The 109,672-nt window shown below is 71.4% G+C and carries 127 protein-coding genes (1 of these 127 cut by a window edge); 31 read left to right on the top strand and 96 right to left on the bottom strand.

Annotated features, from left to right (window positions below; translation table 11 throughout):
* The first annotated feature begins 404 nt into the window (after positions 1-404).
* Together AB0K34_RS04720 and AB0K34_RS04725 are read left to right on the top strand one after the other, a co-directional pair.
* The gene (locus AB0K34_RS04720) at positions 405-1,007 is read left to right on the top strand and encodes a TetR family transcriptional regulator (protein ID WP_364545542.1); all 603 of its coding nucleotides are present in this window, start codon (positions 405-407) and stop codon (positions 1,005-1,007) included.
* 4 nt (positions 1,008-1,011) lie between these two features.
* Positions 1,012-2,037 (top strand): NADP-dependent oxidoreductase, encoded by a 1,026-nt coding sequence (locus AB0K34_RS04725; RefSeq protein WP_364545545.1) that lies wholly within the window; start codon positions 1,012-1,014, stop codon positions 2,035-2,037.
* A gap of 28 nt (positions 2,038-2,065) precedes the next feature.
* Here AB0K34_RS04725 and AB0K34_RS04730 read toward each other — a convergent pair whose 3' ends face one another.
* A complete protein-coding gene (locus tag AB0K34_RS04730) occupies positions 2,066-2,800 on the bottom strand; it encodes a TioE family transcriptional regulator (RefSeq protein ID WP_138640781.1) in 735 nt (244 codons plus the stop codon).
* A 165-nt stretch (positions 2,801-2,965) separates the two neighbouring features.
* Complete coding sequence (locus AB0K34_RS04735) at positions 2,966-4,120, bottom strand: Cmx/CmrA family chloramphenicol efflux MFS transporter (protein ID WP_364545547.1); 1,155 nt, start codon at positions 4,118-4,120, stop codon at positions 2,966-2,968.
* A gap of 299 nt (positions 4,121-4,419) precedes the next feature.
* On the opposite strand from AB0K34_RS04735, the gene AB0K34_RS04740 reads away from it, so the two are divergent.
* From AB0K34_RS04740 to AB0K34_RS04755, 4 genes are all read left to right on the top strand, one after another.
* A complete protein-coding gene (locus tag AB0K34_RS04740; RefSeq protein WP_301177562.1) occupies positions 4,420-5,244 on the top strand; it encodes an aldo/keto reductase in 825 nt (274 codons plus the stop codon).
* Positions 5,245-5,495: 251 nt separating this feature from the next.
* Complete coding sequence (locus AB0K34_RS04745) at positions 5,496-5,735, top strand: hypothetical protein (protein ID WP_089328625.1); 240 nt, start codon at positions 5,496-5,498, stop codon at positions 5,733-5,735.
* Positions 5,732-6,121, top strand: coding sequence for a hypothetical protein (locus AB0K34_RS04750; protein ID WP_301177563.1), 390 nt, complete (start codon positions 5,732-5,734; stop codon positions 6,119-6,121). Before AB0K34_RS04745 ends, AB0K34_RS04750 begins: the two co-directional genes overlap by 4 nt.
* Positions 6,122-6,221: 100 nt before the next feature.
* Complete coding sequence (locus AB0K34_RS04755) at positions 6,222-6,761, top strand: hypothetical protein (RefSeq protein WP_301177564.1); 540 nt, start codon at positions 6,222-6,224, stop codon at positions 6,759-6,761.
* Positions 6,762-7,030: 269 nt separating this feature from the next.
* On the opposite strand, the gene AB0K34_RS04760 is transcribed toward AB0K34_RS04755, so the two are convergent.
* Genes AB0K34_RS04760 through AB0K34_RS04770 form a run of 3 tightly spaced genes read right to left on the bottom strand, consistent with a single transcriptional unit; the run spans position 7,031 to position 11,078 of the window.
* Entirely contained in the window at positions 7,031-7,645 is a 615-nt protein-coding gene (locus tag AB0K34_RS04760) for an isoprenylcysteine carboxylmethyltransferase family protein (protein WP_364545552.1), read from the bottom strand.
* A 5-nt stretch (positions 7,646-7,650) separates the two neighbouring features.
* The gene (locus AB0K34_RS04765; protein WP_138640776.1) at positions 7,651-8,700 is read right to left on the bottom strand and encodes a 3-oxoacyl-[acyl-carrier-protein] synthase III C-terminal domain-containing protein; all 1,050 of its coding nucleotides are present in this window, start codon (positions 8,698-8,700) and stop codon (positions 7,651-7,653) included.
* A gap of 56 nt (positions 8,701-8,756) precedes the next feature.
* Complete coding sequence (locus AB0K34_RS04770) at positions 8,757-11,078, bottom strand: MMPL family transporter (protein WP_301177566.1); 2,322 nt, start codon at positions 11,076-11,078, stop codon at positions 8,757-8,759.
* A gap of 71 nt (positions 11,079-11,149) precedes the next feature.
* Between AB0K34_RS04770 and AB0K34_RS04775 the strand changes: the two genes are divergently transcribed.
* Positions 11,150-11,794, top strand: a complete 645-nt coding sequence (locus AB0K34_RS04775) for a TetR family transcriptional regulator (RefSeq protein ID WP_138640264.1) — start codon at positions 11,150-11,152, stop codon at positions 11,792-11,794.
* A gap of 70 nt (positions 11,795-11,864) precedes the next feature.
* Here the strand turns inward: AB0K34_RS04775 and AB0K34_RS04780 are convergent, their stop codons facing one another.
* Positions 11,865-12,215 (bottom strand): hypothetical protein, encoded by a 351-nt coding sequence (locus tag AB0K34_RS04780; RefSeq protein WP_364545555.1) that lies wholly within the window; start codon positions 12,213-12,215, stop codon positions 11,865-11,867.
* Between the two features lie 125 nt (positions 12,216-12,340).
* On the opposite strand from AB0K34_RS04780, the gene AB0K34_RS04785 reads away from it, so the two are divergent.
* On the top strand, positions 12,341-12,808 hold the full coding sequence (locus AB0K34_RS04785; protein WP_364545558.1) for a DUF4352 domain-containing protein: 468 nt from the start codon (positions 12,341-12,343) through the stop codon (positions 12,806-12,808).
* Positions 12,809-12,953: 145 nt separating this feature from the next.
* Here AB0K34_RS04785 and AB0K34_RS04790 read toward each other — a convergent pair whose 3' ends face one another.
* Positions 12,954-13,763, bottom strand: coding sequence for a helix-turn-helix transcriptional regulator (locus AB0K34_RS04790; protein WP_364545560.1), 810 nt, complete (start codon positions 13,761-13,763; stop codon positions 12,954-12,956).
* 188 nt (positions 13,764-13,951) lie between these two features.
* Between AB0K34_RS04790 and AB0K34_RS04795 the strand changes: the two genes are divergently transcribed.
* The 4 genes from AB0K34_RS04795 (at position 13,952) to AB0K34_RS04810 (ending at position 15,505) form a co-directional block, all read left to right on the top strand.
* Positions 13,952-14,164, top strand: coding sequence for a hypothetical protein (locus AB0K34_RS04795; RefSeq protein ID WP_364545562.1), 213 nt, complete (start codon positions 13,952-13,954; stop codon positions 14,162-14,164).
* Entirely contained in the window at positions 14,161-14,370 is a 210-nt protein-coding gene (locus tag AB0K34_RS04800) for a hypothetical protein (RefSeq protein WP_364545563.1), read from the top strand. Before AB0K34_RS04795 ends, AB0K34_RS04800 begins: the two co-directional genes overlap by 4 nt.
* A gap of 132 nt (positions 14,371-14,502) precedes the next feature.
* Complete coding sequence (locus AB0K34_RS04805; protein ID WP_364545566.1) at positions 14,503-15,000, top strand: hypothetical protein; 498 nt, start codon at positions 14,503-14,505, stop codon at positions 14,998-15,000.
* Between the two features lie 82 nt (positions 15,001-15,082).
* Positions 15,083-15,505 (top strand): hypothetical protein, encoded by a 423-nt coding sequence (locus AB0K34_RS04810; protein ID WP_364545569.1) that lies wholly within the window; start codon positions 15,083-15,085, stop codon positions 15,503-15,505.
* 206 nt (positions 15,506-15,711) lie between these two features.
* On the opposite strand, the gene AB0K34_RS04815 is transcribed toward AB0K34_RS04810, so the two are convergent.
* The 4 genes from AB0K34_RS04815 to AB0K34_RS04830 all read right to left on the bottom strand — a co-directional run bounded on the left by AB0K34_RS04815 (position 15,712) and on the right by AB0K34_RS04830 (position 17,681).
* Positions 15,712-15,903, bottom strand: a complete 192-nt coding sequence (locus tag AB0K34_RS04815) for a hypothetical protein (protein WP_364545572.1) — start codon at positions 15,901-15,903, stop codon at positions 15,712-15,714.
* Between the two features lie 11 nt (positions 15,904-15,914).
* Entirely contained in the window at positions 15,915-16,742 is an 828-nt protein-coding gene (locus AB0K34_RS04820; RefSeq protein ID WP_364545575.1) for a peptidoglycan recognition family protein, read from the bottom strand.
* 106 nt (positions 16,743-16,848) lie between these two features.
* Positions 16,849-17,358 (bottom strand): hypothetical protein, encoded by a 510-nt coding sequence (locus AB0K34_RS04825; RefSeq protein WP_364545578.1) that lies wholly within the window; start codon positions 17,356-17,358, stop codon positions 16,849-16,851.
* Entirely contained in the window at positions 17,355-17,681 is a 327-nt protein-coding gene (locus tag AB0K34_RS04830) for a hypothetical protein (RefSeq protein ID WP_364545581.1), read from the bottom strand. Before AB0K34_RS04830 ends, AB0K34_RS04825 begins: the two co-directional genes overlap by 4 nt.
* Before the next feature lie 95 nt (positions 17,682-17,776).
* Here AB0K34_RS04830 and AB0K34_RS04835 point away from each other — a divergent pair, with 95 nt between their 5' ends.
* Positions 17,777-18,295 carry a hypothetical protein gene (locus AB0K34_RS04835; RefSeq protein ID WP_364545584.1) on the top strand — a complete coding sequence of 173 codons (519 nt, stop codon included), beginning with the start codon at positions 17,777-17,779 and terminating at the stop codon, positions 18,293-18,295.
* A gap of 2 nt (positions 18,296-18,297) precedes the next feature.
* Here AB0K34_RS04835 and AB0K34_RS04840 read toward each other — a convergent pair whose 3' ends face one another.
* The 55 genes from AB0K34_RS04840 to AB0K34_RS05110 all read right to left on the bottom strand — a co-directional run bounded on the left by AB0K34_RS04840 (position 18,298) and on the right by AB0K34_RS05110 (position 50,416).
* Positions 18,298-18,591 (bottom strand): hypothetical protein, encoded by a 294-nt coding sequence (locus AB0K34_RS04840; protein WP_364545587.1) that lies wholly within the window; start codon positions 18,589-18,591, stop codon positions 18,298-18,300.
* Positions 18,592-18,594: 3 nt separating this feature from the next.
* A complete protein-coding gene (locus AB0K34_RS04845) occupies positions 18,595-19,668 on the bottom strand; it encodes a hypothetical protein (protein ID WP_364545589.1) in 1,074 nt (357 codons plus the stop codon).
* A complete protein-coding gene (locus AB0K34_RS04850) occupies positions 19,665-20,606 on the bottom strand; it encodes a hypothetical protein (protein ID WP_364545592.1) in 942 nt (313 codons plus the stop codon). Before AB0K34_RS04850 ends, AB0K34_RS04845 begins: the two co-directional genes overlap by 4 nt.
* On the bottom strand, positions 20,606-21,139 hold the full coding sequence (locus AB0K34_RS04855) for a hypothetical protein (protein WP_364545595.1): 534 nt from the start codon (positions 21,137-21,139) through the stop codon (positions 20,606-20,608). The genes AB0K34_RS04850 and AB0K34_RS04855 overlap by 1 nt, the downstream gene beginning before the upstream one ends.
* 9 nt (positions 21,140-21,148) lie before the next feature.
* Complete coding sequence (locus tag AB0K34_RS04860) at positions 21,149-22,066, bottom strand: hypothetical protein (RefSeq protein ID WP_364545598.1); 918 nt, start codon at positions 22,064-22,066, stop codon at positions 21,149-21,151.
* A 21-nt stretch (positions 22,067-22,087) separates the two neighbouring features.
* Positions 22,088-23,278, bottom strand: a complete 1,191-nt coding sequence (locus AB0K34_RS04865; RefSeq protein ID WP_364545601.1) for a siphovirus ReqiPepy6 Gp37-like family protein — start codon at positions 23,276-23,278, stop codon at positions 22,088-22,090.
* Positions 23,278-24,225, bottom strand: coding sequence for a hypothetical protein (locus AB0K34_RS04870; protein WP_364545604.1), 948 nt, complete (start codon positions 24,223-24,225; stop codon positions 23,278-23,280). Before AB0K34_RS04870 ends, AB0K34_RS04865 begins: the two co-directional genes overlap by 1 nt.
* Entirely contained in the window at positions 24,226-27,846 is a 3,621-nt protein-coding gene (locus AB0K34_RS04875) for a phage tail tape measure protein (protein ID WP_364545607.1), read from the bottom strand.
* Between the two features lies 1 nt (position 27,847).
* The gene (locus AB0K34_RS04880; protein ID WP_364545609.1) at positions 27,848-28,294 is read right to left on the bottom strand and encodes a hypothetical protein; all 447 of its coding nucleotides are present in this window, start codon (positions 28,292-28,294) and stop codon (positions 27,848-27,850) included.
* A gap of 59 nt (positions 28,295-28,353) precedes the next feature.
* Positions 28,354-28,737 (bottom strand): hypothetical protein, encoded by a 384-nt coding sequence (locus AB0K34_RS04885; RefSeq protein WP_364545612.1) that lies wholly within the window; start codon positions 28,735-28,737, stop codon positions 28,354-28,356.
* Positions 28,738-28,758: 21 nt separating this feature from the next.
* A complete protein-coding gene (locus tag AB0K34_RS04890; protein WP_364545615.1) occupies positions 28,759-28,917 on the bottom strand; it encodes a hypothetical protein in 159 nt (52 codons plus the stop codon).
* A 75-nt stretch (positions 28,918-28,992) separates the two neighbouring features.
* Entirely contained in the window at positions 28,993-29,649 is a 657-nt protein-coding gene (locus AB0K34_RS04895) for a hypothetical protein (protein WP_364545617.1), read from the bottom strand.
* Between the two features lie 63 nt (positions 29,650-29,712).
* Positions 29,713-30,096, bottom strand: coding sequence for a hypothetical protein (locus AB0K34_RS04900; RefSeq protein WP_364545620.1), 384 nt, complete (start codon positions 30,094-30,096; stop codon positions 29,713-29,715).
* Positions 30,093-30,380, bottom strand: coding sequence for an HK97 gp10 family phage protein (locus tag AB0K34_RS04905; RefSeq protein WP_364545623.1), 288 nt, complete (start codon positions 30,378-30,380; stop codon positions 30,093-30,095). The genes AB0K34_RS04900 and AB0K34_RS04905 overlap by 4 nt, the downstream gene beginning before the upstream one ends.
* Positions 30,380-30,727, bottom strand: a complete 348-nt coding sequence (locus AB0K34_RS04910) for a hypothetical protein (RefSeq protein ID WP_364545626.1) — start codon at positions 30,725-30,727, stop codon at positions 30,380-30,382. The genes AB0K34_RS04905 and AB0K34_RS04910 overlap by 1 nt, the downstream gene beginning before the upstream one ends.
* A complete protein-coding gene (locus tag AB0K34_RS04915) occupies positions 30,724-31,194 on the bottom strand; it encodes a hypothetical protein (RefSeq protein WP_364545629.1) in 471 nt (156 codons plus the stop codon). The genes AB0K34_RS04910 and AB0K34_RS04915 overlap by 4 nt, the downstream gene beginning before the upstream one ends.
* Before the next feature lie 9 nt (positions 31,195-31,203).
* On the bottom strand, positions 31,204-31,452 hold the full coding sequence (locus AB0K34_RS04920; RefSeq protein WP_364545632.1) for an SAP domain-containing protein: 249 nt from the start codon (positions 31,450-31,452) through the stop codon (positions 31,204-31,206).
* Complete coding sequence (locus AB0K34_RS04925) at positions 31,449-32,372, bottom strand: phage major capsid protein (protein ID WP_364545635.1); 924 nt, start codon at positions 32,370-32,372, stop codon at positions 31,449-31,451. The genes AB0K34_RS04920 and AB0K34_RS04925 overlap by 4 nt, the downstream gene beginning before the upstream one ends.
* 20 nt (positions 32,373-32,392) lie before the next feature.
* Entirely contained in the window at positions 32,393-32,899 is a 507-nt protein-coding gene (locus AB0K34_RS04930) for a hypothetical protein (RefSeq protein ID WP_364545638.1), read from the bottom strand.
* 62 nt (positions 32,900-32,961) lie between these two features.
* Positions 32,962-33,666 carry a hypothetical protein gene (locus AB0K34_RS04935; protein WP_364545641.1) on the bottom strand — a complete coding sequence of 235 codons (705 nt, stop codon included), beginning with the start codon at positions 33,664-33,666 and terminating at the stop codon, positions 32,962-32,964.
* A complete protein-coding gene (locus tag AB0K34_RS04940) occupies positions 33,650-35,092 on the bottom strand; it encodes a phage portal protein (RefSeq protein ID WP_364545644.1) in 1,443 nt (480 codons plus the stop codon). Before AB0K34_RS04940 ends, AB0K34_RS04935 begins: the two co-directional genes overlap by 17 nt.
* A complete protein-coding gene (locus AB0K34_RS04945) occupies positions 35,089-36,516 on the bottom strand; it encodes a hypothetical protein (protein WP_364545647.1) in 1,428 nt (475 codons plus the stop codon). Before AB0K34_RS04945 ends, AB0K34_RS04940 begins: the two co-directional genes overlap by 4 nt.
* Positions 36,479-36,763: a hypothetical protein gene (locus AB0K34_RS04950; RefSeq protein ID WP_364545650.1), complete on the bottom strand. Its 285-nt coding sequence runs from the start codon at positions 36,761-36,763 to the stop codon at positions 36,479-36,481. Before AB0K34_RS04950 ends, AB0K34_RS04945 begins: the two co-directional genes overlap by 38 nt.
* A gap of 95 nt (positions 36,764-36,858) precedes the next feature.
* On the bottom strand, positions 36,859-37,131 hold the full coding sequence (locus tag AB0K34_RS04955) for a hypothetical protein (RefSeq protein ID WP_364545653.1): 273 nt from the start codon (positions 37,129-37,131) through the stop codon (positions 36,859-36,861).
* Between the two features lie 125 nt (positions 37,132-37,256).
* A complete protein-coding gene (locus AB0K34_RS04960) occupies positions 37,257-37,421 on the bottom strand; it encodes a hypothetical protein (protein WP_364545656.1) in 165 nt (54 codons plus the stop codon).
* Positions 37,418-37,786, bottom strand: a complete 369-nt coding sequence (locus tag AB0K34_RS04965; protein WP_364545658.1) for a DUF6221 family protein — start codon at positions 37,784-37,786, stop codon at positions 37,418-37,420. The genes AB0K34_RS04960 and AB0K34_RS04965 overlap by 4 nt, the downstream gene beginning before the upstream one ends.
* A complete protein-coding gene (locus AB0K34_RS04970) occupies positions 37,783-38,595 on the bottom strand; it encodes a hypothetical protein (RefSeq protein WP_364545660.1) in 813 nt (270 codons plus the stop codon). Before AB0K34_RS04970 ends, AB0K34_RS04965 begins: the two co-directional genes overlap by 4 nt.
* Positions 38,592-38,798: a hypothetical protein gene (locus tag AB0K34_RS04975; RefSeq protein WP_364545663.1), complete on the bottom strand. Its 207-nt coding sequence runs from the start codon at positions 38,796-38,798 to the stop codon at positions 38,592-38,594. The genes AB0K34_RS04970 and AB0K34_RS04975 overlap by 4 nt, the downstream gene beginning before the upstream one ends.
* Positions 38,795-39,229, bottom strand: a complete 435-nt coding sequence (locus tag AB0K34_RS04980; RefSeq protein ID WP_364545665.1) for a hypothetical protein — start codon at positions 39,227-39,229, stop codon at positions 38,795-38,797. Before AB0K34_RS04980 ends, AB0K34_RS04975 begins: the two co-directional genes overlap by 4 nt.
* Entirely contained in the window at positions 39,204-39,464 is a 261-nt protein-coding gene (locus AB0K34_RS04985; RefSeq protein ID WP_364545668.1) for a hypothetical protein, read from the bottom strand. Before AB0K34_RS04985 ends, AB0K34_RS04980 begins: the two co-directional genes overlap by 26 nt.
* Positions 39,461-39,688: a hypothetical protein gene (locus AB0K34_RS04990; RefSeq protein ID WP_364545671.1), complete on the bottom strand. Its 228-nt coding sequence runs from the start codon at positions 39,686-39,688 to the stop codon at positions 39,461-39,463. The genes AB0K34_RS04985 and AB0K34_RS04990 overlap by 4 nt, the downstream gene beginning before the upstream one ends.
* Positions 39,685-39,906, bottom strand: coding sequence for a hypothetical protein (locus AB0K34_RS04995; RefSeq protein WP_364545673.1), 222 nt, complete (start codon positions 39,904-39,906; stop codon positions 39,685-39,687). The genes AB0K34_RS04990 and AB0K34_RS04995 overlap by 4 nt, the downstream gene beginning before the upstream one ends.
* Entirely contained in the window at positions 39,903-40,148 is a 246-nt protein-coding gene (locus tag AB0K34_RS05000; RefSeq protein WP_364545676.1) for a hypothetical protein, read from the bottom strand. Before AB0K34_RS05000 ends, AB0K34_RS04995 begins: the two co-directional genes overlap by 4 nt.
* Entirely contained in the window at positions 40,148-40,387 is a 240-nt protein-coding gene (locus tag AB0K34_RS05005) for a hypothetical protein (RefSeq protein ID WP_364545679.1), read from the bottom strand. Before AB0K34_RS05005 ends, AB0K34_RS05000 begins: the two co-directional genes overlap by 1 nt.
* Complete coding sequence (locus tag AB0K34_RS05010) at positions 40,384-41,070, bottom strand: hypothetical protein (RefSeq protein WP_364545682.1); 687 nt, start codon at positions 41,068-41,070, stop codon at positions 40,384-40,386. Before AB0K34_RS05010 ends, AB0K34_RS05005 begins: the two co-directional genes overlap by 4 nt.
* Complete coding sequence (locus tag AB0K34_RS05015; RefSeq protein ID WP_364545684.1) at positions 41,067-41,894, bottom strand: hypothetical protein; 828 nt, start codon at positions 41,892-41,894, stop codon at positions 41,067-41,069. The genes AB0K34_RS05010 and AB0K34_RS05015 overlap by 4 nt, the downstream gene beginning before the upstream one ends.
* The gene (locus tag AB0K34_RS05020) at positions 41,895-42,098 is read right to left on the bottom strand and encodes a hypothetical protein (protein ID WP_364545687.1); all 204 of its coding nucleotides are present in this window, start codon (positions 42,096-42,098) and stop codon (positions 41,895-41,897) included.
* A gap of 184 nt (positions 42,099-42,282) precedes the next feature.
* Positions 42,283-42,618, bottom strand: a complete 336-nt coding sequence (locus AB0K34_RS05025) for a hypothetical protein (protein WP_364545690.1) — start codon at positions 42,616-42,618, stop codon at positions 42,283-42,285.
* Positions 42,605-42,988: a hypothetical protein gene (locus tag AB0K34_RS05030; protein WP_364545693.1), complete on the bottom strand. Its 384-nt coding sequence runs from the start codon at positions 42,986-42,988 to the stop codon at positions 42,605-42,607. The genes AB0K34_RS05025 and AB0K34_RS05030 overlap by 14 nt, the downstream gene beginning before the upstream one ends.
* A complete protein-coding gene (locus AB0K34_RS05035) occupies positions 42,985-43,290 on the bottom strand; it encodes a hypothetical protein (RefSeq protein ID WP_364545696.1) in 306 nt (101 codons plus the stop codon). Before AB0K34_RS05035 ends, AB0K34_RS05030 begins: the two co-directional genes overlap by 4 nt.
* Positions 43,283-43,471: a hypothetical protein gene (locus AB0K34_RS05040; RefSeq protein WP_364545699.1), complete on the bottom strand. Its 189-nt coding sequence runs from the start codon at positions 43,469-43,471 to the stop codon at positions 43,283-43,285. Before AB0K34_RS05040 ends, AB0K34_RS05035 begins: the two co-directional genes overlap by 8 nt.
* Complete coding sequence (locus AB0K34_RS05045; RefSeq protein WP_364545702.1) at positions 43,468-44,214, bottom strand: DNA cytosine methyltransferase; 747 nt, start codon at positions 44,212-44,214, stop codon at positions 43,468-43,470. Before AB0K34_RS05045 ends, AB0K34_RS05040 begins: the two co-directional genes overlap by 4 nt.
* The gene (locus AB0K34_RS05050; protein WP_364545705.1) at positions 44,211-44,612 is read right to left on the bottom strand and encodes a hypothetical protein; all 402 of its coding nucleotides are present in this window, start codon (positions 44,610-44,612) and stop codon (positions 44,211-44,213) included. Before AB0K34_RS05050 ends, AB0K34_RS05045 begins: the two co-directional genes overlap by 4 nt.
* Positions 44,605-45,270, bottom strand: coding sequence for a hypothetical protein (locus AB0K34_RS05055; RefSeq protein WP_364545708.1), 666 nt, complete (start codon positions 45,268-45,270; stop codon positions 44,605-44,607). The genes AB0K34_RS05050 and AB0K34_RS05055 overlap by 8 nt, the downstream gene beginning before the upstream one ends.
* A complete protein-coding gene (locus AB0K34_RS05060; RefSeq protein ID WP_364545711.1) occupies positions 45,267-45,509 on the bottom strand; it encodes a hypothetical protein in 243 nt (80 codons plus the stop codon). Before AB0K34_RS05060 ends, AB0K34_RS05055 begins: the two co-directional genes overlap by 4 nt.
* Positions 45,506-46,102, bottom strand: a complete 597-nt coding sequence (locus AB0K34_RS05065) for a hypothetical protein (protein ID WP_364545713.1) — start codon at positions 46,100-46,102, stop codon at positions 45,506-45,508. The genes AB0K34_RS05060 and AB0K34_RS05065 overlap by 4 nt, the downstream gene beginning before the upstream one ends.
* Positions 46,099-46,338: a hypothetical protein gene (locus AB0K34_RS05070; protein ID WP_364545716.1), complete on the bottom strand. Its 240-nt coding sequence runs from the start codon at positions 46,336-46,338 to the stop codon at positions 46,099-46,101. The genes AB0K34_RS05065 and AB0K34_RS05070 overlap by 4 nt, the downstream gene beginning before the upstream one ends.
* Entirely contained in the window at positions 46,338-47,240 is a 903-nt protein-coding gene (locus tag AB0K34_RS05075; RefSeq protein WP_364545719.1) for a recombinase RecT, read from the bottom strand. The genes AB0K34_RS05070 and AB0K34_RS05075 overlap by 1 nt, the downstream gene beginning before the upstream one ends.
* A complete protein-coding gene (locus tag AB0K34_RS05080) occupies positions 47,237-48,217 on the bottom strand; it encodes a lambda-exonuclease family protein (protein WP_364545722.1) in 981 nt (326 codons plus the stop codon). The genes AB0K34_RS05075 and AB0K34_RS05080 overlap by 4 nt, the downstream gene beginning before the upstream one ends.
* The gene (locus tag AB0K34_RS05085; RefSeq protein ID WP_364545725.1) at positions 48,205-48,393 is read right to left on the bottom strand and encodes a hypothetical protein; all 189 of its coding nucleotides are present in this window, start codon (positions 48,391-48,393) and stop codon (positions 48,205-48,207) included. The genes AB0K34_RS05080 and AB0K34_RS05085 overlap by 13 nt, the downstream gene beginning before the upstream one ends.
* Positions 48,390-48,623, bottom strand: a complete 234-nt coding sequence (locus tag AB0K34_RS05090) for a hypothetical protein (RefSeq protein WP_364545728.1) — start codon at positions 48,621-48,623, stop codon at positions 48,390-48,392. The genes AB0K34_RS05085 and AB0K34_RS05090 overlap by 4 nt, the downstream gene beginning before the upstream one ends.
* Positions 48,620-49,036: a hypothetical protein gene (locus AB0K34_RS05095; protein WP_364545731.1), complete on the bottom strand. Its 417-nt coding sequence runs from the start codon at positions 49,034-49,036 to the stop codon at positions 48,620-48,622. The genes AB0K34_RS05090 and AB0K34_RS05095 overlap by 4 nt, the downstream gene beginning before the upstream one ends.
* Positions 49,033-49,407 (bottom strand): hypothetical protein, encoded by a 375-nt coding sequence (locus tag AB0K34_RS05100; RefSeq protein WP_364545733.1) that lies wholly within the window; start codon positions 49,405-49,407, stop codon positions 49,033-49,035. Before AB0K34_RS05100 ends, AB0K34_RS05095 begins: the two co-directional genes overlap by 4 nt.
* 74 nt (positions 49,408-49,481) lie before the next feature.
* Positions 49,482-49,661: a hypothetical protein gene (locus AB0K34_RS05105; protein WP_364545736.1), complete on the bottom strand. Its 180-nt coding sequence runs from the start codon at positions 49,659-49,661 to the stop codon at positions 49,482-49,484.
* Positions 49,661-50,416 (bottom strand): phage antirepressor N-terminal domain-containing protein, encoded by a 756-nt coding sequence (locus AB0K34_RS05110; protein ID WP_364545739.1) that lies wholly within the window; start codon positions 50,414-50,416, stop codon positions 49,661-49,663. The genes AB0K34_RS05105 and AB0K34_RS05110 overlap by 1 nt, the downstream gene beginning before the upstream one ends.
* A 465-nt stretch (positions 50,417-50,881) precedes the next feature.
* Between AB0K34_RS05110 and AB0K34_RS05115 the strand changes: the two genes are divergently transcribed.
* A complete protein-coding gene (locus AB0K34_RS05115) occupies positions 50,882-51,304 on the top strand; it encodes a helix-turn-helix transcriptional regulator (RefSeq protein ID WP_364545742.1) in 423 nt (140 codons plus the stop codon).
* Positions 51,305-51,476: 172 nt separating this feature from the next.
* The gene (locus AB0K34_RS05120; protein ID WP_364545745.1) at positions 51,477-51,692 is read left to right on the top strand and encodes a hypothetical protein; all 216 of its coding nucleotides are present in this window, start codon (positions 51,477-51,479) and stop codon (positions 51,690-51,692) included.
* 45 nt (positions 51,693-51,737) lie between these two features.
* Here AB0K34_RS05120 and AB0K34_RS05125 read toward each other — a convergent pair whose 3' ends face one another.
* From AB0K34_RS05125 to AB0K34_RS05150, 6 genes are all read right to left on the bottom strand, one after another.
* On the bottom strand, positions 51,738-53,150 hold the full coding sequence (locus tag AB0K34_RS05125) for a recombinase family protein (protein WP_364545748.1): 1,413 nt from the start codon (positions 53,148-53,150) through the stop codon (positions 51,738-51,740).
* Positions 53,151-53,164: 14 nt separating this feature from the next.
* Positions 53,165-53,572, bottom strand: coding sequence for an alanyl-tRNA editing protein (locus tag AB0K34_RS05130; RefSeq protein ID WP_364545751.1), 408 nt, complete (start codon positions 53,570-53,572; stop codon positions 53,165-53,167).
* Between the two features lie 16 nt (positions 53,573-53,588).
* A complete protein-coding gene (locus tag AB0K34_RS05135) occupies positions 53,589-53,954 on the bottom strand; it encodes a DUF2516 family protein (RefSeq protein WP_240808380.1) in 366 nt (121 codons plus the stop codon).
* A 206-nt stretch (positions 53,955-54,160) separates the two neighbouring features.
* Positions 54,161-54,571 (bottom strand): hypothetical protein, encoded by a 411-nt coding sequence (locus AB0K34_RS05140; RefSeq protein WP_138640262.1) that lies wholly within the window; start codon positions 54,569-54,571, stop codon positions 54,161-54,163.
* The gene (locus AB0K34_RS05145) at positions 54,568-55,017 is read right to left on the bottom strand and encodes a helix-turn-helix transcriptional regulator (protein WP_301177567.1); all 450 of its coding nucleotides are present in this window, start codon (positions 55,015-55,017) and stop codon (positions 54,568-54,570) included. The genes AB0K34_RS05140 and AB0K34_RS05145 overlap by 4 nt, the downstream gene beginning before the upstream one ends.
* 97 nt (positions 55,018-55,114) lie before the next feature.
* Positions 55,115-56,098: a neutral zinc metallopeptidase gene (locus AB0K34_RS05150; RefSeq protein WP_301177568.1), complete on the bottom strand. Its 984-nt coding sequence runs from the start codon at positions 56,096-56,098 to the stop codon at positions 55,115-55,117.
* A gap of 132 nt (positions 56,099-56,230) precedes the next feature.
* On the opposite strand from AB0K34_RS05150, the gene AB0K34_RS05155 reads away from it, so the two are divergent.
* The 5 genes from AB0K34_RS05155 (at position 56,231) to AB0K34_RS05175 (ending at position 60,882) form a co-directional block, all read left to right on the top strand.
* Positions 56,231-57,988: a DUF2207 domain-containing protein gene (locus AB0K34_RS05155; RefSeq protein ID WP_301177569.1), complete on the top strand. Its 1,758-nt coding sequence runs from the start codon at positions 56,231-56,233 to the stop codon at positions 57,986-57,988.
* 73 nt (positions 57,989-58,061) lie between these two features.
* Positions 58,062-58,433, top strand: a complete 372-nt coding sequence (locus tag AB0K34_RS05160) for a hypothetical protein (protein ID WP_138640260.1) — start codon at positions 58,062-58,064, stop codon at positions 58,431-58,433.
* Positions 58,434-58,509: 76 nt separating this feature from the next.
* Positions 58,510-59,217: an FCD domain-containing protein gene (locus tag AB0K34_RS05165; RefSeq protein WP_205719549.1), complete on the top strand. Its 708-nt coding sequence runs from the start codon at positions 58,510-58,512 to the stop codon at positions 59,215-59,217.
* Positions 59,214-60,458: an MFS transporter gene (locus AB0K34_RS05170; RefSeq protein WP_138640259.1), complete on the top strand. Its 1,245-nt coding sequence runs from the start codon at positions 59,214-59,216 to the stop codon at positions 60,456-60,458. Before AB0K34_RS05165 ends, AB0K34_RS05170 begins: the two co-directional genes overlap by 4 nt.
* Before the next feature lie 40 nt (positions 60,459-60,498).
* A complete protein-coding gene (locus AB0K34_RS05175; protein WP_171069335.1) occupies positions 60,499-60,882 on the top strand; it encodes a hypothetical protein in 384 nt (127 codons plus the stop codon).
* A gap of 50 nt (positions 60,883-60,932) precedes the next feature.
* Here AB0K34_RS05175 and AB0K34_RS05180 read toward each other — a convergent pair whose 3' ends face one another.
* Positions 60,933-61,886, bottom strand: coding sequence for an asparaginase (locus AB0K34_RS05180; RefSeq protein WP_301177361.1), 954 nt, complete (start codon positions 61,884-61,886; stop codon positions 60,933-60,935).
* Between the two features lie 135 nt (positions 61,887-62,021).
* Positions 62,022-62,849, bottom strand: a complete 828-nt coding sequence (locus tag AB0K34_RS05185; protein ID WP_138640138.1) for a 3-keto-5-aminohexanoate cleavage protein — start codon at positions 62,847-62,849, stop codon at positions 62,022-62,024.
* A gap of 20 nt (positions 62,850-62,869) precedes the next feature.
* On the opposite strand from AB0K34_RS05185, the gene dtd reads away from it, so the two are divergent.
* Positions 62,870-63,295: a D-aminoacyl-tRNA deacylase gene (gene dtd, locus AB0K34_RS05190; protein WP_301177362.1), complete on the top strand. Its 426-nt coding sequence runs from the start codon at positions 62,870-62,872 to the stop codon at positions 63,293-63,295.
* A 15-nt stretch (positions 63,296-63,310) separates the two neighbouring features.
* Here the strand turns inward: dtd and AB0K34_RS05195 are convergent, their stop codons facing one another.
* The 4 genes from AB0K34_RS05195 to AB0K34_RS05210 all read right to left on the bottom strand — a co-directional run bounded on the left by AB0K34_RS05195 (position 63,311) and on the right by AB0K34_RS05210 (position 66,116).
* Positions 63,311-63,799: a hypothetical protein gene (locus AB0K34_RS05195; RefSeq protein ID WP_138640136.1), complete on the bottom strand. Its 489-nt coding sequence runs from the start codon at positions 63,797-63,799 to the stop codon at positions 63,311-63,313.
* A gap of 80 nt (positions 63,800-63,879) precedes the next feature.
* Positions 63,880-64,860 carry a folate-binding protein gene (locus AB0K34_RS05200; RefSeq protein ID WP_364545759.1) on the bottom strand — a complete coding sequence of 327 codons (981 nt, stop codon included), beginning with the start codon at positions 64,858-64,860 and terminating at the stop codon, positions 63,880-63,882.
* A 9-nt stretch (positions 64,861-64,869) separates the two neighbouring features.
* A complete protein-coding gene (locus AB0K34_RS05205; protein WP_138640134.1) occupies positions 64,870-65,286 on the bottom strand; it encodes a transcriptional repressor in 417 nt (138 codons plus the stop codon).
* A 341-nt stretch (positions 65,287-65,627) separates the two neighbouring features.
* Positions 65,628-66,116, bottom strand: a complete 489-nt coding sequence (locus tag AB0K34_RS05210; protein WP_138640133.1) for an FABP family protein — start codon at positions 66,114-66,116, stop codon at positions 65,628-65,630.
* Between the two features lie 243 nt (positions 66,117-66,359).
* Between AB0K34_RS05210 and AB0K34_RS05215 the strand changes: the two genes are divergently transcribed.
* Together AB0K34_RS05215 and AB0K34_RS05220 are read left to right on the top strand one after the other, a co-directional pair.
* Positions 66,360-66,722: a DsrE family protein gene (locus tag AB0K34_RS05215; RefSeq protein WP_138640132.1), complete on the top strand. Its 363-nt coding sequence runs from the start codon at positions 66,360-66,362 to the stop codon at positions 66,720-66,722.
* A 719-nt stretch (positions 66,723-67,441) separates the two neighbouring features.
* A complete protein-coding gene (locus tag AB0K34_RS05220) occupies positions 67,442-68,461 on the top strand; it encodes a TerC family protein (protein WP_364545762.1) in 1,020 nt (339 codons plus the stop codon).
* 21 nt (positions 68,462-68,482) lie between these two features.
* On the opposite strand, the gene AB0K34_RS05225 is transcribed toward AB0K34_RS05220, so the two are convergent.
* On the bottom strand, positions 68,483-69,031 hold the full coding sequence (locus AB0K34_RS05225) for a DinB family protein (RefSeq protein ID WP_364545765.1): 549 nt from the start codon (positions 69,029-69,031) through the stop codon (positions 68,483-68,485).
* Positions 69,032-69,128: 97 nt separating this feature from the next.
* On the opposite strand from AB0K34_RS05225, the gene AB0K34_RS05230 reads away from it, so the two are divergent.
* The 5 genes from AB0K34_RS05230 to AB0K34_RS05250 all read left to right on the top strand — a co-directional run bounded on the left by AB0K34_RS05230 (position 69,129) and on the right by AB0K34_RS05250 (position 74,621).
* The gene (locus AB0K34_RS05230) at positions 69,129-70,076 is read left to right on the top strand and encodes a YafY family protein (RefSeq protein ID WP_138640129.1); all 948 of its coding nucleotides are present in this window, start codon (positions 69,129-69,131) and stop codon (positions 70,074-70,076) included.
* Between the two features lie 156 nt (positions 70,077-70,232).
* On the top strand, positions 70,233-70,523 hold the full coding sequence (locus tag AB0K34_RS05235; protein WP_301177365.1) for a hypothetical protein: 291 nt from the start codon (positions 70,233-70,235) through the stop codon (positions 70,521-70,523).
* Positions 70,524-70,622: 99 nt separating this feature from the next.
* Positions 70,623-71,864 (top strand): flavin-dependent oxidoreductase, encoded by a 1,242-nt coding sequence (locus tag AB0K34_RS05240; protein ID WP_364545768.1) that lies wholly within the window; start codon positions 70,623-70,625, stop codon positions 71,862-71,864.
* A gap of 46 nt (positions 71,865-71,910) precedes the next feature.
* The gene (locus AB0K34_RS05245) at positions 71,911-73,272 is read left to right on the top strand and encodes a hypothetical protein (RefSeq protein WP_364545770.1); all 1,362 of its coding nucleotides are present in this window, start codon (positions 71,911-71,913) and stop codon (positions 73,270-73,272) included.
* 326 nt (positions 73,273-73,598) lie between these two features.
* A complete protein-coding gene (locus tag AB0K34_RS05250) occupies positions 73,599-74,621 on the top strand; it encodes a glycoside hydrolase family 11 protein (protein WP_138640875.1) in 1,023 nt (340 codons plus the stop codon).
* Between the two features lie 60 nt (positions 74,622-74,681).
* Here AB0K34_RS05250 and AB0K34_RS05255 read toward each other — a convergent pair whose 3' ends face one another.
* Entirely contained in the window at positions 74,682-75,524 is an 843-nt protein-coding gene (locus AB0K34_RS05255) for an NAD(P)H-binding protein (RefSeq protein WP_364545773.1), read from the bottom strand.
* Between the two features lie 311 nt (positions 75,525-75,835).
* Entirely contained in the window at positions 75,836-77,164 is a 1,329-nt protein-coding gene (locus AB0K34_RS05260) for a cytochrome P450 (protein ID WP_364545776.1), read from the bottom strand.
* An 84-nt stretch (positions 77,165-77,248) separates the two neighbouring features.
* Here AB0K34_RS05260 and AB0K34_RS05265 point away from each other — a divergent pair, with 84 nt between their 5' ends.
* Entirely contained in the window at positions 77,249-78,088 is an 840-nt protein-coding gene (locus tag AB0K34_RS05265; protein ID WP_138640872.1) for an SAM-dependent methyltransferase, read from the top strand.
* A gap of 16 nt (positions 78,089-78,104) precedes the next feature.
* Here the strand turns inward: AB0K34_RS05265 and AB0K34_RS05270 are convergent, their stop codons facing one another.
* The 3 genes from AB0K34_RS05270 to AB0K34_RS05280 form a co-directional block, all read right to left on the bottom strand.
* Positions 78,105-79,523 carry a metallophosphoesterase family protein gene (locus tag AB0K34_RS05270; protein WP_301177369.1) on the bottom strand — a complete coding sequence of 473 codons (1,419 nt, stop codon included), beginning with the start codon at positions 79,521-79,523 and terminating at the stop codon, positions 78,105-78,107.
* Positions 79,524-79,602: 79 nt separating this feature from the next.
* Complete coding sequence (locus AB0K34_RS05275; RefSeq protein ID WP_138640870.1) at positions 79,603-80,313, bottom strand: glutamine amidotransferase; 711 nt, start codon at positions 80,311-80,313, stop codon at positions 79,603-79,605.
* Positions 80,303-81,553, bottom strand: a complete 1,251-nt coding sequence (locus AB0K34_RS05280) for a MurT ligase domain-containing protein (protein WP_138640869.1) — start codon at positions 81,551-81,553, stop codon at positions 80,303-80,305. Before AB0K34_RS05280 ends, AB0K34_RS05275 begins: the two co-directional genes overlap by 11 nt.
* A gap of 367 nt (positions 81,554-81,920) precedes the next feature.
* Here AB0K34_RS05280 and AB0K34_RS05285 point away from each other — a divergent pair, with 367 nt between their 5' ends.
* Entirely contained in the window at positions 81,921-83,567 is a 1,647-nt protein-coding gene (locus AB0K34_RS05285; protein WP_364545780.1) for a hypothetical protein, read from the top strand.
* Between the two features lie 111 nt (positions 83,568-83,678).
* Positions 83,679-84,653 carry a zinc ribbon domain-containing protein gene (locus tag AB0K34_RS05290; protein ID WP_171069432.1) on the top strand — a complete coding sequence of 325 codons (975 nt, stop codon included), beginning with the start codon at positions 83,679-83,681 and terminating at the stop codon, positions 84,651-84,653.
* 15 nt (positions 84,654-84,668) lie between these two features.
* On the opposite strand, the gene AB0K34_RS05295 is transcribed toward AB0K34_RS05290, so the two are convergent.
* From AB0K34_RS05295 to AB0K34_RS05350, 12 genes are all read right to left on the bottom strand, one after another.
* On the bottom strand, positions 84,669-85,028 hold the full coding sequence (locus AB0K34_RS05295) for a DUF5955 family protein (RefSeq protein ID WP_138641338.1): 360 nt from the start codon (positions 85,026-85,028) through the stop codon (positions 84,669-84,671).
* Positions 85,029-85,046: 18 nt separating this feature from the next.
* On the bottom strand, positions 85,047-86,912 hold the full coding sequence (locus tag AB0K34_RS05300; protein WP_364545784.1) for a hypothetical protein: 1,866 nt from the start codon (positions 86,910-86,912) through the stop codon (positions 85,047-85,049).
* 74 nt (positions 86,913-86,986) lie between these two features.
* The gene (locus tag AB0K34_RS05305) at positions 86,987-89,914 is read right to left on the bottom strand and encodes an ATP-binding protein (RefSeq protein WP_364545787.1); all 2,928 of its coding nucleotides are present in this window, start codon (positions 89,912-89,914) and stop codon (positions 86,987-86,989) included.
* Positions 89,915-90,237: 323 nt separating this feature from the next.
* Positions 90,238-90,561 carry a hypothetical protein gene (locus AB0K34_RS05310; protein WP_364545790.1) on the bottom strand — a complete coding sequence of 108 codons (324 nt, stop codon included), beginning with the start codon at positions 90,559-90,561 and terminating at the stop codon, positions 90,238-90,240.
* Between the two features lie 10 nt (positions 90,562-90,571).
* A complete protein-coding gene (locus tag AB0K34_RS05315) occupies positions 90,572-91,795 on the bottom strand; it encodes a polymorphic toxin-type HINT domain-containing protein (RefSeq protein WP_364545793.1) in 1,224 nt (407 codons plus the stop codon).
* 48 nt (positions 91,796-91,843) lie between these two features.
* Entirely contained in the window at positions 91,844-97,534 is a 5,691-nt protein-coding gene (locus AB0K34_RS05320) for an RHS repeat-associated core domain-containing protein (RefSeq protein ID WP_364545796.1), read from the bottom strand.
* A gap of 122 nt (positions 97,535-97,656) precedes the next feature.
* Positions 97,657-101,805 carry a LamG domain-containing protein gene (locus tag AB0K34_RS05325; RefSeq protein WP_364545798.1) on the bottom strand — a complete coding sequence of 1,383 codons (4,149 nt, stop codon included), beginning with the start codon at positions 101,803-101,805 and terminating at the stop codon, positions 97,657-97,659.
* A 426-nt stretch (positions 101,806-102,231) separates the two neighbouring features.
* Positions 102,232-104,271 carry a hypothetical protein gene (locus AB0K34_RS05330; RefSeq protein ID WP_364545801.1) on the bottom strand — a complete coding sequence of 680 codons (2,040 nt, stop codon included), beginning with the start codon at positions 104,269-104,271 and terminating at the stop codon, positions 102,232-102,234.
* A 267-nt stretch (positions 104,272-104,538) separates the two neighbouring features.
* Positions 104,539-105,429 carry a class I SAM-dependent methyltransferase gene (locus AB0K34_RS05335; protein WP_364545803.1) on the bottom strand — a complete coding sequence of 297 codons (891 nt, stop codon included), beginning with the start codon at positions 105,427-105,429 and terminating at the stop codon, positions 104,539-104,541.
* Positions 105,365-106,969: a DUF2142 domain-containing protein gene (locus AB0K34_RS05340; protein ID WP_364545806.1), complete on the bottom strand. Its 1,605-nt coding sequence runs from the start codon at positions 106,967-106,969 to the stop codon at positions 105,365-105,367. The genes AB0K34_RS05335 and AB0K34_RS05340 overlap by 65 nt, the downstream gene beginning before the upstream one ends.
* Positions 106,966-108,063 carry a class I SAM-dependent methyltransferase gene (locus AB0K34_RS05345; protein WP_364545809.1) on the bottom strand — a complete coding sequence of 366 codons (1,098 nt, stop codon included), beginning with the start codon at positions 108,061-108,063 and terminating at the stop codon, positions 106,966-106,968. Before AB0K34_RS05345 ends, AB0K34_RS05340 begins: the two co-directional genes overlap by 4 nt.
* Positions 108,050-109,672 carry the 3' portion of an HAD family hydrolase gene (locus AB0K34_RS05350; protein WP_301176427.1) on the bottom strand. Its footprint extends 1,041 nt past the window's final position, so only the last 1,623 of its 2,664 coding nucleotides appear in the window; its start codon lies off the right edge, out of view — the gene reads right to left on this strand; its stop codon occupies positions 108,050-108,052. The genes AB0K34_RS05345 and AB0K34_RS05350 overlap by 14 nt, the downstream gene beginning before the upstream one ends.

Below are 109,672 nucleotides of genomic sequence, written 5' to 3' on the forward strand. Positions count from 1 at the left end.
AGGGTGGGACGGAGTCCCATCGCGAAGCGACGCCGAAGGCGCCCTTGACTTTGGAGGGGCGGCCCCGTACGCAGCGCCGCCCCCACCACAATTCCATGAACATGCCTCGCGCGAACATGCCTCGCAGGAACGACCTCCGGCGAACATCCCGCATCTTCTCGACTGTTGGACGATTGTCGAATTCACAGCACCGCGCCAGCCTTCGACTATGACATCTCCGGATTCCGGGCCGCCGGCGATCTCCCTTTCCGTTGGAGGCAAGGCGCACAGCCGTCTAGGCACATGAACCGCCCCGCTGGAGACACCACGCCCCACTGAGGCAAGCAGCTCAACACCAGCAGCACTCCCGTCCCAACCATCCGCATACGACAACGTATCCAGATACGGTGATGTATCCTGCGGGCATGGCGAGACGAGAGACGCGGGTCGAGCGGCAGCGGCGGACGCGTGCTGAGCTTGTGGTGTCGGCGGCGCGGCTGTTCGCGGAGCGTGGGGTCGCCGCCACCTCCGTCGAGGCGATCGCGGAGGAGGCCGGGTACAGCCGTGGCGCCTACCACAGCAATTTCGAGACGAGGGACGAGATCCTCAACGCCGTCGTCGCCCACGTGGTCGGAAGTCTCGGGCCGGAACTCGCCGCCACTCTGCATAGCCGAGGCAGCGTCCTAGACCGGCTCGCCTCCTACATCCGCACTTTTCTTGCGTACTGCGCGCAGCGACCAGTGGAGACGCGTGCCTTGATTGCCGTCGTCGCGCACCGGGCGGCAACGACGGCGGGTTCCTACGACGATCTCGTGGCGGCGTCCCTCTCCGACATCGTGGCGCTGTTCGAGGAGGGCCAGAACAGCGGGGAACTGCGTCGCTTCGACCCCGTGATGATGGCCTCGATGCTTCGCCGCACCCTCGACAGTGAAGGGCTGCGGGTCGCACTCGGCGCTCCAGTGGACGACGTCATCAGCGAACTGACCGCGACGTTCAGCCAAGCGACACGCTCCAACGAGAAAGCCTGATTTCATGCCCGTCCAGACCTCCCGCCAGATGGTGCTTCGTGAACGTCCGAGCGCGGGCATCACAGCCGACACGTTCGCCGAGCGCACCGAGCCAGTGCCTTCCCTCAAAGACGGCGAAGCGTTGGTACAGGTCGTCTGGCTTGGAATCGACGCCACACAACGGACGTGGCTCAATGCCGACGCCACCTACATCGCACCCGTGGGAATCGGCGAGGTGATGCGCGGCAGCGGCGTCGGCCGCGTGGTCGCGTCCCGCAATCCGGTGCTGCCGGAAGGGCAGTGGGTCTATGGCGACCTGGGCTGGCGAGAATATGTCGTGGCCCGCGACGGCGGCCTGTTCGGCGTCAACCCCGCCCCGGACGGGATCGATCCCCGCCACATGCTCACCGTCTTCGGCGTGAGCGGGCTGACGGCATTCATCGGAATGTCATGCGTGCTGAACGTCGCCGACGGGGACACCGTTCTGGTCACCGGCGCGGCCGGGAGCGTGGGCTCGCTCGCGGGGCAGATCGCGCGGCTTCTCGGCGCTCGGGTCATCGGCACCGCCGGCTCGCCCGAAAAGGTCGCCTGGGTGAGGGACGTCGCCGGGTTCGACGCGTGCGTCGATTACCGCGCCGACGATGTCCCGGCCGCTTTGCGCGCCTTCGCGCCTGACGGGTTCACCGCCGTCTTCGACAACGTGGGCGGCGTACTCCTGGAGAACGCGCTCGACCGGCTGGCCCTCCATGCGCGCATCGCACTGTGCGGGTCGATCTCGTCCGGGTACACGGCCACCGGATACGGGGTGGGGCCGTCCAACTACATGCAACTGGCTTTCCGGCGGGCTCGCATGGAGGGCTTCATCTTCTTCGACTACGCGTCCGAGTTCCCCAAAGCGCTGTCCCGTCTCGCCGCCTGGGTGTCCGAGGGGCGACTGCGCTGGGCCGAAGACGTCATCGACGGTCTCGATAACGCCCCTGCCGCTCTGCAACGGCTCTTCGACGGCGCCAACCTCGGAAAGCAGCTCGTCCAGGTGAGCAAGGTGAGGTGAGCCCGGCGACTGATGGCAAGGGCTCCTGTTAGCTGGGCGCGGGGTTCGTCGCGGGCGCGTCGGTGTCGAGCAGGTTCAGGTAGTCGTTGAGCAGGGCGGACGCCTGGAGCATCGCAAGTCCCCGCGCGGTCAGTTTCCGCTGCCAGTCGTCCAGGGAACGGGACAGCGCATCGGTGCCGCCGGCGGTCCGAATCTGGTGGACCACGGCGGCGATGTGCTCCAGCAGATATCCCCCGCGCCGAAGGAGATGGGCCAGTTCGGCATCGCGGACGTCGGTCGCACGGTAGACGCGGTATCCGGTGGCGGGGTCACGTTCGGGGACGACGATTCCGGCGTCCTCCCAGTTGCGCAGGGTGGCCGTGGTGACGCCGAGCCGGTGGGCGAGATCCCCGATGGACTCGATGGCGGCGATTTCCGAGCGGTCTGGAATGGCGACAGCCTCGGCCGTCAGATGGTCCACCGCCTGCCGCACCGAGCTGAGGGTCTCCCGGTCACGAAGGAGTTGGTGATGGGCACGGTCGATGGCGGTCAAGGCGTCGTCCAGCCGGTCGTCGTGGAGCGCGGTCATGATCTGGCCGGCCGCCGCGTATCCGAGGGCCTGCACAAGGGAAAGGTAGGCGCGGAGAGCGGCGGCATGCGCCTCGGTGTAGATGCGGTAACCACTGGCGGAACGCCGCGCGGCCGGGATGAACCCGTCCCGCTCGTAGTTGCGGACGGCCTGCGCCGAGATGCCATGCTCCCGCGCGAGATCGAACGGACGCAATCAGATCACCTGTTTGAGGCTTTGCAGTACGGCTCTCCGTTCATCACCCTGAAAGTATCAACATAACTTCAGGGATGTAATTCAGCGGTCAGCCTGGTGAACCGCTCCCCGTCCCCACCGAGGGACCCCCCATCGGGGAGCGGCTGCAACCAAGTAAGGCCGTATCTACCTCGCCAAGACGCGCCTGAAAGACAGGGCCAGAAGCAGGGCCGCCGCGACGAGGATGCCGCTCGTCCAGACCGGGCCGAGGTCGCCGAGACCGGTGCCGAGCGCTGCGGCGGCGGCGAGCGGTCCCGCGACGGCACCGACGTTGAGCGCCGCCGTCGCATACGAACCGCCCATGCTCGGCGCCCCCGCCGCCTCGTAGAGGACGCGTGCGATCAGCGTGCTCCCGAGAGCGAACGAAAGCGTCCCCTGCACGAACACAAGGCCGAGCAGCGCGACCGGGTTGGCGGCGAAGGTGCCGAGGGCGAGCCATCCCAGCAGCAGAAGCGGCCCGCCGACTGCGATGACGAGACCGGGATGCTCGTCTGACAGGTGTCCGGCGGTGGTGACGCCGACGAAGGAGCCGAGGCCGAACAGCACCAGCACGGCGGACACCCAGATCGGCGCCAGCCCGGCGGTACCAGTGACGATGGGCGCGAGGAAGGTGAAGGTCCCGAAGGTCGCGGCGTTCACCAGCGCGCCGAGCAGCATCACGAGAATCAGCCGCGGCCTCCGCAACTGCGCGAGTTCGACCCGCAGCGCGGGGCCGTCCGCCTCGTCCGGCCGTCCGGTCTGCGGGGGAAGGCCCCGCAGTACGCCGATGGCGGCGGGCAGGCACAGGACGGCGACGGCCCAGAAGGTGGCCCGCCAGCCGAGCAGCGTGCCGAGCACGGCGCCACCCGGGACCCCGGCGATGGTCGCGGCCGTCGTGCCGGACAGCAGGACGGCCAGCGCGCGTCCCTTCCGGTCGCCGGGCACGAGCGCGGCCGCCGTGGCGAGCGCGACCGCGAGGAACCCGGCGTTCGCGAGCGCGGCGACGATACGGGTCACGACCAGCACCGGGAAGCTCCCGGTGACGGCGCCGACAGCGTGCGCGGCGAGGAACAGGCAGATGAAGCCGACGAGGCCGGACCGCCGCGGCCAGGTGCGTGCGACCGCCGCCATCAGCGGCGCGCCCGCGACCATGCCGAGCGCGAACGCGGAGGTCAGCAGCCCGGCGGTCCCGACGGGGACGCCGAGGTCGGCGGCGATGTCCGGCAGCAGGCCGGCGAGCATGAACTCCGAGGTGCCCATGGCGAAGACCGCCACGGCGAGCAGGTAGAGCGGAAGAGGCACCGCATGGCTCCGAGGTGAGGCGGGATAGGACGAGTCGTCTCGTCACCGCGCTCAGCCCGAGAGCGGCCCCGGCCGCTCGCAGCGGCCGTCCGGGCCGGATGGCTTCAGTGGTTCAGGGGGCTGACGGGTGACCGAAAGCCCCCGTCTTGGATGCCTCGGGGCTCACCATGCTCCAGACGATACTCAGCCACGCTCACCCAGCGCACATCAATTACCCCCCGCACTGCCCGTGCGTCGATCGCCTCTACTGGGCAGCGTTGATAAGGCTGTACGTTGATCATGAGGGGGAATGCCGGAACATGTCTGACACCTTCCGCATCGGGGGCTCCATCGAGGTGGGGCGGCTCGGGTTCGGGGCCATGCAGTTGCCGACCGGTCCGGCGGAGGTGCGGGCGAACTCGGTGGCGGTGGCGCGGCGGGCCGTCGAACTCGGCGTCACGCTGATCGACACCGCCTACCTGTACGGCTGGGGCGCCAACGAGGAGTTGCTCGTCGAGGCCCTTCACCCCTTCCCGGACGACGTGCTCGTCACGACGAAGGTGGGCGTCATCCCACCGGAGCCGCCGCGCGAAGCGGCACTGTGCGGGCGGCCGGAGGTGCTCCGGGACCAGGTCGAGCGGGCCCTGCGCCGGCTGCGCACCGAGCGACTAGAACTGCTTCAGCTGCACCGCGTCGACCCGGAGGTACCGCTCGCCGACCAGGTGGGGACGCTCCGCGATCTCCGGGACGAGGGCAAGATCGGCCACATCGGGCTGTCCGAGGTCACGGTCGCCGAGCTCGACGAAGCGCGGCGGATCGTCGACATCGCGAGCGTCCAGAACCGCTACAACCTGCTCGACCGCGAGCACGACCCGGTGCTCGACGCCTGCACGGCGGCGGGGATCGCCTTCCTGCCGTGGCGGCCCGTCCTGCCCGCGACCACGGCCGGCGAGGTCGCCGCCGTGGCCGCCGAACTCGACGCGACCCCGGCCCAGGTGGCCCTCGCGTGGCTGCTCGGCCGGTCGCCGGTCGTCCTGCCCATCCCGGGGACGGCGTCGATCAGGCACCTGGAGGAGAACGTCGCCGCTGCCGACCTGCAACTCACCGACCAGCAGCGGGCCCGGCTCGACTCCGCCAACCAATAGAAACAGTCAGCTGTTGACCAGGAGAGACACCTCCGTGTTGCCGCGCGTGGCGGACGAGTAAGCGGAACCCGGCCCCGGCGCTCCCAGAGCCAGCCCTGCGAGGCTGAGGTGGTGCGGGAAACCGAGCGGCGACGCGGAGGTGCTGCACGGGTTGCGGGGCCCTTTCCCGCTGCCGCCCGCCCACACCAGGCACGCCGGTCTAACCCGACCAGTACACACTGGAAGGCATCAGAGTGTGTATTGTGTGCGCCATGGCGAGACTCAACATCACGCTCCCGGACGAGCTTGCCGCCACGCTCCAGGGCCTCGCCGAGGACAAGAAGATCGCCTCGGTGTCCGGGTTCCTCGCGGACGGCGCGCGCCTCAAGCTGGCCTACCTGCGGGACGCCTCGACCATCGACGACCTGTTCGGACCGCCGAGCCCCGACGAGCAGGCGATGGTCGATCGCCTCGTCGAACGTGGCACGCCGGACCGCAGGGACGTCGCGTGATCACCGGTCACGTCTTCGACGCGACCGCACTCCTGGACCTCGCCACCGGCAAGACGATCTACGTCCGCGCCCGGCTCCGCGCGTCCATCGCCCAGCACGCCACCATCGTGATACCCGCCACGGCTCTCGCCCGCGCCTGGCAGATCGTCCCTGACCACGGCCGCACCGTCCTGGAGCGGCTCCCCGGTATGCAGGTCGTCCACGTGGACGACCTCGACGACGTGATCGCGCAGCAGACCGGCCTGCTCGTCACCACGATCCCCAACCTCGGCATAGACGCCGCCCAGGCCGCCTGGTCGGCGCGCTGGCGCCGGTGGCCGCTGATCACCGCCGACCCCGACGTCTACGAGGCCGTCCCCGGCGTCCGCGTCGAGCAGATCCCCTGACCCCGCTGCCCCCGCCCCGAAGGACCCCGCTGCCCGCATCGACCCCGCCGCCAGCATCGGCCGAGTCGTTTACGCGGCCAGGCCGGGGTACGGGGGCCGCATGGGGACACGTGGCAGCCAGGGATTGCTGCACATCTATCTGACCGACCATCTGGCCGCGGCCGCCGGTGGCGTGGCCTTGGCCCGCCGGGTCGCGCGCTCGCATCGTGACACGGACGACGCCGACCTGCTGCGGCGCCTCGCCGCCGACATCGCCGCCGACCGTGGGGCGCTGCTGTCGATCCTGCGCTCGCTCGGGATGCCGCCCCGTCGGTTCAAGAGCATGGCGGTGTGGGCGGCGGAGAAGGGCGGCCGCCTGAAGCTCAACGGCCGGGTGGCGACCCGCTCGCCGCTCAGCGATCTCGTGGAGATGGAGGCGCTCCGGCTGGCCGTCGAGGGCAAGGCGGCCGGGTGGCGCACCCTGCTCGCCATCGCCGACCGAGAGCCGGCGCTGGACGCCGAGCAGTTGCGCACCCTCCTCGACCGCGCCGCCGCCCAGATCGCACTCCTGGAGGAACTCCACGGGAAGGCCGCCGGCACGGCGTTCCGCGAGAAGGGCACAGAGCGGACGAGCCGGACGCGCACGGCCGTCTCGCCATGACCGAGCGCCCGCCCCTCGTCCGACGCCACCAGCGCACGCAAGCAGGCCGGGAGTGGACGTGCTTGTGCGTTGCCCGCACCACTCGGCGATCAGGCAGGGTGCCAGCTGAGGGACAGGCCCATTTGCACCCGCACGGCCTTGAGATCGGCGGCCCCGGGGGCCACGGCGCCTTCTTCGCGGTGATGGCGAACGCCTGGATGCAGCGGCCGCCCGGGTGACGACACCGAGAACGGGCTCATCTCGCCGCCCACACCCCGGAAGGCCGATGTTCACCCCCGCGCCCCGGCCGCAGACCGTCCAACTGATCCTTGCTGGGGTCGCGTCTCTGCTGTTCCTGTGTGGCCGAGTGCCTCGTTCTCGACTCTGATGCGCAGCCTGAACAGGCACAGGTTCGCCGCTGTGAACAGCAGTGAAGTGCGCCAAGCGGTGTGGACGAGCGGCAAAGCAACCCCCTCTGCGACGACCGCCACGTAGTTGGGGTGTCGTAGGCGGCGGTACGGGCCGCGCTCCACGAGTGGCATGCCGGGCACCACGATTACCCGGGTGTTCCACCGTTTCCCCAGGCTGGCGATGCACCACCAGCGCAGCGCCTGCGCCGACAGCGCCACCGCCAGCATCGGCCAGCCGAGCGGCGGGACGAACCGGCTCCGCCCAAGACGGGCCTCCAGCAGCGCCCCGCCCAGCAGACCGGCATGGGCGGCGGCGATCAGCGGATAGTGCCGCCGGCCGTGCTCGACGCCGCCGTTCCGCCGCGCCCAGGCCCGGTTGCGGCGCGCCACGGCCAGCTCTGCCAGCCGCTCGGCGGCGACGAGCCCGATCAGTACGCCGTACCGGTTCACCGAGCGGTTAGCACGCGACCCGGGCTTCACACGCTTCCCGCGCACACGCCTCACCAGCGCAGCAGGACTAGTTCGGCGGAAAACCCCGGCCCGAGCGCCATCAGCAGGCCGGGGGTGCCGTCGGGCGGACGGCGCCGGGCGATCGTCTCCTCCAGCACGTTCAGGACCGACACCGAGGACAGGTTCCCGTGCGTCCGCAGCGACTCCCAGGTGATGTCGAGCGCGCCCGGCTCCAGCGCGAGTTCCCGCTCGATGGCCTCGATCACCTTCGGGCCGCCGGGGTGGCAGACCCATGACGGGACCCGGTCAGGGGCGAGCCCGTGGTCGTCCAGGAAGGATGTCACGTCGCCCGCCAGTGTGGCCTCGACGTGGGCGACGAGGTCGGCGGCCAGGACGACGCGGAGGCCGTGGTCGCCGACGTCCCAGCCCATGAGGCGCTCGGTGCCGGGGTAGAGCCTGCTGCGGCTCGCGACCACCCGCGGCCCCCGGTGCCCGGCGGTGTCGCGGTGGTCGCCGAGCGCCACGACCGCGGCGGCGCCGTCGCCGAACAGGCCGCTGGCCACGAGGTTCGCCATGGAGCTGTCGTCGCGCTGCACGGTCAGGGAGCACAGCTCGACGCACACCAGCACCGCCACCCGCTCGGGGCGGCCGCGCAGGTAGTCGGCCACGCGGGACAGCCCGGCGGCGCCCGCCGCGCAGCCGAGGCCGAACATCGGCACGCGGGTGATGTCCTCGCGCAGGCCGACGCGTTGCGCGACGCGGGCGTCCAGCGAGGGTGTCGCCACCCCGGTCGAGGAGCAGAAGACGATGTGGTCCACGTCATGCGGGGAGAGCCCGGCGCCGTCGAGCACGTCGCCGACCGCCCGCGCCGCCAGTTCGACCGCCGTCTCGATGTAGACGGAGTTGGCCTCGGTGAAGCCGTCGAGCTTCACGTACTCGTCGATGGGCAGCGCGAGACGGCGCCCGGTGACCTGGGTGGCGGCATGGAGGCGCCGGACGATCTGCTCCTTCGCGGCGGCGCGCTCCACGACGGCACGGGTGATCTGGTCCTGGTCGTAGTGATGCTCCGGCACGACCGTCCGTACTGCAGCGACGCGCATGAGGCCCCCCGACTGTCGCCACAGCACGTACCCGGCGCTTCGGAGAACACTCGCCGTCAGGTCGTCAACTCAAGTTCCAGCTGCTCGGCGACCGGTTCCGGGGGCGGCTGCGGGGCCGGGGGCATGGCCGGGCGGCCGCGTCCCGGCCACCACCAGTTCGCGTGGCCGAGCAGGCTCATCAGCGCCGGGACGAGCACGAGCCGGACGATCGTGGCGTCCATCGCCACGGCGACCGCGAGGCCGACCGCCATCATCTTCACGGTCGGGTCCGGCTGCGCGACGAAGCTCGCGAACACGAAGATCATGATGAGCGCGGCGGAGGTGATGAGCCGGGCGGTCGCCCCGATCCCGACGACCACCGACTCGTGCGGGTCGCCGGTCCGGTCGTACTCCTCCCTGATCCGCGACAGCAGGAAGACCTCGTAGTCCATGGACAGCCCGAAGATCAGCGCGAACATGAACAGCGGGATGAACGACATGATCGGGATGGCCTGGTCGACGCCGAGCAGCTCGACGCCCCAGCCCCACTGGAACACGGCGGTGACGACGCCGAATGACGCCCCGATCGACAGCAGGTTCATCAGCGCCGCCTTCACCGGCACGATGATCGAGCGGAACGCGATGACGAGCAGCAGCAGCGCGACGCCGACGACCGCGACGACGACGGTGAGCATGCGGTCCCCGACCGTGGCGGCCACGTCGATGATCGCCGGGTTCTCGCCGCCCAGGTAGATCTCGGCGCCGGGATGGGCGTCCCGGACGGCGGCGATCTCCACGTCCCGCAGGTGCCGGACGAGCTCGGTGGTCGATTCGGCGTGCGGCGCGTCACGCGGGGTGACCTGCACGATCGCCGTCTTCCCGGTCACGACGGGCGCGGCGGCGAAGACGACGCCGGGCGCCTCCGACAGCCGCCGCTGGAGCTCCTGGCCGATGAGGACGGCGTCCTTGTCGGGCTTCTTCGTCTGGTCCGGCGCGCCCTTCGGGAGGGCGGGCGACGGGGACGGGCTCGGCCTCGCCCCGGACGGCCCCGTCAGGCCGGACAGGCCCTCCCGCCCGTCCACCGTGGGCACGACCCGCTTCGGTTTGGCGCGCTGCTCCTCCCCCGGCACCTTCGCGACGACGACGAACGGGCTGTAATGCCCGGCGCCGAACTCGCGGGCGACGATGTCGTACGCCTGCCGGGCCTCCATCTTCGGCGACGACATGCTGTCCGCCATCACGCCGAACCGCAGGCTGAGCGTCGGGATCGACAGCGCCAGCAGGACGAGCGTCGCGACGATCGCGTACGGCCAGGCGTGCCGGTCGACATGGCGCCCCCAGGCCGTCCAGCGGCGCGAGCTGCGGTCGGGCCGGACGCGCGGCAGCCGGTACCGGTCGATGCGCGTGCCGAGCGCACCGAGCAGGGCGGGCAGCAGCGTCAGCGCGGCGACGACCATGACGGCGACGGCGAGCGCGGTGGCGATCCCGATCCGCCCGATGAACTCGATCCCGGACAGGAACAGCCCGCAGATCGCGAACACGACGGTGCCGCCGGCGAAGACGACGGCGTGCCCGGAGTGCGCCATGGCCCGGCCGACCGCGGTCTCGACGTCGTCGCCCTCGGCGAGCTGCTGCCGGTACCGGGTGACGATGAACAGCGCGTAGTCGATCCCGGCGCCGATGCCGAGCATCGCGGCGACCATCGGCGCGGTCGGCGCGATCTGGAACAGCGACGCGGAGAAGTGGATCAGCGAGTAGGCGACGGCCATCCCGCACAGCGACACCAGGATCGGGATGCCCGCCGCGAGGTAGGACCCGAACGCCAGCAGCAGCACGACCAGCGCGAGGACGATCCCGACACCCTCCTGCGGCCCGCCCTTCGGCTGGTTGAGGATCATCGCGGTAATGCCGCCGAACTTCACCTCCAGGCCCGCCATCCGGGCGGGCTCGACGGCGCGGTTCAGCGCGTCGAGGTCGGCGTGCGAGATGTCGCTCATCGTGCCGGTGAGGTTCAGCCGGACGACGACCGCGTTGTCGTCCTTCAGCCCGCCCATGCCCTGCGCGTAGGGGTTCTCGACGAACGCGACGCGCTTCAGCGCGCCGATGTTCTCGATCGACCGGCCGATGGTGAGCGCGACCCGCCAGTCCGCCGGGCTCGCGGCGCGGGTCTCGTGGAACACGACGGTCGCGGTCGGCCCGGTCATCGCCGGGAAGTCCTGGTGGAGGGCGTCGATGGCGCGCTGCGTCTCGGTGCCGGGCAGCGTGCTCTGCTGGACGAACATGCCGCCGTGCGTCAGGCCGAGGACGCCGGCGCCGAGGATGACGGCGACCCACAGCTCGAACACGGTGCGCCGCCGCCGCACGCAGAGACGCCCCAGTGCGTCCAGGAATCGCGCCATGTCCGCAGAGAACACCCATCGGTGCAGATTTGCAATACGTGCAACTTTGCAATGGTGGTAACGTGCGTCACATGGACGAGGCGAACGGCGGCGAGGGGACGGAGCGGCCGAGCCTGCGCGAGCGCAAGAAGCTGCGCACCCGGCAGGCCATCGCGACCGCCGCGCTGCGCCTGTTCGCCGAGCGCGGCTACGAGGAGACGACGATCGCCGACATCGCCGCCGCCGCCGACGTCGCCCCGCGCACGTTCTTCAGCTACTTCCCGTCCAAGGAGGACGTGGTCTTCGCCGAGATCGACGACCGGCTCGCCGAGGTCTCCGAACGGCTGCGCCGCACCCCGGGCGAGACCCCGATGGAGACGATCCGGCGCAGCATCGTGGACGTCCTCAACGCGCTCGTGGCGGAGCACCGCGACTACGGGCCGGTGCAGATCGCCCTCGTCCTGGAGCGCCCCGCGCTGCGGGCCCGCGCGCTGCAGCGGATGACCGACGCCCAGGAGGTGATCGAGGCGCTGCTGCGCGAGTTGTGCCCCGGCATCTCCGAGATCGACGCCGTCGCCGCGTCCGGCATCGCGATCGGCGGCATGCAGGCGGTCGTCGCGCACTGCCGCCGCGAGGGCTACGACCCCCTGTCGATGCGGACGGCCCTCGACCGCGCGGTCGACATCGTGGAGCACGGCCTGATCTCGGTCGACGCGCTGTCGCGGCCGTCACCCTAGAGCGCCGTCCCCCGAACCCCGGGTGCCGGCGGCGGAGGCGCCCGCCGCCGGTACCCGGCCCACGGCCCGGCTAGTCGGTGATCTTGATGCGGAGGCGGCGGAAGCCGCGGCCCTTGTTCTCGACCTTGGCGACCGTGATCCGGCCGATCTGCTTGGTGGAGCCGACATGGGTGCCGCCGTCGGCCTGCGTGTCGAGCCCGACGATGTCGACGATCCGGACGTCCGCCACCTCCGGCGGCACCAGGTTCGTCGCGGTGCGGATGATGTCGGGGATCTCGAACGCCTCGGCGCGCGGCAGCGTCCTGACGTCGATGCGCCGGTCGGCCTCGACCTCGGCGTTGCAGGCGTCCTCGACGGCCTGCTTGAAACCGGGCGGGACCTCGCGGAGGTCGAAGTCCATGCGAGCCGTCAGCGGCTTCAAATCCACAGTATGACGGTCACTCTTTGCGTGGCCGGATCGTGACAGTGGATCACCGTGTGTGAACCCGCGGTGTGGGGCGGCGCGTCCAACGCTCGCCCGCGCCGACCACCTGCGAGAGGAACCCCATGAAGAAGCTCATCGCCCTGGCGGCCGTGCTCGGCCTCGCCCTCACCGGCTGCGCGGTCCCCACTGAGCCCGAGCCAGTACAGCCCGCGGAGAAGGGCGCCGCCGGCGGCGAGACCACCAAGGCCACACCGAAGACGGTCCCGGTGAACCTCAAGGCCAAGCGCACCGCCTACGAGCCCGGCCCCATCTCCAGCGGCGGCAAGTACACCTGCGTCAAGGTGACCGTCACCAACCAGACGACCAAGAACCTCGACATCAACCCGTTCTACTTCGAGGTCACCGACACCGGCGGCACCAAGCGCAAGGCCGCGGTCGGTGAGGCCGAGGGCGAGTTCGACACGATGGCGCTCGCACCGAAGGAGAAGGCGACCGGTGTCGTGTGCGCCGAGGGCAAGTTCACCCCGGAGACGGTCACGTTCACCAAGGACGGGTTCGGCACCAACTACCGCGCGCAGGTGGCGCCGTGAGCCGCCGCGTGAAGCTCGCGCTCGCGGTCGCCCCGCTCGGCCTCGCGCTGTGCGGCCTGGCCTACTGGGGGATCTTCCAGTTCGCCATCCGCTAGCCCCCGCGCGCGCCCGCCCGTCGGCCTACCGGTCGGCGGGCGGTGTGCTGTCACCGGACCGCAGCGTGGATCAGGTCCCGCGCCTCATCCCCGTACACCGCCATGCCCGACAGCATCTCGAACGCGGCGTGGTACTCCGCCACGTCGCTCGGGGCCGTCGCGGTAAACCGGCCCGGCAAGAGCTGGACGCGCACCATCGTCTCGTCGAAGATCGTGAAGTTCTCTGTCGCGTGCCTGGTGCGGAGCTGCCCGAGGGGGATAATCCCGATCGACACGTTCGCACGGTGCGAGTCGGCGATGAGCTGCTCGGCCTGCTCGCGCATCACCTCCGGGCCCGCGATCGGCTCCCGCAGGACATGCTCCTCGATCAGGTACGCGAACGTCGCCGGGCCGTCCAGCACGCGCCGCAGAGCGAACCGGGCCCGCGCCGCCGGCTCGACGTCGTCCGGGCGGTCGAGCCGCTGCCGTGTCACCTCCAGGATCGCCGAGGCGTACGCGACCGTCTGCAGGATCCCCGGCAGGACGCGCGGCTCGTACGCCTGCCATCGGCGGGTGCGCTCGGTCAGCTCGGTCACACCGTCCTGCTGGAGGCGCAGCAGCCCGCCGGCGCGCTGGGTGCTGCGCCACGCGGAGTAGGCCACCTCGACGCTGGTGGCCTGCGCGGCGAGGTCTTCGGCCTCACCCTCGGCGCCGGTGTGCATGCACCAGGCGCGCACATCGGCGGGCGAGGGGATCGCGGTGCCGAGTTCGATGCGGGAGATCTTGGACGGGTGGCAGCCGAGCAGTTCGGCGAGCTGGACGCCGGTGAGCCCGGCGCGCTTGCGCAGCCCGCGCAGGTGCTTGCCGAGGTCTTGTCGCATGTCGAGCGGCGATCGCGCCGTGGATGTCTGAAGAGTCATGCCTTCAGTACCGCACGTGACGCAAAATTGCGCAATAGTCTTGCGCCTCCTCGCACGGCGGGGCGTGAATGTGTCTCAAGACACAGAGCGGCCCCGGCCGGCGCGCGAACGCCGGTTATCCGGGGCCTGACCGGATCGGAGTCCGGCTGGTGAGAACGCTACAAGACACGGTCGTGGACATGCCCCCTATCGCCGATCCCCCGCCGCCCATTCCGAAGGGCATCGTGCACTGGCACGGCGACGCGACCGGCTCGTGGTGGGCGATGGTGCCGGGCCGGCACGGGCTGCGCCTGGTGGAGGCGCCGAGCGAGGAGCACCTCGCGGTGACGGTCGACTGGCACCTTCGGCAGGTGGCCCGGTGACCGCGCCGGTGAAGGTCGGCGAGTACGACCTCATCGACTACGGCGGCCTGTGGTTCCTCACCAAGGGCGGGCGCCCCGTCTCAACGATCATCGACATGGGCGGCGGTACGTGGCGGGCCCGGACACCCGAGGGGAACGCCCGGACGATCGAGGTCCCCGACGGCACTGCCGAGCCCGCCCGCTACGTGGCCGAGCAGATCGCCTAGGCCGGGGGTGGCGCTGCCGGTCGAGGACCGCCCCTGACTCCCAGTCGCGCCGCCCCCAACCAGCCCACGGCCAGAGGAGAAGGCGCGCGCCCTGGCCGCGGCCCATCATGAGGCGCGCCGATGGAGGTCAGCATGACCGCAACCATCGAACGGGCGGCCCCGGCCGCCGCCGATCCCCGCGAGCTCGTCTCGCCGGAGCTGTTCAGAACGCTGGCGGCCTACGTCGCCAAGCACCAGGAGGTCACTCTCGCCTACGCCGAGCGGATGGTCTCCCAGATGCTCGTCTGGATGCGGGCCGTCGCCGACAACCCGCACGTGCGCCTGGCGATGGACGAGACGGTCGACCCCGCGTGGCACGCGTTCATCCTGCACAGCGAGGACTACGCGGCCTTCTGCGACCGGATGTTCGGCCGGTACCTGCACCACGTCCCGCCAGGGCCCGGCACGTCGCACACCGCTGCGGAGGTCCACCGGACGATGCCCGCGCTGGAGGCGACCGGGTACCCGGTGGACACCGAGTTCTGGGTCGGCGCGAAGCCGTGCTGCCCGCCGAACCCGTGCGTCGTCGCGGTCGAGCCGTGCCACACCGGCACCGGGGCGCCGCCGCCCGCCGTGTCCACCCGCCCGTAACCATGATCCCCTGGCAGGCTCTCTCCGCAAGGGGCTCCCCTGCGGGGAGGGCCTGCCGGGCCGAACGCCGAGAGGCCACGCGATGACGCACCTGATCGCCCCGGACACCACCAAGCGGGCCGATGTGCGGGTCACGCACTACCACTGCTATCGCTGGTCGGGACACGGGAACGAGTGGGCGCGGCTCGGCCGTACCGACACGCTCGACCTGAACTCGCCCGACCGGCCGCCCGTCCGCACCGCCGACTGGTTGCGCAAGTCGCCGCGGTTCATCGCGGCCGTGCACACCGACCCGGCCGGGGCGCGGGACTGGATGATCGCCCAGTGGGGCGAGATGGAGGCCAGCGCACTGAACCCGGTGCCGGAGTGGGTGGACGGCAAGGCGCGAGCGGTCCGCGCGCTGAAGGCGATCGAGACGGCATGCTGGCCCACCTACAGCCAGTGGATCACCGGCGGCACACTCGTGATCGTTTCCGTGGTCGGGACGGCCGACCGCTGCCACTGACCCCGGACACAACGAAGCGGCCCGCCCTCCCGAAGGAGGACGGGCCGTTCGTGCCAGGTCCCATGTGGACGGTACGTCGGGTAGCGGCGGAATGTCTAGGGCGCAGCGAAACGCCCCGCCTCCCTCGGCCCTGGGGCCGCTCATCGGGAGACGGGGCGCGTGCCGGTCGGGCTTCCCCACCCGCCGACGCCGGTCAGGCTACCTGCTCACCTGCGCAGGTCGTCCGAGACCCGCGCGTTCGGGACGGCGTAGGTGATGCCGAGCGCGCCCAGCACCGCCAGCGCCACACCGACCCACTCGCCGGACGTCACCTTGTCGTCGGCGAGGGCCGTGCCGAGGGCCGTGCCCCCGGCGACCACGGCGGCGACGACGGCCTTCGCGTAGGAACCGATCTTCATGGCGTTCTCCTTCAGCTCTGCTCGGTGTCCGGCTGGACGTCGAGCCGGACCGTGACCCGCTCGATCGCGGCCTCGATCCGCGCGAGCAGCGCGTCCGCGTCCACGGCCTCACCCCGGTCGGCGGCCAGCGACGCGACCGCCTTCGACAGCTCACCGATCGCGGCGCCCTGCGCGTTGACCTTCGCGAGGATCTCCCGCAGCCGCCGCCCGTGGTCCACCAGATGCGAGGACGCCCACCAGGTGGGGTTCTTCGGGTTGTCGTCGGGGGCCGCGATCTCGTCACGACGCCACACGGCGTCCGCGATGAACTTCGCGTCGTTGCCGCTGAGAGGCATGTCGTCGTCCTTTCCGGCCGCGCCCGCGAGCGCGCCGCTCTTGACCATCGAGTAGAGAGTCGAGCCGGGACAGCTGGTGGAGATGAAGTCCCGGTGCCCCCGGATCGCGGAGCCGAGGCCCTTCCCGCGCAGCCACGCCCGCAGCTCCTTGAACGCGGCGACCTGCGCGGCGGTGGGGCGCTCGTCGTCGCCCGACATGAACGTTACGGAGGTCCAGGTCGAGTTCCCGCCGGGCTGCGCGGCCTGCTGCCGCTGCCAGCCCCGGCCCTCCATCACGATCCCGTGCGGGCACACCCCGAACGAGTAGCCGATGTCCAGCCACCCGCGCGCCGGACCCATGTGGAACTTCCGGGTCGCCTTCCAGTACGCCCTGCAGGACGCGTGGCTCTTGCCCGCGAGGCCCTGGTTGCTGCCGTCGTAGTGGACGACGAGGCCGTTCTTGCACGGCGCCGACGAGGCCGCCGTCGCAGGCCAGCCGAACGCGCTGCGCTTCTCCAGCTTCATCCGCGCCCCTCCGTGTAGGTGTCGTCCGGGTCCAGGTAGCCGTCATCCGGCACGTCCGGCTCCGGCACGGGCGGCACGTTCACCTCGTCCACATCGATCTCCGTCATCACTCCTCATCCCTCACGCATGTCGCGGCATCGGTCGGGCCGCCCGCCGTCACGACCTTCACGGTCTCCACGTGATAGCCGGACGGGCACGCGGGCCCCGGCGGACCGGACGGCCCCCGCTCGCCCGGATCGCCCTTCGGCCCGGCCGGACCCGGAGGACCCTGCGGACCCTCCGCGCCTTCCGCGCCATCCTTGCCGGGCGCACCCGACGCGCCCACGGCACCGGACGGGCCGGCCTTCCCCGGCGCGCCCCGCCGTCCCGGAGCACCTCCCTCACCCGGGACGCCCTGCCTGCCGGTCTCACCCGGCGGACCCTGCTCGCCCGGCGGCCCCGGCCGCGGCGACTTCAGCGGCACCCCGCCAAGCCGCTCCACCTGCTGCGCCAGGACCGCGTTGTCGTGACGCAGGTCCACGATCGCCAGCGCACCCCACAGCGCACCCAGCACCAGCGCGACCACGCCCAGCAGGATCATCACGTCGAGGCCGCGAGCCCGCGCCCGCCCCGTCACGGCTTCCCGCCCCCGCCGAGCACCACCGACAGGATGATCGCGATGAGGATCCCGGCGATGACCGACCCCGCCGACGCCATCAGCGCGCCCCTGATCTGCGTCTTGGCGGTCTTCGCCGCCTCCTCCAGGTTGCCGATCCGCAGCAGCATCGACTTCTCCCGGGCGTCGAACACCTCGCGGAGCACGTACTCCTTGAACCGTGCGTCGGTCTGCTCGTGGCCCCGCGCCATCTGCGCCTTGAGGTCGAGGATGTCTTCACGGGAGTCGGCGTGGTTGCGTTCGATGAGGCGCTGCAGATCCCAGAGCGACGGGTCATCGGCCATCGTCACCGCCTTCCGTTTCGTTGGCCGGATGGTGACAGCGGCACCTTCGGCGTAAACCGTGCGGCGTCCGAGTGCGTCGCATCGGCATGGGCTTGGTGAACAATCGGGCGTTCTGCCCGGCATGCGGCGGCAAGATCCACACGCGGGCACGGGGCGCCGCCGGCGTGCTGCCGTTCCGCAGCGGCATGCTCGTGCAGACCGGCACCCGCTGCCAGCACTGCGGTGAGGCGCTCACCGGCAAGGTCGGCATGGACAACGTCGCGATCTCCGTTGCCGCCGCCGAGGCGAAGCAGCAGGCCCGGCAGCAGCGCGCCGAGGAGCGGCGCCGGCCGCCCGCCCCGCTGCCGGAGCCGACCGCCGAGGACATCGCCCGCCAGCGGGACCTTCACCAGCGGGCGCACGAGCGCTACCAGGAGAAGGCCGCCAAGCGGAACGCGAAAGCCGACCTGGACCGGCGGCTCCTCGCCCTGCTCGCCGCCGGTCCCATCACGGTCCATGACGCCGCCGCCGACCTGGGCGTGACCACCATGGAGATCGTCGGCGCGCAGACCCGCCTCGGCAGCAAGGTCAAGGCGAAGGGGATCGGCAAGGGCCGTACCCTCCGCCTGCGCTGAGGTCAGACCAGCCGTCCGTCCCGCAGCGCGTACAGCTGGACCGGCATCAACTGGCCGTCATGGGCGAGCCACCACGGAGAGGCGGGCGAGTCCGCCGGCCGGGCACCAGTCAGGTAGATCTCGCTGATCCGCGTCCGAGCCTGCGTCGTCAGCGGCCCGGTGAGCGACACTGCGGCGACCCGGGTCTGAGCCTGGCTTGGCGCCGGCCCGGACAGGGTCACGGCAGCGATCTGCGTGGTGGCCTGTGACGGCGCCGCGCCGGTCAGGGAGACGGCCGCGATCTGCGTGGTCGCCATCGGCTACGCCGTGGTCTGGGTGACGCGGACGCGGAGGTCCGACCAGTCCGTGACCGCCGCCAGATCCGCCGCGGGAACCGTCACGGGCACGCTCGTCAGTGATGACCGGACGGTCGTGTCGGTCGAGGTGGAGATGACCGTGGAGCCCTGCATCAGCTCGATCACGCGCGTCACGGACGTGGCGGAGGTGTCCCGGCACCGGACGGTGAGGGTCATGTCCTGCCCCGCGCCTGGCGGGACGACGCGGCCGAGCTTCCACTCGCCGACCAGCGCGGTCGGTCCGGTGGACGTCTCCAGGTAGGAGGAGTCGCGGCCGTCGGACAGGTGCGACGCCTGCGGCTGCCCGGACGCGAGCGCCGGGGTCGGCGTCCATCCGGTCGTGGTGACATCCGAGATCGGGTGCACGGTCTGGGTGCCGGTCGCCGGTGCGAGGGCGATCGTGTACAGCGCGGTGTTGCTGGATGCCACGTCGGCCGTCCAGACGTGCCCGCCGAGCGTGGCACCGGACGCCTTGTCCGTGCCGGAGTCACCGATGGCGACCTCGCGCTGCGACTCGCCGGACGCGGCGCCCGACATGGCGGTCTTGCGGGCGGTGAACCCCGACGGCGGCGTCCACGTCGTGATCGGATTCCCGTTCGGGCTCTTGCTGCAGACGATCTCCACTTCCCAGCACCCGGCGATTTCCGTGGTGATCGTGCCGGGGGTGGTGTGGGTCGTGGAGCTTGCGGTGTCCGAGGTGGAGGCGATCTGGTGGATCGGGTCGCCAGGGTCGGTCCCGGACCACACTGCGAGCGCCGCGGAGCCGCGGGACTTCGTCGCGTTCGCCAGCACCGTGACGACCGTCCCGGCGTCGTCAGGCCCCGCGACCCGGCTGAACACGAAGGTGTTGTTGGTGCCGTCCGACGTGGTGATCTTCTTGCGGAGGGCCCAGCCGCTGCCGGGGTTCACCTCCTCGGCCATGTCGACGGCCAGGATCATCCCGTCCCCGGCTACCACGGGCGCCGGGATGGTCACCGCCAGCGTCTGCCCGGCGGCGGTCACGAGCCCTACAGCGCCGTCCCTGTACGCGATGCTCACGCCAATGCCCTCCCGGATTCCGCAGCCGCACGCCACGCGTCGCGGCCGAGCTCGTCAAGGGACCACGCGCCCGTGTTCGGGTCATCGGCGTCCCAGTACATGATCAGGTCGAACTTCCCGGTGCCCTGCGCCCACGCGACCGACGCGGCGATCTCACGCGGCCGCGCCGTCGGGTCATCGGGGTTCACCACGCGCCCGAACTCCGGGATCGTCAACGGCCGGCCGAGGCCCTGGAAATAGGCGAACCAGCGCTGGAAGTTCTCCGCCGTCGCGAGGGTGTTCCGGCCGGTCGTGGTCTTGGAGTTGTAGGTGTCGACCCCGTAGAAGTCGGCGTGGTCGGGCGGGACGATCCAGTCCGTCGCCTCGTACCGGACGCTGCCCGCCCCTCCGGTGACCGGCGCACCCGACTTCCACGCCGAGCCCAGATGCACGGGGCCGCAGCGCACCACCGGATTCGCGGCCTTCACCAGCTCGTAGAAGTGCTTGAACATGGTCACGAACTGCTGCGCGCCGCCGGGGAACGCGGGGTTCTTCGGTGCGGGCTGGAACGCGGGCACGTCGTTCTCCGGCTCGTGCCAGCAGGTCAACCACCACGGCCTGTCGGTCGGACCGGTCGCGGCCAAGTTGGTGATCTCGTCGTCCCACGTCCCGGCGATGATCTCGGCGGGGTCGGCCTTCACCGACAGGAACGAGGTCCATGCCTTGCCGACGTCCGGCCCTGACGACGACGCCGAGAAGCTCGCGGGGATGTTGGCGTTGAACTGCCGCCGGATGACCAGCGGCCCGTAGGCGTCGTTCGCCGCGGCGAACGACGCGGTAGAGGAGTCCGGGTGCCCGACGTACGCGCCCACCAGCAGGCGGCTCGGCGGGGGGCTCGACCCGCGCGAGGTGTAGGAGACGAGCTGCCCGTCCTGCGCGGCGTACAGCAGGAGCGGCATCAAGCGCCTCCCCAGTACATGTCCAGCCCGTCGACCATCCCGGTCCCGCCGATCGCCGGAGGCGACGGGGTGAGCGGCAGCGTGTCCACCCAGATCACCCACCGGCCCGTCTCGGGGCGGGCGGGCCAGGCGCCGGTAGCCGGGTCCCGCCGCACCCACGCCGGCGCGGATGACAACTCGGCGAGCGTGGCCTCAAGCGTCGCGACCTGGGCGACCAGCTCGGCGACTTCATCGCTCAGGTCCACGGCGACCATCAGCCGCCTCGGCCCGGCACCGGCGGAGGCGTCCGCCCACATGGTCCGGATCCCGGTCGGGCCGCGGAACTGCGGAATCGCACCGGCGGAATCCGACATGACCTCCGTGATCGTCCCGCCGTTGATGTCGGTCAAGCCCGTCTCGTAGCGGGTGCCGCCGATCCGGGCGTTGTAGAACCAGACGGGGGCGTTCGCGGCGAGCAGCAGCGCGTCGCCGGAGCCGACCGCGATGACGTAGTCCGAGATGGCGCCCCCGAAAAGGTGGCCGTCAGCAGCCATGCATATCTCCTAGATCGGGAACGTGACGCCGCAGCGGAGGGTGGCGCCGGCCGGGATGTCCCGCGAGGGGAAGATCGCGACCACGCGGCCGTCGGTGAGGCAGTCGATCCGGATGCTGTCGCCCGAGCTGAACTGCCCGACCCCGTACGCCGGGTGCCCGACTGGCCGCATCCCGATCGGGAGGGTGACCAGCTGTGACCCGTCAGGGTCGGTGCGCCCGAAGAACGTCTTGCGTGTGGCGGAGACCTTGAGGCCGACGATGCCGTTCTTCAGCTTGACGGCGCACGTGTCGGCGCTGGTCTTCGACCACACGGTGGTCCAGTCCAGGTTCAGGTTGATCCACCCGGTGTCGCCGATGACGCGCGTCCAGGCGCTCCCGTCGTAGCTGTCGTAGCCGCCGATGCTCCAGCGCAGCGCCCCCGGCGCGGCGTCCGGCTCGTCGAAGCCGGTCGCGAAACGGATCCGCGAACCGACGTACAGCGGGTACGGGGTGACGTCCACGCTCGACGCGCCGACCGGCACCGACACGAGCGCGAGCGGGATCTCGTACACGCCCGTGCCCCACAGGTTTCGCACCAGCGCGGGCCGCCCGGCGCCGGGCGTGCCCTTCCGGACGGCGGCCCGGACCTGCCACGTGGACCGGTCGAGCCGCAGGACGACCCAGTCCAGGCGCGTCCCGGCCGTGAGGTTGTTGGAGTCGATCGTCAGCGGGAACTCGGTCGAGCCCGACTCCCACGCGAACCCGCGCACGTTCGCGACGAATCCCGGCTGGATCAGCACCTGCAGACCGGCGCCCGCCACGACGGGCGTCGAGTCGAACGGGCCGTTCAGGATCCCGTCGTCGGAGAAGCGCGCGGCGAGCTTCTCGTACTCGCTCTCAGAGACCACCCGGCCGTTCGCCGGGTCCGGCCAGGACGCCTCGGCCATCAACCCCTCCTCATGTCCATGTCAGCGGGCCGTGATCCGGCCGATGCGGCGCGACAAGTCCCGCACCAGCCGCACCATCTGCGGGTCGCTCGTGGCCTCCGGCGAGCCCACCAGAGTCGTCACCTGCTCGCCGCCCGTCGGTGTCGCCTGCAGGTGCATCGAGCGGACAAGGTCGGTGACCTGCTCGCCGTTCGGCAGCTGCACCGACACGCGGTCGCCGAGATCGAAGTCCCGGCCCGCGATCTGGCCCGGCCCCTCGTCGCTGTCCGGGATGTCCACCGTCACCGTGGCCAGCTCCACCGGGGCCGCGCCGCCAGCGAGCTCATCGCGGCCGGCCTGCGTCAGCTCGCCCGCCGTGTCGTCGGTGGCCGAGCCGTCCACGAACTTCTCCACGCGGTACCAGGTGGACGCCGCTGCCGTGTCGGCGACCTCGACGAACGCCCTCGTGGTCGCGCCCTCGTCCTCCGTCCCGGCCACCAGCGCGTGCGTGACGGTCGGGGCGCTGAGCTTCGCCCGCAGGTAGCGGAGGTTGCCGAGGCCGAAGCTGAACCGCGCCGTCCGGGACAGATCCCGCGGCTGGTACACCTCGAACACGATGTCTCTGCCGTCCTGCCGGGTCCGGAAGCCGATCCCGCCGCCGTCGATGGCGACGCGGCGGCACGCCTCCAGCACGCCCTCGAAGCGCGTGTTGACGAGCGTCGTCGTGCCGGCCCCGGAGAGCGGGCCGAGGATCAGCCGCGGGATGCGCCGGGCCGTGAGCGCTCCGGGCCCGCAGTTCTCGTTGACCAGCGTGCGGATGATGGTCTCGCCGCCGGTCGCGTTGATGGTCCGCCACGTGTTCGCGGGCTGGCTCGCCCACGCCACGGCAGGGTTCGGCCAGGTGAAGTGCCCGGCGATGCGGCCGAGGTCGTCGGTGAAGTTGATCGAGATGTCGCCGGGCGGGGCCTGCCCGCCGCTGGAGTCGCCGCCGCCGTAGCCGACCTCGATCTCCTGCGGGATCTCCATCGGCCCTGCCGTCCACACCGCGCCGTCCCGCATCACGACGAGGCGGTTGCCCGGCTGGAGGATCGACATGACCTCCAGCGAGGCGGGCAGGTCGACCGTCCCGGACGCGGGCTCATTGAAGCGGCGCGTCACGTCGAGGTTCGTCCACCCGTCGAGCGGGTCACCGATGACGTTCAAGTTCTGGTCGGTGACCAGCAGCGTGATCATCAGGCCATCTCGTAGCGGGCGTTGAAAGACACGTCCACGGCGCTGCCCTCAGCGGCGCCGTCGAGCTGGAAGTTCACCCGGTTCACGCCGCGCCGCAGCGACCACAGCACGGCACCCGGCCAGTTGAGGGCGCCCGTCCACGTCTCGCCCAGCGGGCCGCGTACGCGCGGCGGGTCGGTCGTGACGACCACCTGCTCACCGGCAAGCAGCGGCCCGTGGCCGATGCCGTCGGCGTCCGGGTCCAGGACGAACGCCTCGCCCGTGTCCTGATTGGTGATCGTGACGAGGGTCGCTGGACCGGTGATCGTCCACGTCGGCCACGCCTCCACGCTCCCGGTGTTCAGCAAGGTCGTCTCGCCGAGCACCCTGCCCGACGACACCGACGGGAACGGGTTCAGGAAGTCGACACCGAGCCCGTATGAGCGGTGCTCGGTCACCGGCACCGGGTCCAGCCAGTACGGGTCCTGGCAGTACAGCGCGAGGATCGCCGTGTCGGAGATGATGCCCGTGCCCTGCTGCGCCCGCCCCTCGAACCCGTCCTGATAGATCACCTGGATGCGGCGGCGGGTGCCGTCCGGGCGGGCGATCTCCAGCCAGCCCGGCCCGTCGTGCAGCGTCGCCGCGAATGCCGTGCCGAGGTCACGCCACCGGCCGAGGAACTGCAGGTGCGTGTCGCCGTAGACGTGCAGCGGCCAGATGATCGTGCGTTCGGCCGGCTGCCGGTGCCGCAGCCTCGACCCGCCGCGCGGGTAGGAGTCCTTGGTCAGCTCGTACGGGGTGACGTCCAGGCCGGACACGCCGTCGGAGAGCGTGAACCATCCGGACGCCTCGTCGGTCAGCGGCCACACCGTGCCCGACGGGTCGGTGAAGGACGCGGTCGCGAACCCGACGCCGGGCAGCGGGATGCCCGTGCCGGGGCCGGTCCGGGTGCCAGTGAGAAGCGGCATCTAGCGTGGCCTCCCCAGTCGAGCGTTGGCGGCCTGCCTGCGCTCCAGCACTTCCAGGTCCCGGACCGTGAAGTCGGCGGTGCGGGCGTAGATGTTGTTCACCGTGGACGGGCCGTCGCTGCCGCGGGCCGCACCGTAGATCGCGCTCCACTGCGCATCCGTCAGCACCCGGTCCGGGCGGCGGGCGTTGTGCAGCGCCAGCGTCGCGCCCTGCGGCAGTTGCCCGCCGTCGTCGAACTTCAGGCCGTACCGCCACGGGAACATCGCGTTGTTGAACCCGCGGGCGCCGTGGTCGACACGGACGCCGCCGCTCCCGGAGGACTCGACGTTGTGGCCGAGCAGCGTGCCCGCCGTGTGGCTCGCGTGCGCGTTGCCGTTGTCCAGCACGCCGATCATGAAGCCGGACTTCTGGTTGCGGTGCCAGCCCGGCGGGGTCCCCCCGTTGAACGAGGACGTAGCCCAGCGGCGGTGCGGCTTCTGCCCGCGGATCACCGACTCGATCGCCGACATGAAGCCCGAGCAGTCCCACGAGGGGTTGCCGTTGCCGCCCCACTGGTACGGCTTGCCGTCCTGCGTCTTCGCCCAGTTCAGCGCCCGCTCCATGGAGGGGCCGCCGCCGAAGGTCGCGACCTTCTTCTTCACCCAGTCCAGCACGGAGCGCTTGATCCATCCGGGGACCGCAGCGACGACGTCACGGAACTTGCCGGTGCCGGGGACCGTCCCGCCGAGCACCTTCCCGAGAAGGGTCTCCGCGCCCTTGGTGACGTTGCCGACGGTGAAGTTGCGAACGCCGTCCACGAACTTCCCGATGATCCCGCCGAACGCCAGCGCCTGAAGCGACCCGCCTCGGGCGAAGCCGATGCCCTCACCGTTCAGGGCGTTCGGGCCGCGCAGCCATTTGTTCGCGGGCTTGGAGCCCATGACCTTCTGGCCGGCCATCGCCCACAGCGCCTGCGCCCGGCGCCGGTACCTGGGGTCGGTGGGGATCACGAACTCGGGGTACTGCCGCCGCCCCTCGCCGACGATCGCGAGCGCCCCGTTCGTCACCATCGGCTGCGCGGGCATCGGGTTGTCGAGCGTGCCGCCACGTGCTAGCAGGGGGATCGGAGACAGGCGCGTCTTCACCCCGGCGAAGTCGGCCAGCTTGTTGACCAGCCCGACGATTCCGCGATTGTAAATTCCAATCACGAAATTCACGGGCGTCTTGGCAATGCCCTTCAATTTGTCCCAGTGGGACTTAATGGCGCTGACGGCCGTCTGGAAAGCGCTCTTCACTGTGCCGAGCGCCGACTTGAGCGCGTTGAACGCGGGCTTGATGCCACCGTTCCAGATGGTGCTGATGACCGTCTTCAGGCCCGTCCAGGCGTTCCCGGCGACGGACTTGAAGACCCGGAACTGCGGGGCGAGCGTCGCCGACAGGAAGTTCTTGATCGCGTTGAACACGACCTTCATCCCGGCCCACGCCCACTTGATGACCGTGACGATGCCGTTGAAGACCGGCTTGACGACGTTGTTGTACAGGAACTTGAAGATCGGGATCAGGACGGCCGTGATGTACAGCTTGATCGCGTTGAAGTACGTCTTGATGATCGCCCACGCGATCTTGATGTAGATCTGGATCGCGATCCACACGATTTTGATCGTGTTCTGCAGGACGATCCATGCGATCTTCAGCGGCCCCTGAAGGAACCCGGCGATCGCCGTGAAGATGATCCGGATCCCGGCCCACGCGTAGGAGATGATCGTCCACACGGTGGTGAACACGAACTTCACGTACGCCCAATACCAGCGAAGCGCCGTGCCGACGACGTTGATGAGGACGTGCGCGATCTGCATGAAGATCGGCTTGATGAACGTCCACGCCTGCATAATGGCGTTCTTGATCGCCGTCCATGCCGCGTTAACGAAATTGCGGAACGTCTCATTTTTCTTGTAGAGAATGACGATCGCGCCGATCAGCAGTCCGATCGCGATCACGATCAGCCCGATCGGGGACGTCACCACCGCGAGCGCCGCGTTCAGCGCCCATTGCGCCGCCGTCCACAGCCACGTCGCCGCCGCCACCACGCGCTGCGCGGCCGCGTGCGCGATGACCCGCGCGGTGGACACGCCCTGCGCGGCGGCCTGCTGGCGCCACAGCAGGATCTGCGACTTCAGCGCCGCGCCGAGCCGGGTCATCAGCGTGGCGTTCGCGGCCATCGCCGCGTTGATGTTGGTGAAGCCCCGCATGAAGTTCGTGGCCATCCACGCGCGCACCGCCGCCGTGTAGGTGCGGGTCGCCGCAGCGGCCGTGAGGCTCGCCGCCGAATGCCCCGCCACCTGGAACGTCAGCGCGGACACAGCGGCAGCGGTCAGCTTCGCGGCGACCGCGACACCCGTCACCGCCAGAGCGAACTGCGTCACGCCCGCCGGGGTGATGCCGAGGTTCTTGGCCGTGCCGCCGAGGCGCTCCAGCCAGGGGATCGCACCGATCGCGGCGTTCGTGACGCCCTGCTCGACGCTGCGCTTGAAACGCTCGATCTTCGCGGCATCGGTGTTGGCCATCGAGTCGGCCATGCGCTGCGCCGCCCCGGCCGTGTTGCCGAGGCTGTTCCGCGTCGTGTCCAGGCTCTGCAGGAACTTCGGAATGTCCTTGGTGCCGAGATCCTCCAGCGGCGTACCGAACAGGGCCAGCGCCGCCTGCGACTGCTCGGCCGGGTCCTTGATGCCGCGAAGCTTGGTGATGATGAGCTCGAAGGCGTTCGCGCCGCGCTGCCCGCCGGCGAGCAGGTCGTTCGTAACCTTCTGCGTGTCGAGGCCGAGGGTCTTGTAGGCGGCCTGCGTGGACGCGGACAAGTCCGTCGCCCTGATGGTGAATTCCTTCAGGGCGTCGCCGGTCTTGTCGATCCCGTACATGCCCTTCGCGGCGCCGGCCGCGAGCAGCTCGAAAGCCGCCTGACCCTTGATGCCGATCTGCTGCATGAACGGGCCGTACTCGTCGAGGGCGTCGATGACGTCCTCACGCACGGCCGCGGGCACCTTCTGCAGGGTCGCGGTGAGCAGGTCCATGCCCTGCGCCGCGTCCTTCACCAGGCCCGACTTGACGAGCTGCCCGACGACCTGGACGGCGCGGGCCACATCAATGTCGAACGCCTTCGCCAGCGACAGGGCCTTCGCGGTCATGTCCCGGACGGCGGAGTCGCTCGCACCGCGCATCCCGTCGATCGACGAGACCACTGCGGCGATCGCGGTGTTGACGTCGTCGATGGACTCGCCGTACGCATCGGCGTACAGCTGCCCGGCGAGCCGGCCGAACCGGGCCGACTCCTTCGACGACAGGCCGAGCTGCGCCTGCAGCTTCCCCTGCGACGTGGACGCCTCGACGGCCTTGAGCAGGCCCGCGCCGAGCGCCGCCCCGCCCGCGAGGCCGATCTTCCCCATGGCCTCGTCGAGACGGGACAGCGACCCCCGCAGCCGCTCGCCCAGGCCGCGCGCTCCCCGCTCCGCAGCGGGCGCGAACGACCTGCCGAACTCCTCGCCGCCGCGCCGCCCGCCCGCACCGGACTCCCGCGCGATACGCGCCTGGAAGCCCCGAAAGCTCGGGACGATCGGGACGAAGGCGGTACCTGACTGGAAGGGCATGTCACCTCCCGTCTCGGCGCCTCGGCGCAGTGAGTGCGTGCATGGGGTCGGCAGCGAGGTCGGACATGGTCGGCCGTCCGGCGGCCTTCGCCTTCGCGAGCCGGTCGCGGATCAGCTCCCGCTTGTACTCGCGGCGCCGCTTCACCTTCCGCTTCAGCGCCGTCTCAGGGCGCGGCAGCGGGCGCGGCGACGGCACCTTCTTGCCGCTGTTGGCCTGCGCGGTCGCGGCCAGCAGATCGCCCAGCCGCTCCGCGATGATCGTCAGAAGCCCGTGATCGGCCGACCATTCCGTCAGCGGCGGCGGCGGGGCGGGCGCGTCCTCGTCGATCAGGTCGGCGAGATCGTCGTCATCGGCCATCGCCGCCGCGAGGTGGCTGTGCCGGGGCAGCCGGTCGATCAGGTTGAGCGCCTCGCGGATACCGAGCTCGCCGGTCCACAGCTGCCGCATGCGGACGCCGGGGTAGTGGTGCGGGAGGTCGGCCTCGATCGCGTCGCCATACCTGGCGATCAGCGAAGCGAGGCGAGTGCTTCCCCCAGGCCGAAGTGCTCCGACAGGTCCTCAAGGAAGCGGACCATCACATGGAAGTCCTCGGCGCCGATGACCGGCATGACCGTGTCGTAGTGCTCGCCGAGCAGGTCGCCGAGCAGCTCCTTGATGGGGAGGTTGCCCTCCTCTGCACCGGCGTACTTCTCGCCGAGCGTCATCATCACGTCGCCGGTCGGGCGGGGGATCTCGATGACCTCGCCGTCGTCGAGCTCCAGCGGGAACGGCTCGCCGCCCGCCTCCTCCCTGTACTTCGCGAGGGAGTAGGTCTTCTTCGCGGGCGGCTTGCGCGTCTTGGACGCGGCGGCGCGGACGGCGGGGTTGCCGGAACGGCTACGCGGAGGCATGGGCGGGCTCCATTCTTCAGGTCAGGACTGCTCGGACTTGGACTTCGGGGCGGCGGGCTTCGGGGCGGCCGCCTTCTCGGACTCGGGGCGCCAGCCGCGGGCGCGCATCCGGATCGCCGTCTCCGGCGACGCCACACGCATCCGGGACTGGCCGTCGGGCGACACGTACACCTCGGACATGGGGACCTCCTCGCGGGCGGGAGACGTGGAACCGCGGCGCCGGCGCCCGCCCGGCAGACCGGCGCCGCGGAGTCGTCACGGGGTCGTGGTGAAGCCCATGTCGGCGAGTAGCGCCTTCCAGCCGGGGCCGCCGAAGAAGTAGCTCTCCGAGGTGCCGAGCGCGGAGTCCTTGTAGGCGGTCATGGTGACCGGCCAGCCGAGCGGGTCGTCGCCGGACTGGAACGCCTGGTCGTCCTTGTCGGTCACGGACGCGCGCGGCAGGAACCGCGCGACGTAGATCTCGCCCGCGTCGGCGAGGTCCACGCCCAGCGTCAGGATGCGGTAGTGCCGGGACGCGGGCCGGTCCGGCTTGTCGACCTTCAGCTCACCGCTCGTCGCGTCCGGGACCAGCGACGCCGCGTCCACGTTGGTGTACAACGCGACGGTCATCTTGTTGGTCTCCTGGAAGAAGCCCTGCAGCGTCGTGACGTCCTGCGTGATGTCGCGGCGCGTCGGCTCCACCGACCCCCAGGAGGTGACGTCGGAGGAGTCGATCTCGGAGCTGAACTGGGCGCCGTCGTCGGACATGAAGCCGAGGTCGACGTAGCCGGTCGGCAGGTCGAGCAGTTCGGAGGTGGCGTCGGTCAGCGCCGTCACCGCCGGCGCGGTGATCGGGGCGGCGAACACGCTGCCTTCGAGCGCCTTGCGGATCAGGTGGTTCTGGTGCTTCTTCAGCTCGTCCCAGGCGGGCATGGCCCGTCTCCTCTCATAAGCGGGTGCCCCCTTGGGGCGATGGAGCCGGGCGGGCTCGTACGGTCAGCGGGGGCGGCGCGACGACACGTCGTAGATCGCGGTCACCAGCCGCACCCGCGAATCCTCGTAGGGCGCGTCCTGCGGACCGACATTCGTGACCGCCCGGTCAATGACCCCGGCGTCGGGGATCCGGCGGGGCCCGGAGATCATGCGCTGCTGGACGCGACGTGCGACATCCCACGCCGTCGCACGCGACACCGCGAACACGTCGACCACGACACGGGCGACATCGGTCACGCCGTTGTCGCTTCCGCCGATGCGACGCGGACGGACGAACGGCAGACTGCCCGGCAGGTCAGCGGGCAGAACCGTGCCCGTCGCCCCGAAGTCGCCCAGGTCGGCGACGAGCATCCGCTCGACGTCGCTATAGGGGGCGAGGTCGGTCATGGCTTGGCGTGGTCGGCGGCCCGGCCCAGGATCCGGAGGCGCACCTCCAGAGCCGCCGCGTACGGGGCGGTGTTGTACAGCACGGCCGTCTGCCGGTCCCCGACGATGCGGGTCTCCACTTCGAACGACCGGGCGTACTCGCCAGAGTCGCGGGGTGCGATGCCCTCGGCCGCCTTCTGCGCGTTCTCGGCCGCGCGCCGCATCGCCCGGGCCATGTCCGGGGACTGCATCAGCCGCCGCATCTGCTGCCGGTTCGGCACGTACCGGGTCCGCTCGACGGCCATCACGCTGCCCCTTCCTCGACGCGGGTCAACTGCACTTCGCGGCCGGGCTCCCACCCGGTGAACGGCGACCGCCACACGGCCGGCTCCCCGTCGACCTCCCACACCGCGCCGCGCACCTCGAACCGGTCACTGGGCAGCACGTCCGTGTCCGGCGGGACGTAGATCGTGACGCCCGAGGTGGCGGCGATGCGGCCTTGCCCGATCTGTTCGCCGGCCTGCCGCGGCGCGACCGCGCAGCCGGTGACGTCGGTGCGGGTCTCGACGTCCCCGATGGGGTCGCCGTACGGGTCCCGGCCGCCGGGCGTGACCCGGATCCGCACGACCGTTTCCCCGTGCGGGAAGTTCACGGGACGTCCTCGTACAGCGGACCGGCCCCCGTGAGGTCCGCGCCGCACGAGCAGTAGGCCGCACCGAACACCAGCGCGCAGATCGGCGAATGGTCGACCGCGCAGCCCGGCGCCGTGTCGACGCTGAACGCGCCCGCCGTCCCGGTGCGGCACAGCGCCTGCAGCGCCTCGATCTCCGACGGCCACAGGTTGTACCCGGACCGCTGCCGGGTGTCGGTGGTGACCGCGAACGGCCCCGCCGTCTGCTGCTGGAACGAGCCCGCGCCCGCCTCGCACCACCGCTTCACCGCGCCGAGCAGGACCAGCTTCGCCTCGGCGAGCATCCCCGCCGACGGCGGCGGATCGACCGAGTCCAGGCACGGGGCGACCCGTGACGCCTTGGCGTTCGCGCCCGCGACCATGTCCGCGATCAGGTCCGCGTCCCGCAGGTCCGCGGGCAGATCCTCGACCTTGATGATCTCGGCCACGGGCGCGCCCTACTCGTCGTCGGCTTCGAGGACGGCGACCAGGTCGGCCTTGCGCCCGTCGTCGGGCAGCCGGTCCGCCTCGTCGCGGCCCTCGTTGCGCCGCTCGATCTCCGCGCGCAGGTCGGCGACCTTCATCGCCTCGTACCCGCGGGCCTGCCCGTCGTACTTCTGGTACTCGGTGCCCAGCGTCGCCGCGGTCGCGTCGTCCACGCGGACGATGCTGCCGGTGGTCTTGTTGCGGTGCCGGGTCATGTTCACGGCGTCACCGCGTCCTCGACCACGGCGAACCGCTCCTCGAAGACGTACCAGCCGTAGACGATCTCCATGCGGAGCGCGATCTGGTTGTTGCGCTTGAGGTCGCCCTGGCCGTCCGGGTCGCCGTAGCGGATGATCTCGACGGGGAGGTTGCGCTGGATGCCCCAGCGGACACCACCCTGCCAGTCGCCGACGATCGCGCGGACCTTGGTGTCGGCCGCCTCCGGGGTGCCGGACACGGTGTCGCCCTGGGCGACGGGGATGCCCATGAAGTTGGTGACGTTCGTGCCGAAGCCGAGCTGCGGGTACCGCTGCCGGGACGTCTCGCCGGAGCCGTCGCGCTCCATCAGGTTCGCCAGCGCCCACGAGAACTTCGAGTCGAACGCCGCGCCGTTGACCGGCCACGACGGCGACGCGGTGAGCAGCAGCCCGACCGCCGCCTTGAAGTCGGCGTCGGCGTCCGCCGTAGCCTGCTCGACCCGCTTGGTCGTGGCCGTGATGTAGTTGTCCCAGCCGGTGATGACCGTCCCGGACAGCGGGTTGATCCGGTGGATCAGGCCCAGGTCGAGCGCGCGGGACAGGGCGACGCCGCCCGCCTCGCTGAGCTGGCTCAGCACGCCGAGCTGGTAGTCCTCGTCCAGCCACTGGACTTCCTGGTTGAACCGCATCGTGACCTGCGCCTTGTGCGGCTTGGCCTTGACCGAGTCGAACCCGCCCGTGGTGGACGCCTTCTGCGCGCCCTCCTCCACGAACTCGGCCTTGGGGAAGTCGTTGAAGGTGATGTAGTCCACCTCGCCGAACCGCTGCGGCTCGCGGCCGGACAGCCGTGCGACGACGGAGGTGGAGCGGGACGCCGTGATCATGCCGTCGGCGATGTTCCGCGGCATGAGGACCTGAGCGTCAGCGGTGCCGAAAACGGCCATGACCAGGTTCCCTTCGGGGGTTATCCGCCCGACCCGAACAGGCTGCGCGCGAACTCGCGTTCGTCGCTCGCACCGTTCTTGCCGGCGGAGGGGTTGCTGCCCTCACGGGGCACGTAGTTGCTCTTCTTGCCGGCGGCCGCTCCGAGCCGTGCGGCCAGGGCGCGCATGGCGTCCTCGTCGGTGAGGCTGTCCAGCAGCGCCGCATCGTCCTTGCCGAGCTTGTGCTCCAGGGCGACCTCGCGGCGCAGCACCTTGGCCTCTGCCTCGGCGGCCCGCTGCTCGGCCTTCGTGAGCCGCTCGGCGGCCTTCTGCGCCTCGGACTTGCTTGCGTCCTCGATCTCGGCGAGCCGCTTGGCCGCCGACGCGTTCGCCTTCGCCTCCGTGCGGTACTTGGCGTTCTCCTTGCGGAGCTTGGCCACGTATTCGGCGTCGAAGGTCGTCGGCTCGCCCTCCTGGCCCTCCTGGGGCTCGGTGGACTGCGCGGGTTCGGCGGGCGCCGTCCCGGCCTCGGTGGTGCTCTCGGACATGGTCAGGCCCTCCTGGGGCTTCGATCGGGTACTGCCGCCCCGCCGCCTGGGCGGGGAAGTCTTCAGCGGACGCCGAGGTCTTCGCGCATCTGCGCCAGCACGGCCTTCGGGCTGCCGCCGCCGGCGTTCTCGCGCGCCCGCAGGTACTCGCGCTCCAGCGCGTCCGCGTCGTAAGGGAGGCCTTGCCCCCGCCACACCGGGACCGCCGAGCATTTGCAGTGGTCGTGGAAGGCGCGCATGTCGCCCGCCGCCCGCGCCGAGGAGTACACGGCGCCGCGCCCGGCGAGCATCCGGCAGAACGCGCAGCCCTTGCCGCGCGGCACCCGCGCCCACCCGGGGCGGGCAGGATCGCGGCGCGTGTTCAGCTCGATCGTTTCCCGGCCCGGCTGCTGAACGAGCCGCTGCACCGCACCGGCCGCATGTTCCAGCGCCGCGTTCGGGCCGTCACCGCCGAACATCGGGCCGGCCGCCCACCGTGCCGCAGCCCCGACCTGCTCGGCCGGGACAGGGTCCGCCACGTGGGCGCGGAACCGCCTCGGCGCGTCGGCCTGCTCGCGCAGGTCGTCGTAGAAGTCGGCGGCCAGACTCGCGGCCACGCTCCCGTACGCGGCCACCAGGTCCGCCATGAACGCCTCCAGTGCGGCGGCTGCGGTGCGGCCGTCGGAGGTGTCCAGCTCCGCCCACCAGCGGACAAGGTCCGCATGCGCGAGCGCGACCACGTCGTCCTGCTGCGCCGCGTAGGCGGCGACCTCAGCCGCCGTCGGCACGCCGCTCGCCCAGCTGGGTCACGGCCGGGTTCTGCCGGGCCGCCTGCGCCGCCGCAGCCAGCGCGGTCAGACGCTCCTGCGCCCCAGAGCGCCGCTTGTCCGCGAGCGCCCGCGCGATCTGCTGCTCGTCCAAGCCGAGGAGCTCCAGCCCGACCTCGGTGTCGGCCAGCCACGGGATCGCGCTGAGTTGCTTCATCCCGGCGTCGGCCTGCGCCGCCCGCGACAGGTAACGCGGGTCGCGCCAACGCGGCGCGATCGTCGCCCACTCCGGCGGGATGTCGGCGGCCTTGACCCCGTTGGCCATGGCCAGCGCCCGCACCACCGCCCGCCGCAGGTACGGCGACCAGTCGTCCGTGGCGCCCTCCGCCTCCGCGATCAGCTCATGCTGGGACGCGTCGTAGGCTTCCGCGCTCGTCGGGTTCGACAGGTCGGTGATCGCGACCGCCGTGTCCGGCAGGCTCGTCGCCCTCGCGAACATCTTCGCGTACGCGTTCAGGCTCGCGAGGTGCGGCTCGGGCGACGCGGCGGGGAACTGCTTGACGTCGGCGCGCGGATGCTCCGCGTCCTCGTCGTCAGGGATCCCCTTGATGCGGCCCATCACGACCTGCCATGAAGCCTTCAGCGACCCGTCGGCGTTCTTGAAAATGCTCTGGTCGGCGCCGAGCATCCACAGGTCCGGGATCGCGTAGATGTCGGAGTGCGCCTCAAGGCGGATCAGCGCCCGCGTCCCCTGATCCTGCAAGCCCATGACCTCGCGGCTGATGCGCGACGATCCGAACGGGCGGTCGAGGCGCGGCCGGTACGGCAGCGGTTCGGCGGGGACGTGCCAGTCGTGCTTCTGCTCGTCGACCGTCCAGCCGGAGGAGTCCTTCTCGGCGGTGATCGTGCGGCCGTCCAGGTACAGCGTCAGCGCCGACGGCCGGCCGTCGTCGTCTCGGGCCGTCACCGACAGGAAGTTGTCGAGGCGGCGCGTGCGGGCGTTCCATTCGCCGGTCGCGTTCCGCGCGTCCCGGAAGTGGATAAGCCCGTCAGGCTCGCCGTCCCCGCCCTGGGTGTTGACGATGAACGCCGTCGAGTGGATCAGCGACGAGACGGTCCCCTGCGACACCTCGGACCGCAGGTTGTTGCCCTCCCACACCTCGCGCCAGCCCAGCGAGTCCAGGTCGCCGTCGGGCCAGACGAACCCGTCGAGGTTGCAGCGGCGGTTCAGGATGTCGACGGCCTTGCCCGACCAGCCGAGCACGATCCCGAGCCGGTAGTACTGCGGCGGGATCACCGATTCGGTGCGCCCCACCAGGCGCCTCATGTCGTAGTAGGCGGCGCGCAGCCGGTTGCGGTCCGCCTTCGCCTCCATCTGCGTCAGCAGCCGGTGCAGGACGGCGTTGTCCTCGTCGTCCACGTCCGGCAGGGTGATCTGCTCGATCACAGCATCACCCCCCTCCGGTCACCGGTGCCACGGCCCGACCTGCGCTTGGGTCGCTTGACCTTGCTCTTGTCCGCACCGACGCCCCACAGCGCCAGCGTCGCCGACACCAGCGGCGTGATGTCGTCCTCCACGTCCCGGCGGTGCCACGCCCACCCGCCGCCGTCCCCGACCGCCCGCTTCCGCGCCACGCTCAGCGACGCGTTCAGCAGCGGCTGATCGATGTGCCGGATCCGTTCGGACATCACGCCGGAGTACATCTGCCCGCACGCCGCGACCATGTCCCGCGTCCTGGTGACGGTGACCACGATCTTCGCCTTCTTCAGGTCGTCGGCCAGCACCATCGCGGGCGAGTACTCGTCGATCACCAGCGCCCGCGGCCGGTGACGCGCCACAAGCTCGACCAGTCGAGGCACGACCCAGTCCAGCGGGCCGCGTCGGTTCTCGATCACCTCTACGTGCGGGAGCCCGTCCACACGGTGGCCCGCGATGGCGATGCTCGTCACCGACTGATCGGGGGTCGTGTCCACCGCGAGCGCGATCTCAGAGACGACCTGCGACACGGAGTCGGCACACCGGCCCCACGTCTGCGCGTCGATCACCCGGAAGGTGCTGGCCTCGTCCCACATGCCGAGCCGCTCGCGTCCGAACCCCTCGTCGGAGAACCGGGACCGCTCGCCCTCCAGGACGTCCCACTGCAGGCGGATGCCCAGGCTCGGATTCGTCGCCGCCCAGACGCGCCGATCGTCGAGATCGGTCTCGCCCTCGGCGGACCATTCGTGCCAGCACAGCCGGCCGCCCTTGCGTTCCAGCGCCTCCGCGCGCGTGCGAGTGAACACCTCGCCGTTGGCCGTCGGCCCCGGCGGCGTCCCCGTGAAGATCCACTGCGGGTTGCCCAGAGGTGACGCCGAAGTCGTCGGCATGAGCGCTTCGAGCGCGTCGTCGCCGAGCTCCTGCGCCTCGTCCATCACCAGCGTGTCCACGGTGAACCCGCGGCCGCTGCCCTTGCTCCGGGCGACGAACTCCACGCTGCCGCCGTTCTGCAGGACCACGGCTTCCTGACCGTTGGTGCGGCGGATCTCCTTCACCAGCTCCGCCAGCTCCGGCCAGCGCCGCGGATTGTCGAAGAACCCGGCGATGCGCAGGAACGCCTTCCGGGCCGTCTTCACCTCGTGCGCCGTGTGCAGGAACCGCTCGCCGAGCACGACCATCCCGTACAGCTCGCGGATCTCCAGCAGGGCGTTCTTGCCGTTCTGCCGCGGCACCGCCAGCCCGCACGTCAGCGACGCCCACCGGCCATCCGGGCGCACCGCCAGCCAGTCCTCCAGCACCAGCCGCTGCCACTCGTCCGGCACCAGGCCGTAGGACGCGGCGAGGAACTCGGCGTCGTCAGCGTCGCTGCGCTTGACCCGCGGCGCGACCCGCACGCGGGGCTGTTGCACCCCGGCCGGCGCGGCGGTTGGCGAGCTCATCGAGCGGCGTCCCCTTCTGCTCCGGCGGCGCTAGCGCCTCGATCTGCGCGAGGACGTCGGTCAGCTGACGGGACAGCGCGGCGAGGTCGCGCGGCATTGGGCCGGCGTCGATCTCGGCCGCGAGGCGGTCCCTGAGCGCCCGAAGCGCGGTCAGCCGGGACCCGGTAGCAGCGGCCTCGGACAGCCCGCCAAGCTCGCTCACAGGCCCTCCCAGGGTGCGGATGGCAAGGTCGGGGGGATATCGGCCGCTATGCCGAGTGGACTGACCAGGCCGGGGGTGGGGGGCACCCCCCTGGGTCACCAGTCCCGGGAGGTGGGGAGCCGGGGCGGTTCGGCGGTGCGGTTGCCGCGCTTGGCGTTGCAGGACCGGTGTGCGGCTTTGCCGGGGCCGAGGAGCTTGCCGCCTTTACTGAGGGGCTGCTCGTGGTCGTAGGTCCAGCTCATGGGGTGCCTGTAGTCGAGGTCCCGGTCGATCCATTCGCCGCAGATCCAGCAGGTGTCTGCCTTCTTGCGGAGCTTGGCGGTCTTGGCGCGGTAGGCGCGGTGGTCTCTGCCTCGCTTCTCGGGCATGGCCACCTCCGACATGCGAAAGGGCCCGGCATGCTATCCGGGCCCTCCGACAGAACGTCTCAGTGGATCACATGGTGACGCGATGCCCCCGTGTTTGGCAAGTCGCCTTGCCGAACCGGCGAACCCTATGCCTCGGGTCGGACGGTCTCCTCGTCCTCCCAGCCATCGAACGGCGTGCGCTCGATCCATGCCCGGTAGACCTCGATGCCCGCAGCCTTGAGCGCCTCGCACGCGCGCCGCCGGGTCTCCTCGTCGGCGCTCTCGGTGATGGCGATGTGCAGGATGCTCATGGTCTCCAGCTCTCGTCGTAGTCGGGGTGGTCGGCGTACGGCAGGGCGAGCAGACGGAGCGTGGGGCATGGCGCCCGCCGTGCATCGTCGTTCAGGACGCACACGTCACATAGCCCGTACTCGTTCGGCCCGTGCTCGTCCACGATCCGCCGCTTGGCCTCGACCTCGGCCAGCACCCGCTCAGGCTGCCAGTGGACGGCGTGCCGCGCGTCCGACCGTGTCGGCCAGGTCATGAACCCGTCGTGCTCGTTCTCGGGCCACAGGCTGATCGTGTTGTCCTCGATCAGCCACCGCCGGTTCCCCGCCTCACGCGCCGTCTGCTCGTCCTCGTCGAGCCGGGCATTGAGGAACTCCACCAGCGTCATGCGCTCATCCTCTCGCGTTCCTTGGTCTCCCGCTTGGCCTTGGCCTGCGCTTCCCGCGCGAGCTTCTCCACGAGCAGGTCCCGCACGTCGCTGACCCGGTACAGCGGGTGCCCGGCGGCGTCCTTCCCGTGCTCGATGAGCCGCCCCTTGCGCGCCCAGTGCCGGACGGTGTCGGCGGGGAGCGGCGCGGCGAGCCGGGTGAGGACGTCGGCGGCCTGGACGGCGGGCAGGAGCTGGTCGGCGATGGCGCCGAGCATGGTGTCCCGCTGGGTCTGCACGTCCACCGCGTCCCCGTCGCAGTCGCGGCACTGCACGCGGGACGCGCCGGGCTTGGCGTAGAGGGCGGCCCCGCACGCGCACCGGCCGGCGAACTGCCTCTCAGCGGGCCGGTCGGTGACGCGCTGTGCGGCCCTCACGGCCGTCACGATCTCCCCGTGCGCCTCTCCGGCCGCCGGGTGCCTCACGAGCCGCTCAAGGCGCGCTGAGAGCCACCGGGCCATGGCCTGCGCCGTGTCGTCCGGCCACTCCTCCGGCTGTGCCTCCTGCAGCACGCGGACCCAGCCGACGAGGGTGGAGCGCAGGACGTACCCGGCCTCGGACGCGCGCCTGTCGTACGGCAGCGGGGTGGAGTTGCCGCCTCCGCCGCGCCCCATGCGGGACACCTGCCGGGACAGGGTGACGTCGAGGTCGCCGAGAACCTCCGGCACGCCGTCGAGGGCGCGGCTCAGCTCGGCCTGGCACGCCCCGCACATGAGACCGGAGCGGGCGGGCAGGTCGCAACCGTCGATGGGGCAGGGCACGCGGCTCAACGGGTCTCCTCGCGGTCGATGCGGTAGGTGGCACCTCCGCCGGTGAAGGTCGGCGTGAGGTTGCGCAGCAGCGCGTCGGTGCAGGGGTCGCAGTAGGGGCCGCACCGCTTGCGGTCGGTGCCGTCGGGTCCGATGAGCACGATGCGGCGGACGCTGACGGGCTGACCGTCGCCGCGCTTGCAGAGTTGAGGCTCGTCGATCACGGGGTCTCCTTGGGCTGCTCGATGGTGAGGGCGTCGAGGAGGACGTCGGCGGGGACGGCGATGCGGTTGCGGGCGACCTCCCGTCCACGGCGGACGGCGGCTTCGGCGGCGAGCCTGCGCCGGCGTTCGGCGGCGATGGCGTCGCGGGCCTGGTCGCGCTGGTCGCGGAGTGACGCGATGACGATCGCGGCGGCGTTGAGGGCTTCGCGGGCGGTGTCGCGCTCCCGCTTGGCCTGCTCGGCGCGCTCGCCTGCCGCACGGTTCTCAGCGTCGGCCTTGGCCAGTTCGGACCGCGCCCATTTCAGATCGTCGCGGAATCCCTTCGAGCGCCCGCACGCCGACCCGCCCGACGTGTCGGCGGCGGGCTCTGTGCGGCCCGTGGGGGTGCTGGGGCCCGTGGGGCCGTCACCGTGTGCGGGTGCGGGGCTCACGGGCGCTCTCCTTTCGACTGTTGAACGCTGCCGGGGGCTTGGCGGCGGCGTGCGCCCACCGCCCGAACCGGTTGACCTTGAAGCGGGGCTCGCCGTCGCGGTCGCGGAGGGCGGCGGGGTCATAGCAGGAGACCTGCCGTCCGGGCGGCTGGGTGTAGTCCCATCGCTGGTGGGCGTCGAACGCGGACAGGGAGGAGAACTCCCTGCCGCAGGGCACGCAGATGGATGCGCTCATCGGGTTCCTCCGTGGACGGCTTGGTGTGCGGTGAGGTCCCCGCCCGCCGTGGCGAGGGAGGCGAGGACGGCGGACTCGGCGATCAGCCACAGCGGGGCGGGGTGGCCGGTGCCGGGCCGGTCGGGGTCGAGGTAGCGGGTGCCGGACCGGTCGTGCGGCTCCCCGGTCGGCGGCCCCAGCGGCGGCGGCGGCTGCACGGTGGCGGCGGGCCCAGGGCGGCTCATGCCGGTGCCTCTACGCGGCCGAGCAGCATGCAGACGTGGTCATGCTCGGTGACGCAGGCGTGGCAGCAGTACATGCGGTCGTTCAGGCGTCCTAGGCACTCGTCGCAGAGCGCCACGTCGACGACGTGCTCGTGCTCGCAGCCCGCCTTCGCCTGATGGGCGGCTTCGTTGCGGCATGGGGTCCTGGCCCATCCGCCTTGGCAGATCTGAGCGGTCATCTGGGCTCCCCGTGGTTCACGCGGCCCAGCACCTGGGCGCACTGGCACCCGTCGTCGGGGCCCCAGGACGGGCATGCGCTCGTCGTGCCCGCGTGCTCGCAGCCGCACGGGTCGTTCCATGAGGCGGCGGTGCATCCGCACTGGTCGTTGCTGTGCCAGCGCTTCACCCACGCGCCGCACTGTTCGCAGGTGAGGTACGGGTTCGCGAACGTGATGAAGGTGTGGGTTCGGGTGTAGGTCATCAGGGCTCCTTGTGGTCGAGGGCTTGCCGGGCGGCGAGGAACTCGGTGTTGGGCGGGTCGCCGCGCGCGTCCCCGGTGATCTGCGGGGGCCGGGGGATGGGCCGCCACCCGTGCTGGCGCAGCAGGGCGACGAGCGCGGCTCCCACGTGGTCGGGGTCGATCCCTGCGGCGAGGCGGCCGGTGAGGTGCCGGGCGAGCACGCCGGCCGCGTGCACGTCCTCCGGGGCCGGGGCGGTCATGCCACGGCTCCGTCGGCGATGAGCCAGGCGGCGCGGATGGTGACCTTGTGCTCGTCCATGACCCCGGCGGTCGCGGCGAGCAGCGGGTAGCCCTGGGCGGCCTGCTCGTCGGAGTACAGCTCGTGCCGGGCGGCCTCCAGGGCCTTCTTGCCGCGGTCGGGCTGGGCGAGGAGCTGCTCGACGGCGCCGATGTAGGCGCGGACCTGCTGCCGCTCCCAGTCGGCCTCCTGGGCCTTGCGGCGGGCGGCGGCGTCCTGGGCCTTGCGGTAGTCGGCGAGGATCTTCTGGACGTGCTGGTTGGACTCGTAGCCGCCGATGTCGTCTCCGGCCTCGATGGCGGGCACCTGCTCGGCGCCGGAGGCGATGCGGGCCTGCTGCGCGCGCAGGGCGGCCATGTACGCCTGCGGGTCGTCGGGGTCGGCGGGCGGCGGGATCGGTGACAGGCCGGGGCCGGCGGGGCCGATGCGGGCCTCGCGGATGGCCTTGACGCGCTTGCGGACGTGCCCGGCCATCAGCCACGTGTCGGGGTCCTCGCGGAAGTGGTCGGCGACGGCCTGACAGGCGTCGTCGTAGTCGAGGTCGCCGATGTCGAACGCCCAGACGGTGACGTCGGCCTTGCCGAGGGTGCGGCGGTCGCGGGCGGCGATGAGGGTCAGGAGGTCGACGACCTGCTCGGGGGTCATGCCAGTTCTCCTCGGATCAGGTTGAGCTGGGGTTCGTTGGTGAGGCCGAGTTCGGCTTTGAGGGCCTGGGCCTGGGCGACGCGTTCGTCGGTGGTGGAGCGGCGGGGCGAAACGGCGCCGTTTCGGCCGGGCGCCGCGCGGCGTTCCTGTTCTTTCCGCATCCAATTCCGCCAGGTCTTTTCCCAGTCGAGTTTTCGGCCTCTCGCGCCGGGGACGGCCCGCCAGTAGTCGCAGAACGCTTCGTGGTCGTCGATTCCGCAGAGCGGTGCCTTTTCGCGCGCCCATGCGGCCATGGCCTCGGTGACGGTGAAGTCGTCGGGGAGGGGGTGGCCCCGGTCGGTCTTGGACCCCTTGGGGGGTCCCGGCGAAGCCGGGGGGGCGTCTTGTAGTTCTTCGTAAGAAGAACTACGGGTCGGGTCGGGACGGGTCGGGGTTACGAACTTCGCCCGAACGTTCGGGGGTTGTTCGCCCGAACGTTTCGGGGGCTGACCTGTGCCCTTGCGTTTTGCCCGCAGGATTCTCATGCGTTCTCGGGCTGCATCGCGCTCGCGTTTCACGTCGCTGCTGTGCGGGTTGTAGTCGCCCCAGTCGTGGAACCGGTAGCCGCCCTTCGCTCGCCTCCACAACCCGCACGTGACCAGCGACTCGGCCAGCTCGCCCGAGTCCGGCAGCAGTCGCGGGAGCACATGTTCGGGCACGAACCCATCCGTGAGGTTCGCGGCCGACCACGTGCCGGCGACCACCCACAGACCCAGTGCCGCGGGCTCGGCGGCCAGCACCTTGGGGTGGGAGTGGAACGAGTCGTCCACCTTGAACCACGTCATTCAGGTGACTCCATTCTCGTTCTTCCGGCGGGCCTCGTAACGGTCCGCGTGCCTGCGTGTGATTTTCAGTTCCCAGGCAGCTTCCTGGATGGTGTAGCCGCCCCCGCGGAGTTGCTTGTAACGCTCGTATCGCTCGTTGGCGATCTCGGTTCGGGCCGCTCTCGCAAGGGCGAAGTTCGCCCGCGAGATATCGGCCCGGTTCACCTTTCCTCCAGCCTGCTCGCCGCCATTCCTCTTGCACAACTCGGCCTGTGGACAGACCTGTGGATGACGTGTGGATGGAGAGTCCACAGATCGTGGATCGAGGGTGTGTACGCCTGTGGACAACGAAGATTTTTTAGCCGTCCCCGCTGGTCACAGCCATGCACGCCTGTGGACAACAGAAAGTTCACCGGTCCCTCCTGCGGTGGGCGAGCGCGGCCCGGACGGCGGACAGGCCGGCGGCGTCCCGCTCCCCGATCCACGCCCGCGCCCCGGTGAGGTCGCCGCGTGCGATCAGGCCGATGAGGGGCGAGGCGGCGTCCTGGGTGACGGTGGGCAGCAGCAGGCGTGCCGCGAGGTCGGGGGCCTCACGGGCGAGGAGGCGGGCGGCGCTGCGCTCCTCGCTCGGGGAGGGGTGATAGGCGCCGCCGAGGATGTGCCTCGCCTTGCGGTCCACGAACCCGTCGCCCGTGGTGGGCTTCACCGTGTGGGCGGCGGCGGCGATCTGCTCAGTTGTCGCCAAGGGGGGTCTCCAGTTCGGTGATGTGCAGGACGAGCCGGCCCGCGGGCTCGACGTCGCCGCACCGCATGTCGGGGCCGATCAGGTACCGGTCGGAGTCGTCGGGGAGGATGCGGGCGTCCACGAGCCCGTCCACGGCCGCCTTCGCGGACGGGTAGAGGTTGTGGACGTCGCGGCGGCGCCGGTCCGGCGGCCGGTACTCGACGGTGATCTGCGCGCGTTGCAGTCGCGGCACGGACCCGCAGGCGAGCAGATAGGCGGCCTCCCGGATCGCCTTGGTGATCTCGGCGCGGCGGCGCCAGTGGATGCGCCGGTTGGCGTTCAGCAGTTCCATCCCGGCGGGGAGTTGGACGGTGAAGGTCCGGACGGTCAACGGTCCTCCTGGGGGTCGCGTTCGGCGGTGCGGCGCGCGAGTTGCTCGCCGAGCCACCACAGGGCATCGAGGCGCTCGGCGAGGCGGCCGAGGCAGTGCGGGCACCACGCCAGCCCGTCCGGCGGCTGGAGCGGCATCGGGTCCAGGACGACGGGCGTGGCGTTGGTGACGGGGTACGCGGCCTGGCCGCACATGGCGGTCTTGCCGGGGCGGGGCCCGTCCTCGCGGATGACGTGGAGGCGGCGGACCTGCCCGGCGCGGGAACGGCCGTCGACGTAGCCGGAGTGGACTGCTCTAGCCACGGCGGTCCTCCTTGAGTGCCGCGTCGCGGCGGTGGTTGTCGGCGCGGCCCGCGATGATCCGCACCGCCAGCTCCGGCGGGGTGGACGGCGCGTAGGTCAGCACCCCGGCCGCGCCGCACGAGCAGCACCAGGACACGGCGCCGATGGGCGGGAGGTGGCCGAGGGTGGTGGTGTGCCTCACGCGGCGGCTCCCCGCCTCAGGTGGTCCATGAGGGCCTCGCCGATGTGCCGGGTGTACGCCGGCGGGATCGCCTCGTTCAGCTCGCCCTTGGTCAGGTAGCGGTGCGCAAGGCCCATGGCGTCGGCCGCCGCGGCGCGCGAGCAGTTCCCGCCGCCGTTCACCGACACGAACGCCGTCCATTCGTCCAGCCGGCCGTAGTGGGCCTTGCGCTTGTCGAGCGTGTAGTGCAGCGGGTGACGGCCGGGGCAGGGCCGCGGCGCGGTGAGCGGGAACGAGGTCTCGAAGTAGCGGTGCCTGCTGACGCGCAGGCCGTCGAACATGGTTCCGCAGAGCATCACCGGGTCGTGGAGCCTCCCGCGGGCGTCCTCGACGTTCTCGATGACGTACGGCAGGCGGCTGGCGATGAGTCCCGGTCGGATGACGTCGATCAGGTCCGGGTGCCGGTTCTCGGTGTAGCGGTGCCGCAGGCGCGTGTACCGCTGACAGGGCGGGCTGGCGTGGATCGCGTCGAACGTCGCCAGGAAGTCGCGGGCGGCGAGAGTGCCGATCGCGTTCTCCTGGATGAACCGGTACGGGTAGTTGGGCTGCGGGTTCTTGTCGACGCCGACGACCTCGAAGCCCGCCGCGGCGTATCCGTCCGCGGCGCCGCCGGCGCAGCAGAACAGGTCGAGGAGTCGCGGCCGCGGGGTGGGCCCGGTGCCGGGGGCCGCGCCGCCGTCCGGCGCCGGGGGCAGTGCGGTCACCGGCCGGCCCCCTTGCGGATCGCAGCCATGACGGCGTCGCACAGCTCGGTCACGGTCATGCCGTCGAGGTGGACGCCGCGCTGGTCGGCGTCGGCGAAGAAGCCGTGCACGGCCTGCTCGGTGCGCTGCACCTGCTCGGCGAGGCGGTCCCGCTCGGCCTCGGCCTTCTTCCAGCCGTTCATGGCGTCGTCGCGCTCGTCCGTCCGTGCGTCCAGCTCGGCGCGGAGCCGCTCGGATTCGGTGCGGGGGCCCCGCACGAGGTGGTCGAGCGCCTCGCGGGCGTCGTCCCACTCGGTGGTCTGGTTCTGCAGCTCGTCGAGGATCGCGCCCGCGTCGCCGAGGTCGAGCAGCCGCTTGGTCTCGCGGCGGGCCGGGTGGTCCCAGTAGGTGTCAGCCATCGGCCTGGTCTCCGTCCTGCTCGTCGGTCTTCCTGCGGCGGCCGACGACGGGCCAGCCGCCGGTGACGCGGGCCATCAGGCCGTCGTTCGGCCTGGCGTGGGTGCGGGTGCCTTCGCCGGGCGGCGGGTCGAGCGGCTCCCGGCGCGGTCCGAGGTCGGGCATGGTGGTGAGCGGCCCGGAGGTGGCGACGGGCGCGCCGGCGCGCCCGTGCGGGACGGGCGGTGCGACGGGGAGGTGGGGTGCGACCTCGGCGCGGGAGTCCGTCACCGGCGCGCCGGGCGGCACGAGGTCGTCCATGTCGGTGGCGCCGCCCCGGAAGTCGGCCTCCTCCCACATGCCGGGCAGCTCGGCGGCGGGGACCGGGGGCTCGTGCAGGAGGCCGGTGGCGGCGAGCGCGGCGTCCGGGTCGTAGGCGGGCGGCGTCCGCTCGGCCTGCTCCTCGAAGAACGCGATCTCTTCAGCGAGGCGGTCCGCCGCGTCCTTCGCGCGCTGGTGCTGCGCCTCCGCCTCGGCGAGCAGTTGGCGCGCGGCGGCGACGTCCTGCTCGGCTTGGGCGAGGTTGAGGCGGACGGTCTCGGCGTCCTTGCGGAGTCCGGCGACGAGGCGGCGGAGGCCGTTCCGCAGGTACGGGGTCGGGGTGGCGAGCAGCGCAGTCACGACGCGCCCCCGTCCCGCTCGTCCTCGGCGGGCTCGCTGGTCGGCGGAGGCGTCATGATGCGCACCCGCTTGCCCGCAACGAGCTCGACGGTCTCGACGGTCCAGCCCTGCGCGACCATCTCGGCGACCTGGTCGTCCAGCGATCCCGACTGCGCGGCGATCAGCCCCGTCACCTCGGGGTGGCACTGCGCGATGTGGTCCAGCAGCTCATCGGCGCCGGTCCTCTTCTCGTCCGTCACCGCGCACCCCCGAACGAGCTGTACGGGCTGGCGATGGCGCGGATGCCGACGTGCGTCCACACGTTCACCAGCACGCCCCGGTACGTCCCGCTGGCGGACAGGTGGACCCACTCGGCGTGGTTGTTGCGGCCCTGCGAGGGGGTGACGCCGCCGCCGAGGAACTCCCCGAACGCGTCCAGCGCCGTCCGCGCCTGCTCGTCGGAGTGCGCCCGGCGGACGTGCCCGTGCAGCCGCCCCAGGTCGTCGATCCGCCACTCGGCCACCTCGGCCGGGCCGGACTCCAGCAGCTTGCCGAGGGCGAGCGCGGCGGCGATCTGCCGCCCGCGCGGGGTGCCCTCCTCGATAAGGTCGTGACTCATGGCCGTGTCCTTCCTGTAGATGACGGCCGTTCGGTCCGCCGTCCCGGATGCACCCGGGGCGGCGGTCTTGCTTGCGGTCAGGTGGGCGAGGGCGCGCCGCCACCACGGCCGCCGTGCGATGCGGGCGCGGATCTCGAGCAGGCCGCCGCCCGGCACCACCCGGTCGGCGTGCTCGTGCAGCAGGGCGCGGATGTGCGCCTCACGAGCGCGGGCGTGCGCACCCTCGGCGGTCATCGGTAGTCCTCTTCCTTCGCCAGCTCCTCCTCCATCAGGGAGCGGTACGCGGTCTCGTAGAGCTGGGACAGCCGGGCGAGCGCCCGGACGCGGGCCCGCTGGTACGCCTTCAAGCGGGGGTTTCTCTTCTGGGCGTCGTTCTGTGCGTCCTTGCAGGCGCGGCACGGCTCCTCGCCGTGGCGCAGGTGCCGCATGTAGGCGGCGCGGGTGCCGCACGGCTTCGGTTCGCGGGCCATCACTCGCCGCCCGTCTCCGCGTCGGCGGCGGCCTGCTCGGCAGCGGCGGCGTCCGCGTCCACGATCTCCGCGTCCACCGGCGCCTCGATCGCGGCGTGCGCCGGCGCGGCGCCGACCTGTCCCCGGCTGGTCGGAGCGTTCGCGGCGACGGAGGCGCGGAGCTGCTCACGCCGGTACTCCGCCGACGTGGGCACCCACGGCTCCAGTCGCCGGGCGGCGGTCTTCCACCACATGGACCGGCCCTGGAACTCCGGGTGGTTCGGGCCGCCGTCCATCCGGTTCCACGGCGAGTACGGGGAGTCCTTGCCGTCGGATGCCTCGCGGGCGGCCATGACGTCGTCGCGGGACAGGATCACCACGCGGGACACCGCGCCCGTCATCAGCTCGGCGTAGGCGTACACGCCGACCATCTCGCCGCGCTGGCGGCTGCCGTTGGAGCCGAAGAAGTCCGCGCCCGTGACGCCGTCGCCGCCGAACTTGTGGACGGGCTTGGTGTCCTCGCCCTCGACGTAGCGGAACTGGTCGGCCGCGCACACCTCCCGGACGACGACCTTGGCGACCGCGCCGGAGCGGTACATCCGCTCGATGATCCCCCGGTAGCCCTCGATGCCCTGAACCTGCGGACGGCCCTTCTTCTTGCGGGGCGTCAGATAGAACTCGTCGGTGCCGGGCTGGTGGCCGAGCGCCGCGCACCGCATCAGCGCGGTGATGAGCGAGTCCGGCGTCGCCTGCGCGGCCTCCATCAGCTTGGCGTCGGCGTACAGCGCTCCGGCGGCGGTGCCGAGGAACGACTCGACATCGACGTGCTGGGGGAGGACGGCGTCGAAGTGGTTGCGCTTGGCCCACATGATCGCGACGGGGCCGGTGTTCTTCTGCTCGACGGCCTGGGTGACGGTGGTCACGGCTTCTCCTTCTTCGCCCGTGCGGGCGTGAGCTTGTCGACGGTGGAGGTGGTGCGGCATGCCTCGTAGGCGTCGGGGAACTCGGTGCGCAGGCGCTTGGCGTCCACGCGGGTCTGCTCGTAGACGGAGCGAGTGGCGACCTTCCGGCCGCCGCAGACGGCGCGCTTGGCCTGGCCCATGCGGGCGCGGACCTGGTTGACCATCAGGTCGTAGTTCTCCTGCGCGTCCTTCAGGTCGAGCGCGGCCTGCGAGTAGGCGTAGGCCAAGTCCTCATCGACCTCGGCGTCGTCGGCGTCCGCGTCGAGCGGGTACAACTGTTTGAGTGCCTGGGCGGTGGCCGGCGTGTGGTCGATCGCGGGCACCTGGCCCTGCTCGACCATGTCCAGGAAGTCCTGCGCGGCGTCGCGCATCAGCTTCACGTCCGCCTCGTCGTAGGCCACGACGTAGTTCCGGATGGAGCGGGACGACAGGAACAGGCACGTCACGTGCGCCGTCTCCAGGCCGAGCGTGTCGAGCTGCCACAGCACCTGCGCCCGGTAGTAGGGCGGGATCTCGTCGGTGCCGTCCTCGCCCCACCCGTCGTAGGTGCCGGACGACTTGATCTCCAGGACGGAGTGCGGCACGCCGATGGTCGTCTCTTCGAGGCGGTACAGGTCGCGGTCGGTCGTCGCTAGTTGCCACAGCCGGTCGGTGTTCTGCCACAGGCGGCCAGGGGCGACCAGCCATCCGGACTGGCTCTCGGCCCAGCGGTCGGCGATCCACGGCTCCAGGTGGCGGCCCAGCGACATCTCGATGTTGTCGAAGTCCTCGGAGATCTCGCCGCGCTTCTTGTAGTAGAGGTTGAAAGCGCTGTCGAACGGGCTGATGCCGAGGATCACGGCGATCTCCGACGCGGTGATCCCCAGGCGGCGGGCGGCGAGCCACTCCTCGCGGGGCGCGTCCGGCGGCAGAACCAGGCGGGCGCTCACGGCGTCCACGTCCCATCGTCGTCGCGGTCGGCCTCGGTTCCGGGGTCGGCGGTGACGAGCATCGTCAGCGCACGCTCGCGGGTGACGTGGCCGTGCTCGGTCAGCAGTTCCAGCGCGCTGGACGTGTCGATCCACTCCTCGTCGAACGCACCGCCGACCATGTCCAGGACCTCGTGGAGCTTCACCGGAGCCTCCCGGTCAGCAGGTCGAGGGCGGTCTCGGCGGCGGTCATGTCCCGCGTGCGGAGCGCGTCGCACAGGGCGGTGAACGCCCGGTCCCGCGCCTCGGCGTCTGCGATGACGGACGCGAGGGCCAGTTCGTCCTCGACGGTCATCCACGGCATGGACAGGACCCGGTGGGCGAGGGTCATCAGGTGGCGGCGCGGCGTGTCCGGCGCCTCCGTCACGGCGCTCACTTCGCACCGTCCCGGGTCTTGTAGGTGACCGGCTGCAGCTCGGCGTAGGTGCGGATCGTCCGCGCCGTCACCGCCGGGTCCGGGCCCCCCGGGTACACCGGGTTGAGGAACCCGGTCAGCACGCCGACCAGGTGCGCGGCGCGCTGCCCGATCAGCCGGTCGTAGGGCTCCCAGTCACCGGCCGGGCTCGGCAGGTCGAGCGCGTCGCGGACCGCGGCGACCATGTCCCGCACCTTGTCGGCGGGTACCGTGTCGAGCGGCGTGAGGGGCGCGTACACCCGCTCCGCCTCGTCCAGTCCCACGCGGGTGCCCCGGCTGGTGACGAACTCGGTCCCGTTCTCGCCGTGGATCGCGAACAGGATGTCGCCGTCGCGTCCGGCGTACCGGTGGCCGGGCCTGTAGACGGCGCTCACCGGGCACCGCCCAGGATGTTGTCGGCCGCGATGTCGTGGCGGTGCTGCGCGGACGTCACCGGGTCGGTGCCGTACTGGCCGCACTCCTCCCACCACTCGTGCAGCGGGCCGACCGTGCGCCGGGCGCTGCGCCGCGACCGGAGCGCGCCCCGGACGTTCGCGGCCAGCAGCACCGCGCCGCACAGCGCCGGCACGGCGACGACCGCGCCGAGCAGCGGCACCGTGTACACCCACGTCGCCACCGCCGCCACCGCGGACCCCAGCGTCAGCGCCGCCGCGCACGGGATCCCGACACGCGGGCGCCGCGACGACGCCGGACCGCACAGCGCGGCCAGCACGGCGGCGACCGCGACGATCGATGTGATCAACACGTTCTTCCTCCTAGAATCGGTTCGCGGACTTCCTCCGCGGCGGCCTCCGGTAGCAGCGGGGGCCGTCTTCTTGTTCAGGCAGAGCGCTTGGCCGCGGCGTCCAGGTGCGGGCGCACCAGGGCGGCGAGGCGGACGATCTGGGTCGGGGTGAGCCGGTCACCGCGGGCGCGGGCGTGCGCTCGGCCGGCGGCGAATGCCTCTTCGGGGGTGCGGACTCGTGGGTGCGGGTTGCCGCACTGGCAGGTCTTCGTCATCACGCGCCGCCGATCTCGGACCACACCGCGTCGAACAGGTCGCGGTCGGCCTCGGTGTAGACGGCGACGTCGCGCTGCGCACCGTCGATGAAGCGGGGCGCGGTGCGGGGGATCTCGCCGTGCCGGCGGACATAGGCGGCCTTGAGGCGCTTGCCGAACGTGGGGGCGAGCTTGCGGGCGGCGGTCGCGGCCATGCCCTGGTCGCCGAGGTAGTCGCCGACGGTCAGCAGCCGCGTCGCCGGGTCCTGCTCGGGCTCCTCGCCCAGGGCGCGGGCGGCGACCTCGCGGGCCTTGGCCTCCAGCCACCGGGCGTCGACAAGGCCGGGCATGAGGCGCAGGACGTCCATCTGCCGGCGGGCGGTCTCGGCGATCTCGTTGAGCTGGTCGCGGGTGGCGCGCGGGTTGATCGCGCCGCCGTTGGTCCAGTACGCCTCGATCGCGTCGGCGACCTCGGCCTGGTAGGCGATCAGCTTCGGTGCGACGTCCTTCCCGACCCGCCGCTCGTCGATCGTGGCGAGCAGCATGAGGAACGTGCGGACGTCGCAAATGACCATGTCCCTGGTCTTGCCGTCCTCGGCAACCACCGGGCTCTGGCTGGTGGTTGCCCATGACCTGCTGCGGAGCTTCTCGACCTGCGTCCAGTAGTCAACGCCGATCGATTCGAGCGCGGGCTTCAGGACGACGCGGGGCTGGCCCTTCACATCGACGAGGGGCACGTCGTCGCCGTGGAAGGGGACGTGGACGATCTCACTCATCGCCGCGGCTCCCCTCGGGGGCCGACGCTGCCGGTCCCTCCGCAGATGGGGCAGTTGATCGGGGGGCCGCCGTTGTCGCCGGGGTTGGGGATGCTCCCCCGGCCGTTGCACTGGCCGCATTGAGGCATGCGGTCTCTCCGGATTCGGGGTAGGGGAAGAGGTCCTCGACGCGCTTGCCGAGGGCGGCCGCGAGGCGGATGCGGGAGTCGTCGCCGAATCCGGCCAAACCGCGTTCGCCCCGGCTCAGGTGCGCCAGGTCGATGCCTGATCTGGCGGCGAGGGCCTCAAGAGAAAGCCCCAGGTCATGCCGGGCTTTCCTGACCCTTGCGCCCCACATCTCGGGAAGCGATCTCTTGTGTTGCATGCAAGGAGCTTTGCATTTGGTACAAGGCATGTCAAGCCAGAACCGGAAACTTCCCCCCGTGCCTGATGAGCGGCCTTGCATGGCATGCAAAACTTGTGCGCATGGACGACAAGAGGCGCCAGCGCGAGCGCCAAGCGGAGGCGGGCCGATGGCTGCGCACCGAGCGCGAGCGGGCAGGGTTCGCCACCCTGAACCAGTTCGCGCGCGCGCTGGGTATAGACCAATCGCAGGTGTCCCGCTACGAGCTGGGCACCAGTGCAGTAAGCGACGACCGCGCCGAGAAGATCGCTGAGGTGTTGCGCCTAGACATCATCACCGTGCGGCGCAACCTCGGCCTGTGGGTGCCCGAGACCCCGATGGGCCGGGCCGAGATGGTGATGGACCAGAACGAGCGGATGGTCGCCGATCTGATCGAGCGGGTGCGCCGGCTCAACGAGCGCAAGCGCCGGGCCGTCGAGGAAGTGGTCCGCGCTTTCGAGGATGAACAGGCGCCCGCGCGTGAACCTGACGGCGGCAAACACTGAACAGCCAGCGAGTTGTGACCGTATGCGGCCAGTTAGTGACTGGTGATGCCCGGACCGTTATCGCATTATGTGACGACTAGGAAACGGTCCGAAGTGGCGGATTGACGGCGAAACTCTCCCCCGCGCAAGAGATTCACCGGCCGCCACCCCGACTCGACGGAGAGATGCAACCGTGCCCCAGCCCGACACCCCGACCATCCTGGCGATCGCCGCAGCAACACTCATCGGCTACAAGCTCATCGCGCGGCACCTGCGCGCCGTCCGCCAGGACGTGCGCCGCGTCGAAGACCTCGGCGAACGCGTCGTCGCGACCGACCAGGCCATCCTGGCCGCCCTGCGCGGGGGCGGCGCCGACGCCGAAGACGCCGCCGCCCGAATGCTCGGCTAGAGCCAGGCCGCCCGGTCCCTCGCTCCCGGGCGGCCCCACCCGCTTCTACTCCTCCACCTTCGTCAGCTCGATCGTCTCCGCCTCGAACCCGGGGCCCTTCTTGCTCACCGGCCACACCGTCACCCGGTACGTCGCCTGCACCAGCGCACGCCGCGTCCCCAGCGGCAGCGCCTCGAACGCCTCCTCGTCGATCCCCGCGTGCTCCAGCAGCAGCCGCGACCGCGCCGACATCGCGATCGCCGCGCGCTTCTCCGCGATCCGCCGCGCGAACCCCGCGATCGACTCCGCCAGCAGCTCCGGCCGGATGTGCGGATTGTCGACCAGCGTCGCCAAGGTCTGCTCCGCCGCCGCCTTCCGCGCCTCCAGTTCCGTGATCTCCGCCGCCGCGCCCTCGTCGGCCGGCGTCGCCAGCTCCGCGATGTACGCCTCATCCGCCAGCAGCTCGATGACATGCCCGACCACGTACCGGTCCAGGTACTCCTGCGCGCGGTGCGTCTTGCGGCACCCCGGCGTCACGCACCCGTACCCGATGAGCTGCCTCCCGCGCGCGTTGTGCCGGATCGTGACCGGGTTCCCGCACGGCCCGCACACGGCCAGATTGGACAGCAGGTGCGTGCGCGCGTTGGTGGCGTAGGAGAACGCCGCCGCCCGGCCCTCCAGCACCGCACGTACCGCCTCCCACCGCTCCCGCGCCTTCGCCAGGTCGTCGGCCAGGACCGGCTCCCACCCGGCCCGCGACTCCCCGTCCGGCATCAGCCCCGCCACCCTGGGCCGCAGCATCATCTTCTTGATCGTCCCGTGGGTCCACTGCGCGCCCGTCACCGTGCGCAGGCCCCGTGCGTCCCAGTCGCGGCCGATCTGCCCCGCGCCCTCACCGGCCAGCAGGCGCTCCGCGCACTCGCGCATCAGCGCCACCTCATCCGGGCGGTGCGTCACCCCGTCCGGCTCGAACCCGAACGGCCGGCCGCCGCGGCCGCCCTTGCGGACAATGCCCTGCTTGCGCCGGCGGGCGTGCCCGTCCTTCATCCGGCGGGACATGTGGTCGATCTCGTTCTTGGCGCGCGCGACCATCCACCGGAGCATCATCTGGTGGTCGGGGTCGGCGAGGTTGTAGGTGCCCGTCGGGGACACCAGGACGATGCCGCGTTCGGCGCCGGCGTCGAGGAGATCCTCCAAATCGCGGGGCTGCCGGACGAGACGGTCGCCGTGGTAGATCGCGACCATGTCCAGTTCGCCGGAACGGATCGCGGTCACCAGCGCGTCCCATCCTGGGCGCCTGCGGTCTCTCCGCCACGCCGACTTGGAGTTGTCCTTGTAGACGTGCTGGTAGGCGACGGTCGCGGCGGCGGGGAGGATCCGGCGGCAGACGCGTTCCTGCTCGTCAACGTGGGTGGTGTCGCCCATGACGGCCAGGGACAGGCGGCAGTAGATACCGGCCCGGGGGGTTGCGTGCTCCATGCCGCGAGTGTACGTTACGCGGAGAACTTGGCAGGCTCCATGTTGCCGCCGGTGACGAGGCAGCCGTAGTCGCGGAACACCACGCCGCACAGCAGGTGCAGGCCGGAGTGGGTGCGCATCAGGGCGGTGCGGCGGTCGTCCTCGACGGCGGCCTGGACGACGGTCCCGGCGGGCGGGACCGGGTCGTCCTCCACCGGGATGAGGACCAGGTCGTCGCCCTTGCGGACGCCCGCGATCCGGGTCTGGACGCCCTGCCACAGCAGGACGCCGTGGTCCGGCGGCTGCCCGCCGCCGCCGGGGTAGAAGGCGGAGCGGTCGAGGACGATGCCGTCCGGGCCCGCGTCGAGGACGACGGCCTCCCAGTCCCGCAGCGCCTGATCGTCCAGTTCCAGCCGGGTGGTGCGTCCGAGGGTCTCGCTCATGGCCTCACGGTAGAGGTCACCAGGGTCCGTAGGGGCCGGATCGGGAACCGCCGCGGCCGCCGTTCTTCTTCTTGTACGGGGCGACGGCGGGCCGGACGTCCGCCAGGTAGACGGCGGCGGCGATGAACGCGGCGACCGGCAGGATGCCGATCAGCAGCGCGATGGGGCTGGCGCCGAGCGCCGCCGGCGCGACCGCGTACGCGGCGCCGACGACCGTCGCGACGATCAGCACGATCATCCAGAGCCGCTTGCGCCACTTGCCCGCCGCGGCGTAGGCGCCCTCGGGCACGGTCAGCGAGTCGATCAGCGCCCACGCCTCCATCACGAAGGCGATGATCAGCAGCAGCCAGAAGAAGTAGTCCAGCACATTGAAGCCCTCCACGGCTATCAGCGCTCCTGCTCGTCTCGGACGGCGACTCTCGTCGCTCACACGGCTCGTCGCTCACATGGCTCGCCGGCTCGCACGGCGTCTTCCACCCCAACCCTATGCGCACTGTCCAGAGGGGCGGACGGCCGCGCGCCGACCTGCTGGAACAGACGAAGGAGCCCGGCCGGATGTTCCCGGCCGGGCCCCTCACGGCGGCGCCGTTACTTCTTCGCGGTGGTGCGGCTCTGCCGGGCGGTCCCGTTGGCGCGGCGCTGCGGCGCGGTGCGGGTCCGGGCGGCGGGCTTCGGCTCGGGCTCGGTGATCTCGGCGACCTGGACGGCCTCGCGGTTCACGACCTTGCGGCCCCGCTCGGTGAGCTCGTCGATGAACTCGACGGCGCGGGTGCCGAAGTGCGTGGCGTACGCGACCGCGGCGCCCGGCAGGTCCTTGGCCTCGACGCGCTGCTGGTAGCGGGAGACCTCGCCGCGGTAGCGGTCCACGGTCTCGCGGACCTGCTCGCGGTAGCGGTCCACCTGCCCGGGGACCTCACGGAGCTTCTCGACCGCGAAGTCGCCGGCGCCGGCCACGGTGTAGACGGCCTTGTTCTCTCGGAGGTTGCTGGCCAGCGTCATCCGACCTCTTCCTTTCCATGGGAATCATGCGGCTCTGATGGTTCCGGCGCGTCCCGGTCGTCCGGGGCCGCCGTGTCGGCGAACCCGGTGCCGGTCGCTCCGGTGGCCTCGTTCTCCTTGAGGAACGACGCGTAGATGTCGAGCAGGACCTGCTTCTGCCGCTCGGTGAGCAGGAGGTCGGCCCGGACGGCCGCCATCACGTCGGTGTCGGCCTCGCGGTCCTCAAGGATGCCGGCCTGCACGTACAGCGCCTCGGCGGAGATCCGCAGCCCCTTGGCGATCTGCTGCAGGATCTCGGCGCTCGGCTTGCGCAGGCCGCGCTCGATCTGGCTCAGGTACGGGTTGGAGATGCCCGAGACGTCCGCGAGCTGGCGCAGCGAGATCTTCGCGCGCGTGCGCTGTTCCCGGATGTACTCCCCGATGGAGCCGACCTTCGAACTTGCCATGTCTCCACCCTGCGTCATGGTGCTTGCAATTGCAAGCGCCCTTGCTAGCACTTCGTGGTGAATCGCCTCACATGCCGGAAAGGTCGGAAAGGCGAGGTCAGCTGACCTTGGAGGACGGCGCGATCCAGGTGTTGCAGACGGTCAGGTCGCGGCCGTTGAAGCCGGTCACCACCCAGCCCGCGTAGTGGCGCCCGGAGCCGTGGTCGCGCTCCTCCACCGGCTTGCGGTCCTCGCCGCGGCCCCGCACGTCCATGATCATCGCGACGTACTGCTCCCGGGTCATCGGCAGCGTGGACCGCTCCGAGCCGAGGAACGCGCCCGCGAAGCACTGCGCCTGCAGCTCGATGCGGCGGCTCGCCTCGTTGCCGGTCGCGGTGTCGCCCGTCTCGATCTGCCGGTCGCCGTAGAGCAGGATGCCCGCGCGGTCCTGGACGTGGTGCCCGTACTCGTGCGCGATCACCCGCGCGTACACGGCGTAGTGGGACAGGGGCTCGCCGCCCGACGTCTCCACCACGTGCTCCAGGCCGACGTACATCGTGTTGTTCGCCGGGCAGTAGAACGCGGACGCGCCAGGCGCCGGGTAGGTGCCGCAGGGGCTGCGCCCCGGGTTCACCCAGAACACGCGGTTGGGCTTGTTGAACGAGATCCCGGCCTTCTGGAACTGCTTGGTCCACGCGGTGTCCAGGCAGTCGCTGAGGGTGTCCATGAACTGGCGCATCGAGTCGGCGGACGGCAGGATGCGCGGCAGCCGGCAGCTCACCGACGTCAGCGGCCCGCTCTTGTACAGCTTGCTGTCGGTGGCCTTCTCCTTGGGCGACATCGACTCGGCGCCGCGGCCGGACGAGGTGCTCGTCCCCGTTCCGCCCGCGCCCTGCGTCCCGCCGAGCACGGAGAGCACCACGATCGCCAGCACGACCAGGGCCGTCAGCCCGCCGAAGATGCCCGCGATCGTCCCGCCCGCGCTGCGGCGCGGCGGCGGGCGCATCGGGACGTACCGGTACTGCGGCTGCCCGTAGGCAGGCTGCCCGTACCCCGGCCCGTACCCCGGGCCGCCCGGCGGCTGCGCACCGTAGGGCGGCACGCCGTGCGGGGGCCCGCCATAAGGGGGACGGCCGTACGGCGGGGCCGGTGGCCGCGACGATGGTGGCGGCGGGGGGTATTGACCTGCCATAGCGCAGAATCATCGCACGCGTTCCCGATACTATTTGCGGCCATGTCTGCTCTTGCGGCGTTGTTCCGGTTCCGGCCAGTCGTCCTGACGATGTCGGCCGCGGTGTCGGCCGTGGCGCTGAGCCCCGTCATGACCACCCCCGCCGTAGCGGCGGGGCCGGGCGCCGGGACGGCCGCCCCGGCGGAGCGGGTGCTCAAGGACGAGGTCGTCCTCACCGCCGGCAAGGGCGGGACCGTCAAGGTGAAGGAGACGGTCGTCTACCGGTTCGCCGGGCAGAAGGGCTTCCAGCGGGCGTTCCAGACCCGCGTCCACGAGAGCCTCAGCGAGGACCGCGTCTACAAGCTGGACAACCTGCGGGCGAGCAGCCCCGACGGCGGGCCGACGCGGGTCAGTACGTCCGAGGGCGAGACGCGCACGACCGTCAAGGTCAGCGGCACCGGCGCACTGAACGGCAACCGCACCGTGGTGCTGGAGTACGACCTGCGCGGCGCGATCACCCCGATGGGCGGCGCGGAGGAGTTGCGCTGGCCGGTGATCGGCGGCTGGAAGGTCCCGGTGGACGAGGCCAAGGCCGTCGTGGACGGCGGCGCGATGATCCGCAGCGTCAACTGCTTCACCGGGCCGATCGGCAGCACGATCGGCTGCACGCAGTACTACACGAACCACACGCACACGCAGGGCGTCTACGCCCAGCAGGGCATGCTGCCCGGCGAGTACCTGACGGTCGTCGCGGGCCTGCCCGCGGGCACGACCGGCGGCAAGGCGCTCTACGAGCGGCGGCACACGCTCGCGACCGCGTTCTCCGTCAACGCCGTGACCGGCTCCGTGCTCGCCGGCCTGCTGGTGCTGCTGGTCGGCGGCGTCGCCGCCCTCTACCTGCTGCGCGGCCGGGACGCCCGGGTCGTGGGCAAGAAGGCCGCCGAGGGCGACCAGGCGCCGGTCGCCGGGGCCGAGTTCGAGCCGCCGGACGGGGTGCGGCCCGGCCAGATCGGCACGCTGATCGACGAGCAGGCCGACGTGATCGACGTGACCGCGACGATCGTCGACCTCGCCGTGCGCGGCTACCTGCTGATCGAGGAGGAGGACCGGGCCCGCACCGGCCGCCTCGACTGGACGCTGCGCCGCCTCGACCGCCCGCAGGTCGACCTCCTCCCCTACGAGCGGATCCTGCTGGACGCGCTGCTCACCGCCCCCGACGGGACGGGCCGCGACGCGGTGAAGCTGTCGGAGCTCGGCGGGACGTTCGCGACGAAGCTGGCGCAGGTCAGGTCCGCGATGTACGACGACGTGGTGAAGCAGGGCTGGTTCGCGCGCCGCCCGGACACCGTCCGGTCCCGCTGGACGGTCGCCGGCATCCTCGTGACGCTGCTCGGCATCGGCGCGACGGTCGCGCTGGCGCTCACCACCGAGTGGGCCCTCGCCGGCCTCGCGCTGATCATCGCGGGCGCGGCGCTGGCCTATGGCGGCCAGTTCATGCCGGCGAAGACGGCGCGCGGCGCGACGGTGCTCGCGCACACGATCGGGTTCCGGGCGTTCCTGGAGCGCGGCGCCGTCCCGGACGGGGACGCCGTCGCGTCCCGGCAGCGGATCGCGCTGTTCTCCCGCTTCCTTCCGTACGCGGTCGTGTTCGGCACCGTCCCCAAATGGGCGGAGACGGTCAAGGACGCGGGCGAGCAGGGCGCCGACAACCTCTACTGGTACGAGGGCCCGGCCGAGTGGGACCTGTCGAAGTTCGCCGAGTCGATGCGCACGTTCACGCTGGCCACCTCCGGGTCCATCTCGCAGTCGCGCGGGTTGTGACCGGGCGCCGGGCGGGCACGGGCGGTTAACCGCCTGACGCGGGGTAGGTGCCGGGGCGAGGAGGTGTCGCCTCATGTTCCTGGCAGACCAGCTCCCCCCGCCCGGCGGCAGCGACCTCGGGACCTCCTGGTTCTTCTACGTGGGGCCGGCCGTCATCTTCCTCGCGGTCGTCTTCTGGGTGGTCGTCACCCTCACCGCGTCCCGCAAGCCGCCGCGCAGCCGGAGGACGATGGGCGGCCTGCCCAACCGCGGGCCCGTCCAGGGCGGGGTCATCCAGGGCAGCCCGTCCCAGCGGACGCGCCGCGACCCCGCGCCGTCGGTGACGCATCGCGAGGTCATGGAGCACATCGAGCAGGCCCGCGCCGAGGAGGAGGCCGTCCAGCGGCCCGAACCGCCGCGGAAGGGACGCAGGCGGAAGCGGCGGCGCCTGTTCGGCGGACGCTGACCCCGCCGACCCGGCCGGCCTCGACCGCCCCTGATCACCCCACGTAAGATGTCTGACGTCTTACTTGGGAGGGTTCGTGGGATTGAGTCCCGTTTCCAGCGGCTCGACGGTGGACGCCGTGCTGGAGCAGCTCCAAGCGCAGGTCAGCGCCGGCTCCTGGCCGGTCGGCGAGCGGATCCCGGCGGAGACCGACCTCGCCGCCCAGCTCGGCGTGAGCCGTCCGGCCGTCCGCGAGGCGATCCGGGCGCTGTCGCACGTCGGGGTGCTGGAGGTGCGGCGCGGCGACGGGACGTACGTGCGCAGCAGCGCCGACCCGCGCCCGCTGCTGCGCCGGGTCGCGCGGGCGTCGGCGCGGGACGTGTTCGAGGTGCAGCTCGCCTACGACGTCCAGGCGGCCCGGCTCGCGGCCCGCAGGCGCACCGCCGCCGACCTGGAGCGGCTGGAACTGCTGCTGCGCGCCCGCGACGAGGCGACCGAGCCGGACGCGTTCGGCGCCGCCGACGCGCGGTTCCACCTGGGGGTCGCGGAGGCGTCCCGGAACCCGGTCCTCATCGAGGCGATGCGGTACTTCATCGACCGGCTGCACGAGTCGATGCGCGCGATCCGGCTCGACCACGACGTCCCCGAGGCGGGCCCGGCCCGGCACCGCGCCGTGCTGGACGCGATCGCGGCGGGCGACCCGGAGGCGGCGGCGTCGGCCGCGGCGGCCGTCGCCGAGCCGACCCTCACCGTCCTGGAGTCCCTGCTCGGCGAGGGGACCGCGCGCGGCGAGGCGGCCCCGTGACGGCGCGGCGCGCCGGGCTGGCCGGCTCCCTGCTCATGATCGTCCTGGTGGCGGTCAACCTGCGGCCGGCGATCGCGGCGGTCGGCCCGGTGCTGACCGAGATCAGCGACGAGTTCGGGCTGTCCGGGACGGCGGCGGGCGCGCTGACCACCCTCCCGCTGGTCTTCTTCGGCTCCTACGGGCTGGTCGCGGCGTTCCTGCCGCGGGCGCCGCGCGGCGAGACGCTGCTGGTCAGCGCGATGGCGCTGCTGGTCGGCGGGCTGCTGCTGCGGCTGCTGGACGGCTCCGCGGCGCTGTTCGCCGGGTCGCTGGTCGCCGGGATCGCGATCAGCATCGGCAACATCGCGATGCCGGGCATCATCAAGCGCGACCATCCCGCCCGGATCACCACGGTGACGGCGGTCTACACGGTCGCGGTGACGGCCGGGGCGTCGCTGTCGTCGGGGTTCGCGGTGCCCGTCGAGCACGCCTTCGACTCCGGCTGGCGGCTGCCGCTCGGCCTGCTCGCGGTCCCCGCCGCGCTGGCCGGGCTGCTGTGGGTGCCGCGGGCGCGCCGCGCGGCGCACGCGGCCCGGTCGGCGCCGCCCGCGGCGCACCGGCGCGGCGTCACGGCGCTGGTGTGGCGGTCGGGCCTCGCCTGGCACGTCACGGTGTTCATGGGCCTGCAGTCGCTGCTCGCCTACGTGGTACTCGGCTGGCTGCCGACGATCTGCCAGGACCGCGGGATGGACGAGGCCGCCGCCGGCTACGTGCTCGCCCTGACGTCGGGGGTCCAGGCGATCGGGTCGCTGGCCGTCCCGGTGCTGGCGCGCCGGACGCGCGACCAGCGCCCGCTGGTGGTCGCCACGGCGGTGCTGGCCCTGGTCGGCTTCGCCGGGACGACGTGGGCGCCGATCGGGTCGGTGTGGGGCTGGGCGGTGGTCCTCGGCTTCGGCCAGGGCCTCGGGTTCGCCACCGCGCTGTCGTTCATCGGGCTCCGCGCCCACGACGCGCAGGTCGCGGCGCAGCTGTCCGGGATGGCGCAGGGCGTCGGCTACGTCATCGCGGCGCTCGGCCCGCTCGCGCTCGGCGCGCTGCACGACGCCACCGGCGGCTGGAGCGTTCCGATGGCGGGCGTGCTCGCGGTGTGCGCCGCCATGGCGGTGCCCGGGGTGGCGGCGGGCCGCCTCCGCACGGTCGGTGCCCCTTCCGCGCCTTCCGAGGGGGTTAACTCGCATATCAGCGGACACATCCCTAATTGACCCCGTGTTGGGGCCGATACGCCATCGGGAGGTGACCACGATGCTCGCCGCGACTCTTGCCGAGACGGCCACGCCCAGCGTCGCGCTCAGGTGGGTGTGGATCATCATTGTGGTGGGCACTGTGCTGACGGTCGCCCGTCTCTACATGACCCGGACGGCGTCGTCCCGGAAGATCCATCCCGACCGCCGGAACGACCAGGAGAACCACCGCGGCATGGAGCAGGGCGGAATGTACACCTACCGGCCGGGGATGTTCTCCCACAGCTACCCGCCGGCGCGGGACGGCCAGTGGGAGGAGTTCCGCAAGGACAACCCGCAGCCCGGCCGCGAACCGAAGAAGGTGTGGCCGGACGGCATCCTCTACGAGCAGACGGTCTTCAAGGAGGAGATCGAGCAGCTCAAGCGCACGCCCGAGACCCGCTAGGACGCGCCTAGGACGCGCCGCCCGGCACGCTGCCGCGCGGCGCGTTCCGGCTAGAACACGTCGGGCGCGGGACGGACTGCGCCCACGACGCCGTCCCCGCCCCGAACCTCGACCACGGCCAGCTCCTCCAGGCCCGGCTCGTCGAGGCCGAGGGCCCGCAGCAGCGCCACGGTGACGGGGGTCCGCGCGCGCATCGCCCCGTCGTCGATCTTCACGGCGCCCGCCCGGCCGTCGGTGTACGCGAACGCGTCCACGCCTTCGGCGCCGCACTTGACGAGCAGGCCGGGAACGGCGTCCATGAGCTGCCGCTCCTCGCGCCGGGTGCCGGACGTCCACTGCGGGTGGGTGCGCATCGCGTCCGCCACGCGCCGCTCGGGGCTGCCCGGCGCGGCGAGCACCAGCGCCCGGAACGCCCGCGCGACCCCGACCGTGGACACCGCGAACAGCGGCGCCCCGCACCCGTCCACGCCGACGGCGGCGACCGGCTCCCCGGCCAGTTCCTCGACGACCTCCCGCACCGCCTCCTGCAGCGGGTGCGCGGGGTCGAGGTAGGTCTCCTTCGGCCAGCCCGCCGCGACGCACGTCGCCAGCATCGCGGCGTGCTTGCCGGAGCAGTTCATCCGCATCCGGGACGGGCCGCCGCCCTGCCGCGCGACCGCCTGCTGCGCCTCGGGGTCGATCGGCCAGCTCTGCGGGCACCGCAGGTCGTCGGCGACCAGCCCGGCGCCGGCGAGGATCTTCTCGGCGCCCTCGACGTGGAAGTCCTCCCCGGAGTGGCTGCCGGCCGCCAGCGCGAGCAGCTCGTCGTCCAGGCCGAGCCCGCTCCGCAGCATCGCGACGGCCTGCATCGGCTTGTTGGCCGACCGCGGGAAGATCGCCGCCTCGGGCTCCCCCGCCCGCACCGCGACCGCGCCGTCCGCCGCGATCCCGACCGCCGCCCCCCGGTGCCGCGACTCCACGAACCCGGAGCGCTCCACTTCCACCAGCACAGGATTCACGTTCACCGCACCCTCCACTCCAGCCCGCGGGTCCCCGCCCGGTCACGCAGGGTCAACTACCCCGCCCACCGCACCGAACCGGCCCTGACCCGCCCATGATCGCGATTATGCACCCGCATGACCCGGCCGAACGTCCGCGCGTCAGCGGGGCCTGGTCTTCAGGAGGGCGCGGGCGTCCGCGGCGGACATGGGCGGACGCTGGGCCAGGCGGGCGGCCTGGGCGGCGCGTTCCACCAGCTGGACGTTCGCCGTCACCGGCTGCCCCTTCGCCAGGGTGACGGTGTCCTCCATGCCGACGCGCAGGTGGCCGCCGGCCGAAAGGGCGGCGAAGAGGACGGGCAGCGACGTCCTGCCGATGCCGGTGGCCGACCAGGTCGCGCCGGGCGGGAGGGCCTCCACGGCGGCGACCAGGGTGCGGGCGTCGCCGGGCATGCCGCCGGGCACGCCCATCACCAGGTCGCAGTGGACGTGGCCGCCGTAGGGGAGGCCGTGCTTGTCCAGGAGCCTGTGCAGCGCCGCGATGTGGCCGAGGTCGAACAGCTCGAACTCCGGGACGACCTCGCGTTCCTGGGTGCGCTGGTACAGCTCCACCATGAACGGCCAGGGGTTCATGAAGACGTCGTCGCCGAAGTTGACCGTCCCGCAGGTGAGCGAGCACATGTCGGGCTCGGCGTCCAGGACGCGGATGCGGTCCTCGTAGGGGTCGGTGACCGCACCCCCCGTGGACAGTTGCACGATCAGTCCCGTGCTCTCCCGCAGCGCCGCCACCGTGTCCCGCAACCGGGACGGGTCGAGCGTGGGCCGCGCGTCGTCGTCGCGGATGTGCACGTGGATCACGGCCGCGCCGGCCGCCTCGCACTCCTTGGCCGTCTGGACCAGTTCATCCAGGGTGACGGGCAGGGCCGGAACGTCCGCCTTGGCGGACTCCGCGCCCGTGGGCGCCACCGTGATGAGCGTCGTTGCTCCCATAGGCGGCAGAATGCATGGTCATGCGTGCTGTAGTCCAGAGGGTGAGCCAGGCCAGCGTGTCCGTGGACGGGCGCGTCGTCGGCGCGATCGAGGGGCCGGGGCTGCTCGTGCTCGTCGGCGTGACGCACGACGACGGCCCGGAACAGGCCCGCAAGCTGGCCGCGAAGCTGTGGGGGCTGCGGATCCTGGAGGACGAGAAGTCGTGCTCGGACGTCAACACGCCGCTGCTGGTGGTGAGCCAATTCACCCTGTACGGGGACGCGCGGAAGGGCCGCCGCCCGTCGTGGACGGCCGCCGCGCCCGGGAACGTCGCCGAGCCTCTCGTGGACGCCGTCGTCCACGAGCTGCGGGGGCTGGGCGCCAAGGTCGAGACGGGCGAGTTCGGCGCCGACATGAAGGTCGCGCTGGTCAACGACGGCCCGATCACGCTGATCCTGGACGTCTAGCGGGCCCGTGCGCGTCTAGCGGAACCCGTACACCATGCCGACCAGGACGACGACCGTGCCGGCGGCCGCGAGGAGGATCAGCAGGCGGTCGGGCGGGGTGAGCCGTCCGCGGACGTCGGAGGACACGACGACCACGCCCGTCTCGGCCTCGTCCCGGTGCGGCTCCTTCTGGAACGGGTTGCGCAGGCCCGCGAGCCGCCACAGCGCGTCGTTGCGGAGCCGCTGGTGGTCGGGGCCGCAGGCGAACAGCCGCCCCCGGGTGCGCTCGGTGCAGGCCGCGCCCTGCTGGCTCAGGACCCGGCACATGGTGGGCACGAGCATGAACTGGTACAGGCACCAGCCCAGGAGCGCGAGCAGCGCGACGCGCCACGAGTGCAGCCACCACGCGGCCCCGGCGAACAGCGCGAACAGGGCCCACCACAGCAGCGCGGACTCCCGGCGGGGCCGGCGCCGGGTCCCCCGCCTGGCCGCCTGAGGCTCCCGCTTCCCAGGGTTCGCGACCATCGGTAGGAATCCACCTTCCCCGGACGGCGGCCGGTGAGAAATCGTCTATGTCCGACGATATTCGCCCGGGGGGCGCGCTGCTACCCGTGTTTCGCGGGGCGGCGGCGCAGCGCGATCTGCGCGTTCGCGCCGGTGTCCGGTGACACGATGACCTCCTGCGCGGCCGCGACTCCGCCGGCCAGCAGTTCCGCGTCCACCGGGACGTTGCGCTTCACCGTCGCCAGCGCGACCGGCCCCAGCTCGTGGTGCCGGGCCGCCGACCCGACGAACCCGATCGTGCGCCCGCCCGGGATCTCGACCGGGTCGCCGTGCGCGGGCAGCCGGTCGACGCTGCCGTCCAGGTGCAGGAACACCAGGCGGCGCGGCGGCCGCCCGAGGTTGTGGACGCGTGCCACCGTCTCCTGCCCCCGGTAGCAGCCCTTGGTCAGGTGGACGGCCGTCTCGACGTAGCCGGCCTCGTGCGGGATCGTCCGCTCGTCGGTGTCGAGCCCGAACCGGGGCCGGTGCTCGGCGATGCGCAGCGCCTCGTACGCCCAGAGGCCCGCCGGTTCGAGCCCCTCCGGGAACTCGCCGCGCGGGACGATCCGCGTCGCCGTCCCCGCGACGTCCGGCCAGGACAGGCCGCCGTCCTGCGGCGGGCCGGTGACGACCATGTACTCGGCGGTCACGTCCGCGACCTCGACGCGCAGCATGAACCGCATCCGGTCGAGGAACTCCGCGAGGGGCGCGGCGGCGCCGGGCTCGACGTGCGCCCAGGTCGTCTCGCCGTCGTCGATGACGAACAGGTGCTGTTCGATGTGGCCCTTGGGGTCGAGCAGCAGCGCCTCGGTCGGCTCGTACGGCTTCAGCCCGTCGAGGTGCTGGCTGAGGAGGCTGTGCAGCCAGCTCAGCCGGTCCGGGCCGGTGACCTTCAGGACGCCCCGGTTGCTCCGGTCGACGAACGCGGCCCCGCGTTCCAGCGCGCGCTGCTCCTTCGACGGGTCGCCGTAGTGCGCGGCGATCTCCTGGTCGGGCGCGTCGGCGGCGACGGCTCCGGGCGTCTTCAGCAGCGGGCTCTCCATGCGTCCAGCCTATGTGGCGCGGCACTCCTTGCACCGCCCGTAGACGGTGAGGTGGTGCACGTCGGTCTCGAACCCGAAGTCGCGCCGCAGGACGTCCGCCAGCCCGGCGGCGGCGCGCGGGTCGACGTCCTCCACCGTGTGGCAGCCCCGGCAGACGAGGTGGATGTGCTCGGCCTCGGCGGCGAGGTGGTAGTTCGGCGGCCCGTGCCCGAGATGGGCGTGCTTGACGAGCCCGAGCTCCTCCAGGAGTTCGAGCGTCCGGTACACGGTGGAGATGTTCACGCCGCGGGCGGTGCGCTGCACCTCGGTGCAGATCTCCTCGGGGGTCCCGTGCTCCAGGTTGGTGACCGCCTCAAGGACCAGCTGGCGCTGAGGGGTGACCCGGTACCCCTTGGCCCGCAGCTCCTCTTGCCACGACTCGACCATGCACCGAGTCTAGAACCCGCCCGGCGGGCGCGGTCCCGGGCCGGATTCAGCCCTCGGAAAATATGTTTGCCTCACCGTGCGCCCTCACATAACGTGCGGGGTACGCGCGAAAGGAGGTGGTCCAAGCAATGGTTGATTGTAGGACTCGCGAGGTGGCTGTCCGCTAGTCGCCGTTCCGCCTCGGACCGCCGCCCCCTGGGCGGTGGAGCCGGTCGCGACGGTGACCGGCGAATACCAGGCAGTTACCCGGTCCCCGGACCGATGGACCCGTCCTGTCCATCACCCCGCCACCCGGCGGGAAGGTCCGGGGATCGTTCATTTCCCGGGGGTCTCGCCCGGCCTCAGGACACCTTCTTCAGCTGCGCCGACAGGTGCGACTGGAGCTGCTGGCCCACGGCCGCCATGTCGTACGCCCAGCCGAGGTCCTCCCCGATCAGCCCGTACAGGCGGTGCCCGGCGGTGACCTCCTTGGCCGACTCCGTGCGCGCCACCACGTCGGTGTGCAGCTCCACGCGGTTGAACGCCACATCGCCGACGTAGATCTCGACGATCCCGGTCGGGTGGGCCAGCGTGACCTCCACCTGGTGGTTCGGACGCGGCCGCCAGTACCCCGTCTCCACCGCCAGCGGACGCCCGAGCGTGCCGTCCGGCTCGATCATCCAGGTGCGGCTCGCGTAGATCAGAAAAGGCTTCCCGATGTGGGTGAAGGACAGCTCCTGGCCGAAGTTGAACGACTCGATCGTGGGATAGCCGCCCACACCGGCGCCCTCCCAGGTGCCGAGCAGGAACTTCAGGGGCTCAAGGTCCGGGTGCAGCTCAGGAACGTCCATGGAAACCGAGCGTAGCGGCGCCCGCCGCCCTCCGCGTCCCGCTCCCGGCGTCGACCGGGCCGTCCACGTCATGGGCCGACCGGGCGGTGCGCCGCGTCCGCGCTACTTCAGCCGGCCGAGCCGGATCACGAGGAGGACGGCGGCGACCGCCATGAGCCCGAGGGCGAGGACGAGGATCCCCGCGTTCACCATGCCACCCACACCGCCGATGCTACGGGCACCGTCCGGAACTAGAGTGCCGATATGGCGAGACCACTCGTGATCAAGGTGACGGCGGGCGCGGACGCCCCCGAGCGCTGCAACCAGGCGTTCACGGTGGCGGCGGCCGCCGCGGCCAGCGGGGTCCCGGTCTCGCTGTGGCTCACCGGGGAGTCGGCGTGGTTCGCGCTGCCGGGGCGGGCCGCCGAGTTCTCACTGCCGCACGCCACCCGCCTGGACGACCTGCTCACCGTCGTCCTCACCAGCGGGCGCGTCACCCTGTGCACCCAGTGCGCGGCCCGCCGCGACATCGGCCCGGACGACGTCCTGCCCGGCATCCGCATCGCGGGCGCCCCCACGTTCGTCGAGGAGATCACCCTCGACGGCGTCCAGGCCCTCGTCTACTGAGCCGCGGGCCCGTACCGCGAGGGCGAGGCCGGCGAGGGTGGCGCCGGTGAGGCCGAGCATGAGGTCGCCGATCGTGTCGCGGTAGATCGTGACGGTCTCCGGGGTGTCGAGGATGAAGACGCCGTACTCGAAGAACTCCCAGAGGATCGCGGCGATGGCGCCGGCCCCCGAGCAGGTCAGCGCCATCGCCCACGGCTTGAGGCCGCCCCAGCGGCGCAGCGCCACGCCCGCCGCGGCGCTCAGCAGCGCCCAGTTCCCGAAGTGGCAGGCGTCGTCGAACCAGCCGACGGTGTCGTAGAGGTCGGCGGCGTTCCCGGCGACGTCCACCAGGAACGGGAGCGTCACGAGCAGGTCCACGTCCCACGGGAAGCGCCCGCCCCGGCCGCGCAGCGCCCAGACGAGGGTGACGAGCATGACGGCGGCGGGGTAGGCGGCCACGCGGACGCCCATCGCCTTGTCCGCGAACCGGTCCCATTCGGGGAAGGCGACGGCGAGCGCGAGCAGGGCGGCCAGGGCCGCCTTCGCGGCGAGGGCGGGCGGGCGCCAGCGGGAGGTGTCCATGTCCGGAAGCTTCGCCTTCCAGCGCGTTCGACCGCATCGGCGCAGCTACTCAGATGCGCCTGAGTGGTTCGTCCGCCTGGGGCGCCGCTTGGGGCGCGGTAGAAGCGACGCAGAACGGATATAGGTCACCGGACACCCGTTCAGGAGGGGCCGGCCGGATGCTCGACGTACCGCTATGGGCCTGGGGCGCGACGATCGGACTGATCGTCGGGTTGTTCGTCCTCGACTTCTTCGTCGCCGTCCGGCGGCCGCACGCGGTGCACATCAAGGAGGCGACCTTCTGGTCGGTGTTCTACATCGGCGTCGCGATCCTGTTCGGCCTCGCCGTGTGGGCGCTCGGCGGGCCGACCGGCGGCACCGAGTACTTCTCCGGCTGGCTCGTCGAGAAGAGCCTGTCGGTCGACAACCTCTTCGTCTTCGTGATCATCATGGGCCGGTTCGCGGTGCCGCCCGAGTACCAGCAGAAGACGCTGCTGTTCGGGATCGCCGCCGCGCTGCTGCTGCGGGCCGTCCTGATCGCGATCGGCGCCGCCGCGATCAGCCTGTTCTCCTTCACCTTCCTGATCTTCGGGCTGATCCTGATCTGGACGGCGGTGCAGCTCGTCCGGCACCGCAACGAGGAGCCGGACGTGGAGGACACGTTCCTCGTCCGCCGCGCCCGCAAGATCCTGCCGGTGAGCGAGAGCTTCCACGGCGGGCGGATGCTCGCCCGCGAGAACGGCCAGCGCGTGATGACGCCGCTGCTGATCGTCTTCGTCGCGATCGGCAGCACCGACGTCCTGTTCGCGCTGGACTCCATCCCCGCCGTGTTCGGCGTCACCAAGGACCCGTTCCTCGTCTTCTCCGCCAACGCGTTCGCGCTGCTCGGCCTGCGCGCCCTCTACTTCCTCATCGAGGGCCTGCTGGAACGGCTGGTGTACCTGTCGATCGGCCTGTCGGTGATCCTGGCGTTCATCGGCGCGAAGCTGATCCTGCAGTTCCTGCACGAGGACGTCAACGCGTCCATCCCCAAGGTGCCGACCACGCTGTCGCTGGGCGTGATCCTCGCGATCCTGCTCTTCACGACGGCCGCCAGCCTCGTGCGCGTCCACGCCCACCCGGAGGAGAAGGCCAAGGCGGGCTCCCTGCGCAAGCGGCGCGAGAAAAAGCCCCGCGACGAGGAGCCCGCCCACCGCTGACCCCCTGCCGGGCGGGCGGGCTCAGCCCATGCTCTTCGCGCCGTCGAGGGACTCGCGGATGATGTCGGCGTGCCCGGCGTGCTGGGCCGTCTCGACGGCGATGTGGGTGAGGACGCGGCGGGCCGACCAGTGCGTCTCGGTGTTCCACGGGGCCTTCGGGAGCGGCTGGACGGCGTCCAGGTCGGGCAGGCTCACCACGAGCTCGTCGGTGCGGCGGGCCGCCTCCTCGTAGGCGTCGAGGACGCCCTGCAGCGTGTCGCCGGGCAGCATCTTGAACTCGTCCGCGCGCCGCTGCCAGTCCTCCTCGGTCATGTCGGTGAAGTCGCCCATGGCGGACGGGCCCTCCACGATGAAGGACGCCCAGTTCCGCTCGACCGAGGTGACGTGCTTGATGAGGCCGCCGAGGCACAGCTCGCTCGCGGTCGTCCGCAGGCCCGCCTGCTCGTCGGTGAGGTCGCGGACGGTGAAGCGCAGGAAGTGGCGGGCGCCGGCCAGCGTCGCCAGCAGGTCGGCGCGCTCGCCGGTGGCCGGGGTCGTGGTCGGGGTCGGGGTCGGGGTCTGCTCGGTCATGGTCATGCCTCCGCCTTCCGTTGGTTCGTTCCGGTGAGTACCACGCTAGGGAGAATTGCGGCCACTTTCTGACCGCAATTGCGGGAGACTGGGAAACATGGCGAACACGAGCTCCCGGACCCTGCGGCTGCTGTCCCTCCTGCAGACCCACCGGTACTGGCCGGGCGCGGAACTCGCCGAGCGGCTCGGCGTCTCCGTCCGGACCCTGCGCCGGGACGTCGACCGGCTGCGCGAGCTGGGCTACCCCGTCGAGGCGTCCCGCGGCGTCGACGGCGGCTACCAGCTCGCCGCCGGGGCCGCCCTGCCCCCGCTGGTGATCGACGACGAGGAGGCCGTCGCGCTGGCCGTGGGGCTGCAGGCGGCGACGCGGGTGGAGGGCATCGCCGAGGCGTCGGTGCGGGTGCTGGCGAAGGTGGCGCAGGTGATGCCGGCGCGGCTGCGCCGCCAGGTGGACGCGCTGCGCCAGGTGACCGTCCCCGCCACCTGGGACGGCTCCGCCGAGGAGGGCATCGACCCGGCCGTCCTCACTGTGATCGCGCTCGCCTGCCGGGACTGCGAGCGCCTCCGCTTCTCCTACACCGCCGCCGACGGGACCGGGACCGACCGGGAGGCCGAGCCGCACCGACTCGTCCGGCTGGGCCGCCGCTGGTACCTGGTCGCCTACGACCTGGGCCGGCACGACTGGCGCAACTTCCGGCTGGACCGCCTGAGCGCCCCCGAGCCGGCCGGCGCCCGGTTCCGGCCCCGCGAGCTGCCCGCCGCGGACGCCGCCGAGTTCGTCCGCAGCGGCCTGAAGGAGATGCCGCGCCCCTACAAGATCGAGGTCCTGGTGGACGCCCCCGCCGCGGCCGTCCGGGAGCTGATCGGCCAGTGGTGCACGGTCGACGAGGTGGACGCGGAGCGGTGCCGCGTCCGCATGACGGGCGACTCCCTGGAGTGGCCCATCCTCGCGCTGGGCAGGGTCGAGGCCGAGATCCACGTCGTGGAGCCGCCCGAGCTGCGCACCCGGCTGCACGCCTGGGGCGCCCGCTTCTCCCGCGCCTGACGGGCCCCACAGGAATCTCCCTCAAATGTGCCCGGACGAGACGCCCAAACGGTTGTCCGCGCAGGTCGAGCGCAGGAGATTGGGAGGGACGCACCGGGCTCCAGCGAGCGCGGACCAGGGACCGGGCCGGCCCGGGCGCGAGGAGGGAGCGGGGCGATGCGCGTCATGCTGCGAGCGGTGATGGACACCGAGCGCTCGAACGAGGCGATCAAGAACGGCAGGCTGCCGGAGGTCGTCCAGTCGCTGTACGACCGGCTCGATCCGGAGGCCGTCTACTTCTGCGCCAGCGAGGGCTCGCGCTCCTGCACCATGGTCTTCGACATGCAGGACAGCTCGACGCTGCCGACGATCGCCGAGCCGCTGTTCCAGGAACTCGGCGCCAAGATCGAGGTCCAGCCGGCGATGAACAGGGAGGAACTGCAGAAGGGCCTGGCCTCCCTCCAGTGATTTCCCGCCCGCATAAGTCGTCCGGACGCCTTTCGGTGACGCCTCCGGGATGGCAGGCTCACAAGGGGAAACTCACCGAGAATCCCCGGGGGAGCTGGGATGCGCGTCGTCATCGTTGGTGCCGGAATCGGCGGGCTTGTCACGGCTTTAAGGCTCCACCATAAAGGGATCGACTGCGTCGTCCACGAGCAGAGCGAGCAGATCCGCGAGCTGGGCGTCGGCGTCAACATGCTGCCGAACGCGGTGAAGCAGCTCGCCGAACTGGGGCTTCTGGAACGGCTGGAAGCCGTGGGGAACCCGCCCGACGAGCTGGTCTACACCCACCGGCTGGGCCAGGAGATCATGCGCCGGAGCTGCGGACGGAGGGCCGGATTCGACTACCCGCAGATCAGCCTGCATCGAGGGCACCTCCAAGGCGAGCTTTACCGGGCCGTCTGCGAGCGGCTCGGCGGCGACGCGGTCCGGACGGGGCATCGGCTGGTCGATTTCGAGCAGGACGAGAACGGCGTCACCGCCCATTTCACGACCCGCGACGGTGAAACGACGGCGCACGGCGATGTGCTGGTGGCCGCGGACGGAATCCACTCGACCGTCCGGGCGATCCTCTTCCCCGACGAGGGCTCGCCGCTCTGGAATGGCGTGATGATGTGGCGCGGGGCCGCCGAATGGCCGGAATTCGGCTCCGGACGCACCATGGTCATCGCGGGCGGCACCGAGGCCAAACTCGTCCTCTATCCCATCGGGCCGGGCCGGCGTCCGGGGACGAAACTCACCAACTGGGCGATCTGCGAGCGCACCGGCCGGCCCGGCGACCCGGCGCCGCAGCGCCAGGACTGGTCCCGCCGCGCCGCCACCTCGGCCCTCGGCGCGCTCGCCGCCCGCTTCCGCGCCCCGCTCCTCGACCACGCCGCCCTCATCGGGTCGGCCCCGGAGTGCTTTGAGTTCCCCATGTGCGACCGCGACCCGCTCCCCCACTGGACGCGCGGGCGCGTGACGCTGCTCGGCGACGCGGCCCACCCGATGTACCCGATGGGCTCCAACGGCGCCGGCCAGGCGATCATGGACGCCACCAGCCTCGCCGGCCACCTGGCCGGCCGCCCCGGCGACCCCGCCGCGGCCCTGCGCGCCTACCAGGACGAACGCCTGCCCGTCACCCGCGAGGTCGTCCTCCGCAACCGCGAGGGCGGCCCGGAGAACGTGATCGACGAGGTCGAGCGCCGCGCCCCCGACGGCTTCGCCCGCCTCGCGGACGTCATCGACCCGGCGGAGCTGGAGGCGATCGTCACCGGCTACGCCCGGCTCTCCGGCGCCACCCGGGACCAGGTGAACCGGACGGGGTGACACCGCGTCCTAACGGCGACGATGCGGTGATCGTGGAGGGGGCGCCGTGCGGGTCCTGGTCGATCGGTTGGCCGGCAGGGCGGAGGCGATCATCGCCGTCTCGCTGCTGCTCGGCGCGGTGTGCGGGATCGCCGGTCACGTCGGGGCCCTCCCCGGCACGGCCGTCGCCGTCCTGGTGGCGGTCCTCCTGCTGGCCGGGGTCGGCCCGGCGTCGGCGGCGATCGCCCTGGAGGGCAGGCGCACCAGGAAGGGCATCGAGGAGATCGTGTCCGCCGAGGTCGTGCGGCTGGGCGCGGCGCTCGACCGCCTCGCCTTCGACCCCGGCGCGGACGGCGTGACCCCGGAGATGGCGCGGCTCCACGAGGAGGCCCTGGACGCCCACCGCGCCGCCGCCGAGGTGCCGGTCGAAGGCCGCGCGGAACGCGTCCAGCATGATCTCGAACGCGGCTACCAGGCGCTCCGCGAGCTTGAGCTCCAGTGGCTGGGCGAACCCGTGACCGACGCCGACGAGCTCGCGGCTCCGTCGTCCGAGGAGGCGTCCATCGCCGACATCGCGGCGAGAGGCGGACCTCGCCCGCCGCTCCACGTGTTCCGCGGCAGGGGCGGCAAGCTCCTCCGCATCCCCGCCGACCTGCCCGCCCAGACGGTCTTCGAGCTGAAGGGCCACGGGCAGGGCACGACCAGATTCGGCATGCGCCGCTGGAAGATCTCGCCGGACCGGCCCCAGAGCACGGTCACCGGCGACGGAGTCGTCCGGGGCTTGTTCCACCACAGGTGGCTGCACGAGTACCGGTACATCCGGATCGCGTCCGACGCGGAATGGACCCTCTCCTTCCTGGACCGCGCGGGAGTGCCCCGGTTCGAGTCACGGGCGCAGGGATCGGGGGACGACGTCGTCCTCTACACCGGCGGTCCGGGCGTGGCCGAGCTGTCCCATTCGGACGAGGACGGCGGCCTGGTGAGCGAACTGGGGAGCGGCTTCAGGCACCTGCGAACCGCCGCCATCGGCCACCGGCCCACGTTCACGCTGGCAGGCCCGACCCTCCTGCGTTTTCAGACCTCCTCCCCTTGGACTCTCGACGTCCGGCCCGCGACCGGCGAAGAGCTGCGAAGCTTCGCCACCGAGATCGAAGGCTCAGGCTGCGAACCGATCCGCTTCACCGGCGGGACGTCGCGGGTCACGGTGCGGCACTCCGGCGACGGCGACTTCGACGTGGTCCTCCTCGGGCCCGACTTCACGCACCGGACGACGCTGATCAGCAAAGACGAGTTCGGAGACCCCACGTCCACGACCTTCGAAACGACCCTCCTCCTGAAGGAGGGAAGCATCCTTCAGGTCATGGCGGAGGAAGGCGACTGGACCATCCAGACCACCCCGGACCAGCCGACCGCCCCCTCGAAGGAATGACTCTGAGCGGGCGTTAGCTTCCAGGTCGTCCCAGGGTGAGTTCAAGGCCGCGAGACCGTCTCCGCGAGGGGCTCGAAATCTGGAGCTGTCGAGCAGAAAGTTTCGGGAACGGATGACTCGACGATGATCGCAATTCTGTTTGCCCTGTCCAGGAATTTGGACTTTCGTCGGGACGGCATCCGCTGACCAGGCGAAAGGCGGGCTGAACGGAACCGGCTTCTTCGAAAGGTTTCCGAAACTGTTGACATGCCGCAGGGGGCGAACGAACACTGGCGCCATCGACGGAGGCCGCCCCCGCCCGCGTCCACGAGTAAGGACCCACCCCCATGAAGAGCGCGCCCATCAGCGACACCACCCGGCTCCCCCGCAGACGCCGCCCCGCGTCCCTCATCCGCACCAGGCCCCTCATCGGCGCCTGCGCCGTGGCGCTGGCGGCGGCCACGGCGCTCCTGCCCGGCACCGCCAGCGCCGACACGACCATCACCACGAACCAGACCGGCACGAACAACGGCTACTACTACTCCTTCTGGACGGACGGCGGCGGGTCCACGTCCATGACCCTCGGCTCCGGCGGCAACTACCGCATGAACTGGAGCAACGTCGGCAACTTCGTCGCCGGCAAGGGATGGAGCAACGGCGGCCGCAGGAGCGTGAGCTACTCGGGCAGCTTCAACCCGTCCGGCAACGCCTACCTGGCCCTCTACGGCTGGACGTCCAACCCGCTCGTCGAGTACTACATCGTCGACAACTGGGGCACCTACCGGCCCACCGGGACGTACAAGGGCACCGTCACCAGCGACGGCGGCACCTACGACATCTACCAGACGACGCGGTACAACGCGCCGTCGGTCGAGGGCACGAAGACCTTCCAGCAGTACTGGAGCGTCCGGCAGTCGAAGCGGACCGGCGGGACCATCACGACCGGCAACCACTTCGACGCCTGGGCGAGCAAGGGCATGTCCCTGGGCAGCTTCAACTACTACATGATCCTCGCGACCGAGGGTTACCAGAGCAGCGGCAGCTCCAACATCACGGTCGGCGGCACCGGCGGCGGAGACGGCGGGGGCGGCGGGGGCGGCACCGGCGGCTGCACCGCGACCCTGTCGGCCGGGCAGCAGTGGAGCGACCGGTACAACCTCAACGTCTCGGTGTCCGGGTCCAGCAACTGGACCGTGACGATGAACGTCCCGTCCCCCGAGAAGATCATCGCGACCTGGAACACCGCCGCGAGCTGGGACTCCAGCGGCCAGGTCATGACGGCGCGGCCGAACGGCAACGGCAACAACTTCGGCGTGACCATCCAGTCCAACGGCACGTGGACGTGGCCGACGGTCTCCTGCAGCGCCTGAACAGAACACCGCTCTTGTGGCGCGGCGACCCGGCCTCCGGTCGCCGCGCCACACCGTCCCCTACCTGAAGGCGGCGACGTTGGCGCGGGCCCACTCGGCGAAGGTGCGGGGCGCCCGGCCGAGGACGCGCTCGACGTCGGGGCTCAGCCGCAGTTCGGCGGGCCTCGGGTCGCCGAGGACCCGCAGCGTCGTCTCGACGACCGGCTCCGGCATGAACGCCGACATCCGCTCGTGCGCCTGCGCCCGGGTCAGCTCCACGAACCGGACCGGCTCGCCGAGGGCCGCGCCGATCGCCGCGGCCTGCTGCCGGGGCGTGACGGCGGCCGGCCCGTTCAGCTCGTAGACCCGGCCCGCGTGCTCGTCCTTGCGCAGGGCGGCGGCCGCGACCGCCGCGATGTCCGCCGGGTCGATCACCGGGATGCCGACGTCGCCGAACGGCGCGGCGACGGTCCGCTCGGCGCGCACCGACTCCGCCCAGCCGCAGGCGTTGGACGCGAAGGCGCCGGGCCGCAGGATCGTCCAGGCGAGGCCCGACCCGCGCACCGCCTCCTCGCGCGCCGCCATGACGCCTCCGTGCGAGGGCGACTCCGGCCGGGTCGCCACGCCCTGCGACGAGAGCAGGACGACGCGCCGCACGCCGGCGTCCCGGGCCGCGTCCAGGACGGCCCCCGAGCCGAGGCCCTGGCCGCCGGCGCCGCCGTCGTGCAGGAACAGGGTCTCGGCACCGTCGAACGCGGGCCGCAGCGTCTCCGGCCGGGACAGGTCGGCGCGCACGTGCGCGGCCCCGTCCGGCAGATCCGCCGGCGTGCCGCGCGACACCGCCGTCACCCGCTCCCCCGCCTCCGCGAGGGCCCGCACCAGCGGCCGTCCGACGTTCCCGGTCGCACCCGTCACCACGATCATGTTCGACTCCCCGTCTCCTCGATGCCGCGTCTCTTGCGCGACGACGGGGACGCTAACAGCCCCTGGATAGTAGGTACCTAGGAGAAAGCGACTACCCCGGAGGAGACGATCGGCGGCGGGCGGCGCGGGTGCGGCGGCGGCCTTCCCGGCATTCGGCCGTCCGGAAGAGGGCCGAATGCCGGGCTGTGACCGGTCACTCGGGTCCACCGTTTACGGGGGGCCGGAAAGTCGCCGGTTGAACCGGTTCGAATGGCCGACCACGTCAATTACCGACCCGAGCGGAATTGGTTGATCATTCAATATGGCGCCGGTCACATCGCCGTTTCGCGCGGGGTCAGGTTCATCTTGATGTCGTCGGCCGCCCACAGCACGAAGCGCTCGATGGGCGTGACCGTCTGACCTGGGGCGAGCTCGAACTGGAACCGCTTCAGCAGGACGGCCAGGACGAGTTCGGCCTCCACCATCGCCAGCGTCGAGCCCTCGCAGCTGCGCGGGCCGAGCCCGAACGGGATGTAGGCGAGCCGCGGACGCCCTGCGGACGCCTCCGGGGTGAACCGCTCCGGGTCGTAGACCTGCGGGTCCGGCCAGTACTCGGGGTTCATGTGGACGGCCCAGAACGGATAGAAGATCGTCGTCCCGGCGGGCACCGTGTACTCGCCGAGGACGACGTCCTCGGTGGCCTCCCGCGCGCCGTAGGGCCCCGGCGGGTAGAGGCGCATCGCCTCCTTGAGGGCCATGTCCAGCTGGGTGAGCGCCTTCAGGTCGGCGTAGTCGGGCGCGGCCCGGTCGCCGAGGACGCCGTCCACCTCGTCGGCGACGCGCTTGGCCACATCGGGGTGCTGCGCCAGCAGGTACAGCGTCCAGGAGATCGCGACGCCGGTGGTGTGGTGGGCGGCGAGCATCGTCATCAGCACCGTGTCGCGGATCCGCGCGGGCGACTCGCCGGACGCCGCCAGCGCCGCGATCAGGTCGCTGCGCTCGGCCTCGCCGGTGCCGCGCTCGCGGTGGGCGGCGAGGACCTCGTCGACGGTCCCGCGCAGGAAGGCCAGCGCCTCCTCGGCCTGCGCGCTCGCCGGGCCCGGCGACCCCATGTACTCGGTGAGGACGGTCTCGAACGCCTCCACCACGCGGCCCGCGGACGCCTCGTCGTCCAGGCCGCTGCCGAGGGCGTAGCGGCAGATCATGCGCAGCGACAGCGCGCTCAGGTCCCGCTGCAGGACGACCGGCCCCGCCGCGGCCGCCCAGCGGTCGGCGAGCTCGGTCGCCAGCGCGGTGAACTGCGCGAAGTGCGCCTCGTGAGACGGCCGCCCGGCCAGCACCGACAGCATCGTCCGCCGCCACGGGCCGTGCTCCTCGGCGGGGATCGTCTGCAGGTTGCCCGCCTCCTGCAGCGGCGCGAGGAACTCGAACAGCTTCTCCGGCCGCTTGTCGATCTTCGCGGTGGCCTCCAGCAGGACGGGGTCGGCGACCGACACCGCCACGTCCGCGCCGGGCAGCGGGAACCGCACCACCGGCCCGTACTCGGCGTGCAGTTCCAACTGGTAGTTGTGCAGCCCGCCGGCCGCCGCGATGGCTGCGGCGCCGTCATTTTCCGCGGCCGGTCCGGGGATCTGCGAGGGGATGCCTCCGTCGCGTCGCATTTGCGCTCTCCCGCCGTCAGGATGGTCGATTCGGTTGTTACGGAGTTGATCACAATGCTTACATGTTCGTGCATAGTTCGCGATATGCCGGGCAGAAAATCGTCCGGCTCCGGCAGAACGGGGGAGAAGACACTGGACACCGTCGATCCGACGACGCCGAACGTCCCGCGGATGTACGACTACCTGCTCGGCGGCAAGGACAACTACGCCGCCGACCGGGAGGCCGTGGAGGAGGTCGTCCGGCACGCGCCGGACACCCCGTTCCTCGCACGGGAGAACCGCGCCTTCCTGCGCCGCGCGGTGCGCTTCCTGGCCGAGTCCGGGATCCGGCAGTTCATCGACATCGGCTCCGGGCTGCCGACGCAGGGCAACGTCCACGAGATCGCGCACCAGGTCGCCCCGGACGCGCGTGTCGTGTACGTCGACATCGAGCCGGTCGTCCTCGCGCACGGGCGGGCGCTGCTGGCCGGCACGCCGGAGGTGACCGTCATCCAGGGCGACGCCCGGCGCCCCGGCGACATCCTGGCCGACCGCGAGCTGAACGACCTCATCGACTTCGACCGGCCGGTCGCGGTGCTGATGCTGGCGGTGCTGCACTTCATCGGCGACGAGGCCGACCCGCCCGGCATCGTGGCGCGGCTCCGCTCCGCCATGGCCCCCGGCAGCTACCTCGCGGTGTCGCACGTGACCGCCGACTTCGACGCCGACAGCCGCGTCCGGGAGGCGGGCGCGGTGTACGAGAAGGCCACCTACCAGATCACCCTGCGCAGCCGCGACCACGTGATGCGGCTGTTCGAGGGGTTCGACCTGGTGGAACCGGGCCTCACCACGCTGTCGCTGTGGCGCCCCGACCCGCGCGCGACCGTCCCGCCCGGCGCCGAGCGCCAGTGGTGCTACGCGGGCGTCGCCCGCAAGGTCGACTAGCCGCGGCCAGGGCCCGCTAGCCGAGGCCGGAGAAGTCCCGCGTGACGACGGTGTTGCGGTCGGCCGGACGGTTCCCCAGGGAGAGCTGTGGCCACTGGCCGGACAGTTCCTGGCGGCTGCGTTCGCTCCAGGCCCGCGCCTCGTCGCCGCGCGTCTTGTAGAAGTTGAGCGCATAACCGCCGGTGTGGACGCGGAGGAGCGTGAAACCGCCCGGGTACTCCTTCACGGCCCCCACCTCCTGCTGGACGACCCGTGGGGCGAGAGGGAACGTCGAGCGCTGGTTGCGGTGCGTGTGCCCGGCATGGTGCAGGAAGACGCCGGGAGTGCGGTTGTAGGCCGTCAGGATGCGCAGGGACTGGCCCGCGTCCAGCGAATGGGCGCCGGTGATGGCGAGCGGGTCGTTCTCGGTGAAGAGCGGGTGGTGTCCGAAGACGAGGGTCGGCCGGTCCGGCTCCTTCGCGAGCTCCGCCTCGAGCCAGGCCCGCTGGTCGGTGGAGAGCCCGCCGGAGTCGCCGCCGTCGCCCGGCTTGTCGTAGGTGTCGAGGCCGATGACGCGCAGGCCGCGCAGGTCGTGCGAGAAGTACGTCCGGCCGGACGGGAAGAAGGCGTCCTTGAAGCAGTCGTTCCCCTGCCACGAACCGGGCGTGCAGGGGCCGTAGGGCTCCCCCGCGTGCGCGCGGTCGTGGTTTCCGCGCGCCACCAGGTAGTCGCCGCCGAGGGTGCCGAACGTGTCGAGGATGCTCTTGGCACTCTGCAGGTCGGCGGGGGCCGCTTCGCTGGAGACGTCCCCGGCGGCCAGGAGGTAGGACGCGCCCCGGCTGCGGGCGTCCTCGATCAGGGCCTTCGCCATGACCTCTGGGTAGGGCGGATGGCCCGGCACCTGCTCGATGCCCTTGATCCACGGGAGCTGTCCGACGAGACCCGCGACCGTCTCGCCCAGGTGCAGGTCGTTGCAGAGGGCGATGGAGAAGAGGTGGCGGCCGGGCGGCGGCTGCGGCGTCGTGAACGCGAACACGTCGCCCTGCGGGCTGCCCGCCGCCGTACCGAAGGCCAGCCAGGTCGGCGCCGCGTCCTGCCCGGCCGAGCGCGCCTTGTAGTAGTACGTGCGTCCCGGTTCGAGACCGGTCAGTTCCACATAGTGGTAGGGCGTGCCTGAAGGGCCGTGGGCGACGGACGTCAGGCGGGACGGGTCCGTCCCGTAGAGCACCTCCGCGTCGGACGGCGCGGGCCGCATGCGCCCCAGGCCGTCGTCCGTTCCGGGGACGCCGGTGTACCAGGTGAGGACGGCCGTCGTCTCGGTGACGGTGACCAGTTCGAGGTTCACCGGCCGGACGGCGCCGCCGTCCGCCCGCGCGGTGCCGGGCAGCAGCGACGCGCCCGCGGCGATGGCGCTCCAGCGGAGCAGGGCCCGGCGGCTCGGGCGGCAGCAGATCATGATCGCTACGGTGGCACCGGTGCCGCCGTCCAACCAGACCCAAAACCGCCCGGAACCGGCCGATCTGCTCTCGGCAGGGTCAGCCGACGACGGCGCGCAGGCGCTCCTCGCGGAGGCGGCCCGCCCAGGAGTCGTCCAGCGGCTGCAGCTCGCGGCCGACCGCCCAGCGCAGCAGCAGGTCGGCGAGGCCCGGGTTGCGGACGAGCGCCGGCCCGTGCATGTAGGTGCCGAGGACGCGCCCGCTGTAGGCGCCCTCGAAGCCGTCGCCGTTGCCGATGCCGTGCACGACCTTCGCGAACGGCTGCGCGTTCGGGCCGAGGTGCGTGACGCCCTGGTGGTTCTCGAAGCCGGTGATGCGCGGGACGTTCAGCTCGGCCGCCACGTCTCCGACGATCTCGCCGACGGCGCGCTGCTCGCCGCGCCCGGAGCGGATGTCGAGCAGGCCGAGGCCGGGCACGGGCTGCCCCTCCTCGCCGCCGAACTCGTGGCCGAGCAGCTGGTAGCCGGCGCAGACGGCGAAGACCACCGCGCCGGACTGGACGGCGCGCGCGAGGCCGCCGTCGCCGCGCAGCCGGTGCGCCGCGAGGATCTGCGGGCGGTCCTCGCCGCCGCCGAGCAGGTAGATGTCGCCGTCGGCGGGGACCGGCTCGTCCGAGCGCAGGCTCACGGTCTCGGTCGGGATGCCGCGCAGCGCCGCGCGCCGCTCCAGGACGATCGTGTTGCCCTGGTCGCCGTAGGTGCTGAGCAGGTCCGGGTAGATCCAGACGATCTTTATGCGGTCAGACGACACGGCCGTACCTCGTTCGGATGCTCTGGAAGGCGGTGTAGTTGGCGATCACGTCGAGGTGCCCGGGCGGGACCGCCATGACCGCCTGGTCGATGTCGTCCACCACGGTGAACGTCACGTCGGCCGCCTCCAGCCGGGCGGCGAGGTCGATGCGGCGCTCGCCGGTGACCCACACGGGGCGGCCGCGCAGGATGCGGTAGTCGACGTCCCACAGCCAGGACGTGTCGCGGCCGTCCGGCCCCTGCGCGTTGATCGACAGGGCGACCGGGCCGGGCGCGGGCTGCAGCACGTCGAACGCCTCCAGCCAGCCCGCCGGGTTCTTCGACAGCAGCAGCCGGATCGACCGGCCCTCGTGCTCGACCGTCGTGTACCGGCCGGCGACGGAGGTGACCTGCGACAGCAGCGGGAGGGCCTGCTCGGGCGGGACGCCGAACTGGGCGACGACCGCGAGCGCGATCAGCGCGTTCGAGCGGTTCGCGCGGCCCGGCAGCGACAGCCCGGCGAGCGAGAACGCCCGGCCGTCGGGCCCGGTGACGGTGTCGCCGCGCAGCGCCCAGTCGGGGCGGGGGCGGCGGAAGTGGCACTGGCGGCAGGCCCAGTCGCTGTCCTCGTCGGTGTCCTGCCGGTCGAGGGGGCCGCCGCACTCGGGGCAGCACCAGGAGTCCTCGCGCCAGTGCTGGCCGGCGGCGACCCACGTCACGCTCTTGGCGGTGGCCGCGCCCCAGGTGACGAGCGGGTCGTCGCAGTTGGCGATGACATGGCTGGTCGGGGACGCCTCCAGCGCGCGGCGCCACTTGCCCGCCAGCAGCCAGATCTCGGCGGCCCGGTCCATCTGGTCGCGGCTCAGGTTCATCAGCGCGACGAGGTTCGCCCCGGTCTCCTTCAGGACCATCGGGACGTACTTCTCGTCGCACTCCAGCACGCCGTAGCGGGCGGACGGCGCGGACGCGAGCGCGGACACGTGGCCCGTCGGCATGTTCGCGCCGAACGCGTTCGTGGCGACCTCCCCGAGCGGCGTCATCGCCGAGGTGATCAGCCGGGTCGTCGTCGTCTTGCCGTTGGTGGCGCTGACGAGGACGAGCTTGCGGTCCTTCGCGAGCCTGGTCAGCAGCTCGGGGTCGAGGCGGAGGCCGACCCGTCCGCCGATCACCGAGCCGTCCCCGCGGCCCGCCATTCGGGACATCTTGGCGGCCGTACGACCGAGCGCGACGGCCAGCTGCGAACGCAGCGGAAGATCGCTCATGGACTCCGTCTTCTCTGGATGCGCCGGAAAACCGTTCCGAGCCTAGCCGCTGGACGCACCGGTCCGGGCGCGTTGGGGGCGTACCGGCGGGTTCGCGGGCGTCCCCCGGCGAGAGCGTGCACAATGTGAGCATCATCACACGCGATGGTGTAAACCAACCGGGGCATTGTTGACCAGACCTGACATGTCGTGATTCGGTGCGACCTCCGACTGCGGTGTGCCAGATTTCCGTCCACGCATCCGAGAACGGCGGCACCCACTACTTTTGTCGGGAGCCCTGCTGGTTTCGCGGGGAGGCGGTGCCCGTCCCGGCCGGCGGGCCAGGACCGCTAGCGTGGCAAAGCGGCGATAATGCGAGGTCTGAGCGATGCAGTGTCCGACGTGCGGCAATGACACGCCCGGGACGCTCGGCAAGTGTTCGCACTGCGCGGCGCCGATCGACGTGTACTCGGTCGGGCCCGCGGTCCCGCTCGCGGCGCCCGTCGCGGACCAGGCCCCCGGGGCCGGCGCCGCCGACGGGCTCGGCGACCGGACGATGATGGTGCCGCCGCCCACGCCGTCCTGGGCCCCGGAGCCGCAACCGCCCGCACTGCCGGACTTCTCCGCCCCGCCGGGCGCGATGCCGCCGTCCCCGACGCCGCAGGCCGGTTCGCCGTACGCCGCGACGCCTCCGGCGGGCTCCCCGCACGCCGGTCTGCACGCCGGGTCGCCGCAGGCCACGGCCCCCGAGCCGCCGCGGGCCGCGGCCCCGCCCGCCGCCGACCCCGCCGACCCCGAGGACACCGCGGCCTGGACGTTCAACCCGGACGAGGACGACTCGGGCTCCTACGGCACCGTCCCGCCGCCGCCCGCCTGGGGCACCGGGGCGCAGTCCGCACAGCCCGCGCTGCCCGCGAACGAGAGGCCGGCGCTGCCCGCCGCCGGGGGCTCCAACCCGTTCGGCCTCGCCGACGCGCCCGAGCCGACCGAGTCGATCGTCCCGGACTCGTGGTTCGCGCAGCCGCGCAAGCCCCAGGAGCCGGACGCGGACGCCACCCAGGTATGGGGCGGGCAGGCCGGCGCCGCGCAGCCGCCCGCCCTCCCGGACCCGGATGCCACGCAACTCGCCCCCGGTCCGATGCAGCCCGCGCCCATGAACCCCGGCTTCCAGGGCGGGTTCGGAGGCGGGGACTTCGACCAGACCCGGATGGACCCCGGCGCTCCCATGGGCGCCCCCATGGGAGCCCCGCCGATGGGCCAGATGGGCGCCATGGGCCAGATGGGCGCGATGGGCCAGCCCGGCATGGGCCAGCCCGGAATGGCGCCCATGGGCGGGATGGCCCCCATGGGCGGGATGGGGCCCGGCGGTCCCGAGTACGGCGGCTACCCGCCCCAGCACCCGGGCGGCTCGAAGGCCGGCGGGACGAGCAAGCCGCTCATCGCCGCCGTCGCCGCGCTCGTCACGGTCGCGGCCGGGGCCGTGGTGTTCGTCGTATGGCCGTCCGGTGACGACTCGTCCGCCAGCACGTCGCCGACCGCGACGCCGTCCAGCCAGCAGGTCGCGCAGAAGAACACGATCCCGCCCGAGACGAAGCAGCAGGCCGCGGTACTGAACGGGATCCTGGACGACAGCGTCGCCACCCGGCGGGTCCTCGCCGGGGCGCTCGGCCGGGCCGGCAAGTGCAAGACGCTGCCGCAGGCGATCCAGGGGTTCCAGCAGGTCGCGCAGCGCCGCCAGGACCAGCTCGGCCGCACCAAGGCCCTCAAGGTCGACAAGCTGGCGAACGGGGAGCGGCTGCGCGGCTCGCTGTCGGAGGCGCTGGACGCCTCCCTCCAGGTCGACCTGGTCCTGCTGAGGTGGGCGCAGGCGAACCAGAGCAAGTGCCGCGGCAAGCCGAAGCCGAGCGCGGCGCAGGTGCCCGGCCGGGCGGCGCAGGAGCGGCGCGCGACCTCGGCGAAGAAGAAGTTCGTCGTCCTGTGGAACCCGGTGGCGAAGAAGACGGGCCAGCCGCAGCGCAGCTGGAGGCGCGTGTAACGATCGGTGACGGCCGGTTACGGCCGGGTCTCGAACGGGGACGAACCGCCCCGGCCCGGTGGTCCCGCGTTATCTTGTGACCGATCGTTTTCACGGGGGCAGGGAGCCGTCATGCGGTGTCCGAACTGCGGGACCGACACCACGTCGTCGTCCCCGACGTGCATGCGCTGCAACGCGCCCCTGCCGCCGGACGACGACGCGACGGTCGGCGACGCCACGGCCCGCGACCCCTTCGGTCAGCCGCCCGGCGGGTTCGGCCAGCCCCCCGGCGGGTTCGGGCAGCCGTCCGGCGGGTTCGGGCAGCCGTCCGGCGGCGACCCGTTCGGCGAGGTGCCCGTCCCCCGCGACCCGGTGCCGCCGCCGTGGGCCGGGCAGAGCCCCACCCCGTGGGAGCCCGCGGGCGACTTCACGACCCCGATGCCGCCGTCGGACGAGCACTCGACCCAGCTGTCCCCCGAGCCGTGGGCGGAGCCGCCGATCTGGCAGCCGCCTCCGCCGCCGGGCCGGAGCAGGCTCCCGTACCTCCTGGGCGCGGCCGGAGCCGTCGTCCTCCTCGGCGTGGCGCTCGCCATCGTGTTCTGGCCGAGCGGGTCGAGCGGCCCGGAGCGTCCGCCGGCCGCGGTGCAGGAGTCCGCACCGCAGGAGTCGTCGCCGCCGACGCAGGGCGTCGTGTCCGAGACGGGCGACACCGGCGACCTCGACGCGCAGGCCGGCGCCGTGAACGAGTTGCTCGAGGCGATGGGCGCGACCCGCTCCTCGCTCGGCACGGTCGTCGAGGAGGGCTGCACGACGAGCGGCCTGCAGCGCATCCTCGAAGAGCGGCGCGGCCAGCTGGAGAAGGCCCGCGAGCTGGAGGTCGGCGCGATGCAGAACGGCACCCAGATGAAGGACGCGCTGATCCGCGCGCTGGAGGCGTCGACCGAGTCGAACCAGCGCTACCTCGACGTCGCGCCCGGCTGCCCGTCCGACGGCGAGGTCGCGGACGTCAACCAGCGGGCGAGCAGCGCCAAGAGCGAGTTCATCGGCTACTGGACGCCGATCGCCGAGCAGGCCGGGCTGCCCGCCCGCACCGAGAGCGACATCTAGCCCAGCTCAGGGGCGTCAGCCACCCACGCCCAAGGCCGCGCCGAGCGCGCCGACGGCCTCCGCGAGCACCGCCACCCCGGCGACGCGGCGGCCGAGGCGGGCGAGAGCGCCCTCCATGCGCTCGGGGTCGGGGTCGCCGGAGCCGGCCTCCTCGCGGACGTCGGCGAGGTCGCGGCGGGCCCGTCCCGGCTCGGCGAGTTCGGCCTCGTGCGCCGCCAGCAGCCGTTCGAGCCGGTCGAGCGCGGCCGCGACGTCCGCCGCCCGCCCGGCCGGTGCGGCCTGCTGGTACTGCGCGACGTTGTCGCCCGACGCGACCTGCCCGGACACGTTGGCGTTGCCGCCGATCCTGATGCCCCGGTCGCCGTGCTCGCTCATGCCGCCTCCACTGGAAGGTCAGGGGTTGCCGCGGCGGGCGCCGCCGCCCTGCCGCTGGTCGACGCGGCCGCCCGCGGCGACCTGCCCGTTGACGGTGCCGCCGGTCATGATGACGCCCTCGTTCATGATGACGCCGGCCTGCGCCCGGTAGGCCGACACGTCGAGGCCGCACTCGTCGCCCAGGTAGTCGAGCAGCGCCTCGTTGACGCGCCACTCGATCAGCCGGGTGTACTTGTCGGCGTCCATCTCCTGGACGTAGGTGTCGAACGCGTCGGCTGCGCACAGCTCCCGGACGCTGACCCGCGCGCCGTAGTCGTGCACCAGCCGCTGCGCCGACGTCTGCGCGAGCGTCGCCACGACCAGGCTGCGCGCCATCGCCCAGCAGGCCGCGACCGTCCGGACGCCGGGCAGCACCATCGCGCGCAGCATGCCGCGCCGCGCGCGGGCGAAGGCGCGCAGCACCTGGCCCCCGGTGCCCCAGGCGGGCAGCAGGTCGACGACGCGGAACTCGCGCCGGACGGGCGGCAGCACGGTCGCCGCGAAGTGCCCGTACAGCATCCGGCCCTCGACGGCCAGGTACACGAAGGCCGTGAGGGAGATGTCCTGCTCCTCGGCGGGGGCGACGATCCGCCCGTCCCGGCCGAGCACCGCCTGCCCGTGGGCGCCGACGGTGACGCGCTGGAAGCAGCGGATGTGCGACTGCGGATGCCGGATGAGCGCCTCGGCGGCCTCCGGCGTCGCCATCGAGAACGGGCAGCCGTTCGCCGGGTCGATCAGCGGATGCGGCGGCAGCGTGATCGCGTTCGTCGGGTCGGCGGGACGGGTGCGCCGCACGCTCTCCCCGCGTCCGGCGATGTGCATGCCGGTGAGCAGCGCGGTGATCCGCTCGTTCGGCGGCAGCGGCTCGGCGTCTCCCGCGCGGCCGGGCGGCCGCTCGTCCCGCATGGCGTGCAGCCGCTCCCGGACCCGCAGGTGCATGGTCATCGGATCGACGCGCGGCGGAGCGCCGTCCTCGCCCTTGGCGCCCTTCGTGAGGTCGACGGGGCCGGTCGCGGGCCGGTCCAGTTCGAGGACGATCGACCAGGCCCGCGCCCACGGCGAGGTGAGGTCGCCCGCGCCGATGAACGGGTTCGTCCCCGAGTGCAGCGTCACGTTGCCGCGCTGCGCGGACCGGACGCGGGCGAGCACCCGGGTCGCGCGCTCGCTGAACGTGCGCGGCGGCGCGGCGGTGGAGCCGGGCGCGAGGTCGCGCGCCAGCACCCCGTAGACGGCCGCGAGATGCCCGATGATCGTCAGAGCCAGCACGAGGGTGAGGATGATCAGGCTCGGCACGAGCAGGTCCGTCTGGAGGAGCTCAAGCGGCCCCTTGGTCTGCTCCCGTTCGTAGGAGCTGAACCCGGAGTCCTCGGCCCACCGCTCGCCCGCGAGGACGAACAGGACGCCGAACACCGCCCACATGACGACCCCGGAACCGAGCCACGCCCCGGCCAGCCGCCACCCCCAGGGGAGCCGCCGCCACGGGACCGCCGCCAGGCCGGCCAGCACCAGCAGGACGAAGAAGTACCCGACCGCGACTAGTTGCAGGAAGACGAGCGCGGCCAGCCAGATCCCGCAGAGGACCAGGTCGCGGACGAGCCGGTAGCGGCGCGCCCGGAGCGCGTGCAGCACCACCGGCTCCACGTCGAACCCGTAGGACGGGACGACGGCGCGGTTCTCGTCGTCCAGGAACTCGGCGATGACGCGGTCCCCGATCCGCCGGTCCAGGTAGACGGCGGCGCACAGGTACCGGGTGGTGTTCTGCATCGGCTGCCGGGACGTCTCCGCGCCGGGCTGCGCGTGGTAGAACGGCGGCGCGGCGCCGGGGGTCGCCTGCTCCACGGTCATGCGGACGAAATTATCCGGATCATGCCGTTGACACGTGAGAAAGCGCCCAGTTGTGGCCGGGTGGCCACACTTGGTCACGACTCGGGCGCCTCCTCCGCGTCCCGGGCCGGGGCGAGGAACGAGAGCCCGGCGGAGGGGTCCTCGAAGGGGTGCACGAAACGCTCGAACCAGCTCAGCACGGGTTCGAGCCACTCGGTGACGCCCATCGTCCGGGCGACGTGGTCGATCTGCTCGTCCTCGTCGAAGCCGATCGCGACGACGGAGAGGTCCTGGTAGAAGCCCGCCTGGTCGTCGTCGCCGTACAGGGCCGTGAGCGCGATCGGCCGGTTGCGGGCCAGCTCCATCGACAGCGGGTGGCGGCGCAGGGCGCGCAGCCGGTGGCCGAGCCTGGCGTCCGGCGGCTGCTTGAGCCCGGCGAGCGGGTAGTCCAGCGGCGGCGCGAGGGCGTGCTTGTCGGGGGCGCCGCCGCCGTAGGGGAACAGGCGGTCCAGCTCGTGCAGCCACTTGACCTGCGGGATCATCCACTGCGGGCCGGGCGCCCCACCGGGCGCGGCACCGCCGAGGAGCCGCCCGGCGACGTCCGCGGCGGCGGCGGTGAGGTCCGCCGGCGGGTAGCCGGCCCGCAGCGACCGCGACCGCCGCGTCACGGCCCGTTCGAGGACGGTCGCCAGCGCGCACTCCCGGAGCCGGGGCGCCAGCCGCGACCACGACCGCCCGAGCTCCGCCGGGACGGCGGGCAGCGGCCGGTTCACCACATGCGCCAGCACGAGCGTGTCGGCCCACAGCCGCAGCCACGCCCAGTCGGCCCCGCCGGCGAGGAGGTCGGCCTCGCGCAACTCGAACAGCGTGCACGCACGCCCCGACCGGCATTCGCAGCCGCAGGCCGCGGAGCGCCGTCCGTCCACGGGCGGCGGCGGACCGGGCAGCTCCGCCTCGCGCCCCTCGCCCAGCGGCACCCGGACCCGCAGCGGACGGTCCATGCCGTCCGCGAACACCGCCGCGACCCCGGGACGCAGCGACACCACCTCACGCGACTGGTCGCCGTCCAGGTTCATCGCCGCGCCGACCTGATGCCGGTCGTCGAACGCCGGCAGCCGGTGGACGACCTTCAACGCCGTGTTCTTGATGACGTCCGGAACCAGCTTCGTCGGAATCTGCTCGGCGACGATGATGCCCTCGCCATAGGCCCGGATCTCGGCGAGCATCCCGGCGAACAACTCCACCGCGTGCGAACTGCCGCGCTCGGGCCCCCGATTGCGAAGCAGCCGATGCGCCTCCTCGATGACGATGACGTGCCGCAGCACCGACCCCGTCGCCCTGTCGCGCTTCCGCTCCCGCATCCGCAGATGCTCGACGATGCGGATGATGAGCGTCCCCATGAGGAACGCCTTGTCCTCGTCGTTCGCGACGTCCTCGATCGCGAGGACGATGTTGTCGCGCAGCATCCCGCCGATATCGGCCGGGTGCCCGCCCTCGAAGAACCGCCCAGCGGACCCGATGCGCAGCGACCGCAGCCGCACATCGACGAACCCCTGCACATCGGCCATCAACTCGCGCCCGTACCCGACATCCTGGATGACCTGGAGCGCCGCGTTCTGCAACTGCTCCAACGTCGGAACCGCGGGCTCGATCAGCGACCCGGGCACACCCGCGCCCGTCACCACGTCCCACCCGTTGTTCTCGTACACCCGCTGAAGCGCCTGCGCCATGATCTGCGGGAACGGCTCCTCCGCGTCGAACGCGGCCTGGAACAGCGCCCGCACCATGTCGATATGCGCCTGCACCGGATACCCCGGCTCCGGCGCGAGTGGATTCACCGACAACGGCACTGAATCAGGGTCGGACGGATTCACCACCGTCACCGGCCCGCCCAGATCCTGAATGCGCCCCGCCATCGCCGCGTACTCCGACTTCGCCGGCTCGATCGCCAGCCAGGGAATGCCCGCCCGCGTCAACTGCTCCAGCAGATGCCGCACGGTCTGCGACTTCCCGGCTCCCGTGGCGCCCGTCACGAAAACATGCCGGTTGATGGTCGAGCGGGGCACGGCGAACCGTCCGACCTCTCGATCCTGCCCGTCCAGGATGGCGCCCAGCTCGATCTGCGGCTCCCCGCCCTGCGGCTCGGTCTCCGACGTGACGTCGAAGTACCCGGCCTCCAGCACCCGCAGCCCGGGGACCTCCCGCCGCGGCAGCCCGGCCAAGGCCGCCAGCGCGCCCGCCGTGGCGACGAACGGGAACCGCTGCTCCGCCTCCGCCATCGGCCGCACCGGCACGGGCGGCATCCCGGGGCTGAGCATCTCGGCGAACGACCCGCTCCCCTGCCCCGACCTCAGCCGGTACGGATGGTGCCCGAGCTCCATCGACCCGACCAGCACGGGCGCGATCTGCCCGAGCTCGTCCTGCGACGCCGCCCCCGCCACCACCCTGACCTGCCACAACCCGGCCTCGCGGAACGCGTCCAGCTCGGCGAGCCGCTGGTCGGCCCGCGCCACCGCCAGCCGCGCGTGCTCGTCCTCACCCCTCCGGAGCATGCGCAGCTCGTGGTGCAGCTCCCGCATCTCCTCATCGATCATCCGCTCGTCGCACGGATCGGCGACGACGAACCACCCGAACGGACGCTCCATCAACGTCACGAGCGTCGCCTCGAACAACCCGGGCCCACCCGCGGCCCCTTGCGGCGCGAGCCGTCCCGGACACCGCGTCCACGTCATCCGCTCCGCCTGCCGCAGCCACCCGTCCCCGACGGGCACCCCCCGCGCCCCGCTGGGGAACAGCAGCCCGTGCGTCTCGACACCCGGTACCGGCGTCCCGATCGGCCCCGCATTGGTGATCAGCTCCAGGGGCGCGCCCGCCCCCGCCGACAACCACCCCACCACGAACGGCCTGCCCCGCCGCGCCGCCGACAGCGCCGCGGGCAGCACGCTCACGAAGTCCCACTCCGCCGACCCGTCCCGCTGCGGCGCCGGAATCGCCTGGATCCGGTACCAGGGCCCCGGCAGCACGAACGGCTGATGCTCCGGCGGCCCGCCCCGCATCCCCGCCGGCGGCCCACCCGGCGGAACCCCGCTCCCCCCTCGATAGGGCGGCAGCGGCGGCATCCCAGGCGGCAAAGTCACCCCAGCATCCTGACGCCCCACCCCGCCCCACGCCAACGCCCCGCGAAAACCTTCACACCCCGATCAGTGACCGGGCCGGCCGATTCCTCCGAGGAACAGGGCCAAGAGCCGGCTGAGCGCGCGGGCCGCGCGCGGAGGCCATGAATCCGGCACCGATCTGGTGGAGTTCCCGGCCGCCCGCCGACCGCCTTGCCGAAGCAGCCGTCCGATCAGACCTCCGGCGGGCCCAGATAGGTGAGGAGATCGGAACGCCCGTCTTGACTGACCGCCGACTCCAGTACCGCGGTGATCGCACGAACGCCACCGTCACGCACTATCACTAGGTCAGGGCAGCGAAAAACGGTGCCGTTCTGCCCCTCCCCGCTCATGCGCCAGCGATCCATGATCCGCTCTATCTCACGAACCGTGAGGAAGGTCGCCCCCCACCGCGTTCCATCCGAGAACGTGACCTCCACATCAACATTCTCCACCGAGTCGGGTTCATCATCCCTTCCCAGCATGAACGTAGCTTCGAAGTCGTCCGTGGCAACCACATGGAATGGACTACTCGCCATACATCTCCAACAGCCTGTTTATTACCCTTTGCTCGTTCTTCTTATCCGCCTTGCCGACGACCTGAACGCCTCCCTCCACGTTCCTGAAGAACAGACGCGCCCCATTCGCGCCGCGCGCATAGTAGACATCGGTGCCTTCAAGCGCGCTGGTTCCGATCCCCGGGTTCATGTTCCCATTCGCGAGCTGCCTGAACAGGTTGTCCATCTCGCGCTGCACCGTCTGATCCCTGCCCGCCCTCTGCGCGGCCCTGACCAGGAGGGGATCCTCGCTGACGATCGAGGACATCACCAGGCACGACTGATCGGCGTTGTGCACGAGGACCGGCGCACCGTCCGCTGCCACATAGTACGTGTGGGTGTTGGCGACGGTGAGGTTATGGACGCGCTGGTGTTCGACGGCCCGCCTTCCAGTGGCGGCGACCTGCACGTAGGTTCCGGCACCGGTACGAAGCCACATACCGGGTTCGAGATCGCCCGCCTCGACCCAGGCGTTGACGTCGCCGGCGACCCAGACGGGGTGGTTGTCGGTGGCGATGAGCACGCCGCTCTTCGACTTCTGAAGGACGAGGGGTGCCGCAGTCGCAGGTCCGAATGCTTCACCGGTCATCCAGCCGAGGGCGGGAGCCTCCGCGTCGACAGCGATCTGAATGAGATTCTTTTCGCCCGCACTGACGATTGTTCCGAGTACGGGCTGCGCTTCGGTCCTACCGGTTTCCGGATCGGTGGCGAGAACCTTGTCACCGACCTTGACATCCTCGATCCGCTTCTTTGCACCGTCCGCCATGAGCACTTGCGTTCCGGGCACGAAGCTGCTGCACATTCCGAGCGACCGCGCCGCCTTGAGTGCCTTCGATCCCTTGACTCCAACTTTTCCCGCTCCGGCGATATCTCCGAGAATCGGTATCACGGACAGCAAGGAGAAGGACGCTTCGCCCGGCTTGCCCTCCAGCCCGTAGTAGATGGCATTCGCGCCGTCTGCGGCGGGTCCGACGTAAGGCATTATTCCGAAAATGTCCAGCAGTGTATGCCAGCTGGGAGCTCCCATCTCGCCACAGATGCTGTCGGTTACGAATTCGGCGCAGAAGGCGTTCCTAGCCTGGTTGTAACGCTGGAGCTCTGGAGCGGTTTTCGCTATTCCCATCATCCGCGTGACGATGGAGCGCAGGGCGATCTGCCGCTCGTCTCGCGGCATCGTTGCGGGTGGGAGCTTCATGCCCCGTGGATAGCTCGGGGCGCTCGTCCCATGGCGGGTCAGCACTCCTCAGGGACTGGTCGAGCTGACCCATCTGCCCTTGCGGTCATAGACGGAGTAGCCGTGTTTGGTGGGCCGTCGGTCGACTCCGTCCCCGTTGAAGCATTCGGTGCCGTCGGGTGTGCGGTAGCACATGTTGCCGTCGGCGTCGGCGTTGGTGACGGGGCTGTTGTTGGCGTAGGTGTAGCCGTTCATCTGCTGCGGGTCGGCCTGGTCCATGAGCGGGTCGACGGAGATGAAGCGGCCGGTGTCGGGGTCGTATTCGCGGGCGCCGAGGTGGGTGAGGCCGGTGGGGTCCTGGGTGCCGCCGACGAAGCCCTTGTCGTTGGGCCAGGTCGCGTCTTCGTCGAAGCCGCGGATGGAGCCGAAGGGGGTGAAGCGGCGGACAGTGGCGGCCTGGGTGGTGGCGTTGACGGCCACCTGACCGCTGCCCTGGTGGTCGGCGGACAGATAGGTGACGGCGCCGTTGGAAGTGCGCATGGCGACGGTCTGTCCGGCAAAGCTGTAGTAGCGGGTGCCGGTCGCGGTGGTGGCGCCGCTCAGAGCGCGTAGCTCGGTGCCGCCGGGCAGGTAGAGGGTGGTGCCGGCGGGGTCTCTGCGGACGAGGCGGTTGCCGTCGGCATCGTATATGTAGGTTTCGTCGTTGCCGTTCTCGGTGACCTTGGCCAGTTGCCCCTCGGTGCCCCAATCGAAGGTTTGGGTTGCGGTGGAGGGACTGCCATCGGCGGTCTGGACGGTCGTGGTGTTGCCGGTGGCGTCGTAGCCGTAGGTGTCGGTGCGGTTGCCTGCCGGGCCGGTCTGGGTGACCTGGGTGAGGCGGTTGCCCTGTCCGGCGGGTGCGTAGGTGTAGGTGCGGGTGGTGTCGGCGGTGCCGGCGATGCCGTGGCGGGTTTCGCCGGTGCGGTTGCCGGCCTTGTCATAGGTGAAGGACTGCCAGTACGGGGCGGGGCCGCCGATCAGTGAGGCGGTGGGTTGGGTGGCGCACAGGTCGGTGGTGCCCTGCGTCCAGGCGTGGGTGAGGCGCTGGAGGTGGTCGTAGGTGAAGCACTGGTTGTCGACGCCGTCGCGGGAGTCGTCGGTGACGGAGGTGATGGCGCCGGAGTCGGTGTAGTGGTAGGTGGCGTACCGGTCGTTGCCGTCGATGCCCTCACGGAAGGTCTTGGCGGTGTCCAGCCGCTGGGTGCCGTACTGGTAGCCGAAGGTCTGCCAGGCCCGTTTCGGTGCGGTGCCCATCTCGATGATCGAGGGCTTGCCGGTGGGGGTGTAGACCGTGTCGTTGACGTAGGTGCCCTTGGCGCTGGCCATGCGGGTGGGCCGCTGCCAGGCGTCGTAGGTGTTGACGACGGTCTCGATGGGCAGTCCACCGGCGCCGGGCAGGCCGCTGCTCTGCACGGTGCCGTCGAGGTTGTAGGCGGTGGAGAACAGGTACGTCCCTGCCAGCGGCCCCTGCTGGGAGGGGGCGGTGACGGTGGCGGCTTCGATGCGTCCGAGTTCGTCGTAGCCACGGATCTCGTTGACGTATTGGGCGCCGTCGTGGTGCCGGACCGACTTGGTGAGTTTGCCCTTGCCGTCAGTGACCGTGTCGTAGGTGTAGGAGGTGAGCAGTGGTCCGTCTGCGGCGCCTTCGTGGGTCGCGGTTTTGCGGCCCAGACCGTCGTAGGTGGTGAAGACCTTCTTGTCGCGTGCGTCGGTGGTGGAGGTGACGCGGTCGAGGTCGTCGTAGGTGAAGGTGGTGGTGCCCTTGTCGGGGTCGGTGGTCTTGGTCTTGCGGCCGCGCAGGTCGTAGGTGGTGGTGAAGGTGTTTCCGGACGGGTCGGTGACCGAGGCGATCTCCCCGGCCGGTGTGTAGGTGTAGGTGGTGGCGTCGAACTCCCCGGTCGGGGTGGCCGCCTTGTACTGGCGCCGCTCGACCACCTGACCGCGGGCATTGGTGATCTGCGCGGTGGGAGTGCCGCCGCCGGGCGGGGTGACCGAGGTGCGGTTGCCGCCCCCGTAGGAGTAGGTGGTGCGCCACAGCTCCTGCTCGGGCTGCGACCCGTTCCCCTTCATCGCCTTCTCGATGGTCTTGCGGCCCAGGCCGTCGTACTCGGTGCGGGTCTGCGTCTCGACGTTGCCGGGAGTGCCGACCCCGAACAGTGCGGTCTCGGGAGCGCCTGCGGCCGGGTACGCCGCGTAGGACTTGGCCACCTGCCCGCGAGTGTCGTAGAAGGTGTCGCTGATGAGGCGTCCGGCCGGGGCGGGCACTTGGGTCTGCCGAGGACGAAGCCACCCGTCCATCAACTCGACCCTGGCGATGCGCTGCCCACCGCCGGCGGTGAGGGCCTTGGTGGTGACCGCGACAATCTGTCCCTCGGCCACCTGGTACTCGAACTCGTGGTTGGGTTTATGGCCGTTGGCCTTGGAGCGGTTGGGCAGCCACACCTTTCGCAACCGGCCCAATCCGTCGTACACCAGGTCGGTGCTCAGTCCGTTGGCATCGGTGGTGCGAGTCGGCTGCCCCCAGGCAGGATCCAGTTGCTGGCTTGTTGTGAGGGCCGTCGATGCGTTTCCAGGCGTGGCCGGCGGAGTGGTGACCCGCGTCTGGGTGGTCAGGCCCTGGGTTTCGGTGTACGCGGTGGTGGTGGCCTGCCCCAGCGCGTCCTTGACTTCGGTTGCGCGACCGAGGTCGTCGTAGACGGTGGTGGCCTGCGTGATGTACTGCGGGGTGCCTCCGTTATAGCCGGAGAGCTTCTCGACCTTGGTCGCCTGGCCCTCGGACGGGGCCTCAGCGTAAGCGCCGTTGTCGTAGTAGGTCCGTGAGTCGGAGACGACCTGGGCGGGACGGTTCGGGGTGGCGGTGCAGGCGACCGACACGGTTTCGACCCGGGACGGGTAGGAGACCATCCAGGCGCCGGTGTTGTCGGCGTAGGTGGTGCGGGTGCACTTGTCGTCGCTACTGGTACTGGTATCTCCGAGATCGTTGACAGACGTCGTTCGGCCAACGCCCGGACCGGAACTCACGAAGCTGTTGTCGGTTTTGGTCTCGGTCCAGCCGCCGCCGTCCTTGGCCGTCCACGTGCGGGTCGTGTCGACCGCGACGACATTCGCCGTGACTGTGCCCCAGGAGCGGGTGCGGGAGGCGGTTTGCGTGCGCCACGGGGTGTTGACCGTCTTGCTATGGACGCTGCCGCCGGGGGCGGTGTACTGGACGGTCTTGAGGGTGAACCCGGCGAGGGCGTCGTGGTCGGTGTAGGTGCCGCCTTCTCCGTCGGAGACGGTGACGCTCTTCTGACCGCCGTCTTTGTTCTTGCGGTCGCCGTCCATGCCGCGCAGGTAGTAGGTGTCGGTCTGGGCGGCGGGGTTGTCGAAGTCGCCGGTGAGGGTGCGGACCTGGCCGTAGCCGCGCCATTGCGACCAGGTCTTGTTCTTCTCCTTGGTCAGCCCGTCATCGTCGTCGAAGTGCCAGGCCGCGCCGCCGAGGTATTGGTATTTGGTGGCCATGTCGGGGGCCAGGCCGGTGCGGTCGGTCTGGATGACGGAGGTGACCACGTATTTGTGGAACCAGTCGGTGATGGGGTCTTCGTGGCCCGGTGGTGTCCAGATGACCGGCATGCAGCGGGTGGTATTGGTCTCGGGTGTCGGCAGGTTGGCCAGGGTGCAGTCGGGGTCGGAGTAGGCGATGTCGATCTGCCCGCCGGACTCGTCGTAGATCGCGCCGAGCCGGTAGCGGGTGTAGGCCAGGATGTCGTCGCCGGTCTTGTCCAGCCGGTTGTCCATCTGGACGTGGTTGAACGTCACCTTCGGCAACGTCACCGGAGCACTGCCGTCGGTCGAGGCGTTCCCGGTGTGCTCGATCTCCTTCAGCACCAGGTCGCGCTCGATGTCGGCCATCTTCCACTGGTGGTCCAGAGCCCAGGAGTCCACCGGCCGGTACCCGGACGCGTCCGGCTTGAGGATCTGTGTGGTGACCTTGGTCAGCCGCTTACGGGACCAGAAGGTGGGTGTGCTGGTGCCGTGGGTGTCCTTGCACTCCTGGCCGGAGTTGCAGTTGAGGTCCCATGGGACGTCCCACCACTTGTCGGGGTTGCTGCCGATCTTGGAGGGGTCGCAGTCGAAGTTGTCGTCGGGGATGCAGCGCTCGGAGGTGGTGAAGGCGACCTGTGCCGGCGCCTTGGCGAACAGCGCGTCTTTGCGCAGCCCGTAGGAGATCGTCTTCAGGTAGCCGCCGCGGATGTAGGGCGTCTCGTCCTCGGGCTTGAGGTTGCGGCCGTAGTGGTTGGTCTCGGTGCCGTAGGTGTAGTTGATGGCGTTGCCGGACGGGTCGACGACATAGTCCAGGTTCCACCGGTACGCCTGCTGGCACCACGACCCCGCAAACGACGAATCGTGGCACGGCTCGTCGGCGTCGTCGCCGAACACCGGAGTCGTCCACGTCGAGTTGGTCTCGGGTTTCCCGCTCTCCCAGCCGGGGAGCCGGTTCAGCCCGAAGAAGTACTGGGTGCCGTCGGTAGTCGTGACCTTCCAGTACTCGCCATTGTCGTCACCGTTGCCATTGGTCGAGCTGGTGAGCTTCTCGTACTTGGTTCCGTCGTCGCCCTCGGTTCGCCACGTGCCGTCGGAAGCCTTGATCAGCTCTCCGCCCTTGCCGTTCCAGGTGACGGTCGCGTTGTCGTAACCCCAGCATCGGTCCCCAGGCGAGTTGCCGTACTCGTCCTTCGGTGCATCGTCATCTTCACACGACTTGTAGCGCCGCTCGATGAAGCCGGGCCACAGCGAGAACCCCTCACCCGCCCAGGACGGCTGCCCATTGGTGTTGGCGGTCTTGCCGTCCACACTGCCGGAGGAATAGGAGAGCTCGACGTTCGGCGCCAGGCCACTGGGGACGGGCGGCACCCGCATCGGGTACGACCACGTGAAGTCACCGCTGCTGCTGCCAGCGCTCCAAGTCGCTGACGCCTCCAGTGACGTAGCGCCGTAGTCGCCCTGAGAACTGTCGGAGGAAGCCGCAGCCACCAGCAGTGTCGCGTTCGCGGAAGTGGTACTGGCCGGGGCGGCCTCCACTTCGGCGGTCAGGGTTTTGGAGGCACCGTCGTTGTCCGTCGTCACCGGTTCACCGGTGCGGCACTCGGGCTTGTCGGGGGTGGTCAGGGCACATTGCGGGAGCTGCGTGAGGCGCAACCGAGCGCCGTAGGCACCGCCGAATGCTTGCGCGAATGTGGAGTAGTCGAGCTGAACCTTCGCCCGGCCCGGGACGTCGGCATCGGTGCGCGCCACTGTGAAGGCCAGACCGTCCACCCCGAGTCGCTGGGTGGTCTGGCGGTCGAGGACTTGCACCCGCACTCGGTCCGCCGCCGGCACGGCCCGCGCTGCGCGGGCCTGCTTACCCGGCGCCAACACCCGCACGGGGAGCGTGCCCGCACGTGCACCAGAGCCCTTGGTGTCGGAGGGGACGGCGACCTCGGCGGCTCCCGGCTTCGGCCACGCTGCTTTGGCGGCGGGCCCGGGCTGGGAGGGGGCGGTCTTGCGGGGCCGGACCTTCAGGTCGTGACCCGGCACCGGCTTCTCATGAGTGGCCGCCTTGGGGCGATGGGAGTGGGGCGGGTCGGCCAGCACCGGCGGCACCGACAGCAGCCCGGCCGGCATCGCCATCGCCACCACGGCCGCGACCACGGTCACGGCCCGGCGCGATCCCAGTACCAGCCTCTTGCGGCCTGCGTTCACGACGTCCTCCATCGCCACCGCCCCATGGCTCGGGGGGCATCATGCGATCAGCAGAAGAGAAATCGGTCGGGGGTCAGGGGCGGTCCGCCGCTGCGCACAGGGCGCAGCGGCGGACGCCGCGGCTAGGGGCCGTCGTCGGTGGGGAGTTCGGCTCCACCGGCCAGCATCTGGATCTGTTCGGTGGTCAGTGCGCCCTGGTAGGCCCAGATGTCGTCGAGGGCGTCGGTCCAGTACTCGGTGCCGTCGGCGGCGCCGAACTTGGTCCGGCCGACCTGCAGCCCGCCGTTGCCCGCCGCCTCGAACCCGATCACCTGGTCCTGCTGGGACACGCTGTCGGCGGTCTGCTCCAACTGCCCGTCCACATACAGGCTGACCCGGTCGCGCAACGCGTCGTACACCACCGCCACATGCGACCAGTCCTGCACCACGAACCCCGAATGCGACGCCGTCAACCCGGTCGCCGACCCCTCATCGGAGTTGTGCATCACGACCTGCCAGACGCCCTGCTCCTCGGGGTCGTCGCCGGGGACGTAGCGCAGCGCGAACGCATTGGTCGCCGCGCCCGGCTGGGAGAACACCGTCGCCGGCGCCAGCGGCCGCCCGTCGTTGCGCACCCACCCGGCGACCGTGAAGCTCTCGTTGGTCGCCACCACCGGACCGGTCGTCTCGGCGAACGCCTTCACCGCCGGATCCAGCTTCAGCCCCGCCGCCGACGCCCAGCCCTTGAACCCGGCCGCCGGATCGATGAACGCACCGTTGTGCAGCACCAGACCCGGCCCCGCACCGTCCTTGGTCTCACCCGAACCGTCAGAGTTGAGCAGCCACCGGGCCTTGAGGACCGGGTGCTGGGTGACCATCTCCTCGGCTTCGCGGTCGCCGACGATCCGGTCGTAGACCTGCACGTCGTCGATCTGGCCGGCCCAGTGGTCGACCGGGGCGCCGCCCCACTGGGAGCGTCCGATCTCCAGGCCGCCGGTGGCCTGCCAGCGGGATGTGACTTCGGCGCTGTCGGTGCCGCGTACACCGTTGACGTAGATCCGCAGGCGTTTGGAGATGTCGTCGTACACCCCGACGACGTGCGTCCACTCATCGGTCTGCGCTAGATCCTTCGATGTGGCCTGATACCAGCCCGGATCATCACTGTCCTGCGCGGTTCGAGCGAACACCCACCGGCCTGTTGCCTCCACATACTTCAGGTAGAACGCACTCTTGGATTCCCCGCGCGCCGAGACGGCGGTGAAGTTGCGGCTAGGCGAGGAAGCGCTGCCGTCGGCCTTCAACCAGGCCGATACCGCGAAACTGCGCATGGTGTTCACGACGGGTCCCTCGGTCGCCGCGTACTGCTGTGCGGTGTTGTCCGTTTGCAGCGCGGTGTTCACCTGTCCGGGAGCGCCGAGGGTGGCGCCGTTGTGGAGCGTGGCCTTCCACGGCGCGGCCGAGCTGTAGACCAAGGGGTTGCCCGCCGGTTCGTCCATGTTCCAGTCCGCCACCAGACCCGTACCCGCGGGGACGGTGCCGTCGGCGAGCTGCTGGGCCTGGGTGCCGGACAAGGCCTGGTCGAACACCCGGACGTCGTCAATCGCTCCCGGCCAATTGTTGACGAAGAAGCCGTTATAGAGGCTTCGGCCAATCTGCAGTGGGCCATGCGTTGCTAGCGGTGTGACGCCGTTCCCGGTCGCCTGGAGCTCACCGTTGACATAGAGCCGCATCTGAGCCGCAGTCTTGTCGTACACACCGACCAGGTGACTCCACTCCCCCAGCGGAAGCGGGGTGTCGTCTACCGCCCACTGCCATGGCGTGCCGTCGGTGTTGTTGTCGACGGTTGGCCACTCGAAGATGGCCTCGCCACCGGCGTGCATCCCCAGGACGAAGCCGCTTTGATAGGTCCCTGCTTGGGCGACGAGTTCCCCCTGCCGGTGCTCAGTCGGCTTGGCCCATGCCGAGACCGTGAAGCTTTGGGTGGTGTCGATGGCGGGCAGGCTGCTTTCGGCGTACCCGGTCGTCCCGTCCAGTGTCAGCGCGGTGCCGTTCTTGCCCGCCCCGCCCAACGTGGCCCCACCGTGCAGCCACGCCGGCCGCCCCGGACCGGTCGAGGTCACCTCGGTCGACCCGGCTCCCTCGTCCATCGTGAAGGTAGCCACTGGCTCGGTGCCGGTGTTGGCGCGGAACTCGTACGAGACCGTGGACCCGTTCTGGTTGGACGGAGCGAAGGCCTGAACGGTCAGCACGTTGGGGCCCGAGCGGGTCGGTGCGATCTGCACCTGCTGAGGCGCGCCGGCCGTGGTGGTCACCGTGCGGGCCGGTTCGTCGTTGAGGGTGATGACGTACCGGTCGGCGACACCTTCGGAGTCGGAGATGGTGAACGTGCCCGCCTGGCCGACCCCGCCATGCCAGCTGTCATCGGCCGGATAGTCGGTGGACGTGATGGTGGGTTTGGCCGGGACGGCGGGGTCGTAGACGAAGTAGCAGCCGGTCTGGGCGCCGTCGTAGGACCAGGGTCCCCATTGCTCGCCGTCCCAGGCGCGCACACCCCAGCCGATCTTGGTGCGCTGCGGGATGGTGGACGGCAGGGTGACCGAGAAGCGGCTCCCCGACGTCTTGGCCGGGGTGAGGGAGGAGGTCCACTTGGGGCCCCAGTCCGACCCGTCGGCCTTGTTGGCCCAGTGCAGCGTGAACTGCCCCTGCACCTTGTTCTTGTCCTCGGTGTCGGGATCCTTGAGGTAGGCGTACACCGTGGACAGGTCGTTGACGGTCTGCTGCTGCCCGCTGGGGAGGCACTTGGTGCCGGGGTTGGCGAACATGGTGTCGGTGTCGGGCTGCAGCGGCGGGTTGTTGTACTGCACCTTCAGGTAGGCGTCATCGGCGAACCGCTTCCACCAGTCCATCGTCGACTCGCTGTAGGCCCGCAACCCGAACGTGATCGTCGAGTTGCCGGCGTTCACCGCGCTCTGCACGTGCGAGCGCAGCTTGGCCCCGCCGAACTCCACCGGCGCCCTGGAGCAGTACGCCACATCCCGCGAGGTCAGATGCTCCAGCCACACCGACGAGGTGTTGGTGTTGCTCCACGTCGCATACGACTTCAGCGCCGTCGTCCGCCACAACTGCACCGACGTCGGATTGCTGCAGTTGTAGGCACTGGTCTCGAACGCCGTGAACTCCACGTTCTGGATGTAGCGGCCCTTGATCGACGGCAGCGGCATCCGGAAGAACAGCCGCTTGGTCTGGTTCTTCACACAGTTGGGATCCTTGGCCACCTCGCAGCGGCCCACACCCTCGGTCGACTTCCCGTCGAACTTGTAGTACGACTCATCCGGCCAGCCCGAGGACACCATGCCCCAGCTGGTGGCCTTGCTGGTCGTCCACACCGGGTCGATGAACACCGGGAACCGGGTATCGGCAGCGGTGAGCAGTTCACGGTCGGGGGTGAGGGTGAGCTTGCCCTTGCCGACCGCCACCCCCAGCCGGGCGGTCTTGGCGCCGTCGGCCGGGCCCTCGGACGGGTCGGCAGCCGGGTCCGCGGCACGCGCCCGCGAAGCCTTCGGATCAGCCTGGGAGGAGTCCCACATGCGCGCGGCCGGTGCTTCGAACACCCCCGCACCCGACCCGCTGTCGGCCGCGGTCAGCACCCCGTTTTGCGCCTGCCGGACGGTGAGGCGGTCGGCTGAGACCTTCAACGCCAACTCCGCCACGTGGGGGTCCTTGGCCGCCTCCGGCGTCTTGACCACCAGGACGTGGGAGAAGCCGTCCGCGCGGGCCTGGAGCCGCAGGTCCACATCCGGGCCCGCCACACCCGCGTACACCGCGGTGTCGCCCTCCAGCACCGGCTCGGGCAACCGTCCCGGCCACGACAACGCCAGCCGGTGCCCGGCCCGGGTCATCTGGACCATCGGGCCGTCCCCACCGGCCGAGAACACCAGCCCGACCGTGGACGCCGCCGGCACCACCCCACCGCCCGAGCGGCGCAGCGTGGTATCGATGTCCACCCACTTGCCGCCCCGGCGGGTCCGCACGGGCTGCAGCCGCTGCTCGACCTCGATCCGCCCGTTCGGCAGCGCCCGCACCGTCCGCGACTCACCCCGCTGCGACAAGATCTCCACCGGCCTGCCCGACCGCGCCGCCGCCGCGACCGCCTCCCGCTCAGTCGCCGCCGCCGTCGGTGCCGGTTTCGGCGCGTCCGCACGCGCCACCGCACCCGGTGCCCCCGCCACGGCCCCGGGCGCCTGCACCACACCGGCCACCAGCACCAAAGCCGCCAACCGCGCCGACCACACCGGGCGCCGCCACAACGACAACCGCGCACCACGCGCACCATCAACCGCCCGACGACGACCCATAAAGAACCCCCACACATAAAGGGTTGTTAAAGCCGCCTTAAGGTAACCCGCTGATCAACTTCCAGGAAGACCCTCCACAACAACCAACCGACCGTGACTCAGATCACATGACGAGTGGGTAAACCAGACAGAGCGCGCAGCGCGTCTTGTCCTAATCGCCACCGCCTGAAAGATGACGCTGCGCTACTCGACGACCGCGCAACGATGATCTTCACCACGTCGAACAGATCCGGTTAGATGAGCCGACCCGGAGAATCAAGGGATTTGGGTGTCCAGAAGTGCCCATGTCCACCCGGGCAGATAATTGCACCTTGACACAACCCATCAACCCGCTATATCGGCGCGCGATGTGGTTGACGGAGATCAGGTGGACGACGGTGGGTCGGCCTTGTGTTTGCCGTTGGGTCTCAGTGGGGGGACGATCCGAGCCGGGCGCGACGCGCCTCGGGGCAGTGCGTGACGGGCCGTGCGGCGGGGTGCAGGGACCTCCGGTGGGTCTGCGGCGACGCGCGGCTCCTCTAGGGCGTCGTCCTCGGCCTCGGGGAGCGGTTCTCGCTGCTGCTCCCGGAGATACTCCTCGAACTCCATGGAGTGCGCGGTCGGCAGCGTGATGATGCCGGGGTTGGCGTCCACGAGCAGTGTGCGGCGGCCGCTGGCGCCGGAGTGCGTGAACACCATCGCGGTCGGCGGAAGCTCCTGCAGTTGCGGTGGCTCGACGAGCAGTTCACGGAAGCGCTGCCTGTCGGAGCGGCGGTCGGCGACCGTCCGGCCCCAGGCCGTCGCGGAGCTGATGCCCTCCACCAGGACGGAGTCGTCGGCGGCCGGGGCCGGCAGCGGCGACCAGACGGGGTCGGTGAGGCCGTCGCCGCGCGGGCGCGCGAACGCGACCGTGCTGGCGTAGGTCTCCCCCGCGACGTCGAACAGCGTCTCCCCGGCCGCGTCGGTGATCTCCGCGACGAGGAGCGGCTGCCCGGCGCCGATGTGCTCGGCGGCGACCCGCGCGTCCTCGGGGTTGCCGAGCCGCATGAAGCCGACGGCGGCGTGGCCCCGCCGTCCGAGGCGCTCCCGCACGTGCCCGGGGATCGACCGGTACATCAGCACGAGGCCGGTTCCGGTCGCCTCGCACGCGTCGATGAGGCGATCGAGGACGTCTCCTCGCAGCTTCTCCGCTCCGCAGAGGAAGAGGGTGTGGTCCCACCGTCCGCCCGGCGGGGACTCCCGGATCCGGTGGGTGAGGGCGGTCGTCACGTACGTCCCGAGGATGCGGTTGGTGAGGACGCCCGCGCGCCGGTCCATCGACACCACATGCAGCCTGGACGGCGGCAGCCGCACGGGCTCGGTCGCGAGCTTCTCCAGCTTCCGGAGCTGCGCCTCCAGCGCCCACGCCCGCCGGACGACGATCCGGTCCGTCGCGTCGCGCCCGAAGAGGGTGGCGATGCGCTCCAGTTGCTCGTCGCTCAGCAGCCCCTTCCGGAGGTCTTCGCGCGGGTCGCCGACCTGGGCGAGGACGCGCAGCGCAGCCGTGATCCGCGGGATCGTCGCATCGGGACCGAGGACCTCGATGAGCCGCTCCAGGATGGAGTTGTCGAACGACAGGTCCCGGGTGCCGCCTTCCTCCTCGCCCGCGCTGACGACCAGGGATAGGACGTCCGCCAGCGCCTCGCGGTTCAGGCCGCGGGTCACGTCGAGGCGGGGCAGGTCGGCGGGCAGCACCCACACCAGCGGGTCGTCGCCGCGGTCGGCCGCGAGGCGCAGCAGGTCGTGCGCGACCGCGCCCTCCGACAGGTCGATGACGGTGAGCCGCGCGCCCACCGCGAGCCGGGCCGCGCCCATGGTGGTGACGGCCGCCGACCATCCGGCGAGCGTGCCGCCGACCACGTCCAGCCGGTCGACCCCGGGCGGGACGGCGACCGGGTACCACTCGCGCTGCCCTTCGTACGCGGCCTGCCTGCGCTCCCATTCGGCCCGGGCCTTCGCGTACGCCTTCTCGGCGGCCTCGCGCTCCCTCGCCTGCGCGGCGCGCTGCCGCTCGTCCTCGGACCGCTCCTGCGCGAGCCGTTCGCGGACGCCCCGCTCGTCCCGCCACAGCCCGCCGCCCGTGATGCCGAGGACGACCAGGCACGCGAGCAGCGCCACCCCGGCGAACGCCCACGGGATCACGCCGAGCAGCCCGCACACCAGGAACAGGACGATGAACACGACGGTGCCGCCGACGGCGATCCGCAGCGGGCGGCCGGCCATGTGCTCGCCGGGGCGCCGCGCCGGCGGCGGCAGCGGTGCCCCGCCGGGCCGCTCGGGCGCCTCCGGAGGCGGCCCCGGATCGGGGTGAACCTGCGCATAGCGCCAGCCCACGTGGACGCGGTCGGCCTGTGTGAGCCGCGCCATCGCGGACCCGCTCGCCATGTCCGTCACGTCGAGAGACCCCTGGGAGTCGCGGGAGTGGAGGGAACGCCTCGGGGTTGCCGGGTTCGGTTTTCCTGCGGTCGGTTACCTGCATGTCCCAGGGTAAAGACCTTCCCGCCTCACTGCCTCTCGTTCAAGGGAACAGCTCCCTAGATGCACCCCTATCCCCGACATTCCGGTCACAACGCCCACCTGCGCCGAAGATCAGACAACCCACACGCAGGCCCCTGGCCACACCCGGCCAATGCGGGGGGGCGCGCACGGGGATCAGCCGACGGGGTCCGCCTTCACCGGGAGGAACGTCTCCAGCTCCATCGACGGATGCGGGTACTTCCACTCCACACTGTCGAACCGGACGTACATGCCCTCGGGAGTGTCGGCCAGGAAGTAGTTGCCGTCCCACTGGTTCGGGTGCGTCACCGGCGCGTCATGCGGGAACCGGGCGCCCATGGCCTCGTACTTCACCCCGATCCCGAACATGGCGTGAACGGCGGCGTCCACGAAGTTCAGGTAGGCGATGTCGCCGCGGAGATGGGTGGCCTGGATCGCCAGGCTGTGGACACGGTCTCGGACGTAGAAGAGCGAACTGAGGTCTTTAACGACCTGGTCGAAGTTGTGGGCACCGTCATGGTGCACCATCGCGCGCGTCTGCGGCTCGCCGGTGAGGACGCAAGCCACATAGGTCGCCAGGTCACCGTGGAACATGCGGACCCTTGTCATGGCCCGGGGAAAAGCACGCCTCAGCCGCTCATGGGTGAACCTCAGATAGACGTCGTTGACGTCGACCAGGTCGAGTTCGAGTCCCATCGGCTCGACACACCCGGCGAGGACGGCGGCGGATCCGCCCATGAAGACGCCGACGTCGACGAGCCTGGAAAGCTCCCCGTGGCAGCGCTCGACGCGGGTGAAGAGGTCGAAGTAGTGGTAGGCGCTGCACTGGTCCTCGTACACCAGGTCGACACTCTCGATCCTGGCGATCGTCCGATCGAAGACCGCGTTCTTGCCCGCGAAGAGGCCGAACTCCGCGTGATGCCCGCCCTGGATCGGGATGTGCAGGGCCTCGTGGAGGTCATCGGCCTCTGCGAGCGCCGGGTCAGGTTCCAGGAACGTCCCCCACGTGCTCTGGTGCATCGCTGTGGTCGCGACGTAGTCCGTCATTTGCAGACCCCTCTCTGAGAGACGGCATGCCCCCGGTCCGTGAGGAGGTGGCCAGCCAGATCATCGCGCCGAGCGCGAGGAGGCCGGCAGCCGCCGTCCCGAGCGCCGTGGCCGGGCCGAGGGACGGCTGCCAGACGCCGTTCAGCGGGTTCACCGCCGGGACGGGCGCATAGAGCCCGTGCTGGTACCGGACCATCGCGTACGCCAGCCCGACCAACTGCGCGGGAAGGAGGAACACGGCCAGCCAGCCGGTGGCCGAACGCGCGAAACTCGACGCGAACGGGCTGCGCTCATCGATGATGTGCGCGGCGAGGACCGCGGCGCCGACCGCGCTCGGCAGGATGTACCGGCCCTGCGCCATCATCCCGTTCTCTTCGGCGCCCATGACGTCCATCCACAGCGGAAGCGCGAACGCGGCCGCGACCACCGCGGCGAGCCGCAGCCGGTCGGCGCGGCCCCCGGCCGCCAGCGCGGCGAGGACGAGGAAGCCGGTCGCGGCGAACCAGATCGCGTAGTACGCATCGGGCATCTCCACGTCCACCCAGCCGAACTGCCCGATCATCGACTTCAGGTAGAAGGACGTCCGCTCGACGATCACCAGCCGCAGGGCATCGGTGACGCCGAGCCCCGCGCCGCCCGGAACGGGGACGAGTTCCGTGGCCTTCATGGCGAGTGTCCAGACCGCCGACAGGCCGCATGCGACGGTCGCGGTGAGCCCGAAGATCCACGCTCCGCGGTCGCGGATCAACGTACCGAGCCGGGGCCGGCCTGCGGTGCCCGCCAGGATCACGAGGGCGAGCGCGACGGTCATGGGCCCGTCCGGCCGCGTCCACGCGACCGTCACCGCCGAGACGCCGGCCAGGACCAGCAGCCTCCGGTCGGGCGGTCCCTCCCCGCGGACCAGGGGGATCAGCGCCGTCCACATCGCGATCGCCGCCGTGATCTCCAGGCCGTTCGCGTTGATCACACCGCCAAGGTGCATCGCCATGGGCGTGGTGGCGATCAGTAGCCCGGCCAGCAGGAACGGGCGCCGGGACCAGGCCAGCACGCTGTACACCGCGGCCGCCAGGAAGGCGGCCGACAGCGCTGCGCTGACCAGGCGGGCCAGCAGCAACCCGCCCTCGCCCGGCCACCACTTGAGCGGCCAGCCGACCACCGCGTAGTACGTGGGCTGGTAGCGGCCGGCACCGGCGGTGAACTTCTCCACCGGCTTGTGCGGCGTCTCCGACTTCACCTGTGCGCAGTCCGCCGGCTGCTGAGGCTTGAACGCGAAACACGGCGGCGACGGATGGGCGACACCGTCCGGGATGGTCTGGTGGGTTCCGGCCAGCGGTCGCGAGATCTCCGGAACGGTGACGTAGTCGGGCGGCGCGGCGAAGTCCCCGCCGACCACACCCGCCGCGCGGGTGATGTGCGACTGCTCGTCCGGCCCGCCGTCCCACGGCATGGCGATCGCCCAGCCGGCGCCGACCGCGAAGAAGCCGAAGAAGGCCAGGATCGTGATCGCCCGGAGCCGCGTGGCGGAGAGCCGCCCGGTCATCGGGAGGCTCCCGGGTTCTTGCGGATGCGCGCCGAGAGCGCGCGCCCGAGTTGCGACACGGCCGCACCCAACTCCTGGTCCTGGCTCTGCGGGGCCGGCGGCTTGTCCAGTTCCGCACGCAGCGCCTGCAGATCGTGGCGATGGGCCGCGGTTTCGGCGCGGGATCGGTCGAGTTCTGCGCGGAGCCGGGCGATCTCGCGCTGCTGGGCGGTGACGGTCTCCGCCAGGCGGTTCGCGTCCTCGGTGCGGGCCTCGGCCTCGTACTGGAGTTGCAGGACGCGGGTGTAGAGCGCGATCCGGTTGTTCTCCATCGCGGCGAGCAGTTCCGCGGACGTGTACGGCCGCAGCGCGTCGAAGATCTCGGCGGCGCCGGGGGCGTCCGACCTGATCAGGATCCCGAACCCGAACACGGCGGGGACGATGGCGAACCGCCAGTCGGCGGCCTCCGCCAGCGCGTCCTCGACGGCGGTGAGGACGCCGTTGCGCTCGCCGCCCGCGTGCGCGGCCACGGTGAAGACGCCGTCGCCGACGAAGCCCGCCGGGGTGACGTCGTCGTGCCAGACGGTCGGCCCGTCGGCGGTGGCCGGGTGGACGTCCTCCGGCGGCAGCGGGGACGGCTGGTAGTAGAAGTCGCGGCGCCCGCACGGCCACAGGACGTCGTGGAGGACGACCACCGCGTCGGGGGCGTTCGCCATGATCCACGCGAGTTCGCGGCGGACCACCGCGTAGTTGTGGTCCCCGTCGAGGACGTACAGGTCGGCCGCCGGCACGTCGCCGAGCACGTCCGGGGACGGGCCCTCGACCAGGTTCAGCCGCGGGTCGGCGGCCAGCACGGCCCGCAGTTCCTCGCCGGGCGCGGGCTCGACGCAGTGCACGGTCGCGCCGAGGTCGGCGTACAGCGAGCTGACCTGCCCGGACTCCACCCCGACCTCGACCACCGTGCGGATCTCCCGGCACGCGAAGACGGCGGCGAACAGCTCGCGGAACACCGACATCGAGTGCAGCAGCAGCGGCTGCTCGCGGGCGGCGCGGGCCTGGGCGTGCGGGTCCGCGGGGGACCCGGCCTCCCCGGCTCCGCGGTCAGCGGTCGTCACCGAGCTTCCTCCTCGCCACTCGCCTGGCGCCGGCCGCGACGCCCTTGACGCCGGCCGTCCGGTACTCCTCGCGCATCCGCTCGGTGAGCCGCGCCGCGCGGGCGGCCCGCTCGGCCCGCCGGTCGACCGGCATCCGCGGCGCCATCCCGGACGCCGACTGCGGCAGCATCGCGAACGCGATCGTGACCTGCGCGGACGACACCGTCGGCGTCCCCGCGCGGCGGGCGAGCGGGAGCCATACCGCCGCGTAGGAGGTGTCGAACTCCATGAGGTTGCCGCCGAGGTACCGGCAGTCGGCGTAGTGCAGGCCGACGAAGTCCTCCGGTCTGTCCCAGCGCAGCACCTGTTCTCGCCTGCGCCCGCCGGCGATGACCTTGGCCTCGATCCAGTCGACGCGGACGATCGCCGGGCGGCCGGGGATCGCCAGGGAGATGTCGACGGTGTCGTGGTGCTCGAAGTCGATCCGGGCGAACGACAGCCCGTTGTGGTTGATCCGGACGCGGCGGCGGATGGGCTCGTGCCACCGGTCGTCGGCGGTCCGGTACCGCAGCCGCGTCTCGTACGGCTCGCCGGCGGGGTCGAACGCCTCCGGGTCGATGGCGCCGTCCGTGATCGCGCGGACCATGGCGCCGAGCCCGGTGTCGGACGCGGCGATGAGCGCGGGCCAGAACGAGTCCCGCATGTGCAGGTCGCCGAGGTCGCCGGGCGACAGGTACGGGACGGCGGGTTTCAGGTCGGCGGGCAGCAGGGTCGTGACGAGGGTGGAGCCGAAGTTGTCCTCGTGGGTCCAGTTGCCGAAGACGGACGCCTCGTCGGCGGTGGGCGACTCCAGCGCGGCCACGAGGATCCGCGCGAGCCTGTCGCGGGCGGCCGGCGGGCGGGCGAGGTCCGGCCAGTCCCCGCCGGACGCGGCGACGTAGCGGTTCCACAGCTGCTGGAAGGCGAGGACGCCGTCCTGCACGGTGCGGCGTTCGGCGTTCTGCGAGGGCGCGTCGGGGGTGTCGCCGAGGACGGGCTCGCCGTCCGGGGAGAACCCGATCAGCGAGCCGCACAGCGCGTTGACGCACTGCTCGACGATCTCCGGGCTGCGGGTGATGGTCGCGGCGACGTGCGCGGGGTGCCCGGCCTGCGCCAGGTAGCCCTCGGCGCGCAGCCCGGCCAGCGCGACCCGCTCCGAGCGGTTGTCGGTGGCCAGGTACAGGCCGGACACCCGGACGTCGATGCGCGCGATCTCCAGGGCGCGGGCGAGCTGCCGCTGGATCGTCCCGCCCCAGCCGAGGTCGACGAGGGTCAGTTCCGGGTCGTCGAGGGCGCCGGCGTCCCGCAGCGACCTGAGCATGCGTTCGCGGGCGGCGGTGACCGTCACCGCGAGCCGGTTGCACAGGTGCGGGGTCTCGGTCAGCGCGCGGGCGACACGGTCGGCGATGTCGCCGTTGTCGATGACGGTGTCCAGCTCGGCGGCGAGGCCCGGCACGTCGCCCGGCTGCAGTTCGAGGACGGTCAGCGCCTGCCGGACGGTGAGCCGGTAGCCGGACCGGATGAAGGCGTGCACCGCACCGGTGTCGTGCGGGTCGAGCCCCGCCAGCGACGTCACGAACCGGGACAGCCA

Origin of the sequence: Actinomadura sp. NPDC049382, from assembly GCF_040677125.1 — a bacterium.
Lineage (GTDB): Bacteria > Actinomycetota > Actinomycetes > Streptosporangiales > Streptosporangiaceae > Spirillospora > Spirillospora geliboluensis.

Excerpts from the sequence above, each read along its gene's own strand:
- AB0K34_RS04720 (WP_364545542.1), top strand. The coding sequence starts at position 405 with ATGGCGAGACGAGAGACGCGGGTCGAGCGGCAGCGGCGGACGCGTGCT.
- AB0K34_RS04725 (WP_364545545.1), top strand. The coding sequence starts at position 1,012 with ATGCCCGTCCAGACCTCCCGCCAGATGGTGCTTCGTGAACGTCCGAGC.
- AB0K34_RS04740 (WP_301177562.1), top strand. The coding sequence starts at position 4,420 with ATGTCTGACACCTTCCGCATCGGGGGCTCCATCGAGGTGGGGCGGCTC.
- AB0K34_RS04745 (WP_089328625.1), top strand. The coding sequence starts at position 5,496 with ATGGCGAGACTCAACATCACGCTCCCGGACGAGCTTGCCGCCACGCTC.
- AB0K34_RS04755 (WP_301177564.1), top strand. The coding sequence starts at position 6,222 with ATGGGGACACGTGGCAGCCAGGGATTGCTGCACATCTATCTGACCGAC.
- AB0K34_RS04765 (WP_138640776.1), bottom strand. The coding sequence starts at position 8,700 with ATGCGCGTCGCTGCAGTACGGACGGTCGTGCCGGAGCATCACTACGAC.
- AB0K34_RS04770 (WP_301177566.1), bottom strand. The coding sequence starts at position 11,078 with ATGGCGCGATTCCTGGACGCACTGGGGCGTCTCTGCGTGCGGCGGCGG.
- AB0K34_RS04775 (WP_138640264.1), top strand. The coding sequence starts at position 11,150 with ATGGACGAGGCGAACGGCGGCGAGGGGACGGAGCGGCCGAGCCTGCGC.
- AB0K34_RS04785 (WP_364545558.1), top strand. The coding sequence starts at position 12,341 with ATGAAGAAGCTCATCGCCCTGGCGGCCGTGCTCGGCCTCGCCCTCACC.
- AB0K34_RS04790 (WP_364545560.1), bottom strand. The coding sequence starts at position 13,763 with ATGCGACAAGACCTCGGCAAGCACCTGCGCGGGCTGCGCAAGCGCGCC.
- AB0K34_RS04805 (WP_364545566.1), top strand. The coding sequence starts at position 14,503 with ATGACCGCAACCATCGAACGGGCGGCCCCGGCCGCCGCCGATCCCCGC.
- AB0K34_RS04810 (WP_364545569.1), top strand. The coding sequence starts at position 15,083 with ATGACGCACCTGATCGCCCCGGACACCACCAAGCGGGCCGATGTGCGG.
- AB0K34_RS04815 (WP_364545572.1), bottom strand. The coding sequence starts at position 15,903 with ATGAAGATCGGTTCCTACGCGAAGGCCGTCGTCGCCGCCGTGGTCGCC.
- AB0K34_RS04820 (WP_364545575.1), bottom strand. The coding sequence starts at position 16,742 with ATGAAGCTGGAGAAGCGCAGCGCGTTCGGCTGGCCTGCGACGGCGGCC.
- AB0K34_RS04830 (WP_364545581.1), bottom strand. The coding sequence starts at position 17,681 with ATGGCCGATGACCCGTCGCTCTGGGATCTGCAGCGCCTCATCGAACGC.
- AB0K34_RS04840 (WP_364545587.1), bottom strand. The coding sequence starts at position 18,591 with ATGGCGACCACGCAGATCGCGGCCGTCTCCCTGACCGGCGCGGCGCCG.
- AB0K34_RS04850 (WP_364545592.1), bottom strand. The coding sequence starts at position 20,606 with ATGCCGCTCCTGCTGTACGCCGCGCAGGACGGGCAGCTCGTCTCCTAC.
- AB0K34_RS04855 (WP_364545595.1), bottom strand. The coding sequence starts at position 21,139 with ATGGCTGCTGACGGCCACCTTTTCGGGGGCGCCATCTCGGACTACGTC.
- AB0K34_RS04860 (WP_364545598.1), bottom strand. The coding sequence starts at position 22,066 with ATGGCCGAGGCGTCCTGGCCGGACCCGGCGAACGGCCGGGTGGTCTCT.
- AB0K34_RS04865 (WP_364545601.1), bottom strand. The coding sequence starts at position 23,278 with ATGATCACGCTGCTGGTCACCGACCAGAACTTGAACGTCATCGGTGAC.
- AB0K34_RS04870 (WP_364545604.1), bottom strand. The coding sequence starts at position 24,225 with ATGCCGCTTCTCACTGGCACCCGGACCGGCCCCGGCACGGGCATCCCG.
- AB0K34_RS04875 (WP_364545607.1), bottom strand. The coding sequence starts at position 27,846 with ATGCCCTTCCAGTCAGGTACCGCCTTCGTCCCGATCGTCCCGAGCTTT.
- AB0K34_RS04880 (WP_364545609.1), bottom strand. The coding sequence starts at position 28,294 with ATGCGGCAGCTGTGGACCGGCGAGCTCGGTATCCGCGAGGCGCTCAAC.
- AB0K34_RS04885 (WP_364545612.1), bottom strand. The coding sequence starts at position 28,737 with ATGCCTCCGCGTAGCCGTTCCGGCAACCCCGCCGTCCGCGCCGCCGCG.
- AB0K34_RS04890 (WP_364545615.1), bottom strand. The coding sequence starts at position 28,917 with ATGTCCGAGGTGTACGTGTCGCCCGACGGCCAGTCCCGGATGCGTGTG.
- AB0K34_RS04895 (WP_364545617.1), bottom strand. The coding sequence starts at position 29,649 with ATGCCCGCCTGGGACGAGCTGAAGAAGCACCAGAACCACCTGATCCGC.
- AB0K34_RS04900 (WP_364545620.1), bottom strand. The coding sequence starts at position 30,096 with ATGACCGACCTCGCCCCCTATAGCGACGTCGAGCGGATGCTCGTCGCC.
- AB0K34_RS04905 (WP_364545623.1), bottom strand. The coding sequence starts at position 30,380 with ATGGCCGTCGAGCGGACCCGGTACGTGCCGAACCGGCAGCAGATGCGG.
- AB0K34_RS04925 (WP_364545635.1), bottom strand. The coding sequence starts at position 32,372 with ATGGCCGTTTTCGGCACCGCTGACGCTCAGGTCCTCATGCCGCGGAAC.
- AB0K34_RS04930 (WP_364545638.1), bottom strand. The coding sequence starts at position 32,899 with ATGTCCGAGAGCACCACCGAGGCCGGGACGGCGCCCGCCGAACCCGCG.
- AB0K34_RS04955 (WP_364545653.1), bottom strand. The coding sequence starts at position 37,131 with ATGCCCGAGAAGCGAGGCAGAGACCACCGCGCCTACCGCGCCAAGACC.
- AB0K34_RS04960 (WP_364545656.1), bottom strand. The coding sequence starts at position 37,421 with ATGAGCATCCTGCACATCGCCATCACCGAGAGCGCCGACGAGGAGACC.
- AB0K34_RS04965 (WP_364545658.1), bottom strand. The coding sequence starts at position 37,786 with ATGACGCTGGTGGAGTTCCTCAATGCCCGGCTCGACGAGGACGAGCAG.
- AB0K34_RS04985 (WP_364545668.1), bottom strand. The coding sequence starts at position 39,464 with ATGAGCGCATCCATCTGCGTGCCCTGCGGCAGGGAGTTCTCCTCCCTG.
- AB0K34_RS04990 (WP_364545671.1), bottom strand. The coding sequence starts at position 39,688 with ATGAGCCGCCCTGGGCCCGCCGCCACCGTGCAGCCGCCGCCGCCGCTG.
- AB0K34_RS04995 (WP_364545673.1), bottom strand. The coding sequence starts at position 39,906 with ATGACCGCTCAGATCTGCCAAGGCGGATGGGCCAGGACCCCATGCCGC.
- AB0K34_RS05000 (WP_364545676.1), bottom strand. The coding sequence starts at position 40,148 with ATGACCTACACCCGAACCCACACCTTCATCACGTTCGCGAACCCGTAC.
- AB0K34_RS05005 (WP_364545679.1), bottom strand. The coding sequence starts at position 40,387 with ATGACCGCCCCGGCCCCGGAGGACGTGCACGCGGCCGGCGTGCTCGCC.
- AB0K34_RS05010 (WP_364545682.1), bottom strand. The coding sequence starts at position 41,070 with ATGACCCCCGAGCAGGTCGTCGACCTCCTGACCCTCATCGCCGCCCGC.
- AB0K34_RS05015 (WP_364545684.1), bottom strand. The coding sequence starts at position 41,894 with ATGACGTGGTTCAAGGTGGACGACTCGTTCCACTCCCACCCCAAGGTG.
- AB0K34_RS05050 (WP_364545705.1), bottom strand. The coding sequence starts at position 44,612 with ATGGCTGACACCTACTGGGACCACCCGGCCCGCCGCGAGACCAAGCGG.
- AB0K34_RS05065 (WP_364545713.1), bottom strand. The coding sequence starts at position 46,102 with ATGACCGCCGAGGGTGCGCACGCCCGCGCTCGTGAGGCGCACATCCGC.
- AB0K34_RS05070 (WP_364545716.1), bottom strand. The coding sequence starts at position 46,338 with ATGGCCCGCGAACCGAAGCCGTGCGGCACCCGCGCCGCCTACATGCGG.
- AB0K34_RS05105 (WP_364545736.1), bottom strand. The coding sequence starts at position 49,661 with ATGACGAAGACCTGCCAGTGCGGCAACCCGCACCCACGAGTCCGCACC.
- AB0K34_RS05110 (WP_364545739.1), bottom strand. The coding sequence starts at position 50,416 with ATGAGTGAGATCGTCCACGTCCCCTTCCACGGCGACGACGTGCCCCTC.
- AB0K34_RS05115 (WP_364545742.1), top strand. The coding sequence starts at position 50,882 with ATGGACGACAAGAGGCGCCAGCGCGAGCGCCAAGCGGAGGCGGGCCGA.
- AB0K34_RS05125 (WP_364545748.1), bottom strand. The coding sequence starts at position 53,150 with ATGGAGCACGCAACCCCCCGGGCCGGTATCTACTGCCGCCTGTCCCTG.
- AB0K34_RS05130 (WP_364545751.1), bottom strand. The coding sequence starts at position 53,572 with ATGAGCGAGACCCTCGGACGCACCACCCGGCTGGAACTGGACGATCAG.
- AB0K34_RS05140 (WP_138640262.1), bottom strand. The coding sequence starts at position 54,571 with ATGACGCTGGCCAGCAACCTCCGAGAGAACAAGGCCGTCTACACCGTG.
- AB0K34_RS05145 (WP_301177567.1), bottom strand. The coding sequence starts at position 55,017 with ATGGCAAGTTCGAAGGTCGGCTCCATCGGGGAGTACATCCGGGAACAG.
- AB0K34_RS05155 (WP_301177569.1), top strand. The coding sequence starts at position 56,231 with ATGTCTGCTCTTGCGGCGTTGTTCCGGTTCCGGCCAGTCGTCCTGACG.
- AB0K34_RS05160 (WP_138640260.1), top strand. The coding sequence starts at position 58,062 with ATGTTCCTGGCAGACCAGCTCCCCCCGCCCGGCGGCAGCGACCTCGGG.
- AB0K34_RS05175 (WP_171069335.1), top strand. The coding sequence starts at position 60,499 with ATGCTCGCCGCGACTCTTGCCGAGACGGCCACGCCCAGCGTCGCGCTC.
- AB0K34_RS05185 (WP_138640138.1), bottom strand. The coding sequence starts at position 62,849 with ATGGGAGCAACGACGCTCATCACGGTGGCGCCCACGGGCGCGGAGTCC.
- dtd (WP_301177362.1), top strand. The coding sequence starts at position 62,870 with ATGCGTGCTGTAGTCCAGAGGGTGAGCCAGGCCAGCGTGTCCGTGGAC.
- AB0K34_RS05195 (WP_138640136.1), bottom strand. The coding sequence starts at position 63,799 with ATGGTCGCGAACCCTGGGAAGCGGGAGCCTCAGGCGGCCAGGCGGGGG.
- AB0K34_RS05200 (WP_364545759.1), bottom strand. The coding sequence starts at position 64,860 with ATGGAGAGCCCGCTGCTGAAGACGCCCGGAGCCGTCGCCGCCGACGCG.
- AB0K34_RS05205 (WP_138640134.1), bottom strand. The coding sequence starts at position 65,286 with ATGGTCGAGTCGTGGCAAGAGGAGCTGCGGGCCAAGGGGTACCGGGTC.
- AB0K34_RS05210 (WP_138640133.1), bottom strand. The coding sequence starts at position 66,116 with ATGGACGTTCCTGAGCTGCACCCGGACCTTGAGCCCCTGAAGTTCCTG.
- AB0K34_RS05215 (WP_138640132.1), top strand. The coding sequence starts at position 66,360 with ATGGCGAGACCACTCGTGATCAAGGTGACGGCGGGCGCGGACGCCCCC.
- AB0K34_RS05220 (WP_364545762.1), top strand. The coding sequence starts at position 67,442 with ATGCTCGACGTACCGCTATGGGCCTGGGGCGCGACGATCGGACTGATC.
- AB0K34_RS05225 (WP_364545765.1), bottom strand. The coding sequence starts at position 69,031 with ATGACCGAGCAGACCCCGACCCCGACCCCGACCACGACCCCGGCCACC.
- AB0K34_RS05230 (WP_138640129.1), top strand. The coding sequence starts at position 69,129 with ATGGCGAACACGAGCTCCCGGACCCTGCGGCTGCTGTCCCTCCTGCAG.
- AB0K34_RS05235 (WP_301177365.1), top strand. The coding sequence starts at position 70,233 with ATGCGCGTCATGCTGCGAGCGGTGATGGACACCGAGCGCTCGAACGAG.
- AB0K34_RS05240 (WP_364545768.1), top strand. The coding sequence starts at position 70,623 with ATGCGCGTCGTCATCGTTGGTGCCGGAATCGGCGGGCTTGTCACGGCT.
- AB0K34_RS05250 (WP_138640875.1), top strand. The coding sequence starts at position 73,599 with ATGAAGAGCGCGCCCATCAGCGACACCACCCGGCTCCCCCGCAGACGC.
- AB0K34_RS05255 (WP_364545773.1), bottom strand. The coding sequence starts at position 75,524 with ATGATCGTGGTGACGGGTGCGACCGGGAACGTCGGACGGCCGCTGGTG.
- AB0K34_RS05260 (WP_364545776.1), bottom strand. The coding sequence starts at position 77,164 with ATGCGACGCGACGGAGGCATCCCCTCGCAGATCCCCGGACCGGCCGCG.
- AB0K34_RS05265 (WP_138640872.1), top strand. The coding sequence starts at position 77,249 with ATGCCGGGCAGAAAATCGTCCGGCTCCGGCAGAACGGGGGAGAAGACA.
- AB0K34_RS05270 (WP_301177369.1), bottom strand. The coding sequence starts at position 79,523 with ATGATCTGCTGCCGCCCGAGCCGCCGGGCCCTGCTCCGCTGGAGCGCC.
- AB0K34_RS05280 (WP_138640869.1), bottom strand. The coding sequence starts at position 81,553 with ATGAGCGATCTTCCGCTGCGTTCGCAGCTGGCCGTCGCGCTCGGTCGT.
- AB0K34_RS05285 (WP_364545780.1), top strand. The coding sequence starts at position 81,921 with ATGCAGTGTCCGACGTGCGGCAATGACACGCCCGGGACGCTCGGCAAG.
- AB0K34_RS05290 (WP_171069432.1), top strand. The coding sequence starts at position 83,679 with ATGCGGTGTCCGAACTGCGGGACCGACACCACGTCGTCGTCCCCGACG.
- AB0K34_RS05295 (WP_138641338.1), bottom strand. The coding sequence starts at position 85,028 with ATGAGCGAGCACGGCGACCGGGGCATCAGGATCGGCGGCAACGCCAAC.
- AB0K34_RS05300 (WP_364545784.1), bottom strand. The coding sequence starts at position 86,912 with ATGACCGTGGAGCAGGCGACCCCCGGCGCCGCGCCGCCGTTCTACCAC.
- AB0K34_RS05315 (WP_364545793.1), bottom strand. The coding sequence starts at position 91,795 with ATGAAGCTCCCACCCGCAACGATGCCGCGAGACGAGCGGCAGATCGCC.
- AB0K34_RS05330 (WP_364545801.1), bottom strand. The coding sequence starts at position 104,271 with ATGGCGAGCGGGTCCGCGATGGCGCGGCTCACACAGGCCGACCGCGTC.
- AB0K34_RS05335 (WP_364545803.1), bottom strand. The coding sequence starts at position 105,429 with ATGACGGACTACGTCGCGACCACAGCGATGCACCAGAGCACGTGGGGG.
- AB0K34_RS05340 (WP_364545806.1), bottom strand. The coding sequence starts at position 106,969 with ATGACCGGGCGGCTCTCCGCCACGCGGCTCCGGGCGATCACGATCCTG.